Source organism: Janthinobacterium lividum (assembly GCF_034424625.1).
GTDB classification, from domain to species: Bacteria; Pseudomonadota; Gammaproteobacteria; order Burkholderiales; family Burkholderiaceae_D; genus Janthinobacterium; species Janthinobacterium lividum.
This window is the reverse complement of record NZ_CP139976.1, coordinates 2111733-2226056: the sequence shown is the minus strand read 5'-3', so window position 1 is coordinate 2226056 and position 114324 is coordinate 2111733. Positions and strand designations below refer to the sequence as shown.

108 protein-coding genes (1 of these 108 cut by a window edge) are annotated in these 114324 nt (G+C 63.4%); 49 read left to right on the top strand and 59 right to left on the bottom strand.

All coding sequences use genetic code 11. The features are described from left to right. Nucleotides 1-1305 carry the 5' portion of an NAD+ synthase gene (locus tag U0004_RS10150; RefSeq protein ID WP_070254945.1) on the bottom strand. It extends 312 nt beyond the left edge of the window, so 1305 of the gene's 1617 nt are visible here — the first part of the coding sequence; the start codon lies at nt 1303-1305; its stop codon lies off the left edge, out of view. Nucleotides 1306-1396: 91 nt separating this feature from the next. Here U0004_RS10150 and U0004_RS10145 point away from each other — a divergent pair, with 91 nt between their 5' ends. Further along, nucleotides 1397-2530: a GNAT family N-acetyltransferase gene (locus tag U0004_RS10145; protein ID WP_070254947.1), complete on the top strand. Its 1134-nt coding sequence runs from the start codon at nt 1397-1399 to the stop codon at nt 2528-2530. A gap of 51 nt (nt 2531-2581) precedes the next feature. Here U0004_RS10145 and ppa read toward each other — a convergent pair whose 3' ends face one another. After that, nucleotides 2582-3124, bottom strand: coding sequence for an inorganic diphosphatase (gene ppa, locus U0004_RS10140; RefSeq protein ID WP_034758697.1), 543 nt, complete (start codon nt 3122-3124; stop codon nt 2582-2584). A gap of 623 nt (nt 3125-3747) precedes the next feature. Here ppa and U0004_RS10135 point away from each other — a divergent pair. Then, nucleotides 3748-6174: a membrane-bound PQQ-dependent dehydrogenase, glucose/quinate/shikimate family gene (locus tag U0004_RS10135; RefSeq protein ID WP_070254949.1), complete on the top strand. Its 2427-nt coding sequence runs from the start codon at nt 3748-3750 to the stop codon at nt 6172-6174. Between the two features lie 105 nt (nt 6175-6279). Here the strand turns inward: U0004_RS10135 and U0004_RS10130 are convergent, their stop codons facing one another. The 4 genes from U0004_RS10130 to hemC are packed head-to-tail and all read right to left on the bottom strand — an operon-like array spanning nt 6280 to nt 10426. Next, nucleotides 6280-7476, bottom strand: a complete 1197-nt coding sequence (locus U0004_RS10130; protein WP_071653290.1) for a heme biosynthesis protein HemY — start codon at nt 7474-7476, stop codon at nt 6280-6282. Between the two features lie 4 nt (nt 7477-7480). Then, a complete protein-coding gene (locus U0004_RS10125) occupies nt 7481-8629 on the bottom strand; it encodes a uroporphyrinogen-III C-methyltransferase (RefSeq protein WP_034786161.1) in 1149 nt (382 codons plus the stop codon). Continuing rightward, nucleotides 8626-9408, bottom strand: a complete 783-nt coding sequence (locus tag U0004_RS10120) for a uroporphyrinogen-III synthase (protein WP_115057609.1) — start codon at nt 9406-9408, stop codon at nt 8626-8628. The genes U0004_RS10125 and U0004_RS10120 overlap by 4 nt, the downstream gene beginning before the upstream one ends. Then, on the bottom strand, nt 9401-10426 hold the full coding sequence (gene hemC / locus U0004_RS10115; protein WP_256608692.1) for a hydroxymethylbilane synthase: 1026 nt from the start codon (nt 10424-10426) through the stop codon (nt 9401-9403). Before hemC ends, U0004_RS10120 begins: the two co-directional genes overlap by 8 nt. Nucleotides 10427-10669: 243 nt before the next feature. Between hemC and ppc the strand changes: the two genes are divergently transcribed. The 3 genes from ppc (at nt 10670) to U0004_RS10100 (ending at nt 16682) form a co-directional block, all read left to right on the top strand. Beyond that, a complete protein-coding gene (ppc, locus tag U0004_RS10110) occupies nt 10670-13510 on the top strand; it encodes a phosphoenolpyruvate carboxylase (protein ID WP_070254952.1) in 2841 nt (946 codons plus the stop codon). 177 nt (nt 13511-13687) lie between these two features. Next, nucleotides 13688-15484, top strand: coding sequence for a PAS domain-containing sensor histidine kinase (locus U0004_RS10105; protein ID WP_070254954.1), 1797 nt, complete (start codon nt 13688-13690; stop codon nt 15482-15484). A 55-nt stretch (nt 15485-15539) separates the two neighbouring features. Beyond that, nucleotides 15540-16682, top strand: a complete 1143-nt coding sequence (locus U0004_RS10100) for a hypothetical protein (protein ID WP_070254956.1) — start codon at nt 15540-15542, stop codon at nt 16680-16682. Nucleotides 16683-16738: 56 nt separating this feature from the next. On the opposite strand, the gene rpoD is transcribed toward U0004_RS10100, so the two are convergent. Next, nucleotides 16739-19297, bottom strand: coding sequence for an RNA polymerase sigma factor RpoD (gene rpoD, locus U0004_RS10095; protein ID WP_070254958.1), 2559 nt, complete (start codon nt 19295-19297; stop codon nt 16739-16741). A 569-nt stretch (nt 19298-19866) separates the two neighbouring features. Here rpoD and U0004_RS10090 point away from each other — a divergent pair. From U0004_RS10090 to U0004_RS10080, 3 genes are read left to right on the top strand one after another with little or no spacing between them, the layout of a single operon-like run. Continuing rightward, nucleotides 19867-20376 carry a ProQ/FINO family protein gene (locus U0004_RS10090; RefSeq protein WP_034786166.1) on the top strand — a complete coding sequence of 170 codons (510 nt, stop codon included), beginning with the start codon at nt 19867-19869 and terminating at the stop codon, nt 20374-20376. Nucleotides 20377-20385: 9 nt separating this feature from the next. Continuing rightward, nucleotides 20386-21033, top strand: a complete 648-nt coding sequence (locus U0004_RS10085) for a 3'-5' exonuclease (protein ID WP_070254960.1) — start codon at nt 20386-20388, stop codon at nt 21031-21033. A gap of 20 nt (nt 21034-21053) precedes the next feature. After that, complete coding sequence (locus tag U0004_RS10080; protein ID WP_070254962.1) at nt 21054-21482, top strand: SMI1/KNR4 family protein; 429 nt, start codon at nt 21054-21056, stop codon at nt 21480-21482. A 21-nt stretch (nt 21483-21503) separates the two neighbouring features. Here U0004_RS10080 and U0004_RS10075 read toward each other — a convergent pair whose 3' ends face one another. Together U0004_RS10075 and U0004_RS10070 are read right to left on the bottom strand one after the other, a co-directional pair. Beyond that, a complete protein-coding gene (locus U0004_RS10075) occupies nt 21504-21851 on the bottom strand; it encodes a DUF4870 domain-containing protein (RefSeq protein WP_034786172.1) in 348 nt (115 codons plus the stop codon). Nucleotides 21852-21950: 99 nt separating this feature from the next. Beyond that, nucleotides 21951-23363 carry an aminotransferase-like domain-containing protein gene (locus tag U0004_RS10070; RefSeq protein WP_070254964.1) on the bottom strand — a complete coding sequence of 471 codons (1413 nt, stop codon included), beginning with the start codon at nt 23361-23363 and terminating at the stop codon, nt 21951-21953. Nucleotides 23364-23526: 163 nt separating this feature from the next. Here U0004_RS10070 and U0004_RS10065 point away from each other — a divergent pair, with 163 nt between their 5' ends. Beyond that, a complete protein-coding gene (locus U0004_RS10065; protein WP_070254967.1) occupies nt 23527-24261 on the top strand; it encodes a c-type cytochrome in 735 nt (244 codons plus the stop codon). Beyond that, nucleotides 24258-25532, top strand: coding sequence for a cytochrome c (locus tag U0004_RS10060; protein ID WP_070254969.1), 1275 nt, complete (start codon nt 24258-24260; stop codon nt 25530-25532). Before U0004_RS10065 ends, U0004_RS10060 begins: the two co-directional genes overlap by 4 nt. Before the next feature lie 53 nt (nt 25533-25585). Here the strand turns inward: U0004_RS10060 and U0004_RS10055 are convergent, their stop codons facing one another. After that, nucleotides 25586-26221, bottom strand: a complete 636-nt coding sequence (locus tag U0004_RS10055; RefSeq protein ID WP_070224987.1) for an SAM-dependent methyltransferase — start codon at nt 26219-26221, stop codon at nt 25586-25588. A gap of 188 nt (nt 26222-26409) precedes the next feature. Between U0004_RS10055 and U0004_RS10050 the strand changes: the two genes are divergently transcribed. Continuing rightward, a complete protein-coding gene (locus tag U0004_RS10050; protein WP_034786183.1) occupies nt 26410-27195 on the top strand; it encodes a head GIN domain-containing protein in 786 nt (261 codons plus the stop codon). A 60-nt stretch (nt 27196-27255) separates the two neighbouring features. On the opposite strand, the gene U0004_RS10045 is transcribed toward U0004_RS10050, so the two are convergent. Together U0004_RS10045 and purU are read right to left on the bottom strand one after the other, a co-directional pair. Continuing rightward, complete coding sequence (locus U0004_RS10045) at nt 27256-27798, bottom strand: YaeQ family protein (protein ID WP_034786185.1); 543 nt, start codon at nt 27796-27798, stop codon at nt 27256-27258. 50 nt (nt 27799-27848) lie between these two features. Continuing rightward, nucleotides 27849-28730 (bottom strand): formyltetrahydrofolate deformylase, encoded by an 882-nt coding sequence (gene purU, locus U0004_RS10040; RefSeq protein WP_070254971.1) that lies wholly within the window; start codon nt 28728-28730, stop codon nt 27849-27851. 345 nt (nt 28731-29075) lie between these two features. Between purU and U0004_RS10035 the strand changes: the two genes are divergently transcribed. From U0004_RS10035 to U0004_RS10025, 3 genes are all read left to right on the top strand, one after another. Next, the gene (locus U0004_RS10035) at nt 29076-29573 is read left to right on the top strand and encodes a phasin family protein (protein ID WP_070254973.1); all 498 of its coding nucleotides are present in this window, start codon (nt 29076-29078) and stop codon (nt 29571-29573) included. Between the two features lie 61 nt (nt 29574-29634). Further along, a complete protein-coding gene (locus tag U0004_RS10030; RefSeq protein WP_070254975.1) occupies nt 29635-30018 on the top strand; it encodes a KGG domain-containing protein in 384 nt (127 codons plus the stop codon). A gap of 163 nt (nt 30019-30181) precedes the next feature. Beyond that, nucleotides 30182-30694 carry a YgjP-like metallopeptidase domain-containing protein gene (locus U0004_RS10025; protein ID WP_070254977.1) on the top strand — a complete coding sequence of 171 codons (513 nt, stop codon included), beginning with the start codon at nt 30182-30184 and terminating at the stop codon, nt 30692-30694. Between the two features lie 96 nt (nt 30695-30790). Here the strand turns inward: U0004_RS10025 and U0004_RS10020 are convergent, their stop codons facing one another. From U0004_RS10020 to U0004_RS09965, 12 genes are all read right to left on the bottom strand, one after another. Beyond that, complete coding sequence (locus tag U0004_RS10020) at nt 30791-31396, bottom strand: PEP-CTERM sorting domain-containing protein (RefSeq protein ID WP_412101867.1); 606 nt, start codon at nt 31394-31396, stop codon at nt 30791-30793. A 304-nt stretch (nt 31397-31700) separates the two neighbouring features. Then, the gene (locus U0004_RS10015; RefSeq protein ID WP_034786386.1) at nt 31701-32246 is read right to left on the bottom strand and encodes an LOG family protein; all 546 of its coding nucleotides are present in this window, start codon (nt 32244-32246) and stop codon (nt 31701-31703) included. Between the two features lie 11 nt (nt 32247-32257). Further along, nucleotides 32258-33031: a tetratricopeptide repeat protein gene (locus tag U0004_RS10010; RefSeq protein ID WP_070254979.1), complete on the bottom strand. Its 774-nt coding sequence runs from the start codon at nt 33029-33031 to the stop codon at nt 32258-32260. A gap of 41 nt (nt 33032-33072) precedes the next feature. After that, entirely contained in the window at nt 33073-33744 is a 672-nt protein-coding gene (locus U0004_RS10005; RefSeq protein ID WP_034786204.1) for a TetR/AcrR family transcriptional regulator, read from the bottom strand. A gap of 138 nt (nt 33745-33882) precedes the next feature. After that, nucleotides 33883-34500 (bottom strand): phasin family protein, encoded by a 618-nt coding sequence (locus tag U0004_RS10000; protein WP_070254981.1) that lies wholly within the window; start codon nt 34498-34500, stop codon nt 33883-33885. A 135-nt stretch (nt 34501-34635) separates the two neighbouring features. Continuing rightward, complete coding sequence (locus U0004_RS09995) at nt 34636-38274, bottom strand: EAL domain-containing protein (protein WP_070254983.1); 3639 nt, start codon at nt 38272-38274, stop codon at nt 34636-34638. Between the two features lie 301 nt (nt 38275-38575). Then, entirely contained in the window at nt 38576-39532 is a 957-nt protein-coding gene (locus U0004_RS09990; RefSeq protein ID WP_070254985.1) for an alpha/beta hydrolase, read from the bottom strand. Then, a complete protein-coding gene (locus tag U0004_RS09985) occupies nt 39529-41163 on the bottom strand; it encodes a GMC family oxidoreductase (RefSeq protein ID WP_070254987.1) in 1635 nt (544 codons plus the stop codon). Before U0004_RS09985 ends, U0004_RS09990 begins: the two co-directional genes overlap by 4 nt. 7 nt (nt 41164-41170) lie before the next feature. Next, on the bottom strand, nt 41171-41692 hold the full coding sequence (locus U0004_RS09980; protein WP_070254989.1) for a hypothetical protein: 522 nt from the start codon (nt 41690-41692) through the stop codon (nt 41171-41173). A 97-nt stretch (nt 41693-41789) separates the two neighbouring features. Continuing rightward, entirely contained in the window at nt 41790-42974 is a 1185-nt protein-coding gene (locus U0004_RS09975; protein WP_231958628.1) for an MFS transporter, read from the bottom strand. 90 nt (nt 42975-43064) lie between these two features. Continuing rightward, complete coding sequence (locus U0004_RS09970; protein ID WP_070254991.1) at nt 43065-43967, bottom strand: LysR substrate-binding domain-containing protein; 903 nt, start codon at nt 43965-43967, stop codon at nt 43065-43067. After that, on the bottom strand, nt 43964-44728 hold the full coding sequence (locus U0004_RS09965; protein ID WP_070254993.1) for an RNA methyltransferase: 765 nt from the start codon (nt 44726-44728) through the stop codon (nt 43964-43966). The genes U0004_RS09970 and U0004_RS09965 overlap by 4 nt, the downstream gene beginning before the upstream one ends. A 195-nt stretch (nt 44729-44923) precedes the next feature. Between U0004_RS09965 and U0004_RS09960 the strand changes: the two genes are divergently transcribed. Beyond that, complete coding sequence (locus U0004_RS09960) at nt 44924-45706, top strand: inositol monophosphatase family protein (protein WP_034758799.1); 783 nt, start codon at nt 44924-44926, stop codon at nt 45704-45706. A 74-nt stretch (nt 45707-45780) separates the two neighbouring features. On the opposite strand, the gene U0004_RS09955 is transcribed toward U0004_RS09960, so the two are convergent. From U0004_RS09955 to U0004_RS09910, 10 genes are all read right to left on the bottom strand, one after another. After that, on the bottom strand, nt 45781-46713 hold the full coding sequence (locus U0004_RS09955) for a type II secretion system F family protein (protein WP_070255282.1): 933 nt from the start codon (nt 46711-46713) through the stop codon (nt 45781-45783). Between the two features lie 27 nt (nt 46714-46740). Then, nucleotides 46741-47709 (bottom strand): type II secretion system F family protein, encoded by a 969-nt coding sequence (locus U0004_RS09950; RefSeq protein WP_070254995.1) that lies wholly within the window; start codon nt 47707-47709, stop codon nt 46741-46743. Between the two features lie 6 nt (nt 47710-47715). Continuing rightward, on the bottom strand, nt 47716-49062 hold the full coding sequence (locus U0004_RS09945) for a CpaF family protein (RefSeq protein ID WP_070255285.1): 1347 nt from the start codon (nt 49060-49062) through the stop codon (nt 47716-47718). A 62-nt stretch (nt 49063-49124) separates the two neighbouring features. Beyond that, entirely contained in the window at nt 49125-50285 is a 1161-nt protein-coding gene (locus U0004_RS09940) for an AAA family ATPase (protein WP_070254997.1), read from the bottom strand. 37 nt (nt 50286-50322) lie between these two features. Then, entirely contained in the window at nt 50323-50601 is a 279-nt protein-coding gene (locus U0004_RS09935; RefSeq protein ID WP_070254999.1) for a hypothetical protein, read from the bottom strand. Nucleotides 50602-50610: 9 nt separating this feature from the next. Then, on the bottom strand, nt 50611-52122 hold the full coding sequence (locus U0004_RS09930) for a type II and III secretion system protein family protein (RefSeq protein WP_070255002.1): 1512 nt from the start codon (nt 52120-52122) through the stop codon (nt 50611-50613). 27 nt (nt 52123-52149) lie between these two features. Next, on the bottom strand, nt 52150-52977 hold the full coding sequence (gene cpaB / locus U0004_RS09925; protein WP_070255003.1) for a Flp pilus assembly protein CpaB: 828 nt from the start codon (nt 52975-52977) through the stop codon (nt 52150-52152). 42 nt (nt 52978-53019) lie between these two features. Next, nucleotides 53020-53580, bottom strand: a complete 561-nt coding sequence (locus U0004_RS09920; protein ID WP_081345554.1) for an A24 family peptidase — start codon at nt 53578-53580, stop codon at nt 53020-53022. A 116-nt stretch (nt 53581-53696) separates the two neighbouring features. Beyond that, nucleotides 53697-53870 carry a Flp family type IVb pilin gene (locus U0004_RS09915; RefSeq protein ID WP_071650303.1) on the bottom strand — a complete coding sequence of 58 codons (174 nt, stop codon included), beginning with the start codon at nt 53868-53870 and terminating at the stop codon, nt 53697-53699. A 204-nt stretch (nt 53871-54074) separates the two neighbouring features. Further along, complete coding sequence (locus U0004_RS09910; RefSeq protein WP_070255007.1) at nt 54075-54764, bottom strand: LuxR C-terminal-related transcriptional regulator; 690 nt, start codon at nt 54762-54764, stop codon at nt 54075-54077. A 561-nt stretch (nt 54765-55325) separates the two neighbouring features. On the opposite strand from U0004_RS09910, the gene U0004_RS09905 reads away from it, so the two are divergent. The 3 genes from U0004_RS09905 to U0004_RS09895 are packed head-to-tail and all read left to right on the top strand — an operon-like array spanning nt 55326 to nt 57783. Then, the gene (locus U0004_RS09905; protein ID WP_070255288.1) at nt 55326-55814 is read left to right on the top strand and encodes a TadE family protein; all 489 of its coding nucleotides are present in this window, start codon (nt 55326-55328) and stop codon (nt 55812-55814) included. Continuing rightward, on the top strand, nt 55814-56425 hold the full coding sequence (locus tag U0004_RS09900; protein WP_070255009.1) for a TadE/TadG family type IV pilus assembly protein: 612 nt from the start codon (nt 55814-55816) through the stop codon (nt 56423-56425). The genes U0004_RS09905 and U0004_RS09900 overlap by 1 nt, the downstream gene beginning before the upstream one ends. Then, nucleotides 56425-57783 (top strand): vWA domain-containing protein, encoded by a 1359-nt coding sequence (locus U0004_RS09895; RefSeq protein WP_070255013.1) that lies wholly within the window; start codon nt 56425-56427, stop codon nt 57781-57783. The genes U0004_RS09900 and U0004_RS09895 overlap by 1 nt, the downstream gene beginning before the upstream one ends. 14 nt (nt 57784-57797) lie before the next feature. On the opposite strand, the gene U0004_RS09890 is transcribed toward U0004_RS09895, so the two are convergent. Together U0004_RS09890 and U0004_RS09885 are read right to left on the bottom strand one after the other, a co-directional pair. Next, nucleotides 57798-59654: an amidohydrolase gene (locus U0004_RS09890; protein ID WP_070255014.1), complete on the bottom strand. Its 1857-nt coding sequence runs from the start codon at nt 59652-59654 to the stop codon at nt 57798-57800. Nucleotides 59655-59721: 67 nt separating this feature from the next. Continuing rightward, nucleotides 59722-60375 (bottom strand): hydrolase, encoded by a 654-nt coding sequence (locus U0004_RS09885; RefSeq protein ID WP_070255015.1) that lies wholly within the window; start codon nt 60373-60375, stop codon nt 59722-59724. Nucleotides 60376-60591: 216 nt separating this feature from the next. Between U0004_RS09885 and U0004_RS09880 the strand changes: the two genes are divergently transcribed. The 7 genes from U0004_RS09880 (at nt 60592) to U0004_RS09850 (ending at nt 65781) form a co-directional block, all read left to right on the top strand. Next, nucleotides 60592-60834 carry a hypothetical protein gene (locus tag U0004_RS09880; protein WP_070255017.1) on the top strand — a complete coding sequence of 81 codons (243 nt, stop codon included), beginning with the start codon at nt 60592-60594 and terminating at the stop codon, nt 60832-60834. 187 nt (nt 60835-61021) lie between these two features. Then, nucleotides 61022-62392 carry a DEAD/DEAH box helicase gene (locus tag U0004_RS09875; RefSeq protein WP_034786262.1) on the top strand — a complete coding sequence of 457 codons (1371 nt, stop codon included), beginning with the start codon at nt 61022-61024 and terminating at the stop codon, nt 62390-62392. 244 nt (nt 62393-62636) lie between these two features. Continuing rightward, on the top strand, nt 62637-63437 hold the full coding sequence (otnI, locus tag U0004_RS09870; protein ID WP_070255019.1) for a 2-oxo-tetronate isomerase: 801 nt from the start codon (nt 62637-62639) through the stop codon (nt 63435-63437). An 88-nt stretch (nt 63438-63525) separates the two neighbouring features. Beyond that, the gene (locus tag U0004_RS09865; protein WP_081345555.1) at nt 63526-64344 is read left to right on the top strand and encodes a hypothetical protein; all 819 of its coding nucleotides are present in this window, start codon (nt 63526-63528) and stop codon (nt 64342-64344) included. Next, on the top strand, nt 64329-64796 hold the full coding sequence (locus tag U0004_RS09860; RefSeq protein ID WP_081345556.1) for a hypothetical protein: 468 nt from the start codon (nt 64329-64331) through the stop codon (nt 64794-64796). Before U0004_RS09865 ends, U0004_RS09860 begins: the two co-directional genes overlap by 16 nt. An 83-nt stretch (nt 64797-64879) precedes the next feature. Beyond that, a complete protein-coding gene (locus tag U0004_RS09855; protein ID WP_070255021.1) occupies nt 64880-65299 on the top strand; it encodes a VOC family protein in 420 nt (139 codons plus the stop codon). A gap of 110 nt (nt 65300-65409) precedes the next feature. Beyond that, nucleotides 65410-65781, top strand: a complete 372-nt coding sequence (locus U0004_RS09850; RefSeq protein ID WP_070255296.1) for a TraR/DksA family transcriptional regulator — start codon at nt 65410-65412, stop codon at nt 65779-65781. Nucleotides 65782-65965: 184 nt separating this feature from the next. Here the strand turns inward: U0004_RS09850 and phbB are convergent, their stop codons facing one another. Next, on the bottom strand, nt 65966-66712 hold the full coding sequence (gene phbB / locus U0004_RS09845) for an acetoacetyl-CoA reductase (protein WP_071653659.1): 747 nt from the start codon (nt 66710-66712) through the stop codon (nt 65966-65968). A gap of 219 nt (nt 66713-66931) precedes the next feature. On the opposite strand from phbB, the gene U0004_RS09840 reads away from it, so the two are divergent. Next, nucleotides 66932-67264, top strand: coding sequence for a hypothetical protein (locus U0004_RS09840; protein WP_070255029.1), 333 nt, complete (start codon nt 66932-66934; stop codon nt 67262-67264). A gap of 86 nt (nt 67265-67350) precedes the next feature. Continuing rightward, nucleotides 67351-68217: a universal stress protein gene (locus U0004_RS09835; protein ID WP_070255033.1), complete on the top strand. Its 867-nt coding sequence runs from the start codon at nt 67351-67353 to the stop codon at nt 68215-68217. 20 nt (nt 68218-68237) lie between these two features. Here U0004_RS09835 and U0004_RS09830 read toward each other — a convergent pair whose 3' ends face one another. From U0004_RS09830 to U0004_RS09800, 7 genes are all read right to left on the bottom strand, one after another. Continuing rightward, entirely contained in the window at nt 68238-68597 is a 360-nt protein-coding gene (locus tag U0004_RS09830) for a hypothetical protein (protein ID WP_070255036.1), read from the bottom strand. Nucleotides 68598-68793: 196 nt separating this feature from the next. Beyond that, nucleotides 68794-69360 carry a glycine zipper domain-containing protein gene (locus U0004_RS09825; RefSeq protein ID WP_070255039.1) on the bottom strand — a complete coding sequence of 189 codons (567 nt, stop codon included), beginning with the start codon at nt 69358-69360 and terminating at the stop codon, nt 68794-68796. A gap of 126 nt (nt 69361-69486) precedes the next feature. Continuing rightward, nucleotides 69487-70230, bottom strand: coding sequence for an amino acid ABC transporter ATP-binding protein (locus U0004_RS09820; protein ID WP_070255041.1), 744 nt, complete (start codon nt 70228-70230; stop codon nt 69487-69489). Then, complete coding sequence (locus U0004_RS09815; protein ID WP_034786282.1) at nt 70227-70919, bottom strand: amino acid ABC transporter permease; 693 nt, start codon at nt 70917-70919, stop codon at nt 70227-70229. Before U0004_RS09815 ends, U0004_RS09820 begins: the two co-directional genes overlap by 4 nt. Then, entirely contained in the window at nt 70919-71596 is a 678-nt protein-coding gene (locus tag U0004_RS09810) for an amino acid ABC transporter permease (RefSeq protein ID WP_070255044.1), read from the bottom strand. Before U0004_RS09810 ends, U0004_RS09815 begins: the two co-directional genes overlap by 1 nt. 20 nt (nt 71597-71616) lie before the next feature. Next, nucleotides 71617-72447, bottom strand: coding sequence for a transporter substrate-binding domain-containing protein (locus U0004_RS09805; RefSeq protein WP_034786287.1), 831 nt, complete (start codon nt 72445-72447; stop codon nt 71617-71619). Between the two features lie 119 nt (nt 72448-72566). Next, complete coding sequence (locus U0004_RS09800; RefSeq protein ID WP_070255048.1) at nt 72567-74675, bottom strand: serine hydrolase domain-containing protein; 2109 nt, start codon at nt 74673-74675, stop codon at nt 72567-72569. A 175-nt stretch (nt 74676-74850) separates the two neighbouring features. On the opposite strand from U0004_RS09800, the gene U0004_RS09795 reads away from it, so the two are divergent. Together U0004_RS09795 and U0004_RS09790 are read left to right on the top strand one after the other, a co-directional pair. After that, nucleotides 74851-76509, top strand: a complete 1659-nt coding sequence (locus U0004_RS09795) for a histidine kinase (protein ID WP_070255051.1) — start codon at nt 74851-74853, stop codon at nt 76507-76509. Then, on the top strand, nt 76506-77207 hold the full coding sequence (locus U0004_RS09790) for a LytR/AlgR family response regulator transcription factor (protein ID WP_070255054.1): 702 nt from the start codon (nt 76506-76508) through the stop codon (nt 77205-77207). Before U0004_RS09795 ends, U0004_RS09790 begins: the two co-directional genes overlap by 4 nt. Nucleotides 77208-77229: 22 nt before the next feature. On the opposite strand, the gene U0004_RS09785 is transcribed toward U0004_RS09790, so the two are convergent. Together U0004_RS09785 and U0004_RS09780 are read right to left on the bottom strand one after the other, a co-directional pair. Then, entirely contained in the window at nt 77230-78102 is an 873-nt protein-coding gene (locus U0004_RS09785; protein ID WP_070255057.1) for a M90 family metallopeptidase, read from the bottom strand. A gap of 275 nt (nt 78103-78377) precedes the next feature. Further along, complete coding sequence (locus U0004_RS09780) at nt 78378-78878, bottom strand: winged helix-turn-helix domain-containing protein (RefSeq protein WP_010396453.1); 501 nt, start codon at nt 78876-78878, stop codon at nt 78378-78380. Between the two features lie 479 nt (nt 78879-79357). On the opposite strand from U0004_RS09780, the gene U0004_RS09775 reads away from it, so the two are divergent. The 10 genes from U0004_RS09775 (at nt 79358) to U0004_RS09730 (ending at nt 91285) form a co-directional block, all read left to right on the top strand. Further along, nucleotides 79358-79594: a hypothetical protein gene (locus U0004_RS09775; RefSeq protein ID WP_070255060.1), complete on the top strand. Its 237-nt coding sequence runs from the start codon at nt 79358-79360 to the stop codon at nt 79592-79594. Nucleotides 79595-80002: 408 nt separating this feature from the next. Next, complete coding sequence (locus U0004_RS09770; protein WP_070255063.1) at nt 80003-81004, top strand: ABC transporter substrate-binding protein; 1002 nt, start codon at nt 80003-80005, stop codon at nt 81002-81004. 42 nt (nt 81005-81046) lie between these two features. Next, complete coding sequence (locus U0004_RS09765; RefSeq protein ID WP_370385376.1) at nt 81047-81856, top strand: ABC transporter permease; 810 nt, start codon at nt 81047-81049, stop codon at nt 81854-81856. An 11-nt stretch (nt 81857-81867) separates the two neighbouring features. Beyond that, nucleotides 81868-82659 (top strand): ABC transporter ATP-binding protein, encoded by a 792-nt coding sequence (locus U0004_RS09760; RefSeq protein WP_034786306.1) that lies wholly within the window; start codon nt 81868-81870, stop codon nt 82657-82659. Between the two features lie 72 nt (nt 82660-82731). Further along, nucleotides 82732-84621, top strand: a complete 1890-nt coding sequence (locus tag U0004_RS09755; protein ID WP_070255066.1) for a sensor histidine kinase — start codon at nt 82732-82734, stop codon at nt 84619-84621. A 3-nt stretch (nt 84622-84624) separates the two neighbouring features. Further along, nucleotides 84625-85971 carry a sigma-54-dependent transcriptional regulator gene (locus U0004_RS09750; protein ID WP_070255069.1) on the top strand — a complete coding sequence of 449 codons (1347 nt, stop codon included), beginning with the start codon at nt 84625-84627 and terminating at the stop codon, nt 85969-85971. A 105-nt stretch (nt 85972-86076) separates the two neighbouring features. Then, nucleotides 86077-86385, top strand: coding sequence for a hypothetical protein (locus U0004_RS09745; protein WP_070255072.1), 309 nt, complete (start codon nt 86077-86079; stop codon nt 86383-86385). Nucleotides 86386-86544: 159 nt separating this feature from the next. Further along, nucleotides 86545-87141 (top strand): hypothetical protein, encoded by a 597-nt coding sequence (locus U0004_RS09740; RefSeq protein WP_139144120.1) that lies wholly within the window; start codon nt 86545-86547, stop codon nt 87139-87141. 92 nt (nt 87142-87233) lie between these two features. Then, on the top strand, nt 87234-89549 hold the full coding sequence (locus tag U0004_RS09735) for a T6SS effector phospholipase Tle3 domain-containing protein (protein ID WP_070255078.1): 2316 nt from the start codon (nt 87234-87236) through the stop codon (nt 89547-89549). 113 nt (nt 89550-89662) lie between these two features. Next, nucleotides 89663-91285: a type VI lipase adapter Tla3 domain-containing protein gene (locus U0004_RS09730; protein WP_070255082.1), complete on the top strand. Its 1623-nt coding sequence runs from the start codon at nt 89663-89665 to the stop codon at nt 91283-91285. Here the strand turns inward: U0004_RS09730 and pbpC are convergent, their stop codons facing one another. Continuing rightward, nucleotides 91286-93382: a penicillin-binding protein 1C gene (gene pbpC / locus U0004_RS09725; protein WP_070255085.1), complete on the bottom strand. Its 2097-nt coding sequence runs from the start codon at nt 93380-93382 to the stop codon at nt 91286-91288. A 17-nt stretch (nt 93383-93399) separates the two neighbouring features. Further along, nucleotides 93400-99153, bottom strand: coding sequence for an alpha-2-macroglobulin family protein (locus U0004_RS09720; protein ID WP_070255088.1), 5754 nt, complete (start codon nt 99151-99153; stop codon nt 93400-93402). A 471-nt stretch (nt 99154-99624) separates the two neighbouring features. On the opposite strand from U0004_RS09720, the gene U0004_RS09715 reads away from it, so the two are divergent. Beyond that, nucleotides 99625-100650: an OmpA family protein gene (locus U0004_RS09715; RefSeq protein WP_034786319.1), complete on the top strand. Its 1026-nt coding sequence runs from the start codon at nt 99625-99627 to the stop codon at nt 100648-100650. 70 nt (nt 100651-100720) lie between these two features. After that, nucleotides 100721-101668: a YihY/virulence factor BrkB family protein gene (locus U0004_RS09710; RefSeq protein ID WP_070255091.1), complete on the top strand. Its 948-nt coding sequence runs from the start codon at nt 100721-100723 to the stop codon at nt 101666-101668. A gap of 61 nt (nt 101669-101729) precedes the next feature. Here U0004_RS09710 and U0004_RS09705 read toward each other — a convergent pair whose 3' ends face one another. From U0004_RS09705 to U0004_RS09695, 3 genes are all read right to left on the bottom strand, one after another. Continuing rightward, complete coding sequence (locus tag U0004_RS09705; protein ID WP_370452796.1) at nt 101730-102926, bottom strand: AI-2E family transporter; 1197 nt, start codon at nt 102924-102926, stop codon at nt 101730-101732. Between the two features lie 72 nt (nt 102927-102998). Then, nucleotides 102999-103310, bottom strand: coding sequence for a BON domain-containing protein (locus tag U0004_RS09700; protein WP_034786324.1), 312 nt, complete (start codon nt 103308-103310; stop codon nt 102999-103001). Between the two features lie 82 nt (nt 103311-103392). Further along, nucleotides 103393-103947: a hypothetical protein gene (locus tag U0004_RS09695; RefSeq protein WP_034786326.1), complete on the bottom strand. Its 555-nt coding sequence runs from the start codon at nt 103945-103947 to the stop codon at nt 103393-103395. 266 nt (nt 103948-104213) lie between these two features. Here U0004_RS09695 and U0004_RS09690 point away from each other — a divergent pair, with 266 nt between their 5' ends. The 3 genes from U0004_RS09690 to U0004_RS09680 all read left to right on the top strand — a co-directional run bounded on the left by U0004_RS09690 (nt 104214) and on the right by U0004_RS09680 (nt 105227). Next, the gene (locus U0004_RS09690; protein ID WP_034786328.1) at nt 104214-104660 is read left to right on the top strand and encodes an outer membrane lipoprotein; all 447 of its coding nucleotides are present in this window, start codon (nt 104214-104216) and stop codon (nt 104658-104660) included. 67 nt (nt 104661-104727) lie between these two features. After that, entirely contained in the window at nt 104728-104880 is a 153-nt protein-coding gene (locus tag U0004_RS09685; RefSeq protein WP_010396415.1) for a DUF3309 family protein, read from the top strand. Nucleotides 104881-104924: 44 nt separating this feature from the next. Next, complete coding sequence (locus U0004_RS09680) at nt 104925-105227, top strand: hypothetical protein (protein WP_071653661.1); 303 nt, start codon at nt 104925-104927, stop codon at nt 105225-105227. 34 nt (nt 105228-105261) lie between these two features. Here the strand turns inward: U0004_RS09680 and U0004_RS09675 are convergent, their stop codons facing one another. The 7 genes from U0004_RS09675 to U0004_RS09645 form a co-directional block, all read right to left on the bottom strand. Continuing rightward, on the bottom strand, nt 105262-106416 hold the full coding sequence (locus U0004_RS09675; RefSeq protein WP_070255098.1) for a patatin-like phospholipase family protein: 1155 nt from the start codon (nt 106414-106416) through the stop codon (nt 105262-105264). A gap of 134 nt (nt 106417-106550) precedes the next feature. Further along, on the bottom strand, nt 106551-106889 hold the full coding sequence (locus U0004_RS09670) for a hypothetical protein (protein WP_034786335.1): 339 nt from the start codon (nt 106887-106889) through the stop codon (nt 106551-106553). Between the two features lie 21 nt (nt 106890-106910). Continuing rightward, on the bottom strand, nt 106911-107297 hold the full coding sequence (locus tag U0004_RS09665; RefSeq protein ID WP_034758936.1) for a phage holin family protein: 387 nt from the start codon (nt 107295-107297) through the stop codon (nt 106911-106913). 18 nt (nt 107298-107315) lie between these two features. Next, nucleotides 107316-107618 (bottom strand): ElaB/YgaM/YqjD family protein, encoded by a 303-nt coding sequence (locus U0004_RS09660; protein ID WP_034786336.1) that lies wholly within the window; start codon nt 107616-107618, stop codon nt 107316-107318. A gap of 58 nt (nt 107619-107676) precedes the next feature. Further along, nucleotides 107677-108237, bottom strand: coding sequence for a ferritin-like domain-containing protein (locus U0004_RS09655; RefSeq protein ID WP_369812244.1), 561 nt, complete (start codon nt 108235-108237; stop codon nt 107677-107679). Between the two features lie 63 nt (nt 108238-108300). After that, on the bottom strand, nt 108301-109200 hold the full coding sequence (locus U0004_RS09650) for an OmpA family protein (protein WP_070255102.1): 900 nt from the start codon (nt 109198-109200) through the stop codon (nt 108301-108303). Nucleotides 109201-109232: 32 nt separating this feature from the next. Continuing rightward, nucleotides 109233-109637 carry a DUF4398 domain-containing protein gene (locus U0004_RS09645; protein WP_051992010.1) on the bottom strand — a complete coding sequence of 135 codons (405 nt, stop codon included), beginning with the start codon at nt 109635-109637 and terminating at the stop codon, nt 109233-109235. A 258-nt stretch (nt 109638-109895) separates the two neighbouring features. Between U0004_RS09645 and U0004_RS09640 the strand changes: the two genes are divergently transcribed. From U0004_RS09640 to U0004_RS09630, 3 genes are all read left to right on the top strand, one after another. Further along, entirely contained in the window at nt 109896-111434 is a 1539-nt protein-coding gene (locus tag U0004_RS09640) for an AsmA family protein (protein WP_327076257.1), read from the top strand. 25 nt (nt 111435-111459) lie between these two features. Further along, the gene (locus U0004_RS09635; RefSeq protein WP_327076256.1) at nt 111460-111723 is read left to right on the top strand and encodes a hypothetical protein; all 264 of its coding nucleotides are present in this window, start codon (nt 111460-111462) and stop codon (nt 111721-111723) included. 228 nt (nt 111724-111951) lie between these two features. Further along, a complete protein-coding gene (locus U0004_RS09630) occupies nt 111952-112170 on the top strand; it encodes a glycine zipper 2TM domain-containing protein (RefSeq protein WP_034758955.1) in 219 nt (72 codons plus the stop codon). A gap of 88 nt (nt 112171-112258) precedes the next feature. On the opposite strand, the gene U0004_RS09625 is transcribed toward U0004_RS09630, so the two are convergent. Further along, nucleotides 112259-113035, bottom strand: a complete 777-nt coding sequence (locus U0004_RS09625) for a Crp/Fnr family transcriptional regulator (protein WP_092612473.1) — start codon at nt 113033-113035, stop codon at nt 112259-112261. A 190-nt stretch (nt 113036-113225) separates the two neighbouring features. On the opposite strand from U0004_RS09625, the gene U0004_RS09620 reads away from it, so the two are divergent. Together U0004_RS09620 and U0004_RS09615 are read left to right on the top strand one after the other, a co-directional pair. After that, complete coding sequence (locus U0004_RS09620) at nt 113226-113894, top strand: outer membrane lipoprotein (RefSeq protein WP_115057441.1); 669 nt, start codon at nt 113226-113228, stop codon at nt 113892-113894. Nucleotides 113895-114063: 169 nt separating this feature from the next. After that, on the top strand, nt 114064-114306 hold the full coding sequence (locus U0004_RS09615) for a hypothetical protein (RefSeq protein WP_070255109.1): 243 nt from the start codon (nt 114064-114066) through the stop codon (nt 114304-114306). Nucleotides 114307-114324 lie beyond the last annotated feature (18 nt).

The window sequence follows — 114324 nt, the reverse complement described above, 5'->3', positions numbered from 1 at the left end:
GCTGTTGCGCCACGCGCACAGGCGGTACACCAGGGTCTTGGCGATATCCTTGATGACGGCAAAGCCGCCCGCCATATCGCCATACAGGGTGCAATAACCGACGGCCATCTCGCTCTTGTTGCCGGTCGTTAGCACGATGCTGCCATGCTTGTTCGACAGGGCCATCAGCAAGGTGCCGCGGATGCGCGCCTGGATGTTTTCTTCCGTCGCGTCTTCCGCCAGTCCGGCGAACTCGTCAGCCAGGGTGGCGCGGAAAGCGTCGAAGGTTTGCTTGATCGGAATTTCATCGTAGCGCACATTGAGGCGTTTTACCATGTCGCGCGAATCGATCCACGAGATATCGGCCGTAAATTGCGACGGCATCATGACGGCGCGCACCTTGTCGGCACCCAGCGCATCGACAGCGATGGCCAGGGTCAGGGCGGAATCGACGCCGCCCGACATGCCGATCAGCACGCCGGGGAAGCCGTTCTTGCCGATATAGTCGCGCACGCCCAGCACCAGCGCCTGGTACACCTGCGCCTCGGTGGTCAATGGCGCGGCCAGCGCTTGCGGCACGGGCGTGGCGCCATCGAAGTCGACGACCTGCAAGTCTTCCTCGAAATGGCGCAGCTGGGCGCAGATAGTGCCGGCCGCATCCATGACAAACGAGTCGCCGTCGAAGATCAGCTCATCCTGGCCGCCGACCAGGTTGGCGTACACGAGGGCCATGCCTTGCGCGCTGACGTTCCTGCGCATGGTTTCATAGCGCAGATGCTGCTTGTTCATGTGGTAGGGCGAGCCGTTCGGCACCAGCAGCACTTGCGCGCCGGCCGCGCGGGCGCGCATCGGCGCATGCTCGAACCACGTGTCTTCGCAGATATTGATGCCGAAACGCACGCCCTTCACGCCAAACACGAAAGCCTGGTCGGACGACGTAAAGTAACGCTTTTCATCGAACACGGTCGTATTCGGCAAATCGTGCTTGCGGTAGGTGCCCAGCACTTCGCCGTTCAGCAAGACGGAGGCGGCATTGTGGCGCACACCCTTCTCGTCTTGCAGGGGCAATCCCACCACCACGTGCAAATCCTTGAACTGGGCCAGGTCGGTAGCCAGTCCCGCAAACGCTTCCTGCGTTTTTGCGTAGAATGCATTGCGCAGCAACAGGTCCTCGGGTGGATAGCCGACCAGCGACAGTTCCGGCGTGAGCACGATATCGGCGCCCGCCTCAAAGGCGCGGCGGGAAAGATCGAAGATCTTGGCACGGTTGCCGGCCAGATCGCCGACCGTACTATTCATTTGAGCAATTGCGACTTTGACTGTCATGATGATGATGGATATTTTCGTTCTATTAAACAAGACAGGGGCGCGCGGGCCGATGGCGGCGCCCCGAGAGTGATGAATGCACACTACAACAATGAATTATCGCACGGCTATCGTCACTACCCTGGCTGAAATTGGCGAAGCGGCCTGGTCTGAACTGCTGGCAAGCCAGGCGGACGCCACTCCCTTCCTTTCCTACGCCTTTTTGCACGCGCTGCACGAGTCCGGCTGCGCCAGCGCGGACACGGGCTGGCAGCCGAATTACCTGGTGCTGTGGCAAGGCGATGTGCTGGCCGCCGCCCTGCCCCTGTACCTGAAAATGCACTCGTATGGCGAGTACGTGTTCGACTGGGCCTGGGCCGAGGCCTATCAGCAACATGGTCTCGAATATTACCCGAAACTGTTGTCCGCGATACCGTTTACGCCCGTGAGCGGCACGCGCTTGCTGGCCCGCGATGGCGAGGCGCGCGCGGCCCTGCTGGCCTTCCTGCAGGCCCAGCAGCAAGCCAGCGAGGTGTCGTCCTGCCACATCCTGTTCCCGCCGGAAAGCGAGGCACGCCAGCTGGCGCAAGCTGGCTATCTGATGCGTAGTGGCGTGCAGTTTCACTGGCTCAATCCCGGCTACACGGATTTCGAGCAATTCCTCGCCACGCTGGAACACAAGAAGCGCAAGAATATCCGCGCCGAGCGGCGCAAGGTGCGGGAAGCGGGCGTCACCATGCGCCAGGTGCGGGGCGTGGATGCTGTTGAGGCCGACTGGAAGCTGTTCCACCGCTGCTACAGCAATACCTATGCGGAACACCGCTCGTCGCCTTATCTGAGCCTGGACTTCTTCCGGCGCATAGGCGCCAGCATGCCGCAGAACATTCTATTGGTCATCGCCGAGCGCGAAGGCCGGGCCATTGCCGCCTCGCTGGTGATCCACACGGCCGACACCCTGTACGGCCGCTACTGGGGCGCGCTCGAACACGTGCCCTGCCTGCATTTCGAGACGGCGTATTACCAGCCGCTGGAGTTTTGCATCGCCAACGGCATCGCCACCTTCGAAGGGGGCGCGCAGGGCGAGCACAAGATGGCGCGCGGCTTCCTGCCGCAAAAGACCTGGTCCGCCCACTGGCTGGCACACCCGGCCTTTGCGGACGCCGTGCAGCGCTTCCTCGAGCGCGAACGGGGCGGCATCGATGCCTACCTCGATGAATTGAACGAGCACAGCCCGTTTCGCGCATAAAAAAACGCTCCCGACCATCGCTGGCGGGGAGCGTTTTTTTACTGGGTGTTCTTATGCTTTGGCGGCATCAGCCTTGAACGCGGCGACGCCGTTCAGGATTTCTTCCTTGGCCACTTCAGGACCATACCAGCCGTCGATCTTGACCCATTTGCCTTTTTCCAGATCTTTGTAGTGTTCAAAGAAATGCTGGATCTGGCGCAAACGCAGTTCGTTCAAGTCTTCCGGCTTTTGCCAGTGGCTGTAGATCGACAGGACCTTGTCGACTGGCACGGCCAGCACTTTCGCGTCTTCGCCCGACTCGTCGGTCATTTTCAGCACGCCGATAGGACGGCAGCGCACGACCACGCCCGGGATCAGCGGGAACGGGGTGATGACCAGCACGTCGACCGGGTCGCCGTCCGGCGACAGGGTGTTCGGCACGTAGCCGTAGTTGCACGGGTAATGCATGGCGGTACCCATGAAGCGATCGACGAAAATCGCGCCGCTTTCCTTGTCGACTTCGTACTTGATCGGATCGGCGTTCATCGGGATTTCGATGACGACGTTGAAATCGTTCGGCAGGTCGCGGCCGGAAGAGACGTTATTCAAACTCATGGGGTTCCTCATTAGCGGATTGTGTTTTAACCGCGTAATTATAGCGAAGTACAGGCAGCTTGTGCGATGCAGCAGCGGCCCGCCGGCGATTTGCGCGTCCCGCCAGCAACAGTGGCATGCATGGCCCGCCGGCCCCCGCAGCCTGCCGGCGAAAGAATAAACGAGTTGCCGGACATAATAAGTAGAAACATTTAAGCATTACTACCGTCAATCCTGAGTTAATACCTTGAATATCTTCATATTTTCATTTCAATATCACCACACGATAGACATGGTTATTATAATTTTCATTGCATTTATTGCAGCCACTTATAACAACTGTTTCAGCCTTATTCTCCCTGCGATGCAGGCACATGATGACGCGATCGCCTCAACATGCTTCACCGATCACACTCCCAGCCCCGAAACTCCCCCTTCCAGCATAATATTTGCGCTTATTTGAAGCGTTTATTTGATTCAAATGGCGATCCCGCCAAAAAATGGCACTACCAGAAGAAAATCATCAATTCTGATAAACTATAACATTCTGGTGATTCCAAACTTTGTATATTCTGCAATCGACGCCTTCCCTGAATTCAATATGACGCATCACGCGCCACCGATAAATCCTTGCAAAAAGGAATATGATGATTCCCTCTTTCCGGCCCGGTCCTTTATTAAAGGTCACCGGCGTTATTTTCATTCTGTTCGGCCTCGCCCTGCTGGGCGGCGGCATCTGGCTGGCCACGCTTGGCGGCTCCTGGTACTACTTGCTGGCCGGTATAGGCATGCTGATCGCCGGCGCGCTGGTATTCCAGGGCAAGCGCAGCGCGCAACCGTTCATGGCGCTGCTGCTGCTCGCCACCCTGATCTGGTCCGTCATTGAAGTGAAATTCGACTGGTGGCAATTGCTGCCGCGCCTAGACATCTGGTTTGCCGCCGCCGTCTGGCTGCTGCTGCCCTTCGTCAGCCGCCGCCTGGCGCCACCGGCCGCGGCAAAACAGGGGCAGGCGGGCAAGACGGCCCTCTCCGCCGCCGTGGCCTTGACCGTCATCGCCGGCGTCATCGCCCTGTTCCAGGATTACCATGACCTGCATGGCGACGTGCCAGCCGAAAACATGGCCGCCACCGCCAGCGGCGATCTGTCGCCCGGCGTCGAGCACAACGACTGGTCCGCGTATGGCCGCTCCGGCTATGGCGACCGCTACGCACCCGCCGCGCAGATCACGCCGGCGAATATTTCCGGCTTGAAAGAGGCCTGGACCTACCACACGGGCGACTTCAAGGGACCGAACGACCCGGGCGAGATCGCCAACGAAGTCACGCCGCTGAAGGTCAATGACATGCTGTACCTGTGCACGCCGCACAATATCGTCATCGCCCTGAACCCGGACACGGGCAAGGAAATCTGGCGCCACGATCCGAAGATCAACCGCGATGCTGCCAGCTACCAGCACATGATCTGCCGTGGCGTGGCGTACTGGGACGTCAACGCGGGCCGCGCGAAGAACAATCCCGCCCCTGAAGCTGCCGACATGGAATGCCCGCGCCGCATCCTGGCGCCGACCATGGACGGCACCATGATCGCCGTCAATGCCGATACGGGCGAGTCGTGCAAGAGCTTTGGCAACAACGGCGTCGTCAACCTGTATAAAAACATGGCCATGATCAAGCGCGGTTTCCTGATGCCAACATCGCCGCCGGCCGTCTCGCAGAAAATGGCCGTGATCGCCGCCAGCGTGACGGACAACCATTCGACGGAAGAGCCATCGGGCGTGATCCGCGGCTACGATCCCGTCACCGGCAAGCTGATGTGGAACTGGGACCCGGCCACGCCGGAAGATACGGCCCCCTTCCCTGAAGGCAAGAACTACACCAACAACTCGCCCAATTCGTGGGGCGTGGCCAGCATCGATGAAAAGCTGGGCATGGTGTACATCCCGATGGGCAATGAAACCCCCGACACCTGGGGCGGCAACCGCAACAAGAATGGCGAGAAATTCAACAGCGCCATCGTCGCACTGGACCTGGCGACGGGTAAGGTACGCTGGGTCTACCAGACCGTCCACCACGATATCTGGGACATGGATATCGGCGGCCAGCCGTCGCTGGTCGACATCGACACGCCCAAAGGCAAGGTGCCTTCCGTCGTGGCCACGACAAAACGGGGCGACATCTATGTGATCGACCGCCGCGACGGCAGCCTGGTCGTGCCGGCGCCGGAAAAACCCGTGCCGACGAGCAATCCAGCCGCTGGCGACACCCTGTCGCCCACGCAGCCGTTCTCGGCCCTGACCTTCTTGCCTGAGCGCAATATCAGCGAAGCGGACATGTGGGGCACCACGCCGTTCGACCAGCTCGCTTGCCGCATCATCTTCAAGGAACGCCGCTATGAAGGCCCGTTCACGCCGCAAACGGCCGGCAAGGGCGCCGTCATCTCGCCGGGCCCGCTCGGCATCTTCGAATGGGGTGGCGCGGCCATCGACCCCGTGCGCCAGTTGTTGATCGTCAACCCTGACTACATGGGCTTCCTGGAAAAACTCGTGCCGCGCGCGGAAACGACGGCCAAGGGTGGCACGGGCGGCGAAATGGGCTTGCAGCCGCAGACGGGCGTCCCGTTCGCCGTGGAAATCAAGGCATTCCTGTCGCCGCTGGGCTTCCCATGCCAGGCACCGCCGTGGGGCTATGTGGCCGCCGTCGACCTGCGCACCATGAAAAAAGTGTGGATGCACAAGAACGGCACCACGCGCGACAGCGGCCCCGTGCCGATTCCGCTGCCACTGGGCGTGCCCAGCCTGGGAGGCATGGTCACCACCGGTGGCGGCGTGACCTTCCTCAGCAGCACGCTCGACTATTACATCCGCGGCTACGACGTCAGCAACGGTAAAGTAATCTGGAAAGCCCGCCTGCCGGCCGGCGGCCAGGCTACGCCGATGAGCTACGTGTCGAACAAGTCTGGACGCCAGTTCGTCGTCGTCATGGCCGGCGGCCACGGTTCGCTGGGCACGAAGATGAGCGACACCCTGGTCGCATATGCCTTGCCGGAAGGCACTGCGGCACCGAAGAAGTAAGTTAGCCAGGTAGCAGCGCACTCCGCCATGGGGTGCGCACAAAGAAAAAGCCGTTCAGTCTGCACTGAACGGCTTTTTTACGTCCGAGGAAATGATCTGCAAGGCTTACAGGATGGTCGCCAGCGCGCACTGCCGGTAATGCGCTGCAGCCTGTTCCGTCTGCTGCAAGGCGTCGTGCATCTGCGCCAGCTTCAGGTGGGCGTCGCGCACCATCTGCGGCTCGTTCGCATCCGACAAGGCCTGCTCCAGATGGCGCTGGGCCTTGCCCCACAGTTTTTGCTTGAGGCACAGGGTGCCCAGGGTCAGCGCCAGTTCCGCATCCAGCGGACGCTGTTTCATCCATTGCTCGCAATGCTCGATCTGCAGCAGCAGGGCCGGCGTGCCGCTCGGCGCCGCCGCTTCGCGGTAGGCGCGCACGACGCGCTCGTCCCAGTCGGCGGCCAGCGACTCTTCGCACACGAGGCGCGCTTCGTCGTGCAGGCCGCGCGCATTCAGGGCCGTGGCGGCGCGGCAGGCGATATACGGCTTGACCCGGTCCGCGCTCGGCACGGTGGACCACACGCGCATCAGCGATTCGGCGTCATGCGACGGGTCGGACAGCAAATGGTCGTAAGCCAGTTCGCGCAGGCGCGACGACAGGGCCGGATGCAGGGCGCGGTGCTTGTCGAGCGAACGCACGAGGCGCAGCACTTCCGGCCAGTTCTTCGCCTGCTGCTCGGCTTTCAGCGACCATTGCAGCGCGTGGATATGGCGCGTACCGCTGGCATTGAGTTCGCGCACGGCGGCCAGGGCCGCTTCCGGCTGGTGGTCGTCGACCAGCAATTCCGTCACCGTCATCAGCCGCGCTGTCTTCAGGCTGGCATCGCCTTCGACACGCGACAGCCAACTGTCGCGGCGTTCGGACTGGCGCATGCGGTGCGCGGCGCGCGCGCCGATCAGCGCGGCCAGGCCGGCGTTTTCTTCCAGCTCGGCGGCGCGCAAGGCAGCCTTCTCGGCATGGCCGAAACGGCCTTCGAACAGGGCTTTCAAGGCTTCGCGCAAGCCCTTGTTGCCGTCGCGCTCACGCTTGCGCTGGCGATAGGCCGCCACTTGCGCCGGCATGCGCACGGTGGCGCGCACGGCGCGCACCAGCAGGTACAGCAGCACGAACAGCACGACCTGCAGCAGCAGGAAAAAGTTCAGCGACAAGTCGATGCGGTACGGCGGATAGAACAGCACCACGTTGCCGGGATTGAAACGGGCCGTCACGGCGATACCGATCGCCGCGGCCATCAGGGCGAGTAACCAGAGAAATAGACGCATGGGCTCAGGACTTCGCTTTGTAGTTGCGCACAGCCGTCAGGCTGTCGGACAAGGTTGGCATCTCGATGGCCAGGTTGCTGCCCTGCACCTGGCGCAGCAGGGCTTGCGCCGTCTGCGTGCTCTTGGCGCGGGTATCGAAATACTTGGCCAGAGCATCCTGCGCCGCGATCAAGTCGTTGCGGAAGGCCGTTTCATTGCGCGACAACAAGGCCATGCGGGCATTGAGCAGGCGCAGCTTGACGTTTTCACGCAAGAAATACGATTGCGTCGGCGACAGCATCAGCGCTTCCGGCGTATCGACGCGGCGGATGCGGATCAATTGACGCACGTCGGCCCACATGTCGCCGCTCCAGGTATTCCAGCCGTCGCGCACTTTTTGCAGCAGCGGTTCCGGCGCAGGCGGTCCCATCAGCTTGCCGCTCGCATCGCGCACGGGCTTGGCCTTGCCCGGTTTTTCCGGCGCGGCCGGCAAGGCCGGCGTTTCGTCGGACAGCATCGGCAGGGAGTCGACCTGGGCGATCACGGCATCGAGGCGCAGGGCCACGCCCGTCGAATCGACGCTGGGCAGGGCCTTGAGCTTTTCCATGTCGCGCCCGATGGCGCGGCGGATGGTGATGAATTGCGGCTTGTCGGAACGCGACAGGCTACGGTCCGCGTTTTGCAGGGCGATCAGCGCGCCGGGCACGTTGCCGGCCAGCTGCAGCTGCTGGCTGGCCGTCGACAGCACTTGCTCGATTTCCGTCAGCGCCCACTCGTCGCGGTTCTTCGACAAGTCGTTGTACAGTTGCTCCAGCGCCAGCTGCTGGCTTTGCGTTTCGCTCTGGCGGTTTTCCAGCGCGCCCACCTTGATTTCCAGCTCTTTCGTGCCTTCTTGCACGTTGCGCGCCAGCACGCCCGTTTCGGCATTGCTGACATCGCCCTTTTGCAGGCGCTTGGCCACTTCTTCGCGCAGGTTGCGGATCTGCTTGCTGGTCGACCAGCTTTGCGCAGCCAGCAGCACGGCCAGTACGATGACGGCGATGCTCATGGGCTTTTGCAGCTGTTCGAGCAGGGTCGGCGCGCGGCCGGCAGGTTGGTCGGCCGCCTGCGGCGCCGTCTTCACGGCGCTGCCAGGCGTTGCATTCGGTTCGGAGAGTGTAGGCATTTCGTTCATGGTCGTGATTGTAACGCGGCGAGCACTCCTGCGTCGCCTGATCCTGTCAAGGTGACACGGGCAAAACCCAGGGCCGCCGCCGTTTGTGCAATGCGGGCGTGCGGCACGATCAGATGCTGCTGTTGCATTTTCACAACAACTGTCTTTTCAGCATCCATTTCGCCCAGCAGCGCCAGCAGACCGCGCAGCGCTTCCGAGCTGGTGATGATCCAGTCATTATTATGCTGCAACAGATTTTCCAGGGTCGCCCGCAAGGCCGGCGTCAGCTTCGGCACCTTGCGGCGGTAGGCCGTGACGAACTCGACTGCGGCGCCCGCGGCGCGCAAGCCGTCGGCCAGATAATCGCGTCCGCCATCGCCGCGCACGATCAGCACGCGCTTGCCGCGCAGGGCCGGCAAGTCCAGCGCCAGCAACAGATGTTCGGAATCGCTGCGCGCCGTATCGAGCGGACTCGTGATGCTGGCATTCGCATCCGTGACGCCATGCGCCCCCAATGCCATCCTGCTGCCCTCGCCCACCACGGCCAGCGGCAGGCCTGGCGGCCAGGCGGGCAAGTGCGCAAAGACGCAGTCGATGGCGTTGGGCGAGACGAACGCCACCAGGTCATATTCGGCCAGGCGCGCCAGCACGGCTTGCAGCTGCGCGCATTCCTCTGCGCCGTCAAGCGCGTGGATTTCCAGCAGCGGCAGCAGTTGCACGGGCAAGCCCAGCGCCGCGATTTTGGCGGCCAGCGGCCCCGCTTGCGCCGCGGGCCGCGTGATCACCACGGTGTCAGGCATGCGGCGCCAGGCCTTCATGGTTGTCGGGTGTGACGGCGCACGAGGCGAGGATGCCGGCGGCATCTTGCCCGCGCAGCAGTTCGGCCACCTGCTCGCCCAGCTGTTCCGGCGCACCGGCCGGGCCACTGACGTCGGCGCTGGCCATGCGCGCGCCATCCGGCGTGGCGACCATGGCGCGCAAGCGCATGTTGCCACCGTCGACTGTCGCGAACGCGGCCAGCGGAATCTGGCAGCTGCCGCCGAAGATCTTCGACACCTTGCGCTCGGCCGTGACGGCTTGCGCCGTATCGGTGTGGTTCAGCGGCGCCAGCAGGCGCACCAGGTCGGCGCCGTCGGCGCGCCCGCTGCGGATTTCGATCGCCATGGCGCCCTGGCCGGCGGCCGGCAGGCTGTCTTCCGGCGCCAGCACGGCGCGGATGCGCGACGCCAGGCCCAGGCGTTTCAAGCCGGCGGCGGCCAGGATGATGGCGGCGTAGTCGCCACGGTCCAGCTTACCCAAACGCGTATCGAGGTTGCCGCGCAGCGGTAAAATCGTCAGGTGCGGATAGCGCGCGGCGATCAGCGACTGGCGGCGCAGGCTGCTGGTGCCGACGACGGCGCCATGCGGCAAGTCGGCCAGGCTGGCGTAATCGTTCGAGACGAACGCATCGCGCGGGTCTTCGCGCTCGAGGATGGCAGCCAGGGCAAAGCCTTCCGGCAATTCCATCGGCACGTCTTTCAGCGAATGCACGGCCAGGTCGGCGCGGCCTTCTTCCATCGCCACTTCCAGCTCCTTGACGAACAGGCCCTTGCCGCCTACCTTGGACAGGGCGCGGTCCAGAATCTGGTCGCCGCGTGTGGTCATGCCGAGAATTTCAACGCTACACTGCGGATACAGGGCAGCCAAACGGGCGCGCACGTGTTCAGCTTGCCACATGGCAAGACGGCTCTCGCGCGTGGCGATCACCAGGCGGGCGGGAATCTTCGGCGTCAATTCGTTCACGGGCAATTCATTCGGGGTCAATTCGGATGCTTTCAAAACAAGTTCTTTCGCTGTGGCTGTCGTTGTCATTATCGTTGCCATTTGGCCCGTCCGATATCAATTTGTATCGAAAAGGCGCCTGGCGTCGCTATAATCGTTATCCCTTGGCCTAGAAGGCCAAGTCAGGCTAGCGTCCATGTTGAAGACCACAAATTTTATCATGCGCCCCCTCCCCTCTGCGGCCAAACGCCCGGTGCGATCCACATTCCCTTGCTTTTACACTTACTTTGGTTCTTTATTATGCTCAATGACGCAGTAGCACCAGAAATAGTTCCAGCGGCCGGCTCCGACAAGGACGCGCCACTGAAAGAAGACATCCGCCTGCTGGGCCGCCTGCTGGGCGACGTGCTGCGCGAACAGGAAGGCGACGCCGTCTTCAATGTGGTGGAAACCATACGCCAGACGTCCGTGCGCTTCCGCCGCGAAGCGGACGCGGGCGCCGCGCTGGAGCTCGACGCCATGCTCAAGGAACTGAGCCGCGAACAGACGATTTCCGTCGTGCGCGCCTTTTCCTACTTTTCGCATCTGGCCAACATTGCGGAAGACCAGCACCACATCCGCCGCCGCCGCGCCCATTTGCTGGCAGGCTCGCCGGCGCAAAAGGGCAGCGTCAGCTTCGCGCTGAAAAAACTGCGCGCCGCCGGCGTGCCGCGCAAGACCGTCGACACCTTCTTCCAGGACGCCCTGATCGCCCCCGTGCTGACGGCCCACCCGACGGAAGTGCAGCGCAAGAGCATCCTCGACGCCGAGCACGACATCGCCCGCCTGCTGGCCGAGCGCGACCTGCCGCAGACGCCGAAAGAGCGGCACGCCAACATGCAGCTGCTGCGCTCGCGCGTGGCCACCCTGTGGCAGACGCGCATGCTGCGCTATTCGAAGCTGACGGTGGCCGACGAAATCGAAAACGCCCTGTCCTACTACCGCATCACCTTCCTGCGCGAACTGCCGGGCCTGTATGACGATATCGAGGACGACATCGCCGCCGAGTACCCGAACGGCAATGGCACCATCGAACCGATCAATGCCGCCTACGTGCAGATGGGCAGCTGGATCGGCGGCGACCGCGACGGCAATCCGAACGTCAACGCGGGCACCATGCAGCACGCGCTGGCGCGCCACGCCACCACCATCCTCGACTTTTACCTCGACGAAGTGCACGCGCTGGGCGCGGAATTGTCCGTCTCGACCCTGATGGTGGGCGTGAGCGGCGAACTGCAGGCGCTGGCCGACCAGTCTCCGGACGCCTCGCCGCACCGCAGCGACGAACCGTACCGCCGCGCCCTGATCGGCATCTATGCGCGCCTGGCCGCCACGGCCCGCGCCCTGGGCGCCACCAACATCCTGCGCAAGGAAGTGGGCGCCGCAGCCGCCTACCCTGACGCGGCCGCCTTTGTGGCCGACTTGCGCACCATCGTCGCCTCGCTCGAGTCACACCACGGCGCCGCCCTCGTGCGCCCGCGCCTGGCCACCCTGGCGCGGGCGGCCGACATCTTCGGTTTCCACCTGGCCTCGCTCGACATGCGCCAGACCTCGGACGTGCACGAACGCGTACTGGCCGACCTGTTCGCGAAAAGCGGCGTGGCCGCCGACTACACGGCCCTGTCCGAAGAAGATAAGCAAGCGCTGCTGCTGAACGAACTGGCCCAGCCGCGTTTGCTGTACTCGCCCTACATCAGCTACGCCACGGAAACGGATTCCGAGCTGGCGATTCTGCGCGCGGCGCGCGACATCCGCCAGCGCTACGGCGCGCGGGCCATCCGCAACTACATCATCTCGCACACGGAAACCGTGTCCGACTTGCTGGAAGTATTGCTGCTGCAAAAGGAAACAGGCTTGCTGTGCACCGACTGGCAAACTGGCGACAGCAGCTGCGAGCTGATGGTCATCCCCCTGTTCGAAACGATACCCGACCTGCAGCGCGCGGCCGGCATCATGAGCCAGGTCATGGCCTTGCCCTTGGTCAAGCAATTGATCGCCAAGCAGGGCCAGTTGCAGGAAGTCATGCTCGGCTATTCCGATTCGAACAAGGATGGCGGTTTCCTCACCTCCAACTGGGAACTGTACAAGGCGGAACTGGCATTGGTGGCGGATTTCCGGAAGGCCGGCGTCAAGCTGCGCCTGTTCCATGGCCGCGGCGGCACGGTAGGCCGTGGCGGCGGACCCAGCTACGAAGCCATCCTGGCCCAGCCGCCGGGCACCGTCAACGGCCAGATCCGCCTGACGGAGCAAGGCGAGATCATCGCCTCGAAGTTTTCCAACGCGGAAATCGGCCGGCGCAACCTGGAATTGCTGGTCGCCGCCACCCTGGAAGCGAGCCTGGCGCCGCAGGAAGCCAATCCGGCCCGCAACAGCCAGCTGGCGCAGTTCGAAGCCGTGATGGCGCAACTGTCGGACCTCGCCTACCACGCCTACCGCCACCTCGTGTATGAAACGCCGGGGTTTACGGAGTATTTCTTCTCGGCTACGCCGATTGCGGAAATTGCCGAACTGAACCTCGGTTCGCGCCCTGCCTCGCGCAAGGCCAACCAGCGTATCGAAGACTTACGCGCCATTCCCTGGGGCTTTTCCTGGGGCCAGTGCCGCCTGCTGCTGCCGGGCTGGTTCGGCTTTGGCAGCGCCATCGAAGCCTGGATCAGGCAGGCCGACGGCGCCGCGCAGGATGAAAGGATCACCACCCTGCGCGCCATGCATGCCGAATGGCCATTCTTTGCCACCCTGCTGTCGAATATGGACATGGTGCTGGCCAAGACGGACCTGGCGATTGCCTCGCGCTATGCGGAACTGGTGGCGGACCAGGACTTGCGCGAACGCATCTACAAGCGCATCACGGACGAGCATGGCAACACCTTGCGCTGCCTGGAGCTGATCACCGGCAATACCGAGCGCCTGGCGGGCAATCCGCTGCTGGCACGCTCGATCCAGAACCGCTTCGCCTATCTCGATCCGCTGAACCACTTGCAGGTGGAATTGATCAAGCGCAACCGCGCCCTGTCGGCGGAAAGCCGGATCGATGAAAGGGTGCACCGCGGCATCCAGCTGTCGATCAATGGCGTGGCGGCCGGCCTGCGCAATACGGGCTGATAGAGTCACATTGCCATCGGCAGGCAGGGGCCGGCACCGCAAGGGCCGGCCCTTTTGCTTGCTCAATGGAAAAATATTCTCAATAAAACAACATTTGGTATTACACTAGCGTCAGATACTTTTCCCTCTTCGGCGCCAGGCGCACCGCAGCGGCCAACCATGACGCCAGGGACGCGGATGAGCAAATGGTCGATTGAAACGCTGAGTACGGCATGCGCCGCCCTCATCCTGATCATGCTGGGCTGGCTGGCTGGCGCAGCCTGGCAGGCACTCGACTTTTGGGAACATGTCTGGCTGGCGCTGCTGCTGGCCGCCGCTGCCGGCACGGCCATGTGGCTGATGCGCACGCTGCGCGCCCACCTGGCCAGCACGCGCCAGCAGCTCGATGCCAGCGCCATGCGCTACCGCGACCTGAGCGAAGCGGCGCAGGACGGCATGTGGCAAACGGACGCGCACGGCCGCATCCTGCACGTCAACCAGCGCCTGTGCGACATGCTGGGCCTCCCCGCCGAGCTGCTGCTGAACCATACCATGGAGGAATTCCACGACGAGGCTACCTTGCTGCGCCTGTGTCCGCTGCGCCAGACAGCCACGGATAGCTGCATGGGAGAACTGCATTACCGGCACAGCGACGGCTCGGAACGCTGGGCCATGATCAGCGGCCGCTGCCTGTACGACCCGCAAGGCAGCCTGACGGGCGCCCTCGTGCTGGCCAGCGACATCACGGAACACAAGCGGGCCGAACACGCGTTGAGCGTCGCCCATGCGGAACTGGAAAACCGCGTGGCCCTGCGCACGGCGCAGCTGCTCGATGTCAATCTCCAGCTCTCCGCGGAAATCGCCATGCGCGCGCAAACGGAAGCGGCGCTGGCGCGCAGCGAAGAGCGGCTGCAGGACATCATTTCCATGATGCCCCTGTCGCTGTTCCTGAAAGACGCCGATTCGCGCATGCTGCTGATGAACCAGGCCTGCGAGCAGCAATGGGGCGTGCTATTCCAGGATATCGCCGAGGGACGCGACGTGCAGCACTTTCCCTCGGACCAGACCCAGGGATTCCATGCGGCGGACCAGGAAGCGTTTGCCAGCCGCCAGGTGGTGATCCGCGAAGAATTGGTATGGAATGCGCGGCTGCAGGAAAACCGCCTGCTGCAGACGCATAAAAAACCCATCTTCGACGCGCAAGGCCGGCCGCAGATGATCATCGCCATGGGCATCGACATCACGGAAAGCAAGCGCAACGAGGAGAACCTGCAGCGCACCCTGGCCCAGCTGCGCGAACTGACCGACCACCAGCAGACCATCAAGGAAGAGGAAAGGCGCCGCATCGCGCTCGACATTCATGACGACCTGGGCCAGAACCTGATGGTGCTGCGCATCGATGTGTCGCTGCTGCATGCGCGCACGGCCAAGACCCACCCGCGCCTGCACCGCCACGCCCAGCGCGTGCTCGACACCATCGATGCCACCATCCGCTCGGTGCGCACCATCATCAATGACTTGCATCCCAGCACCCTGGAACTGGGACTGGGCCCGGCGGCCGAATGGCTGATACGCCAGATGGAAAGCCGCGGCGCCATCCGTTACCAGCTATCGCTCGACAGCGAGGTGCCCGACCTGGGCCTGGACCAGCGCCAGACGTCGGCCATCTTCCGCGTGCTGCAAGAATCGCTGTCGAACATCGTGCGCCACGCCCAAGCCAGCGAGGTGAAGGTGGCGTTGGCGCAGGATACGGATGCCATCGTGCTGCGCATCAGCGACAACGGCATCGGCATGCAGCCGGACGATCACGGCAAGAAGGCCGCCTTCGGCCTGAAAAGCATACGCGAACGCGTCCACGCGCTGGGCGGCGAACTGCGCATCGACAGCCAGGCGGGCCGGGGCACGGTGCTGGCCATCCACCTGCCGCAGGCGAGGAAAGGCGCGCCAGCCGGGCATGATGAAATACAGAAATTATCAAAAACAGTAGCAAATTAAGTATGCATTCTCGACATTAAAAAGTATAGTAAGTTTTTTCTTTGAGGAAACTATCATGCCGCCACGGTTCTCCCGCTTCCACGCCCCACTGCTGGGCCTGTGCCTGCTGGCCGCCATCCCCACCGCCAGCGCCACCCTCTATGCCGAACGCGGCTTTGGTGAAAGGGATGGCAACGGCAGCATCGCGTCCGACCTGAATCCGGCGGGCCTGGTGGCCGGCGTCATCATGGAGCAAGAAGGACGGCGCCGCGCCGTGACGTATCAGCATGGCCGCATCCGCGAGCTGGGCACCCTGGGCGGTGACGAAGGCTTCACCAAGGCCATCAATATCCATGGCGTGGTGGTCGGTTCGGCGCAGACGGCCAGCGGCGCCTGGCACGCCTTTCACTACGATGCAGCGGGCGGCATGCGCGACCTGGGCACCCTGGGCGGCACCAGCAGCTATGCCACGGCCATCGCGCGCGGCGGCCAGGTGGCCGGCTATGCCGATACCAGCGGCGGCGATTTCCACGCCTTTGTCACGAAAGCCGACCACAGCCTGCAAGACCTGGGCACACTGGGCGGCGCCAGCAGCTATGCCAGCGGCCTGAACAGCCATGGCGTGGTGGTCGGCACGGCCCAGCGCGGCGACGGCTTCCGCCGTGCCTTCGTCTACCGCCCCGGCGCGGGCATGCAGGAAATCGGCACCCTGCCCGGCGGACGCATCAGCTCGGCCACCGCCATCAATGACGCGGGCCTGGTCGTGGGCGCTTCGGAAACGGACAAGCGCCGCTGGCACGCCTTTGCCTGGGACGGCAAGCGCATGCTCGACCTGGGCGCCCTGATCGGCCAGGGCGACAGCTACGCCACGGCCGTCAACGCGGCCGGACACGTCGTCGGTAGCGTCAGCATCAACGGCTTCGAACCGATGACCTTTGTCTACAAGGAAGGCGTGATGACGGTGCGCCGGCGCGACGATGGCCTGTACCTGACCAACAAGATCACGGATGGCGGGCTGGTGGTGGGCGCCATTTATACGGGACATAAATTCCAGGCCTTCGCCGTGCCGTCGCAAGCGTCGCCACCGCCGCCACCGCGCCGCACCCCGCTGGACTGGCTGGTCATCACCTTCATCCTCGGCGCCAGCGGCGTGGCGCTGTACCAGCTGCGGCGCCGTCATCGCGCCGGCGTGACGGGCCAACGCATGCATTTCCTGTAAGCCAACGCTGCGGATGGACGAAAAAAAAGAGGCTTGCGCCTCTTTTTTGTGACTGCTTAGTTTTGCGTCAGGAAAGTTTTGAGTTTGTCCGAACGCGAAGGCTGGCGCAGCTTGCTCATGGCTTTCGCTTCGATCTGGCGGATGCGCTCGCGCGTCACGTCGAACTGCTTGCCCACTTCTTCCAGCGTGTGGTCGTTCGACATTTCCACGCCGTAACGCATACGCAGCACTTTCGCTTCGCGCGGCGTCAGGGAATCGAGTACTTCCTTGATCACGTTGCGCATCGACGCGTGCAGCGCGGCGTCCAGCGGCGCCAGGGTCGTGTTGTCTTCGATGAAGTCGCCCAGTTGCGAATCGCCATCTTCGCCCATCGGCGTTTCCATGGAAATCGGCTCTTTCGCGATCTTCATGATTTCGCGCACCTTGTTTTCCGGCATTTCCATCTTGACGGCCAGGGTCGCCAGGTCCGGCTCGCTGCCCGTTTCCTGCATGATCTGGCGCGAGATGCGGTTCATCTTGTTGATCGTTTCGATCATGTGCACCGGCACGCGGATGGTGCGGGCCATGTCGGCGATCGAACGCGTGATGGCCTGGCGGATCCACCAGGTGGCGTAGGTCGAGAACTTGTAGCCGCGGCGGTATTCGAACTTGTCGACGGCCTTCAGCAAGCCGATGTTGCCTTCCTGGATCAGGTCGAGGAATTGCAAGCCGCGGTTGATATATTTCTTGGCGATCGAGATCACGAGGCGCAAGTTGGCCACCGTCATTTCGCGTTTCGCGTGACGCGCGCGCTTTTCGCCGGCAGCCATCTGCTTGTTGATCTTGCGCAAGTCAGCCAGCGGCAAGGCCACGCGGGCTTGCAGGTCGATCATCTTCTTTTGCAGTTCTTTCACGGCAGGCACGTTGCGGCTGAGGATGGCGCTGTACGGATACTTGCAATCGACTTCGCGGTCGACCCATTCCAGATCGCATTCATTGCCCGGGAACACCTTGATGAAGTGGGCGCGCGGCATGCCGCATTTGTTCACGCACAGTTCCAGCACGGCGCGCTCGATATGGCGCACTTCTTCCATCTGGCCGCGCAGGGTGTCGCACAGCTTTTCGACGACCTTGGCCGTGAAGCGGATGCCCAGCAATTCCTGCGAAATGGCTTCCTGCGCCTTGATGTAGGCTTTCGAGTTGTAGCCCTCGGGCGCCTTGCGCATCTTGTCGTACTGCGTCGAAATGACGTTGAATTTCTCCAACGCATTCTTTTTCAGCTGGGCCAGCTGTTCGCTGGAGAAACCGGCCGCGCCGCCATTGGCGTCGCCGTCTTCTTCCTCGGCTTCTTCTTCCTCTTCCTCGTCGTCACCGCTGGCGGCGGCAGGCGCGGGGGCAGCGGCGGGCGCCGGGGCATTGCTTTCGTTCAAATCGACAAAGCCGTCGACCACTTCATCGACCTTGATTTCGTCGCGCGCGATTTTTTGCGACAGCGCAACGATTTCGCCGATGGTGGTGGGGCAGGCGGAAATCGCCTGGATCATGTCCTTCAGGCCGCCTTCGATGCGCTTGGCGATCTCGATCTCGCCTTCGCGCGTCAGCAGCGCCACGGCGCCCATTTCACGCATGTACATGCGCACGGGGTCGGTGGTGCGGCCGAAGTCGGAGTCGACGGTCGACAGGGCGGTCGCGGCAGCCGCTTCCACTTCATCGTCGCTGGTGACGGTGGCGACGTTGTCAGTCAACAACAGGCTTTCCGCATCAGGGGCGCGCTCGTAGACGGCGATGCCCATGTCGTTGAAGGTGGCGATGATGCCTTCGATCGCTTCCGGATCGATGATGTTTTCCGGCAATTGGTCATTGATCTCGGCATAGGTCAGGAAACCGCGTTCCTTGCCCATGTTGATCAAGCCCGTGATCTGCTTGCGGCGGCGTTCCAGGTCCGCTGCCGAGGCTTCCGGATCGCCCAGTGCGTCCGCCAGGCCGCCCTTGGCCTTGCGGTCGCGCGCTTTCGACACGGCCTTCAGTTCGGCGCGTTCGACGGCGTTCAGCGCTGCCACTTCATCGTTTTCCGGCGTGAATTCGCTCGGTTTGCGGCCACGGCGGCCCGGCACCTTGACGGTGGGCAGGAAGTAATTCGAGGTATCGATGGCGGCCAGTGCATCGGCGTCCGTGGTCTTGCTGACCACTTGCGCGCCGGTGATGATGGTCACGGGCGCCGCTTCAGGCTTGGCGCGCACGACTTTCGAACGGGCTGCCGTCACCACCTTGTTCGTGGCGGCGCTTTCGCTGACCTTGCGCGGCGCGGCCGGGGCCTTGGCGCCGGGAGCGATCTTCACGCTTGGGGTTTTCGCCGGTGCGGCTTCGGCGGCCTCGGCCACGTCGGCAACAGCTTCGGCGGCCGGTGCGCTGACGGCCGCTTCCGCAGCCGACTCGGCCGGTGGCACGGCAGCCAGGCGCGAGCGGCTTTTCTTCACCACGGTGACGACGGTCGGCGCCGTCGTGACGGTGGCTTCCGGATTCGCTTGCGCATTATCGATGAAGTAAGATAAAGTCGTTTTGGGTACGGCAAGTGGCGCCGCGGCTGGGCGTGGCGCCTTGGCGGACAACGTTAAAGTTTTTGGCGTATTCTTCATGAGATATCTCTTAATGCGAGACCAGATGGTGTCGGCGCGAAGTGAATGATTCCACCTAAGCCTGCGAAACCGGACTCGATGGAGCGTATTGTTGCGGCTGCCGTGTTAACGGCAGCGGCGCCTGTCTATCGGGACGTTCAAAGCCCGCGCATCCGTCATGGGGAGCGGCGGGGCCGAAGCCGGGTCAGATAAATAAGCGATGTACATTGCGGAATGAAAAAAAGCCCGTACCAGAACGGGCTTGAATCTATTGTTGTTCAGTGAAGACACAGCGGAGAGCAAGATTATGCACGAAGGCCAGTTATCTGGATAATTGATAAACAAAATATCTGATATCAAAAATATCAATAATCGTGGCCTTGCACCGCACTGCTCCTATCCCCTGCACACCTGAGCCGGACCGTCAAATACGGGGTCCAGTCATCAGCGCAAGCCGACATTATACACATTTCCCGCATTTCGCGCTTGGCACGGCCAGCCACGCGCAGGCAGATCGCAGCGCAAGTTGCCAAAAAAGACAATGCACTTGCCTGTGGCGCGTGCTATGCTCCCCTTTTATAGCCCAACCAATGATGTCGATGACCAGCTCCACGCCAGACCAGCAAGCCACCACTCCTGACACGCCAGTCGATGCAGCCCCAGCGGCGGCACCGGCCGCAGCGACCACGCCGGCACCTGCCGGCCTGACCGCGCGCGCGCTGCTGAAGCAGTTTCAGGAGCAATTCCCGCCATTCCGCGATTGCCTGCCCTTGTCGATCGGTATCGACAAGCAGATCCTGGCGCGCCTGCCGGACCTGGACCGCAAGCTGATGCGCACGGCGCTGGGCATCCACACGGGTTCGCTGCGCTACCTGCGCGTGATGGAAAAAGCCAAGGTACGCTACGACCTCGACGGCACCGCCGGCGCGGAAGTGACGCAAACCCACCGCGACCACGCCACGCAAGTATTGCAGCAACGCTTCAAGAAGGAAGCCGAGCGCAAGAAAGCCGAGCGCGACGCGGCCGCCGCGGAAGAAGCGAGCCGTTTGCGCCTGGAAAAACTGAATCAGCTGACCGCGAAATTCTCGCGCAAAGGCTGATCCGGTTTCATGGACACAGCTGCCGCACCGCCACTGCCCCCCTATCAAGGCATTGCCCTCGACCACGTCAAGCTGGTACGCACCAGCGATGATGCAAAAGCGGCCATGGCCGCCCTGTTGGCAGCGGACGCCATCGGCTTCGATACGGAATCGAAGCCGACTTTTGTGAAGGGCGAGTCCTCCACGGGCCCCCATCTGATCCAGCTGGCCACCGACGACATCGCCTACCTGTTCCAGGTGGGCAGCACGCCGGCGCCGGCCCTGGCCGAACTGAAAGCCATCCTCGAATCGACCACCACCCTGAAAGTGGGTTTTGGCCTGTCCGACGACGTCAAGCGCCTGCGCAACAAGCTGGGCATCGCCCCGGCCCAGGTGCTCGACCTGTCCGTCGCCCTGCGCGGCGGCCAGCGCAACGACCTGGGCGCGAAGACGGCCGTGGCCAAGTTCTTCGGCCTGCACCTGCAGAAATCGAAAAAGATCTCCACCACCAACTGGGCCACGTCGCGCCTGACGGAAAAGCAGATCCTGTACGCGGCCGACGATGCGCAAGTGGCCCTGCGCGTGTACCGCCGCTGGATCGCCGACGGCGGCAAAGTGGCGCCGCAAAAAGCCCCGCGCGCCAGCACGCCGCCGGCCCCGCCACCCATCGCCGCCTGAGCAGGCGCGCCTTCTGCAGCATGAACAAGAGCAAGTCCATCGGCACCACGCCTGACGCGATCGCCGCCGCCGAACAGGCGCTGGGGCGCGAACTGCCCGCGTCCTACGTGCAATGGTTATTGGTGAACAATGGCCGCGCGCTGGGCGCCTTGACTGTATTTCCCGTCTACGACGCGGCCAATGCGCGCAAGACGTGGGAATCGATCACGCGCCACTACCGCGAAGACTGGCAGGAATGGCTGGAGAGTATGGGCGACAGCGGCAACGACGCCAGCAGCCTGCTGCCCTTCGCCCAGTTCGGCACGGGCGATTACTATTGTTTTGACTATGCACAAACGGGGCCGACCGGTGAACCGGTGGTCGTGCTGTGGTCGCACGAAACAGGCGCCACCACAGCGGTGGCGCCCGGCTTTGCCGCATTCCTGATACTGCCCGGCCGCCCGGGCTGACACCCGGCGGCCGGCGCAGCCTTATTTGACGAGCCGCAAGGTCAGGGGATAACGGTAAGTGACGCCATTGCTGGCCTTGACGGCCGCGACGATCGAGCACACCAGGTTGGCCAGCGCCACGATCCAGAACAGGAACAGGCCGATCAGCACGAACGACAGGATGAAGCAGGCGAAATACCAGATGATCAGGGTGATCTGGAAATTCAGCGCTTCGCGGGCGTTCTCGGCCGAGAATTTATCCGCATCGTCCTTCTTGATCAAATAAATGATCAGCGGCGCCACCCAGCTGGTGAACAGGCCGCCAACATGGGACAGAATGGCGATCGTCGTATCTTGCGTACGACCCACTTCCGGCTGCGTGTTATCCATTATCATTCCCATCATTAGTTATAGATACACCAATATAACAGCAATATTTCTTTTTGAAATGAAACACTTGCTGCCGCAAGGGACTTTTTTTGCTCTCCGCTATGCCGCCGCCAGCGCCAGTCGCCCCAGGGTGGCGATGGCCTCTTCCAGTTGCGGACTCCACGGGTGGCCGTAATTGAGACGGATGCAGTGGCGAAACGCGCGCGTGGCGGAAAAAATCGGGCCGGGCGCGATGCTGATGCCGGCCGCCAGCGCGCTGCGGTGCAAGGCCAGCGCATCGATACCGGCAGGCATTTCCACCCAGACGAAATAGCCGCCCTGCGGCCGCGTGACCCGCGTGCCGGGCGGAAAATGCACGGCAATGGCTTGCAGCATGGTACCTTGCTGCGCCGCCAGGGTCAGCCGCAGCTGGCGCAAATGGCGGTCGTAGCCGCCTTGCGCCAGGTAATCGGCCAGCGCCATCTGCAGCGGTATCGGCGCCGACAGGCTGGTGGTCAGTTTCAAGCGCTCGACCTGGCGCGCGTAGCGGCCCGCCACGGCCCAGCCCAGGCGAAAGCCGGGCGCCAGGGTCTTGGAAAACGAGCTGCAATGCATCACCAGACCCGCGCTGTCATGGCTTTTCGTCAGGCCGGGGCGCTGCTTGCCAAAGTACAGCTCGCCATACACGTCATCCTCGATCAGCGGCACGCCATGGCGCGCCAGCAGTTCGACCAGCGCGCGCTTCTTTTCCGGCGGCATCAGGCTGCCCAGGGGATTCTGGAAATTCGTCATCAGCCAGCACGCCTTGGGCTGGTGGCGCTGCAGCAATTCCTCGAGAGCCGCCAGGTCGACGCCGTCGCGGGGGCTGGTGGCGATCTCGACTGCCTTGAGTTCCAGCCGCTCCAGCGCCTGCAAACACGCATAGAAGCTGGGCGACTCGATCAGCACCGTGTCGCCGGGCCGCGTGACGGCTTGCAGGCACAGGTTCAGCGCTTCCAGCGCGCCATTCGTGATGACGATGTCGTCGCTGGACACCAGCACCCCGTCGAGCTGGTAGCGCAGGGCGATCTGGCGGCGCAGCTCCGCATTGCCCTGCGACAAATCCGTGACGGTGCTCCAGGGATCGAGGCGGCGCATGCTGGCCGACACGGCCCGCGCCAGCCGCTCCATCGGAAACAGATGCGGGCTGGGAAAAGCCGAACCGAAGGGCACGATATCGCGCGCGCCCACGGCGCCCAGCACCTCGAACACGAGGTCGCTGACATCGACGGTGGTGCTGGCGTCGAGCGGATGGGAACTGTCCGGCTCGGGCGCCAGCGCGGCGCGCTGCGGCGCCACGTAGTAGCCGGAGCGGGGCCGCGAGACGATCATGCCGCGCGCTTCGAGCAAATAGTAGGCCTGGAACACCGTTGACGGGCTCACGCCCCTGCGCGCATGCTGCTGGCGCACGGAGGGCAGCTTATCGCCAGGCAGCAACAACTGCGCACTGATCATGGCGGCGACTTCTTCCGCCAATTCCTCATATCGTTTCAACCCTGCTCCTCAAACTGATCCGTAGTTTTATTGCACAACTGATCCTGTCACAGTGACAGCACCCGGTATATGCTAGGGTAACAACATCCGGGCAGCAACACCGGCACGCCATCCCGACCGACGAGACAGCTCATTTCCCATGCCATTTCCCATGCGACTTTCCATGCTACTGCATTTCCCCCTCGTGCCGGTGCTGACCCTGGCCCTGGCCGTCGCACTGCCCGGCATGACGCTGGCCGCGCCCGCCGCCATCTCCGCCAGCCACGACAGCCTGGAACAGCGCATCAAGGCGTGCACGGCCTGTCATGCGCAACAGGAGCGCCACGACGCCTTCTTTCCCCGCATCGCCGGCAAGCCGGCCGGCTACCTGTACAACCAGTTGCTGAACTTTCGCGAGGGACGGCGCCAGTATCCGCTGATGAACTATATGGTCGAACACTTGCCCGACGATTACCTGCGCGAAATTGCCGAGTATTTTGCGGCACAGCACCCGGCCCCGCCGCCGGCCCAGCCCAGCGGCGCCGGCACGACAGCCCTGGCGCGCGGTAGACAATTGGTGCTGCACGGTGATGCCGGCAAGAAGATTCCCGCCTGTATCGCCTGCCATGGCCAGCAGCTGGCTGGCGTGGCACCCGCCATCCCCGGCTTGCTGGGCTTGCCGCGCGACTATATCAACGCCCAGCTGGGCGCCTGGAAGAACGGCATCCGCCGCGCCCATGCGCCCGACTGCATGGCGCAGGTGGCGCAGCGCCTGTCGGACGCGGACGTGGGCGCCGTCTCGGCCTGGCTAGGCACGCAAGTGGCATCGGCCGACGCGCGCCCCGCCAGCAGCATCGCCCTGCCCTTGCCGCTGCATTGCGGCGGCGTGCCTGGCTCCGCCGCGCAGGTGGCGCCATGAAAAAATGGATGATCGCAGCCGCCATCGTCGCCATCGTCGCGGCCGGCGCCAAATTCGTACTGTACCCTGACGACGATCCGGGCCCGCCCGCCGTGGCCAGCCCCCTGAACCAGGAACAGCTGGTCGCGCGCGGCGCCTACCTGGCCAAGGCGGGCGACTGCATGGCTTGCCACACGACGCGCGGCGGTGTGCCGTATGCGGGTGGACGCGCCTTGCAGACGCCGTTCGGCAAGGTGCTTTCGCCCAACATCACGGCCGACAAGGAAACGGGCATCGGCAGCTGGACGGCCGACGATTTCTGGCGCGCCATCCACAACGGCAAGTCGAAGGATGGCCGGCTGCTGTATCCGGCCTTTCCCTACACCAGCTACACCAAGGTGCGGCGCGAGGACAGCGACGCCCTGTATGCGTATTTCCAGAGCGTGCCGCCGCACCGGCAGGAGAATACGCCGCACGCGCTGCGCTTCCCCTACAACCAGCAGATCGCGCTGGCCGCCTGGCGCGCCCTGTACTTCAAGCCGGGCGTGTACCAGCCGCTCACGACGCAAAGCATGGAATGGAACCGCGGCGCCTACCTGGTGCAGGGCCTGGGCCACTGCGGCGCCTGCCATAGCAGCCGCACGACGCTGGGCGGCAGCGATGACGGCCTGTCGGGCGGCCTGATCCCCGTGCTGGGCTGGTACGCGCCGTCGCTGACGTCGGATGCGGAAGCGGGCCTCGGCGACTGGGACACGGCGCATATCGTGGCATTGCTGCAAACGGGCGTGTCGCCGCGCGCCACCGTCTTCGGCCCCATGGCCGAAGTCGTGCGGCAAAGCTTGCAGCACATGAGCACGGCCGACGTGCAGGCCATGGCCGTCTACCTGAAAAGTCTGCCCGGCCCCGCGCAGCCCGCACAACGGGCGCCGCGCGACACGTCGGAGCAAGCCAGGCAGCAACTGGCCCTGGGCGCGAAACTGTATGAGGCGCAATGCGCGAGCTGCCACCAGGCCGACGGCAAGGGCGTGCCGCCCGGCTACCCGCCGCTGGCCGGCAACCGCGCGCTGACGACGGAGTCGGCCGTGAATGCCATCCGCCTCGTGCTCAACGGCGGCTTCGCGCCCGGAACAAAAGGCAACCCGCGCCCCTACGGCATGCCGCCGTTCGGCCCCGTCATGGACGATGCGGAAGTGGCCGCCGTGGTCACGTACCTGCGCGCGTCGTGGGGCAATGATGCGCCGGCCGTGTCGGCCCTGGAAGTCAACAAATACCGCAGCGTGCCCTTGGAGTAACAGGCATGAAAAAACCGGCCAGCGCCGGTTTTTTTTATGTCAGGCAGCAATTCTCAGCGGAACTTGCTCTTGTGCCCTGTCTTCAAATCCAGCGCATAGCGCACGCCGTTGTCCGTCAACATGACTTCATCGGGCGGCTCTTCCCCGGCCAGGGCGCCGTCGATCAGGGGCAAGCCTTCGCCCTTGCGCATCAGGTCGTCGCAACGCTCGTACACGTTCACGCAACCGGTGGACGCCATCAGCGATTGCACGATGGCCACTTTCCACGCATCGACCCCGCCGGCGTTGAATTCACAGATAAGGTAGCCTTGCACGCCGCCGAACAGCTGCACCACCAGGCCGGGCAAGCCCTCGTCTTCGCCCTTGATCAGGGTCAACAGCTGGTTTTCGCCCGCCTTCTTGATGGCTGGCAGTTTTTTCTCGATGGCGGCCTTGACGCGGCGCTTGATCAGCGCGTGGTCGACCGGTTCGTCTTCCTTGAAACTCCAGATGCGCGCGCGGATCTGCGACTTCGAATTGTAGGCGGCGCGGGCGATGAACTGCTTCGACGAGCTTTGCACGATGGCCGTCGAGCCCGGCTTCATTTTTTCCTGCGGCTTGCCCTCGACTTTTTCTATCGCGGACGCGTAGATCCACGATTGGCCCAGCAAGCTCTTTTCCTTGCCCTGTTTGATGGTGATGATCAGCATGTAATTCCAGTAGTGTGAGCGGCGCGAGCCGGTCGTCGTATGTCCAATACCGGCATGATACCTCATGCCATCCTGTCGCATCCTCCTGCATTCCATGCCGCTGCTGGCGCAGTCTGTCGCAGCGCGGTACGCAAGCCTGGCCGGCTGGCATACCATGCACACAGTCCAATTCCAAACAGGGAGCAAGAATGACACACGCAATTTTCCAAGCCCGCCATGCCCGCGCCGTGACCACCCTGCTGCTGGCCGCCTGCGCGCTGGCCATCCCGGCCGCGCCGGCGCTGGCGTCGCCGCTCGACTGGATTTCCGGCAACAGCATCCAGGGCAGCGGCAAGCTGCAAAAGCAGACGCGCGAAGTGGGCAGTTTCCATGCCGTGGCGCTGAACGTGCCGGGCACGGTCGAATTGCGTATCGGCAACACGGACAGCGTCACCGTCGAGGCCGACGACAATATCCTGCCGCTGATCGAGACGGCGGTGGAGAACGGCACCTTGCGCATCCGGCCCGCCAAGCGCAACGCCAACTTCCGCCAGAGCAGCCTGACCATCGTCATCCAGGCGCGCCAGGTGGAACGCATCAGCGTGGGCGGCTCGGGCAACATCACGGCCACGGGCTTGCGCGCCGAGAATCTGCGCTTCGACGTGGGCGGCTCCGGCTCCATCCACGCGCGCGACCTCGACAGCCGCCAGGTCTCCGTGGCCATCGGCGGCAGCGGCAACTTCAAGGCCAGCGGCAAGACGGAGCAGCTGACGGCCTCCATCGGCGGCTCGGGCAATATCCAGGCGGGCAAGCTGGCCGCACGCGAGGTGCAGGTGAGCATCGGCGGCTCGGGCGAGGCGCAGGTGTGGGCCAAGGATGACTTGACCATCAGCATCGGCGGCTCGGGCGAAGTCAGCTACTACGGCGATCCGCGCATCAGCCGCAGCATGCAGCGTTCCAGCAGCATCAAGCGGCTGGGCAGTGCGCCGAACTAAGCGCCCGCAATGACAAAAGCCCGGAGCGATCCGGGCTTTTTGCGTTGCAAACGGTAAAAATCAGCGGGCCGGCTTCACCGGTTCGCGGTCGATCAGGACCGTGTTGACGCTGTCCGTCAGCCAGATCTGGCCATCCTGGATCGTGCATTGCAGCTGCATGCTGCGCTGCGCCAGCTTGCTCATGTCTTGCGCCGCCTCGGATGGCAAGTTGATCACGGTCAAGTTCTTCGCCCGCTCCAGTTTATTCGCGATCTGCTTCCACCAGATGTGGCTGGTTGCGCCATAGCTGTAGACGATCACCTGTTCCGAACGGCCGCACGCCTTCAGGATGCGCTTTTCGTCTGGCTGGCCCACTTCGATCCACAGCTGGATGGCGCCCGTCAAGTCTTTCTGCCACAGGTCGGGCTCTTCCGTATCGAACAGGCCCTTGGTGAAGGTCAGCGCCTCGTCGGCGTGGATGGCGAACGCCAGCAGGCGCACCATCATGCGCTCGTCCGTTTCGGACGGGTGGCGCGCCAGGGTCAGCGCGTGATCCTGGTAGTAATTGCGGTCCATGTCGGCGATCTGCAGATCGGCTTTGAAAATTGTTGCTTTGAGGGCCATCGTGTTTCTGTCTCGGTAAAGTGGATGTCAATATTGTACGGGCGAAGGTATCAGCGGAAAACCACGGTCTTGTCGCCATTTTTCAGGATGCGGTGCTCGACGAACCATTTCACGGCGCGCGCCAGCACCACGCACTCGACGTCGCGGCCGATGGCCGTCAGGGTTTCGGCATCCATCGCATGGTCGACGCGCTCGACGTCCTGCTCGATGATCGGGCCTTCATCCAGGTCGCCAGTGACGAAGTGGGCCGTCGCGCCGATCAGCTTGACGCCGCGGTGATGCGCCTGCGCATACGGCTTGGCGCCCTTGAAGCTGGGCAGGAAGGAATGGTGGATATTGATGGCGCGGCCATCGAGCGCCTGGCACAGGCCCGGCGACAGGATCTGCATGTAGCGGGCCAGCACCACCAGGTCGATCTTGTGCGTGTCCATCAAGTCGATGATCTTCGCTTCCTGCGCCAGCTTGGTCGCTTCCGGCGCGCCGGCCGCCAGCGGCAGGTGATGGAAGGGAATATTGTAGCTGGCCGCCAGCTGATAGAACTCCATGTGGTTCGACACGATGGCGGGAATTTCCACGTTCAGCAAGCCGCTCTTGTAGCGGAACAGCAAATCGTTCAGGCAATGGCCGATCTTCGACACCATCAGCATCACGCGCGGCTTGACGCGCGCATCGTGCAGCTGGCCGTGGAAGGGGCCGTTCAATTGCATGGCTTGCGACAGGTCGGCGAAGTCGCTGCGCAACTGGGCGTCGCTGACGGCGCCGTCTTCCAGCGCGAAATGCACGCGCATGAAGAACAGCTGGGATTCCTGGTCGCCGAACTGGGCGGAATCGAGGATGTTGCAGCCGCGTTCGGCCAGGAAGCCAGACACGCGGTGCACGATGCCGCGCTGGTCCAGGCAGGACAGGGTCAGGATGTATTCGGGATGCGTCATGGTCGCGGAATAAGGCAAAAAAGGTGGGCTATGCTCGGCTCAGCCACGCGCGCCGGCCATCGGCTGCGCTGCCGCGAGCCGGCTATTGTCGCACGGCCGGGCCTGTAAACCTGCATTTTCCACACAAGCAGCATGGCTGCCGGCGGCGGCAAGCTGATTCACGTTCATTTGATCTGGCGCAAAACCATCGCGTTTTTCCCCCTGCCAGGCCCCATTCTCGTCCCAAACCGGCATCTGGCGTGGAACCTGGCACACCATCCGGCGTCTATCACTTTGCTTGTTGCACCATACGCCGCATCCGGTACACCGGGTGTTTCCTGGATCCGCTTTTCATTGAGGTAGAACATGTTCACAACCAGTATGCCCCCCAGTTTCAGCCCCGCCCTGAAGTCCCATCTGGAGGCCCAGTGCAATTTCGCCACGGAACTATCGCGCAAGATGTTCGATACGGCGCAGCAACTGAGCGAGCTGCATCTGCGGCTGGCGCAAGACTTGCTGCAGGAATGGAGCAACGCCAGCCAGCAACTGCTGTGTGCGCGCGACACGGGCGAGTTCATGTCGCTGGCTGCTGCCCAGCTGCAGCCGGGCAGCAACAAGCTGCGCCAGTACCAGCAGCAACTCGGCAACCTCGTCGCCAACGCCAATGTCGAGATGAACCGCACGGCAGAGAACCACCTGCCCGAAGCGAGCCGCACGGCCGTGGCCTTCGCTGACGAAGTGGTGCGCAAGACGGCCGAGGAAACGGAAAAAGCCACGCAGCGCCAGCGTGAAATGATCGAAAAAATGCACGCCACAGGCCACCGCGATGGCGCCGGCCACAGGCAATCCGATCAGGCGCATTGAAGACTTGAATTAAATACGTGAGTTGAACACTGGACCCCCACTCGATAGCAAGGAGAGCGACATGGCTAACAATCAAGGTAATGAACAGGGCAAAGGCGCTGGCAGCAGCCAGAAAGCCAGCGAATCGGGCAGCGCCAAAGGCACGAGCAAGCGCGGCTTTGCCGCCATGAATGAGGAGCAGCAACGCGAAATTGCCAGCAAGGGCGGTCAGGCAGCCCATCAAAAGGGCACGGCGCATGAATTCGACTCGGAAGAAGCACGCCGGGCCGGGCAGAAAGGCGGCGAAGCCGTCAGCCGCAACCGCGAACACATGGCGGAAATAGGCCGCAAGGGTGGCGAAAGCCGGCAATCGGCCCAGCGCGCCAATGAAAACCGCGGCGGCACGGCGGCGCGCAGCGGCAACACTGGCCGGCAGGGTGGCAAGGAAGAAGACGACAAGGGCTGATCCGGGCTGACGGGCTGACCGGGATTACCCGGACAGCGCGGCTTGACGAAGGCACGGGACGGCCCCGGCGGCCCCGCGCAAGGGCTGGCGCAGCGCGGGGCGCGGCGGTATGGTACATTCTCGCCTTACCGACACCTCCGCGCCCCGCCCCGCCCTTCCCCGCATGCAGCCATCCCTGAAATACCTGAGCGCCTATTCCGAACAAACGCAAGCGCAAGTGCAGCAACTGATCGTGCAAGACAAGCTGGGCGACGTCCTGTTGAAACGCTATCCGAACGCGCACGATGTGCGCAACGACAAGGCGTTATACCAGTATGTGCAGGACTTGAAGAATGAATTCCTGCGCAATGCAGAACCCATCAACAAGGTGGCGTTCGACAGCAAGATCCATGTGATCCAGCATGCGCTGGGTTTGCATACCTCGATCTCGCGCGTGCAGGGCGGCAAGCTCAAGGCCAAGCATGAAATCCGCGTGGCCACCATGTTCAAGGAAGTGCCGCTGGAATTCCTGCGCATGATCGCCGTGCACGAACTGGCGCATGTAAAAGAAAAGCAGCATGACAAGGCGTTCTACAAGCTGTGCACGTATATGGAACCGCAATACCACCAGTATGAATTCGACGTGCGCCTGTACCTGACCCAGCTCGACCTGTCAGGCCAGCGCCTGTGGTCATGAAGTCAGGATCATGAAGTCCACGTAACAATGCCGCCCGGCATCCACTGGGCGGCATTGTTTACGTATGCGCCGGCATGGCCGGCACCATGTTCAGGCTCAGGCGGCGTTCTTGCGGCGAAGCATGAAGCCCAGCAGGCCCAGTCCGCCCAGCAGCATGCCGTAGGTGGCCGGTTCCGGTACGGCGCTGACAGTGGCGGAGATATTGTCAACCTGGAAGGTGTGCAAGGCGCCTTCCTTCCACGATGCCGACAGCAGATTGCTGAAACCCGTAAACGTGTAATCGGCAAAGGTGTGGCCGCCGCCAAGGCTGAAGGTCTGGGTCACCGTGCCGCCGCCCACTTGGTGGCCGACAAAGGTCACATCGAAGGAACCAGGCAAGCTCACGAAATCGGCCAGGCTGATCGAGCTCAGCGAGAAAGCGGCGCCATCGGCGCGCGACAAGGTCGTTGTCGACAGGGCTGTCGCACCCAGGCCGGCCGAGCCGGCATAAGCGAAGCTATCCTGATGTGCCGAGCTCAACAGGCCCAGGAAGCTGCTGTCAAAGTTATAGCCGCCTTCGGAGTAGGAATTGAATACGGAACCAAAGTAGCCGGGATGTTCGAGCGAATCGAAGCCGATCGTCGTCGTCTGCGCCTGAGCACCGCCAGCGGCTGCAAGAATGGCGGCGACAGCGGTCGCGCGCAAGAGGGTCATAGGTTTCAAAATAGCATCCTTTCGAGATGATGAAGTAGCGTGGCTGTGGCAACTTGAAATGGCTCGGCACCGTTTTTTAGGAGTCTTGTCGCGCTCACGGGTGTCCGATAGTCCTAACTTTTGAACAGGACAAGTAGACCACAACCATAATTAAAAAGCATCTTCATTTTCAAAATAACATGCATAGAGAGAAATATTATGGACATATATTTATCAATTGAATCATTGAGCGCGATCAATTTTCCCGTGTGGAAATAAAAAAAGCCATGCACTGCGCAGCGCATGGCTCCCTGTCAATTTCTATGAAGAAAGATTAAGGCGCGCACTCCTTCAGGCGCTGCACCAGCGCGGCAGGATCGGCGTCGGCATTCAGGAACGCCGCGTGCTGCGGGCGGATAAAGCCCTGTTCCTTGCCGTTTTGCACGAAAGCGATCAAGCCATCATAGAAACGGTCGACATTGAGCAAGCCGATGGGCTTGGCGTGCAAGCCCAGCTGGGCCCACGTGAGCATCTCGAACAGCTCTTCCAGGGTGCCATAGCCGCCGGGCATGGCGATGAAGGCGTCAGACAGGCTGGCCATCATCGCCTTGCGCTCATGCATGTCCTTCACGATGAACTGGCGCGTCAAGCCCGTGTGGCCCACTTCGCGCTCGACCAGCTGGGTGGGAATCACGCCCGTCACTTCGCCGCCCAGGCGCAGCACTTCATCGGCGATCACGCCCATCAGGCCCACCTTGCCGCCGCCATATACAAGCGAGATATTTTCCGCCACCAGCACGCGCGCCAGTTCGCGCGCCGCCACGGCATAGTCCGGCGAGACGCCCGCATTGGCGCCACAGTACACACATAAAGCCTTGATCACAGTAATCCCTACCCTTTCAATTCATCGATCGCCGCCTCGACCTCGAGGCGCTCCTTGGCGTCCAGTGCCTCGCACTCGGCCGCCTTTTCATACAGTGCCAGCGCTTCCGCCAGCTTTTTCTTTCCGTCGAGCATGTTCAAGGCGCGCGCATATTCGCTGTGCGCCAGCGCCGAATACGGCGTCAGGGCCAGTGCCGTCTTGAAGTGCTGATAGCCGTCTTCCTTGTTGGCGCCGTAGGTCAGGCTGCCTATCATGGCACCGACTTTGTCGATAATTTCCGTATGATAAATCCCAAACGCGATATGCGCTTCCGCATGCATGGGCGACACCGTCATCGTGCGGTCCAGGCTGTTGCGCACGCGCGCGCCCATGCCTTGCGCCAGGGCCTTGACGACGGACGTGCCCAGCGCATAACGGCCCAGGCTGTAGGCATGCCAGTAGTAGCCGGCCGGATTGTCCGGCTGCTCGCTCTGCTGGCGCTCGCAGCGCTCCGCGACTTCTTCGTACATGTCGAGTTTCCGGCTGTCGTCCACTTCCAGGTGCGTGGCGTAGATGCAGGTCGCCTTGTGCGCCACCGCATAACCGGGCACGCCGACGGCCAGGCCCAGCTTCACGGCGCGCTCGAAGTCGCCCGCATGGAAGGCCAGCCAGGCTTGCACCAGCGCAGAGTGCGTGGGAAAGGGTTCCACGTCGCCCGCATGCAGGCGCGCCCAGGCCGCTTCCAGGGTTTGCGGCGTGTAGACATATGCCTCGTCCGGATAGGGAAATTGTTTCCAAGCCATATATCTCTCCTGTAAATAGCGACGTGGCGCCAGCAGCCGCGTCAGTCGTTCTTGAGTTTCGTCACGTACTCTTCCGACAGTTTGCGAAACAGCAAATGCGTTTCATTGCGCAGATACGGGCCGATCAGGGACAGCACCTGGTAGCAGCCGCGCGCCAGCGCATCGGACATCGATTGCTGCTCGCTGTACTTGCGCGGGTTGCGCACATACTCGTACGACAGCCAGTAGGTGGCGACAACCACCATATTCGTCGCCATCGCAGCAATTTCCATGTCCGACGCTTCCAGCGACTGTTCGCTGCGCAAGTCTTCGCACAGCTGCGTGGCCACCTTGATCTTGTGCGCCAGGATCAGCTTGAAGTGCAATTCCAGTTTGCGGTTGCGCGACAGCAAATCATTGAGGTCGCGATAGAAAAAGCGGTAGCGCCAGATCAGTTCGAACATCAGGTGCAAATACAGCCAGACATCCTCGATATTCGAGCGGCGACCGTCGGGCACGGTCAGGATGCGTTCGATTTCCGCCTCGAACTGGACGAAGATCGAATTGACGATGTCGTCCTTGTTACGGAAGTGGTAATACAGGTTGCCGGGCGAAATGTTCATCTCTTCGGCAATCACGGTCGTCGTGATATTCGGCTCACCAAACTCATTGAACAGGCGCAGCGACAACTCCAGGATGCGTTCGCGGGTACGGCGTGGTGCTTTTTGTAGCATGGCGGGCAATCTCTCTGTGTTCTGCCTCAAGCATACCACCTAAAATAGCCATAATGAAACACTCCGCCCCTGGCCGCCGGCGAAAAACGCAGGCAAAAAAAAGCCTGCGCGAGCAGGCTGGAGGAATGCGGCGCCAGCTCAGGCGGCCGGCGCTTTTTTCTTCGCCGCCGGTCTCGCCGCCGGTTTGCTGAGCGGCTTGCTCACCGGTTTGGCTGCGGCGCGCGGCGTAGCCCTGGCTGCCGGCTTGGCCGTGGCCTTGGCGACGGCCGCTTTCGGTGCGGTTTTTGGCGCGGTTTTCGGTACGGCTTTCGGCGCCGCCTTCACGGCGGGCTTGGCCGCAGCCTTCGGCCTGGGCGCCGGCGCGGCCTTGGCCGACAGCGCCGCCACTTGCCGGCTCAAGGCATCGATCTGCGCGTGCAGCGCGGCGAGGTCCTGTTGCGTGGGCACGCCAATGGTGGCCAGGGCGCGCGCGACGCGCTCTTCAAACACCTGTTCCAGCTTGTCCCAGGAGCCGCTGGCCTGCTTGCCCACGCCATCGGCCAGCTTGCTGACACTGTCGCTGACACCGGCCACCTTGTCTTCGGCGCGCTTCTGGAATTCCGTGCCTTCCTTTACCAGCTTGGAAAACACGCGCCCGCCCTCTTCCTGCGCCTTGGCAAAGGCACCGAGGCCCGCTTGCCAGATCTGCTGCGCGGAAGAACGCACGGCGCTTGCCAATTCCTTGTCTTCCGTCGGTTCCTTCAATTTCTTCACCATCGCCAGCTCCCGTCATGTGAAAGGCCATGCCACTTCATGGATGCATTTTATTCTAGTGAGCAAAACTAGAGACGGGGGTCTAATTCGATAGAAAGCGGCTGCTCAAGGTGCGCCAGCGCACGCGGCGGCCAGAACCTAGGCCGCCGCCTTCACCTGGCCATGCAGCAGCTTGTGCAGGCGGAAGCCTTCGCGGATATTCTCGCGCAGCACGGCGCCTTTCCACGGCTTGGTATAGAAGCGGTCGACGGCGCCGCGGTTGATGGCCGCCATGATGGGCGTCAGGTCGGCAAAGGCCGACAGCATGATGCGGAAGGTGTCGGGACACAGGTGCTTGACCCGCTCCATGAATTCGGTGCCGCTCATGAGCGGCATGCACTGGTCGCACAGGATCACCTGCACCTTGTGGCGCGCCAGGATGTCGAAGCCTTCGGCGGCCGTCTGCGCCGTGAGGATGCGGTAGCCGTCCTGCGCCAGGAAGTCGCTGAGCACATCGAGCATGAAGACATCGTCGTCGACGATCAGCAAGGTTTGCTGCTCTTCGCCACCGGCATCCTGCGGCGCCTGCAGCAGCGTGCCTTTCATCAGCATCTGTTCGAATTCCTCGTGCGGCACGGGACGGCTGAAGTAATAACCCTGCATCTCGTCGCAGCCGTGGCGCCGCAAATAGGCCAGCTGCGCATCGTTTTCCACGCCTTCGGCGATCACTTCCAGCTTCATGCTGTGCGCCATGCTGATAATGGCCAGCACGATGGCCGCGTCGTCCGGATTGCTGGTCACTTCGCGCACGAAGGCGATGTCGATCTTCAGCTTGTCGATGGGGAAGCGCTTCAGGTAGGCCAGGCTGGAATAGCCGGTGCCGAAATCGTCGATGGAAATCTGGATGCCCAGCGCCTTCAGGTTGCGCAGCACGGCGATGGTTTCCTCGGCGTTCGACATGAGCGAGCTTTCCGTCAGCTCCAGCTCCAGCAGCTCGGGCGCGATATCGTATTTGCGGATCGCCTTGAGCACCTCCTCTTCCAGGCCGCCGACGAAAAACTGGATGCCCGACACGTTGACCGACAGGTGCACGGGCCCGATGCTGCTGGCGCCCCACTCGCTGATCTTCCTGCAGGCTTCGTCGAGCACCCAGTTACCGACGCGCACGATCAGCCCCGTTTCTTCCAGCAGGGGGATGAACAGGGCTGGCGAGACCATGCCGTGGCCGGGGCGGCGCCAGCGTATCAGCGCCTCTGCGCCGCTGATGCGTCCCGAGATGATATTCACCTTGGGCTGGAAGAACAGCACGAATTCCTCGTTGTCGATGGCGCGCCGCAGGGCGTTTTCCATGTCCAGCCGCGCCATCGACTGCGCATTCATTTCCGCCGTGAAGAAGCGGAAGGCGTCGCGGCCCGCTTCCTTGGCACGGTACATGGCCGTGTCGGCATATTGAATCAACGTGTCCGCATCGATGCCATCGTCGGGGTACACGGAAATGCCGATGCTGACCGTCACCGTCACCTCGTGGCCCTGCAAGTCGAAGGGCTTGCGCATCGCCTCGCGGATCTTGTCGACCACGCCCACGGCATGCTGGGCGCCATCGGGCAGTACCAGGATGGTGGCAAATTCATCGCCGCCAAAGCGGCCGATGGTATCGCGCACGCGCAGGCAATCGACGAGGCGGCTGGAAAACTGGCGCAGCAGATCGTCGCCGATGGTGTGGCCCAGGGTATCGTTGATATTCTTGAAGCGGTCGATATCCATGAACAGCACGGCCACGGCCCACTGGTGTTCGGACGCCTGGGCCAGCGAATGGGTCAGCGAGGCGTAGAACTGGCTGCGGTTAGGCAAACCCGTCAAGGTATCGAAATGCGCCAGCTTCATCAGGCGCTGTTCGGCATCCTTGCGCTCGGTGATGTCGCGCGCCACGGCCACCAGGATCCAGCTCTGCCCCGAGCGCAGGGTGCGCCGCTGCACTTCCACCGACAGCGGCGAACCGTCCTTGCGCTGCAGCTGCAGTTCCGTCATCGGGCCGCCCTGGTCGCCGGCCAGCAGCTTGTTGTACAGCTCTTCCAGCTGGGATTCGCCCTCGTGCGCGCGGCCCGGCCCCACGCGCAGAAAATCCTCGCGCTCGAAACCGAGCATGCGGCAAGCCGTCTGGTTGACGTCGACGAAGCACATGCCGGCGCGGTCGACGAGGAAAATCGCGTCGGCCGTGGCATCCATCGCCAGGCGGAAGCGGCGCAAGTCTTCATCGAGGCGGATGCGCGCCGCCATGTCCAGGGTCAGCTGCTCATGGTGGCGCTTGATCTCGTCGTACAGCAGCAGGTTGTCGTAGGCGACGGCGATCTGCGCCGCCACCGTGGCGGCGACGCGCTCGTCGACTTCGGAAAATTCATTCGCGCCCAGCTTGTCGACCAGGTACAGCCAGCCGTGGCTGCGCTCGCGCGAGGCGATGGCCACGCCCAGAAAGGAATGCACGGGCGGGTGCGTGTCGGGCAGGCCCAGCGCGCCAGGGTCGCCCTTCAAGCCGTTGACCCGGTAGGGCTGGCGCTGTTCCAGCAAGCGGTTCAGGATGCCCGTGCGCGGTGTGCTGGCGATGCGATCGAGGTCTTTCTCGGCGCCGCACGAGGAAAAATAGCTGAGCTTTTCGGCGCCCTCTTCCAGCACGCCGATGCAGGCATACTTGGAGACGCAGATATTCTGCGCCACCTTGCAGCCCGCTTCGATCAGGGCGCGCGGATCGCGTTCGGCGCCCAGTTCGATACCGAGCTCGATCAGGGCCGTCAGGCGCAGGCTCACCGCCTGCAGGCTCGACAGCGAGCGCGACAGGCGCTCCGTCATGACGCCCAGGTCTTCGGGGATGGCGGCCTGGCCCTCGCGCTGGCTGGCCAGCTGCGAAATCTGCTGGCTGCTCGATTCGAGTTCGTCGATATAGCCGCTGACCTGATGCTCGATGCCAGCCAGCTTGCCCGTGGCGGGAGGCGCCGCAGCGCTGCCCGCGCCCGGCGTGGCCGCCACCTGGGCCGTCGGCGGCATCAGTCCCAGCGCCTCGTTGACGGTGCGCACGATGACTTCCGGGTCGGACGGCTTGGGCAGCACCCAGCGCACGCCGCAGGCCTGCGCCAGCAAGATCGCTTCCTGTTCGCGGTAGGTGGCCGTATAGAAAATGATGGGCACGTCGGTCAGCGCGGGATCGGCATGCACGCGCGTGACGAATTCATAGCCGTCCATGTTCGGCATGAGGATGTCGGAGATGATCAGGTCCGGCCGCTCGGTGCGCAGGATTTCCAGCGCATCGGCGCCATTCGCCGCTTCCAGCAGGCGGTGGCCGCCGTAACCGAGCAAAGCGGTCAGGAATTCGCGGTTCAGCACATGATCATCGACGATCAGGATGGTGGCTATGTCGTTTTTAACTGGCGTCGACGGCGCCCCGGGTAAAAAAGATTCCAGCTCCGCGACGAACAGGTCGGGCTCGATCGGCTTGCCGATGTAGCCATTGAAACCCGCTTCGAGCAGACGTTCGCGGTCGCCCACCATGGCCAGCGCCGTCACGGCCAGGGCCGGGATATTGCGCAGCTGCGGATCTTTCTTCAGCTCGGCCACCACGCCATAGCCATCGAGCTTGGGCAAATGCACGTCGCAAATGATCAAGTCCGGCAATTCGCTGCGCGCCATGCGCACGCCCTCTTCGCCGTCATAGGCGGCCAGCGGCGTGTACCCGAAGGCACGCAGCAAATACACCATCAATTCCATATTGGTGGCGTTATCTTCAATAATCAGGATACGTGCGGACAATTAGCGCCCCCAATAAAAACTACGTGGACTCATTTTCTGCCTGCGTTCAACTTTTCGCATGCGCGGGCTACATAACAATCCTACAATATCTTGCCATAGATCCTGAGAAAAATCTGGCCGCCGGACGTCTGCAGAACGGCGCAAGCGGCCTCAGGAACAATTTTTCCCGCTGCCCTTCTGACCTTAGCTTAATACAGTACGCCAGCGGAAAACAGCATTATCTGCCCATGGCGTTGTTAAACAGGGGCAACAGCAGAGTCAAAACAGACAGTCTTGCCATGCAGACAAAACACAACAGGATTCAGGAAAAATGCGGGCAAGACGGAGGCTGGGCGACTTCGTTCTTGATAGTGATTTCTTCCAGCAGCTGACGCAGCACGCGCGCATCGCTGGCCAGCGCCACATGGCCGATGCCGCCGAAGGCCAGATTGCGCGCGTCGGGCAGCTGCGCGGACGACTGCGGCGCGACGATATTGTCGTGGTGCGAGTAAATCGAGGTGATCAGGGCGCGCGTTTCCGGCGTCTCGCTGGCGGCCAGCTGCGCCAGCCAGGCGTCCGGCGCGCCATGGATACGGCTCATCTGCCGGGCATTCGCGCCTGCCGCCAGGTTGGCCAGCGCCGTGCCGTGGTGCGGCGTGCCGATGGTGATGATGCGGGCGACACGCCGCGCGCCATGCCGGCGCAGCCAGGCGCGCGCCACCAGGCCGCCCATGCTGTGGGCGACGAGAATCACGCGGTCGCTGCCAGTGCGGGCGCGCAGCTCGGTGATGGCTTGCTCCACTTGGGGCACAAATTGCTCGATATCGGCGCCGATGGGCTCCAGGTCGACGCCATCGTGCACGACGCCAGCCCGCGCCAGTTGCCGGCTCAGCTGCGTCCAGTAGCCGCGGTTGCACACATAGCCGTGGATCAGCAGCACCGGCAGGCCCTGGCCAGCGACTGTGTCGGCCGCATGCAGGCGCGGACGCAGCATGCCCCATGACGAGGCCCACAGGGTGGCGCGCAGTTCGCCCAGGAACAGCCGCGCGGCCCCCCGCACACCCAATTGATATTCCTGTGGCACGGGGCTACCCAGCCGCCGGCTCTGCCAAAAATTGCGCGCCACGACCAGCGCGCGCACGGCCAGCAGCATGGCCAGCGCCAGCAACACGGCCTGCACCGGCGAAGCCACGCCCCACGCCTGCATGGCCAGGTACGCCAACCCCAGCACGGCCAGCACTTGCAGCAGCATCAGCCACTTGAGTATGCGTGCGATCATGCTGGCGCTGGAACGGGCACGGGCGCCGGTTTTCCCGTCAGCTCCCGCGCCAGGCCGCTGGCCAGGCGCGCGGCCAGCGCATACAGCGTCAATTGCGGATTGGCGCCTATCGACGTGGGCAGCAGCGAGCCGTCGTGCACGGACAGGTTGCGCACGCCGTGGTAGCGGCCATCGGCACCCGCCACGCCCAGGCGCGCATCGTCCGACATGGCGCAGCCGCCCATCACGTGGGCCGACACCACCCGCGCCAGCAGCACCTTCATCGGCAAATCGCCGATCGCCTGCTTCGCCTGCGCCCAGCTGGTGTAATGGCTGGCCATTTCATGCACGGGATAGACACTTTTCGCGCCGGCGGCGAACTGGATTTCCGCCATCGACAGCAGCGCGCGCCGCACGCCATCCCACATAAAAGGCGTGAGCGGATAGTCGAGCACGGGCGCACCGAAGCTGTCGATCGATACCGTGCCGCCCGCCGAATCATGGTGAAAGCCGTCGCGCAGCAGGGCCAGCAAGCCATGCGCATGGGGGAATTCGCGCATGGTGCGCGCGTGTTCATCGCCGAAACCGCCCATGGTGGTGGCCATCAGCAGCGGATGCAGCGGCGGCGCTTCGAGCTTGTAGCCGATGGGACCATCGATGGGCGCCGTGTGCAGGAAATGGTCGGAATAAATCGTCTGCGGCGCGCCCGCATAAGCGTCGACGCGCTGCGGGAACAGGCCCGCCGAGATCACCGTCGGATGCAAGAAGGTGCGCCTTCCCAGCAAGCCGTGCGGGTCGGGCGCCTGCGAGCGCAGCAGCAGCGCCGGCGAGTTGATGGCGCCGCCGGCCAGCACGAAGTGCTTGGCGCGCAAGGTGAGGCGCACGCCCGTGGGCACTTGCCCCGCCGCGTCCAGCGCCGTCACCTGCAGGCTGTCGATGCGCTCGCCCTTGAAGCTGAAACGCTCGGCGCGCGCATGCACGAGCAGGCCCGCGCCCAGCGCCAGCGCCGACGGGATCGTCGTCACCAGCATCGACTGCTTGGCGTTGGTCGGGCAACCCATGCCGCAGTAGCCAAGGTTCCAGCAGCCGTTCACGTTGCGCCGGATGGCGGCCGTGGGAATGCCCAGCGCCGTGGCGCCACGGCGCAATAAGTCGTTGTTTTCATTGGGTGGCGCGGCCCAGTCGCTCACGTGCAGGCGTTTTTCCATCATGGCGAACCACGGCGCCATGGCATCGATGGAATAGCCGGACAAGCCAAAATGCTTGCGCCAGTATTCGAGGGTGCCGGGCGGTGTGCGGAAGCTCGAGGTCCAGTTGACGGTGGTCGAACCGCCCACGGTGCGCCCCTGCAGGATATTGATCGCCTTGTCGCGCGTCTTGCGCGCGGCCGATTCCTGGTACAGCGCGGGATAGGCGTCCGCTTCGCGCATCTTGAAGTCTTGCGAGGACTTCAAGCCGCCCTCCTCGACGATCAAGACTTTCAAGCCTGCCAGCGCGAGGATTTCCGCCGTCACGCCGCCGCCGGCGCCGCTGCCGATGATGACCACGTCGGCTTCCAGCGTACGGTCGGCGGCCACGGTGCTGGCGTCGGTGACGTTCCAGCCGCTGGCCACGCCGATGGCGATGGGGTCAAGAATGGGAGAGGTGCTCATGGATGCCTTATGCGCTCAGTTCGGGCAGCGGTCCCGGATAGCCGATGGCGGCCCAGTGGGCGGCATCGGCATACCAGGCGCCGAGGATCAGATCATGCAGGGCCAGATAGGCCGTCTGCAGGGTAGCCAGGCGGTGCGTGCGCCACGACTGCAGAAAGGCGGCCACCTGGGCGGGATCGGCTTCGCGCCAGCCGCCATGCACGCCGGCGACGAAGCGCCGCGCGGGTGCCAGCGCCAGCAGACCAAACAGATCCTGCACCTCCTGCTGCGCCGCCAGGGGCAAGCCACGGATGGCCGTGTCCACGCCGGCGATGGCGCCATCGAGCGCCGCGGCCCGCGCGGGGGCTTCCCGCGGCAGCGCGCTGCCCAGCATGGCCGGCACGATGGCCGCCAGCGCCGCGCGCGCCGCGCCATCGAGCACGAAGTGGCCTGGTGGCGCCGGCCCGCGCACCAGGCGATAGGCCGCCCCTCCGGCGGCCAGCGCGCAGGCGCCGAGCACGCCCAGTTTCAGAAACGATCTGCGTTGCATACCCCTATCCCCTTGTTTTATACCGCCTTTTGCAGGCCAGTGTACGCCAAAGGCAGTGGGCGTTTGAACGCAAAAACTAGAGCGGAGAGTCTAGTTTTTACGCCTGAAACCATAGCAGCAGCATGGCCAGCAGCGCCGCCAGCGCGCCGCCGATGGCAATGCTGGGCAAGCCAAAAGCGACGATCAGCGCACCTCCCAGCGCGCCGCCAAAGGCCGTGCCCGCATTGAAGGCGGCGATATTCAGGCCCGCCGCCACGGCGTCGCTGCCCGGGCAATGCCGTTGCGCCAGGCGTAGCAGCCGCATGGTGGACAGGGTGACGAGGGCAAAGAACAGCAAGCCCAAAGTGCCGCACAGGGCCAGCATGGCCACGGGCTGGGCGCGCAGCAGATAAAACCCCAGCAGATTGAGCGCCAGCGCGGCCAGGGCCAGCACGGTGGCACGCAGCGCGTGGGGGCGATCCGCGCACCAGCCGCCCAGCAGGTTGCCGCCGATGGCGCACACGCCAAAGCACAGCATGGCGGCGCCCAGCCAGCCCGCATCGAGCCTGCCCAGCTGCAGCAGGAAGGGCGAGACATACGTGAAAAAGCTGAAGGTAGCCACGCTGACCAGCGCCGCCACGCCGGCCGCCATCAGCAGCGGCGGTTGCAGGATGGCGCGCAGGCTGGCCAGCGCTGATGCGGCGGCGGCCTGCTGGCGCGCGGCCGGCATGGCCAAGCGCAGGCCGGCGCCGCCGCACAGGGCCAGCACGCCGATGGCCGCGAAAACCCAGCGCCATGACGAGACGGCGCCCAGCCACGTCCCCAGCGGCACGCCGCCGGCCAGCGCCAGGGTCAGGCCCAGCCAGACGATGGACAGCGCCCGTCCCGCGCGGGACGGGTCGACCAGGCTGGTGGCCGCATGCGACGCCACCGCCATGAACACGCCATGCGCGAGGCCGACGGCAAAGCGCACCCCCAGCAGCGCGCCCAGCGCTGGCGCGGCCGCCATGGCCACGCTGCCGGCCGCCAGCACGAGCATGGTGGCCACCAGCACCTGGCGCACGGGCCGGCGCGCCAGCATGGCCGTCAGGATGGGCGCGCCGATGGCCGCCCCCAGCGCATACGCGGCGATGGCGCCGCCGGCCGCCGCCACGCTGGCGTGCAAGTCGCGCGCCATGGGGGTCAACAGGCCGGCGGCGATGAATTCGCACAAGCCGAAGGCAAAGCTGCACAGGGAGAGCAGGTAAATGGAAAGTGGCAGCGTGGCGGACGGCAGCACTGTGCGCGAGGACATGGTGGACATGGCAGTTCCTGACAATCAAAACGCCATGCTGGCCCCTCGTTCACCATCTGTAAAATATCTTATTTATCTTAAAACGAGACTTTGAAAGTCTCAATAGACGGAAAAGTGCCGCAGTTGCGCCAGCAGCCGCTCGCGCACGGGAGACGTGCGCTGCGGATCCCATGCCATGTACAGGTCAAGCTGGCGCAACGGTTCGGGCGCATCGCTGTGCAGCGGCAGCATGACGACGCCCGCTGGCGCGCAGGCGGCCAGGCTGGCCGGCAGCAGGGCCACGCCGAAGCCGGCCGCCACCAGTCCCAGCACCGTTTGCAAACGGCGCGCCTGCTGCGCCACGTGCGGCACGAAGCCCGCGTGCAGGCACAGGCTGGCCAGCTGGTCGTGGAAACCCTGGCCCAGCTCGCGCGGCGAGGCGACGAAATCGTCACCGGCCAGGTCCGCCAGGTCCACGCGCGTCAGCCCCGCGCAGCGGTGGCCGGATGGCAGCGCGATCACGATGTCTTCGCCGGACAGGCGCTCGAAGCGCAAGCCCGGCGTGCTGCGTCCCGGCGCGCGCAGCAGGGCGATATCGACCTCGCCTCTTTCCAGCCACTCGACCTGCTGCTGCGTCGACGCTTCGCGCAAGGTGAACTGCACGGCGGGTGAAGCGGCGCGAAACGCGCGCAAGGCATTCAATACGTGGGCATACGGCGTGATGTGGATAAAGCTCAAGCGCAAGTGGCCCTCGATGCCCTGCGCCACCCGGCGCGTGGCCGCCACGCCCTCTTCCAGGCTGGCCAGCACCTGGCGCGCCGTGGCCAGGAAAGCCATGCCGGCAGGCGTCAGGCTGACCTTGCGGTTCGTGCGCTCGAATACGGGATAGCCGAGCGCTTCTTCCAGCCGCAATATCGCCTGCGACAACGGCGGCTGCGCCATGTGCAGCCGCTCGGCCGCGCGGCGGAAATTGAGTTCCTCGGCGACGGCGATGAACTGGCGCAGCAGCCGGGTCTCTATCATGGGCCTTTTTTCGCTACCGCCAGGATATGCCGCGCGATGCCGCGCAGGATATTGACTTCTTCCGTTTCCAGCCCCGTGCGCGAAAACAGGCGTTTCAGCCTTGGCATGAGTTTTTTCGGGTTGTCCGCGTCGAGGAAGTCGATGGCCACCAGCGCCTGTTCCAGATGTGCGTACATGCCGTCGACCTGCGCCAGGCTGGCCGCGTCGCCATGGAAACCGACGGGACTGGCGATCTGCCCATCGCCGAGGGCCGCCACGCGGCATTCATAGGCGACGACCTGCGCCGCCTGCGACAGGTTCAGCGAGGAATACTCGGGGTTGGCGGGGATGTTGATCAGCACATTGCACTGCTCGACGATCTCGTTGGGCAAGCCGAAGCGCTCGTTGCCGAAGATGACGGCCGCGTGCAAGTCTTCGCTGGCCGCCAGTTGGGCCGCGATGGCGCGCGGGGCCGTGACGGGCGGAGAAAATTCGCGCAGGCGGGCTGAGACGGCCGCCGCGTAATTGCAGCCTTCGAGCGCCTCGGCGATCGAGCCGACGATGCGCGCGCCCGACAGGATATCCTGCGCGCCGCTGGCGAAGGCCACCGCTTCCGCGTCCGTCAAGGCATCGGGAAAGCGGGGATTGACCAGTACCAGATCGGAAAAACCCATCGTTTTCATGGCCCGCGCGACGGCGCCAATGTTGCCAGAGCGACTAGTTTCGACAAGAATAAATCGCAGGCGTTTGAAAAGAGACGTGTTGATTTCGGGCAGATTCATTTAAAATAGCGCTATTGCGCGGTATCGATACAGGAAATTTCGGGAAACGGAGTCACAAAACGCTGACTCCAGGCCGGGATTTTAACCACTTCGGCACCGCTCCGCTCTTTAATTCATTCTTGCACTCTATCGTACCGGCGCCGAAAGGCGACGCTGGGCGGTCGCGTGCTTTTAACGGAAGCTCACATGCACCCAATGCTCAACACGGCGATCAAAGCCGCCCGCCGCGGCGCCGCCGTCATCAATCGCGCCTCTTTTGACCTCGACCGCGTCGTCGTCACGGAAAAACAACATAACGATTTCGTCACTGACGTCGACCAGGCGGCCGAACAAGCCATCATCGAGGTGCTGTCCAAAGCCTACCCGGACCACGCGTTCCTGGCTGAGGAATCGGGAGCTTCCGCCAACTCGCACGACGAGAATGAATATCAGTGGATCATCGATCCGCTGGACGGCACCACCAACTTCATCCACGGCTTCCCCCAATACTGCATCTCGATCGCCCTCGCGCATCGCGGCGTCGTCACGCAAGCCGTCATCTACGACCCGGTGCGCAACGACCTGTTCACGGCCACCAAGGGCGCCGGCGCCTACCTGAACGAAAAACGCATCCGCGTCACCAAACTGGACCGCATCTCGAACGCCCTGCTGGGCACCGGCTACGTGGCCGGCAGCGCCCGCGCGCTGGACGAATACCTGAAGATGTACGCGATCATGGGCGAACGCAGCCAGGGCGTGCGCCGCGCCGGCTCGGCCGCGCTGGACCTGGCCTACGTCGCCTGCGGCCGCCTGGACGGCTTCTACGAAAAAGGCTTGAAGCCTTGGGATATCGCCGCCGGCGCCCTGATGATCACGGAATCGGGCGGCATCGTCGGTGAATTTTCCGGCGAATCGGACTACCTGTACAAGGGCGACGTCATCGCCGCCAGCCCGAAGATCTTTGGCCAGATGATCACCCTGCTGACGCCATTCGCCTGATTGCCAGGCGCGGTGTGACGTAAAAAAGCTGCCGGAGGCGACTCCGGCAGCTTTTTTTTCGGCCCGGCCAGCCCTCAGCTGCCCCGCATGGCCGGCAGCAGCACGCGGTAAATCTGCAGGAACGCCGGCCCCATCAGCACCACCATCAGCGACGGGAAGATGAAAAAGATCAGCGGAAACAGCAGCTTGAGGGCGATCCTGGCCGCCGTTTCCTCGGCCCGCTGGCGCCGCTTGGTGCGCAGCTGGTCGGATTGCACGCGCAGCGACGCGGCGATGCTCGTGCCGAAGCGCTCGGCCTGGATCAGCAGGGTCACCAGCGCGTCCACATCGTCCACTCCCGTGCGCAAGGCCAGGTTGCGCAAGGCCTTGTCCTTGGCGCTGCCAGCGCGCAATTCCAGCGTCACCAGTTGCAGCTCTTCGGCCAGGACGGCGCTTTTCAGGCCGATTTCCTGCGCCACGCGCGCCAGCGCCGCATCCATCGCCAGCCCCGCTTCGACGCACACCGTCATCAGGTCCAGTGCATCGGGAAAGGTTTCGAACACTTCGCGCTGACGCTGTTTCAGGCAGTGCGACAGCCAGGCATTGGGCAGGTAATAACCGAGGGCGGCCGCCGCGACCAGCCACAACAGCATATTGTGTCCGCCCTGGCGCAGCAGAAAATACGCCAGCAGCGGCAAGCCCACGAACAAGCCTGTCTTGGCCGCATAAAACAGCGCGGGCGCGGCCTGGCTGCGCCAGCCGGCATGGACGAAGCGGCTGCGGATGGGCGAACTTTCCCAGCCTTCGTCCGGCAGCGACAACCTGGCCAGCGGACGCGTCAGGCTGACGGCGTGCACCAGCCATCGCCGCCTGGCATGGCGCCCGCCATCGCTGGCGGCGCCCCCATCGCCCAGCGCCTGCAGCCGCTCCTGCACGGCACTGCCAGTGAGCAGGCGCAACACCAGCAAGGCCAGCGCGAAGACAATCAGGAACAGCAGGCCCAGCAAAGCCAGCTGCGCCGCACTCATCGTGTTCATCGTGTCTTTTCTTTCATCTTATACCCGGATATTGATAATTTTTCTGATGCAGATCACGCCCAGCATCAGCAAGCCCAGCGATACGCCGACCATCTTGCGCCCGCCACCATCCGTGTACAGCACAGCAATAAACTGCGGATTCATCAAATGCATCATCAACGCCGCGCCGAACGGCAGCAAGCCCAGGACCCAGGCCGACATGCGCCCTTCGGCCGACAGCACGCGCACCTGGCCCAGCAATTTCAGGCGGTCGCGGATGATGGCGCTGATGCTGCTCAGCAATTCAGTCAGGTTGCCGCCCGTTTCGCGCTGGATCAGCACGGCGATGACGAAATAGCGCAAGTCCGTGCTGGGCACGCGCGTGGCCAGGTTGCCCAGCGCATCGGCCATGGCGACGCCGAAACTGACTTCGTCGAACACGGCGCGGAACTCGTCGGCCAGCGGTCCCGTCATTTCCTCGCCCACCATTTTCAGCGCGGTGGGAAAGGCATGGCCGGCGCGCATGGCGCGGCTCATCAGGTCGAGCGCGTCCGGCAATTGCTGCTCGATGCGCACCAGCCGCTTGCTCCTGGCGCGGCGCACCAGCAGATACGGCAGTGCGGCGCCGCCCGCGCCCAGGCCCAGGCGCACATACCATGGCAGGGGCAGCGCACCGGCCAGCAGCAGGCCGGCCGTCCCGCCAAGTGCGCAATAGCCGAGGAAGCCGGCCACGAACCAGCGCATGCCGGCCTGCAGCAGCAGCTGATCGAGGCGCCGCGCGCCGGGCAAGCCTTCCAGCACGCCGTGCAGCAAGGAATGGGCGCTCAGCGGGCGCTGCTTGGTGATCGACAGCGCCTGTTCGCCATCGCTGGCCGTGTACATGCCCTGCAGGCGCCGCGCCACCCGCGCCGCGCCCGCCCCCCGCGCCGCTTGCCACGCCAGCCAGGCGCCAGCCACCAGCAGCAGCACGGCCAGGAAGAGGAACAGATAGACCAGATAGGAAAGCATGATGGATCAGCGCCCCGCCGCAGTGGGTTCGAACAGGGCGGCCGACACGCCGATGCCAAAGCTGTTCAGGCGATCGAGGAAGCGCGGGCGGATGCCGCTGGCCGAGAAATGCCCGACCACCGCGCCGCCCTCGGCCACGCCCGTCTGCCGGAAACTGAAGATTTCCTGCATCGTGATGACCTCTCCTTCCATGCCCGTGATTTCCTGGATCGACGTGACCTTGCGCTTGCCGTCGATCAAGCGCGACACTTGCACCACCACCGACACGGCCGAGCTGATCTGCTGCCGGATGGCCTTGCTGGGCAGGTTGGCGGCCGCCATGCTGATCATGTTTTCCAGCCGCGTGATGGCGTCGCGCGGCGTATTGGCGTGGATGGTGGCCATCGAGCCTTCATGGCCCGTGTTCATCGCGCCCAGCATGTCGAGCGCCTCGGCGCCGCGCACCTCGCCCAGGATGATGCGGTCGGGGCGCATGCGCAGCGCATTGCGCACCAGCGCCCGCTGCGTCACTTCGCCCTTGCCTTCGATATTCGCGGGCCGCGTTTCCAGCCGTACCACGTGCGGCTGCTGCAATTGCAGCTCGGCCGCGTCTTCCACCGTGACGATGCGTTCCGTCTGGCCGATAAAGCCGGAAATCACGTTGAGCATGGTGGTCTTGCCGCTGCCCGTGCCGCCGGAAATGAGGATATTCATCTTTGCCTTGCCCAGGCCCTGCAGCACTTCGGCCATCTCGGCCGTCATGCTGTGGTAGGCGACCAGGTCGGCCAGGCGCAGCGGATCGACGGAGAAGCGCCGGATCGACATCACGGGGCCGTCGATGGCCAGCGGCGGAATGATGGCGTTGACGCGCGACCCGTCGGGCAGGCGCGCATCGACCATGGGGCTCGATTCGTCGATGCGCCGGCCCACCCGCGAGACGATCTTGTCGATGATCTTCATCAGGTGGGCGTCATCGTCGAAGCTGACGTCGGTCAGCTCCAGGCGGCCGCCGCGCTCCACATACACCTGCCTGTGGCCATTGACCAGGATGTCCGACACGCTGGCATCCGAGAGCAGCGTTTCGAGCGGCCCGAAGCCCAGCATCTCGTGCTGGATGTCGCGCGTCAGGCTCTTGCGCTCGGCGTCGTTGATGACCACCGCCTCTTCGTCCAGCAAGCGCTCGACCAGGCCGCGCAATTCTTCGCGGATGCGCTCCTGCGACAGGCGCTGCATGCTTTCCAGGTCGACCCGTTCGAGCAGCAGCCCATGGATGCGCAGCTTGAGGTCGCGGTAGCCGTGGTTGTCGATGGCGGCCATGCGTAGCGGCGCGAGCGCGGCGATCTTGGCGCTGCCGAGCCGTTCGCGGATGGACAAGGCGGCGATGGGGGAACTAGCCATGAAATGCTCCTGTTCTTGGATGGGGATCAGCGCGTGGATCAAGCGCGCCGCAGGACGCGGCCGAGCCAGCCCTGGCGCGCCGTGCTGGCCGCGCTGCCGGCCAGGCTGGCGGCGAACTCCTGCAGCGAGCGGGTGATCGGGCTGGCTTTGTCGAGCTGCAGGATAGGCACGCCCTGGTTGACCGAGGCGGCGGCCGAGGCGTAGTGATTCGGCACGGTGCGGTAGACCGCCGTGCCGTACGCCGCTTCCAGGTCGCGCAGGCGGATTTCGCCGCCCTTGTCGTGGCGGTTGACGATGATGTGCACCTTCTCCTTCGCGTATTCGAGCGAGCGGAACATGCCCAGCAGGCGCTTGCCATCGCGGATGTAGGGCAAGGTCGCCTGCAGGACGGGAAAGATCATGTCGGCGTGGTCCAGCGCGCGCACGCTGACGGCGTCGAGATTGCGGCCCACGTCGAGCACGATGAAATCGTACTGGCGCCTGGCTTGCCGGATGATGGCGTCGATGTGTTCGGGCGCCACTTCGCTGGCGTGGGCCGGATCCTCGGGCGCGGCCAGCACGCTGTAGTTGGGCGTGATATGCAGCATGCTCGATGCCAGGAACGAGGCGTCGAGCCGGTGGATGTCGCGCGTGACGTCGGACAGCGTGGCCAGCGGCTTGTTCTCGGACACGAAGAGCGAGGCGTCGCCAAAATGCAGGTTCATGTCGATCAGGGCAACGCGCTGCTGGCCGCCGGCGGCCAGCGCATAACCGAGGTTGCTGGCGATGAAGGTGGCGCCGCTGCCGCCTTTGCAGGAGATGAAGGCCAGCACCTTGCCGTTGCCATGCTCGCGCCGCTCCAGCTTTTCCTCGATGCGTTCGAGCGCCGCATACAGGCTGGCCGGCGCGGCGGGAAACGGCAGCACGTCGCGCACGCCTGCACGCATGGCCTGCAGCAGGAATTCAGGCGCCTGCTGGTGGCACAGCACGATGAAGGCCATGCGCGGATGCTGGTTGCTGAGGCGCTCGATGGCGGCCAGGTCGGCGCCGTCGTTCGACGGGCGGTCGAAGATCAGCACGTCGGGCAGCGATTGCGCCGCCTGCAGCGGTTCCAGCGTTTCGCCGCCCGCGTTGATCTCGTCGAGCCGGTTGCGGCTGCGCAGCAGCAGGCCCAGTTCGGACAGCGTTTTTTGATCAGTGGAATGGATGGCGATTTTCACGATATGCCTTGCTGGTTCTGTGGTGACGATGCCAGGCTCACTGGCGCGCCCCGACGCCGATGGTGAAGGCTGCCCCTTGCGGCGCGGGCGCGGCAAAGCTTTTCTGGTACGCCATGTAGGCGGCCTGGGCGGCCTTGCCATCCATGCCGGCCACGGGATCGCGGTTCGCGCCCGCCTGCGGCGACAGCACTTGCCGCGCGCGCAGTTGCTGAACGCTGGCGCCAAACTGGCGGTCCAGGTTCGGCGTGGCGGCGCAGCCGCTGGCGGCCAGGGCGGCCAGCAGCATGGAAAGGGAAAGCGAAGGGGAATGCTGCATGCTGTGCTCCTAGTGAATGTCCGGGCCGGCGGGCGCCGTCTGCCTGGCCGCTTCCTGCCGTGGCCGTGGCGCGGCAGCGCCTTCCATTTTTCCTTGCAAGAAGAACTCGCCACGGCTGGGCGCCACATAGGCATCGGTGGGCAAGGCGATATCGCCGTCAAGCGTGCCGTCGAGCGGCTTGACCAAATGCGGTGTAATGATGAACACCAGTTCCGTGCGGTCGGTCTGGAAATCGCTGCTGCGGAACAGCGCACCCAGCACGGGAATCTCGCCCAGAAAGGGCAATGCCTTGATATTGGTCGTCACATTGTTCTTGATCAAGCCGCCAACGGCAAAACTCTGGCCATCGAACAGCTGCACCGTGGTGGTGGTGCGCCGCGTGGTAAATGCCGGCAGCACGGCATTGGCGGCGGCGCCCCCGCCGGTGGTGATGCCGATGCCTTCGCGGTTCAGCTCCGACACTTCCGGCGCCACCTTCAAGTTGATGCGTCCACCCTCCAGCACGGTGGGCGTGAACTTGACGGCAATGCCGAATTCCTTTTCCTCCAGCGTGATCTTGTTGGTGGTGCTGTCTTGCGCGACCGGAATGAAAATCTTGCCGCCCGCCAGGAAACTAGCTTCCTGGCCACTGATGGCCATGATATTCGGTTCGGCCAGCACCTTGACCAGGCCGTCGCGCTTTTGCGCATCGAGCGTCAGCCCGTTGCCATTCTTGCCGTGCACGGCGCCCAGCTGGCTGGGGTTGCCGCTGAGCAGGTTCGACAGCAGGCCATACGTCCAGTTGCCGCGCGTGCCACTGATGCCCACGCTGGCGCCCAGCTGGTCGACCAGGGTCTTCGACACTTCGGCGATTTTCACTTCCAGCATGACCTGTTGCGGCGCCGCGATCGACAGCATATTGATGACCTTGACGCTGCCGGCCGCACTGGCCGCGCCGTCGGCCGGCGCAGCCGCTTCGCCGGCGCCGCGCTGCGCATAGGCCTGCGCCATCTCCAGGATCTGGCTGGCCTTGACGCTGTCGCTCACCTGCCCCGACAGCACGATGCTGCCGCCGGCCGCGCCGGCCTTGACGGCGCGCTCGCCGGGGAAGACATAGGCCAGCTGCGCCTGCAAGCCTTCGACATCGATCTCGACTTCGATATCGACGATCACCGGGCGCTGCTGCCGGTCCCACAGGATCAGGTTGGTGCTGCCCGGGGCCAGGCCCCAGACGAACAGCTGGCTGGACGAGCCCAGCATCCTGGCGCCGGCCACCCGGGGATCGTTGACGGCGATCTGCGACACCGGCAGGCTCAGCTTGCGCAAGGTGGACTTGCCCACGGCGATGCGCACGGGCGCGCCCAGGCGGGCGATATCGGCGCCCAGCGACATGGCCGGCGCCGCGACGGGCGACATGACGGCTTGCCTGGCCGGCGCCGCCGCGCTGGCGCTGACCGGCCAGGCCATGCCTGCCGCCGCGCTGCCCAAGGCCAGGGCCAGGCGCATGCCCGCACCCGCAGCGTGCTTACGAAATTTGTTCATCGATCATCCTTGCTTGCCTGCTGATTTTTAAAATTGCTGGATGCTCGTATCCATGCCCTTGATGACGGTGATGCTGTCGCGCGCGGGAGCGCGTGCGGGGGCTGCCTGGCGCCGCGGTGCGCGCACCGGCGCGGCCGCCGGCACCTTCAGCTCCAGCAGCGATTCCTTGGTGGCGCCGCCCGTGGTGACAGGCGCCGGATCGACCTGGTTGCGCAGCACCAGCGACAAGCTGCCCACGCTGCGCGCCAGGTCCAGCTTTTCCACCTGCTCCGGCGTCAGCTCCAGGGTCACGGCATTGACCACCTTGGGCTTGTTGTCGTCGCGGCCGGACTCTTGCGCTACGGCCAGCACCAGGATGCGTTCCAGCACGATCTTGGAAATGGCCAGCGGCCCGCCGCCCGCCGGCCGGGGGCGGTCATCCTGCGTATGCACGAGAATGTCGACGAAGTTGCCCGGCAGGGCGAAACCGGCCACGCCCACCACGTCGTTGACGCGCACGGTCATGGCGCGCTTGCCGGCAGCCACGATGGCCGACAGGCCGCCCGTGGCGCCGGGCGGCGCAAGCTTGCTTTCCAGCACAGGCTCGCCTCTGCTGACGGCCGTGCGCGTGATGCGCCCCTCCACCGCGCCGGCATCGCCAAACGCCCCCGGCGGCATGGCGCCCGCCGGCCAGTCCATGCCGCGCAGCATGGCTGGCGTCACCTTCGCGCCCACGCCGATATCGACCAGCGCAACCATCACCGTCTGGCTGGCCGGCGCGCCTTGTCCTGACATCCAGCGCGCCGCCGCCAGCACGGCGCCCCCCGCCATCAGCAGCGCCAGCAGCAGCACGATCGCAACGCGGCTATTTCTCATGATTTTTCCTCTTGGTAAAACTTGGGTTTCCGGACGGGCATGTCATGCATGGCCGCCGGCCGCCAGGGCCAGCCAGATGGCGGTGCCGGCGGCAATGGCGATCGCGTACGGCAGTTTGCCGCCCGGCACGGCGGGCGCATCGACCCGCGGTACTTCCCCTGCGGCGGCGCGCAGCCAGCCTTGCAGCAGCAATTGCCGGGCATTCGCCAGCGCCTGGCGCAGCGTGCCCTGGCACAGGGCGACGGCCAGCGCCAGCACGCCGCCAGCGAGCAGGCTGCACAGCACGGCAAACACGGCGGGACCGGGACCAAGAAAAGCCCCCACCATCGCCATCAGCTTGACGTCGCCCGCGCCCAGCGCCTTCATCGCATACATGGGCAGCAGCAAGCCCAGGCCGACGGCCATGCCGCCCAGCGCCAGCCACGGCCCGGCCGGCGTCACCCCGGGCAAGGCCAGGCTGTTGAGCAGCACGCCGAGCAAGGCGCCGGAAAACACCAGCCGGTTGGGAATGCGCCGGCGGCGCACGTCATGCCAGACCGCTGCGGCAAGCAGCCCCCACAAGACCATGGCGGGGCTGAACGTCCAGAAAGAATGAGGGTCCATCGTGTACCTGATGCAAGCCGATGGCATGACGGCATGCGCATCGTTGGGCGGGAAGTCGACAGGCCGGTGCGCGAGGGCAGCCGGCCTGCCGGGGTGCAGCGCGGTGGGCAGGCGCCTTAGATCGCCGCGCCCGTCAGCTTGGTGCCGATCGCCTTGAAGGCGCCATCGAGGCCGGTGGTGAAATAGCCGACGGCCGTGACCAGCGCCGCAGCCACCAGCGCAGCGATCAGCGCATATTCGATGGCAGTCACGCCATCTTCTTCGGCGATAAAGTTTTTAATGAAATTCATATTATTCCCTTTCAGGTCAAGTTTTAAACATGATAAAAACTGAAAATACAGTCTGAAAATAAAAACATTATCCTTGTTTTTATTTTCCATTTTCTGATGCGTGTATTTTATATAAACAAACATTAAATCGAATCAGAGAAAAGTCATTTTGTGCGCAGTACAAACCATCTTAATTTTTTGTCTATAATCAGGACATATGTACTGTCATTCCGCATGGACGGGTTCGGCCAGGCGGTTGCGGGTGGCGTACACATATAATTCCAGGCGGTTGGTGACATCGAGCTTGCTGTAGATCGATGTCAGATGATTACGCAAGGTTTGCTCCGAGATAAAAGCGCGCTGGGCTATCGCACGGTTCAGCGCGCCATTTCCTTCCACCATCATGGCCACGATCTTGCGCTCCTTCAGCGTCAGCCTGGCGATCCGCTGCTCTTCCGGGTCGGGCGCCGCTTCCGGCTTGTTCAGCACGCCCAGCATGCTGTCGAGCAGCGCCGGATCCAGGCACAATTCGCCTTGATGCAGGCGGGCGATGGCGTCGATCAGTTGCTTGATGGACGTTTCCTTGCCCAGCACCGCGCGCGCGCCGCTGCGCACGGCCCGCCCGCACTCTGCCTGGTCCTGCGTGCCGCTGAACAGCAGCACCCGCGAGACGCCATTGCCCAGCAGCTGCGGCAGATAATCGATGGCGCAGGCGCCGCCGCAGCCAAGATCGGCGTCGAGCACGATGACGTCGGGACACAGGGTGCGCGCCAGCAGCAGCGCGCTGTCGATCTCGGTGGAGCTCGCCACCACCTGCATCGCGGGCTGGGCGCCGGCGAGCAGCTGCTCCAGGCCCCACAGCCAGGTCTTGTGGTCCGACACCAGCATGACGCGTATGACATTGTTTGTTGACATGCTTTACCTCTTTACTTGTAGCCCACTCCCTTCAAGGGAAGGTGGTTGATCCGAATCGGGTTGCCTGCCTCATCCGCGCGCGCCTTCTGCTGCCGCGCACGGGGGAAAGAAGTCATGGGGGCACGAAGGAAGAGGCCTTGGGCCGGCACGCGCAAACGCGGTGCGTGCCCCACGGCAGCGGTCGCCGCATGCCGGGCGTGTGCCGATGGATGGGCAGCGTGGCCAGGGCGGACGCGCCGCTGGCGCGCCATCGCTGCTGCCACCGCTGCTGTTGCTTACATTGCAGCATTTTTGTTGCATCACCTTGCAAAACAAGTCCTTGCCTGCACGCAGGACAATCCTGACACCAGGCCTGTTTTCATACCCGAGCATATTACTCCCGGCCCTGTAGCGACGGGGCCGGCACGTTTGAAATAACGCAGTTAATTGCGATTATCTTGACCTGTAATAATTTAAATGGCGGACACGCCCTTGAAAATCGATATAGAATAATTGCCAGTCAAATGGCGCAATGCCATCCGCCCGACATTCGTCATCGCGGAACTTAACCGGATTATTCCCATGCGCTTAAAACAGGCCGATTCCCGCATATTCCACAAGCACAGCGGACAGGCTGGCGCCACCCTGGTCGAATTGGCCCTGATAACACCGGTCTTTCTCATGCTGATAATCGGCATCATTGAATTGAGCATGGCTTATTTTGCCAATATGACCATGCAGCATGCGGTCCGCGAAGGGGCGCGCTATGCTGTCACGGGGGCCAAGGACCTCGACCCCGACAGTGCCAACCAGCAGCGCTACCACGCCGTCATGCAAAAGATACGCGACAGTTCCATGGGCATGTATGACAAGGTCAGCCCCGTGATCTCCGTCAACGGCAGCGATGCGGTGGGCGCCGCCATGTTCGGCCAGGCCGGCGATATCGTCGTCATTTCCGTCGATTGCCGCTGGGCGTTTGCCACGCCTATGATCCGTGCCCTGTTCCGCGACGGCCAGGCGCATTTCGTGGTGGCGGCCACCATGCGCAATGAAAGCTTTGGCGGCCTGTGATGCGCGCGCCAACCCTCCGTTTTCCGCGCCGCGCCGCGCGTGGCATCGCCGCCATCGAATTTGCCATCGTGCTGCCCTTGCTGGCCTTGCTGCTGTTCATGCTGGCCGACCTGTCGCGCGCCATCCAGGCCAAGACCATCCTGCTCAATATCAGCCGCGAAGGCGCCAACCTGTCCGCGCGCGCCACGTCCGACCTGAGCGGCTCGAGCCAGGGCATCATGAACGCGCTGGCCGCCAGCACGCCGCCGCTGGACATGCACGGGCGCGGCATGATCTACATCACCAAGATCATGGGCTACACGGCGCAGAGCGGCTTGCGCAATATCGTACTGGAACAGTACCGCTGGGACGCCGGCGCAAAGGCCAGCGGCTACCTGCCCGCCAGCCAGGTGTGGCAATGCGGCAGCTGGCGCGATGGCACGTGCACCGGCATCGCCAAGGATGAATACGCCCCCGCGGTGTCATTGATGCAGAGCCAGCTGGCCGATGGCGAACTGATTTACGCCGTGGAAACTTTCTACAATTTCGACATGCTGTTCGGCACATTGAAATTTGGCAACAGCACGACGCCCGTGCTGGCGCCCAACCTGACTTCGATGACGGTATTCTGATGCGCATTCCACACCAGCGGCAAGGCGGGCAAGTACTGGTCATGGTGGCGCTGTCGGCCGTCGTCCTGATCGCCTCCGTGGGCCTGGCCATCGATTCGGCCCTCGGCTACTTCGTCAAGGCCAAGCTCAATGCGGCCGTCGACGCGGCCAGCCTGGCGGCGGCGCGCGGCGTCACTGCGGGCAACTCGGAAGAAGAACAGCGGACCAGGGCGCGCCAGTCGGCAAGGGATTTTTTTGACGTCAATTATCCGGACCACTTCCTGCTGTCGACGCCGACCCTCCATCCCGTCGATGTCACGTTCGACAAGGGCACCGTCACCATCGACGTCTCCGCCAGCGCCTCGCTGCCCGTCTCGCTGATGGGCGTACTCGGCTTCAAGACCCTGGAGGTGGCCGCCAGCGCGCAAACCATCCGCAAGGACCTGGACATGGTGCTGGTGATGGATACGTCGGGGTCGCTGAAAAACAATGCGGACGCCGTGCGGGCGGCGGGCAAGTCCTTCCTGAACAAGTTCAACGCCACGGTCGACCGGGTCGGCTTGCTGCACTTCGCCTCGGAAGCGCAAATCGACATCCCGATCAGGCAGATCGAGCGCGGCTTCGACCGCGGCGGCATGACCATGAAAGGTGGAAAGATCGATCAATTCGCCTTTGTCGGCGGCACCAACTCTTCCGCCGGCATGTTCCAGGCCCGCAAACAGCTGAACGACATCGAGCAGGTCAACCGCTCCAGCCTGCGCGTCATCGTGTTTTTCTCCGATGGCTCGCCGGCGGCGTTTTCCTCGTACTTCCCCAACAAGGACAACAAATGCAAGGACGCAGGCGGCCTCGCCACCTTTCCGAAACTGCAAAACCCGGCGCTGGCAGGCCTGTACCGGATGAAAGTGAGCGACACGCTCCAGTACGGCGATTGCGCCGCCAATCAGATCACCGCGCTTCCCGCATGGTATAACGCGACGAATGACCCCGCCCACGCCAACGACGCGGCGCTGCGCGAGTTTCCCATCGTCACCAACTCGCCACGCGTCGTGACCGCTTCCACCGCGACGGCGCAGGCACAATGGACGAATGTGCACCGCGCCTCGCGCAACCTGGTCGAAGCGATGGCGGCCAAGGCGCGCCAGGAAGGCATTTTCGTCTTTACCCTGGGCATGGGCGCATCGCTGAAAACCAAGGAAGGGCCGGACAACGAGCTGGGCGAAGACTTGCTGCGCTGCCTGGCCAATACCACCGATGCGAAAGCGGCTTGCCGCAAGCCGGCCGAACCCGTGGGCCTGTATTGCTATGCGGCCAGCGACAGCGACCTGAGTCCCTGTTTCACCCGGCTTGCCTCGGCCATCCTGCGCATTTCCAAATAACGCCTGGCCAGCCGCTAAAAGGCGAAACAGCTGCAGCCCAAGGTGCCCCAGAAACCGGAAAAATCGCTGACCGGCACGGCCGATGTGCGCGCCCGGTCGTGGGCATGCGCATGCACGCCGCAGGCGCCCGCGCACTGGTGCGGCAGCATGGCTTGCGCTTGCGCCGGCCTGGCCACGGGACGGTAGTGTCCCGGCACCGTGCGCACGGGCGACCATTCGGGCAACACGGGAATCAAGGGCGGCGCAAGATGGGTAAATTCCGCCTGGCCGTAGACGACCTTGCCGCCCACCATGGTCAGCACGGATTCGATGGACTTGATCGCTTCTTCCGGCACGGTGAAGTAATCGGCCGACAGCACGCTCAAATCGGCCAGCATGCCCTCGCGGATGCGCCCCTTCTTGCCTTGCTCGCTGGAGAACCAGGCGCTGCCCGCCGTCCACAGTTCCAGCGCCGTATCGCGCGACAATCTGCCCGCCGCATCCGTCAGGGCCAGGCCGCCCACGGTGCGCCCCGATACCAGCCAGTACAGCGCCGTCCACGGGTTGTAGCTGGCCACCCGCGTGGCATCCGTGCCGCCGCCCACGGGCACGCCCGCGTCCAGCATGCGCTGCACGGGCGGCGTGGCCTTGGCTGCATCGGCGCCATAGCGCTCGACAAAATATTCGCCCTGGAACGCCATGCGGTGCTGGATGGCCAGGCCGCCGCCCAGCGCCCTGACCCGGTCGATATTACGGGGGCTGATGGTTTCCGCGTGGTCGAACAGCCAGTGCAGGCCGCCGAACGGCGTGTCGCGGTTGACCTTTTCAAACACGTCGAGCATGCGGCTGATCGATTCGTCATAGGTGGCGTGCAGGCGGAACGGCCAGCGCTGCTCGACCAGGTGGCGCACGACCTTTTCCAGCTCGTCTTCCATGCCGGCCGCCAGCTCGGGACGCGGTTCGAGGAAATCCTCGAAGTCGGCGGCGGAAAACACCAGCATTTCGCCGGCGCCGTTATGCCGGTAAAAGTCCGTGCCGTCGCCCGGCCTGATCATGCCGGTCCACTTCTGGAAGTCCTGCAATTCCGCGCCCTTGTTTTGCGTAAACAGGTTGTAGGCGATGCGGATGGTCAGTTGCTCTTTTTGCGCCAGTTCGTCGACGACGGCGTAATCCTCGGGATAATTCTGGAAGCCGCCGCCCGCGTCGATGGCGCTTGTCAGGCCGAGGCGATTGAGTTCGCGCATGAACTGGCGCGTGGAATTCACCTGCAATTCGAGCGGCAGCTTCGGGCCTTGCGCCAGGGTCGCATACAGGATCATGGCGTTCGGCCGGGCGATCAGCAAGCCGGTGGGGTTGCCGGCCCCGTCGCGCACGATTTCGCCATCGGGCGGGTTCGGCGTGTTCTTGTCGTAGCCGACGGCGCGCAGGGCGGCGCGGTTCAGCAGGGCGCGGTCGTACAGGTGCAGGATGAAGACGGGCGTGTCCGGCGCGGCCGCGTTGATTTCATCAAGCGTGGGCATGCGCTTTTCCGCGAACTGGAATTCCGTCCAGCCGCCCACCACGCGCACCCATTGCGGGTTCGGCGTGCGCAGCGCCTGTTCTTTCAACATGCGCAAGGCGTCGGCCAGCGAGGGCACGCCTTCCCAGCGCAACTCCAGGTTGTAGTTCAAGCCGCCGCGGATCAGGTGCAGGTGCGAGTCGTTCAGGCCGGGAATCACCGTGCGGCCAGCCAGGTCGATCACCTGCGTGGCGGGGCCGCGATGGCGCATCACGTCTTCAACGTCGCCCACGGCGAGAAATTTGCCATCGGCGATGGCGACGGCGGACGCCAGCGGCTGCGTCCTGTCGACCGTATGGAAACGGCCATTGAGCAAGATCGTGTTTGCGTGCATGGGAACTCCCGAATCAGGTGAAAACACGGTCCCGCCGGCAGGCGGCGGAACCGGGCTCAGTGAATAATCAATGGCCTTCGCTGGCGTTGAACATGGATTTGGCGTAGATCAGGCCCAGGCCATAGCCACCGCCGTGCGCCACGGCTGTCGCCACCGTCTCGTTGTAGGTCTCGCCACGGGCCCAGTCGCGCTGCAGTTCCAGCAAGTATTGCACGGACGTCATCGGCTGCGCACCCGCCTGCAGCATGCGCTGCATGGCCATCGCATGCGCTTCGTCGGAGACGTCGCCGCTGGCGTCGGCGATCACGTAGACCTCGAAGCCCTGCTCCAGCGCCGACAGGGCTGGTCCCACGATGCAGACGGAGGTCCACAGGCCGGCCAGCACGATCTTGCCCTTGCCATAGCCATTCACCTTGTCGGCGATGCGCGCATCTTCCCAGGTATTCATGCTGGTGCGGTCGATCGGCGCCTGTTCCGGGAAGACGGACTGGATTTCGTCAAAAATAGGGCCGGAGAACGATTTGGCTGCCACCGTCGTCAGGATCGTCGGCACCTTGAATTCCGCCGCCGCCTTGGCCACCAGGGCTGCATTGTTACGCAGCAGGGCCAGGTCGATGGAACGGGTGGCGAACGCCATCTGTGACTGGTGGTCGATCATGATCAGGGTATGATCGTTAGGGGTCAGCAGTTTTTGTGCGGCTTGGGCGGTGGCGATAGGCATGATGTTTTCCTTAGTGAAAATAATTGAACATGAAAAAGATGTCGTTGCATGGTGTTTCTGCTCCTGCCCTTGCGTCACGCTGTGTGTGCCGGGCCAGTGCTATGCAGTATGGACGAGATACTTTGAAAATAAAAACGGAAAGAATGCGAAGCTATATTCGATTTTTTCGACAATGAAAAATAACCGCGGCGGCAGCCCGCGCATCCAGGAGAAAACATGGGATTTGAATTCAGGGTCACGGCCAGCCTGACGCCGGAACAGCGCCAGCACATCGCACCGCTGCTGGCGGCGCTGCCGCCGGCATCAGGCGCCATGCCGGACACGGACGCCAGGCTGACGGACGCCGGCCTGTATATATGCCAGCACCTGCGCCCGGACCCGTGGCACGGCCTGGACGCCGTGCGCGCCTGGCTCGATGCGCAGGGCGTGCGCTACACCGTCGACGAGATCGACGACTAGGCGCCCTTTTCTTTACTTGCGACATTGCAAAGCTGAAACAAAACAGGCGCGTTTTTGCCAGGCTGTTATACTTCGCGTGTGCGGCACATATGACCAGTCCCCTTGCCGCTGTCTTTCGACCCCTAATCTGATTGCCTGCGACTGGCGCCCCACGATGGCGACAGGCCGATCTCACAATAAAGTTACCATGTCCTTTTCCTCCCTCGGATTGTCCGACGCTATCGTACGTGCCGTTACCGAACACGGCTACACCGTGCCGACCCCGATCCAGTCGCAGGCGATTCCCGCCGTGCTGGCTGGCGGCGACTTGCTGGCCGGTGCACAAACCGGTACCGGCAAGACGGCCGGCTTTACCCTGCCCGTGCTGCACCGCCTGTCGACGGACGCCAATGGCGCGTCCATCACCAGCAACACCTCGACGCGCCCGATCCGCGCCCTGATCCTGGCCCCGACGCGCGAACTCGCCGCGCAGGTCGAGGAAAGCGTGCGCGCCTACAGCAAATACACCAAATTGAACTCGACCGTGATCTTCGGCGGCGTCGGCATCAACCCGCAAATCAAGCAGCTCAAGCATGGCGTCGACATCCTCGTCGCCACGCCGGGCCGTTTGCTGGACCATATGGGCCAGGGCACCGTCGACCTGTCGAAAGTGGAAATCCTGATCCTGGACGAAGCCGACCGCATGCTGGACATGGGCTTCATCCGCGACATCAAGAAAGTGCTGGCCGTGCTGCCGCCAAAACGCCAGAACCTGCTGTTCTCGGCCACGTTCTCGGAAGAGATCAAGGCCCTGGCCGACGGCTTGCTGAACAAGCCAGCCATGATCGAAGTGGCACGCCGCAATTCGACCGTCGAAGTGATCAAGCAAAAGATCCATCCGGTCGACCGCGACAAGAAGCACCCGATGCTGTCCTACCTGATCAAGTCGAACAACTGGACGCAAGTGCTGGTATTTACGCGCACCAAGCATGGCGCCAATAAACTGGTCGAGCAACTGGGCGCGGACGGCATCGGCGCCCTGGCCATCCACGGCAACAAGAGCCAGTCGGCACGCACGCGCGCGCTGTCCGAGTTCAAGGATGGCACCTTGCAAGTGCTGGTCGCCACCGACATCGCCGCACGCGGCATCGATATCGACCAGTTGCCGCACGTCGTCAACTACGACTTGCCGAACATTCCGGAAGACTATGTGCACCGTATCGGCCGCACGGGCCGTGCCGGCGCCAAGGGCGAAGCCGTGTCGCTGGTCTGCGTGGATGAGCACGAAATGTTGAAAGACATCGAAAAGCTGATCAAGCAAACCCTGCCGCGCGAAGTCATCCCGGGCTTCGAGCCCGACCTGAACGCCCGCGCCCAGCCTGTGCAATTGCGCAGCGGCACCGGCGGCCACCGCAACAACAGCCGCGCGCCAGCCGGCGCCGTCGTGCGCGTGAAAACCGGCGGCAGCGGCGCCAAGCCACGCAGCGCCGGCCCATCGGGCGGCGGTGGCGGCGGCAACCGTTCGGGCAATGCGCCACGTTCGGCGGCGAACCACCGTTCCGGCGGCCGCGGCCGCTAAAACGCGGCCTGAAAGCTACTGCGCGGGGCGCTATTGCGTTTGCGTTGCTCGCCGTACTCTTGTACGGCTGCGCGACTCGACGCAATATCACTCCCGCTCGCTACGCTTTCAGGCAGCGCTTGTCTTTATCAAAAAGACGATAAAAACCGTTCCAGGACTTGCTTCTGGAACGGTTTTTTCATGCACGCCACTGATTCCCGATTTGGGCTAGGATAGTATCCATCGTCCTCACCTGCGTGCTGCCATGCCGAACTTCGCTGCCAACCTCAGCATGATGTTTACCGAACTGCCCTTCCTCGACCGCTTTGCCGCCGCCAGGGAAGCGGGCTTCGATGCCGTCGAATTCCTGTTCCCCTATGCCGTCGAGGCGCGGCAGATCGCCATGCGGCTGGAACGCCACCAGCTGCAGCTGGCCGTCTTCAACTTCCCGCCCGGCGACTGGGAGCACGGCGAGCGGGGCATTGCCTGCGATCCGCGCCGGGGCGAGGAATTCCGCGGCAACGTGCAACTGGCGCTCAACTATGCGCTGGCGCTCGGGGCGAAGCAGTTGCACTGCATGGCCGGTATCGTGCCGCCCGGCATGAGTCTGGAGCGGGCGCGGCAAAGCCTGATCGGCAACCTGCAATTTGCGGCCGACGCCTGCCGTCCGCATGGCATCAACGTGTTGATCGAGCCCATCAACCGCTACGACATGCCCGGTTACTTTCTGAACCATAGCCAGCAGGCGGCCGACATCATCGCCGACTGCCAGCGCAGCAATATCTTCCTGCAATACGACGTTTATCACATGCAGCGCATGGAGGGCGAGCTGAGCAACACCATCCGCGCCATGCTGCCCCTGATCCGCCATATCCAGATCGCCGATACGCCGGGCCGCCACGAACCGGGCACGGGCGAGATCAACTACCGCCATCTGTTCAAGCTGCTCGACCAGGTCGGCTACGCAGGCTGGGTCGGCTGCGAATACCGCCCCGCCAGCGATACCGTTGCCGGACTGGGATGGCGCGAGCAATTAACGGGCACAGCGGGCACGATGGGCGCCTGATCGCAGCACGCTTGCGCCCGCACAAGGCGGCCGGCGCAGGCCGGCACGACAATACCTTTCCATACAGTATTTCCTGTCGAGAGGTGCCGTGTCCACCCTGCCCGCCCGCCATCGCCGCGCCCTATGCCTGAAGCTGTACCTGAGCCTCTTCCTGACTGCCGTGCTGTGCGGCTGCGCCACTGCGCGCCCCGAGCTGGCGCAAGTGCGCGCCCTGGCCGCCGGCACCGATGCCCTGACCGCCTTCAGCGAGCTGTCGCAGCGCCACGTGGACAGTTACCAGCGTGCCCGCCCCTATCTGTCGCCCGCCGAAGACGCACGCGAACGCCTGCTCGACGTGCAGCGCCGCGCCGCGCAAGCCGACGTGGCGCGCCTGGCACAGGCCGTGCGCCTGTACCTGCAGGCGCTGGGCCGGCTGGCCAATGCCGATGCGTATGACGTGCAGCCGGAACTGGCCAGCGCCGGCGCCGCCATCCGCGCCTGGCCCGGCAGCGGCATCGACGACCGCCATGTCAGCGCCTACACCTTGCTGCTGCAACAACTGTCGCGCCTGGGCGGCGCGGCCAGCCAGCGAGCGCACTTGGCGCAAGTGCTGCACGAGGGCGACGCGCCGCTGCAAGCCCTGCTGGCCGCGCTCGACAGCTTGCTGGCGCTGTACGACAAAAGCGGCGACAACGAGCGCGACATGGTGCTCGGCTTGCTCGACGTGGAAATCGCCTATGCGGACACGCCGCAGCAGCGCCTGCTGGCCGTGCTGGCGAAAAACATGCAGCAAAGCAAAACCGAGGAATACCGCCTGGTTGGCCTGCGCCATACCCTGGCGCGCCGGCAACTGGCGGCACTGGGTCGCGAACACGCGCAGCTCGCTGCCACCCTCACCACCACGGAGGTAAGATGGACGGATCGGTAGGCAGCAGCAGCGAACGCCGCGAAGCGGCTCTCAGCAGCGCCATGCGCGTCGAACAACTGGCTGACAGCCTGTCGCAGGCGGCCGTCACCTTGCACGGCGCCGTCATGCGCGCCATCCGCAAGCGCGCCAGCCAGGGCGCCAATGGCATCAGCCACAGCCAGGCGCAAGCCGTCTTCGCCCTGGAAGTGGCCTTGCGCCAGCAAGCCAACCAGCTGTATGCCGATGCCGCAGGACACACCGTGGCGGGCCTGAAAACGGCGCAGCGCCAACTCAGCGGCCTGCTCGACACGGTACGCCTGCGCATCGCCCGCAACGACGACGTGCGGTACTGGATCAGCCTGGCGACGAGCTTGTTGCACCTGGGCAGCGCCGTCCTCGCCGGCAATCCCGAGCGCATCCTCGCCACCCTGGGCAGGGTGCGTGAGCGGCTGCAAGAGATGGCGCCAGACTGATTGAAATCGGCCAGCGAGCGCCTATACTGGGACGGCCCCGCCTGGCAATCGTGCCTGCGGGACGATGACCAGAGGAGACCAACATGCGTATCGAACCGTATTTGCAATTCAATGGCAATTGCGCGCAAGCGCTGGAATACTACCGCCAGCACCTGCATGGCACGGACCTGTGCCTGATGCCATATCGGGGCAGCCCGGGCCAGGACCAGGTCAAGGAAGACTGGTACGACAAGATCATGCACGGCTCCATACAGCTGGGGGCCACCATGCTGATGGGCTCGGACGGCGGCTGCACCGAAGATGGCGCCAAGGGCATGAGTGGCTGCTCCGTCTGCCTGACCGTCGATACGCCGGAGGAAGCGGAACGGGTCTTCGCCGCACTGGCGCGTGACGGCAACATCCAGATGCCCATGGAGGAAACGTTCTGGGCCAAACGTTTCGGCATGCTGAAAGACCAGTTCGGCGTGGCCTGGATGGTCAACTGCCTCAAGGAACCAGCATAGAACGACCCGTGCCTGCCTGCGCCGCGTCAAACGCGGCGCGGGTAATAGCGCAAGCAGAGCTGCCAATCTTGGACTACCATGAGGGGAGTAACCTCTACCGGGTGATGGCCATGAATGGATTGCCGCAAGACCAGTTGCAGCGCCTGCAGGGCGTGCTGGAGCAACGCAAACTGGCGTTGCTGGAACAGATCGAGAGCGAAACGGCCGAGGCCGATGCGCGCGCCTCGCTGCTCAATGAAATCGAAGCCTCGCCGGCCGACAACGCCAGCGTGCGCACCTTGAACGCCCTCGTCAGCGAAGCGGCCGAACACAACCTGGCGCAGCTGGCCATCATCAAGCACGCGCTGGCCAAGTTTGCCGATGGCAGCTACGGCCTGTGCGACAACTGCGGCGAAGCCATCGGCCTGTCGCGCCTGATCGCGCGCCCCGAAGCGCGCCTGTGCATCGATTGCCAGACGCGGCTGGAAAAAGCCCAGCGCTGAGTAGCGTGGCAGTGCCATGACGGCTGCGCCACGACAAAGGGCAAGGCATCGCTGCCCTGCCCCCTGTTTTCCAGCGTGACGACCATGTTGCCAGCCGTCCCCCGCCAGCGTCTGTGCGCCGGCTGGATGGACGGGTCTCCTCTACTGCCATTGCCCTGCTTCAAGTCTCCAGCTGCACGCGGGATCAACTCATGTGCTGTCCGCCATTGATGGCGATATTCGCGCCCGTGACGAAGGCCGCCTCGTCGGACGCCAGATAAGCGACCAGGGCCGCCACCTCGTCCGGTTCGCCCAATCGGCCCAGGGGAATCTGCGGCAGGATCTTCGTTTCCAGGATCTCGGCCGGCACGGCCGTCACCATCTGCGTGCGCAGATAGCCGGGCGACACCGTGTTGACGGTGATGCCGTGGCGCGCCACTTCCAGCGCCAGCGCCTTGCTGAAGCCATGCACGCCCGCCTTGGCCGCCGCGTAGTTGCACTGGCCAAACGCGCCCTTCTGGCCATTGACGGACGAGATATTGATGATGCGGCCCCAACGGTTAGCCAGCATTGGCTCGAGCACCTGCTTGCTCATGTTGAACAGGCTGTCGAGATTGGTGCGCATGACCTCGGCCCAGTGCGGCAATTCCATCTTGCGCATGCTCTGGTCGCGCGTGATGCCGGCGTTATTGACCAGCACGTCAATGCGGCCGAACTGCGCCAGCACGCTTGCCACGGCGTCGCTGCAGGCATCGAAATCGCCCACGTCGATGGCCAGCGGATGAAAATAATACTGCTGTGACTGCTGCTTGTCGAGCCAGCTTTCCACGCGGGCATTGCCCGGCGTATGCGCCGCCACGACGGCAAAGCCCGCCGCATGCAGGCGGCGGCACAAGGCCGTGCCCAGGCCGCCCATGCCACCCGTGACCAGCGCTACTTTTTGCTCATTCATTGCTGTCTCTCCCGCTTGTTATGGTTGTTCTGCGTGGGATCAAGTGTAAGTGGCACTTTTGAAAGCGGCATTGCGCCATATCAAAGGCTGAGCCCGCATATAGCAGCGTCTGCCTGCGCTGCATCCATGCATGAAAAATTGTCAAAATTATACTCGGCCGTGAGGTGATGGCACCTCGACAGGCAAGCCGTGCAGACTTTGCTTGAAGGTAAGACTCACATGGAGAACGCGATGGAAATCCAGGACGACACAGAAGCATTGAGGGACTTGTTCAACGACATCAATCCCGGCATGAGCGACGTGGAATCGGTGCATCAGGCGGAGCTCGATCCACAGCATGCGCTGGCCCTGATGGCCAATCCGAAAGCGGCGCTGAAAGCCATGGGCATCCCCGTCAGCGACGCCTCGCAAGTGCAGGTGACGATGAAGAACCGCGCCAGCCGCGCCATGCCGGAGGTGGCGCAAAAGGCGGCGCAATTGCGGCGCATCATCGTCATCGTGATTCACTACCGTAACTGCGACGCCGACATCATCATCATCGCCATGAGCTGAGGCGGCAAGCGCCGGCCGCAGTCGTGCGCGGCCGGCCCCCCGGACTGTGCCAGAATGATCCCTACTGCACAGCGAGAGGACAGGCCATGACATACAAGACCGTATTGCTCCACATCGACGACAGCGCTGGGCGCAGCGCCCGCATCGAAGCGGCGGCCAGCATCGCCCAGGCTTGCGGCGGCCACCTGACGGGCGTGGCGCTGACAGGCGTGTCGCGCCTGCTGTACCAGAACCAGCCCGACCTCGATGCGGACCCGAACCTGAGTCTGCACCTCAATTTCCTGCGGGAACGGGCGACGCGCGCCCTCGACGGTTTCGAGGCGCAGGTGCGCGCGGCCGGCGTCGCCTCGTTCGAGCAGCGCGTGCTCGACGACGAGGCGGCGGGCGGCATCAGCCTGCTGGCCCGCTATGCGGACCTGGTCGTCATCAGCCAATACAATGCCAAGGATAAATCGCCGTCCGTGATGCGCGACTTTCCCGCCTATGTGCTGCTGCATTCGGGCCGTCCCGTGCTGATCGTGCCGTATGCGCCGCCGCTGCCCCTGCTGGCGCCGCCGGCAGCGGCGCGCAATGTGCTCATTTCCTGGAACGCCAGCAAGGAAGCGAGCCGCGCCGTGAGCGCCGCCCTGCCCCTGCTGCAACGCGCCGGACAAGTCCACGTGGCCATCTTCGATGCCCAGGTGCACGCGGCCGAACATGGCGAACAGCCGGGCGCGGAACTGACGCATTACCTGGCGCGACACGGCGTGGAAGCGCGGCTGCATTTGCTCGATGGCGGGGGCGTGCGGCGCGGCGATATCGGCGAAGCGCTGCTGTCGCAGGCAGCCGACCTGTCGGCCGACTTGCTGGTGATGGGAGCGTATGGCCATTCGCGCCTGCGCGAAACGATTCTCGGCGGCGTCACGCGCACGATCCTGCAAAGCATGACCATCCCCGTGCTGATGGCGCACTAGGGACGAGTGAAAGCGGCGGGCTAGCCGCCCTGCCATGGCAGGCTGCGGATCTTCGCCACCTGGCGCTGCGCCAGCCACTGCCACAGCTGCAGGGCATCGCCCTGCGGCAGGGCCGACATGTGGCGCGGACTGGCGAGGGCGATTTCGCAATCGCGGTCCGACCATTCCTCGAAAGTGACTTCGCCTCCGCTAGCGACTTCGACCTGATACATCAAGCCATCGTCGTAGCCAAAGCGCAACAGGACGGCGGCCGGGCTGCCGTCCGGCGCGACGCCGCCACTGCGGTAGACCTCGGCCAGCGCATCGGCCAACTGTGCCGGCGAGGGCGCACAGATGTCGCGCCCATCGGCCCGTGTCAGAATGAACCATGCCTGTGTCATGACGCGACCTCCTATCCATACTCGTTAGCATGCGAGGCAAGTACTACAGGCAGTCACCTTGGTCCAGTGTCACTTCGGGCGCGCGGAAACTATCCCTGTCGGCATTGTTTACCAATAATTACGAATACTAACAAGGATCATACCTAAATTTCATGCAGCGCGGCATTTATGCATATTGCACGGCTGGCGCGCCGATTCACGCCACCAGCACGGGAATGCTGAGCGGATCGAAATCATGCCAGTCGCCATTGGCGATCGTGCCTTCCGCTTCCTCGATATGCTCGGCGCCGAGCCGGTGCAGCGCCTCGAGCGCCCGTTCGCGCTCGTCGAGGCCGCCCAGCGCCACGGCGATCAGCATGCCCGGATGGCGTGGCTGGTGGCGGTTTTCGCCATTGCTTTCGCCATTCTTTTCGGCTTCGCCCGCGTCCTTCATCTTATTGAAACTGTAGAGCGAACCCACGTGGGCGCCCACCAGCGCCCCCACCACCGGGCCCAGCGGCCCCGTCGCCAGGGTGGTGACCGCGCCGATGCCAGCGCCCACGGCGGCCCCGACAGCCACGCCTTCCACCACGCCCTCCGGCGTTTCCTTCGCCCCCGGCGACATGTCGCGGTCGCCGCCAAGCGCATGCAGATCATGCTGCCCCGGCTGGTTGACAAAAAAGGCGCTGATGCGGCTGTCGGAAAAGCCCGCCTGGTTCAGCGCGGCGCGCGCGACGTCGATCTGCTCCTGCAACTGAAAATGACCTGCGATGATGCGTGACATGATACGGCCCTCCTCGTCGGCTGCTGGCGCACCATGCGCCGCCTCGATAGCGTGCGCCAGACAACGCCAGGATACCGTTCGCTTACGCACACAGCCGCTTACTCCCATGCCCAATCATATGCTCACTCAAGCAGACGCGCTGAAGGGGCTGCGGATATCAGACAGGAATTGCTGTGCGCGCGCATGTTGCGGCCGCGCAAAGAATTCGTCGGGCGTGGCCCGTTCCAGCACTTGCCCATGGTCCATGAACCAGACGCGGTCCGCCACTTCGCGCGCAAAACCCATCTCGTGCGTCACGCACACCATCGTCATGCCGCCCTGCGCCAGGTCGCGCATCACTTGCAGCACCTCGCCCACCATTTCCGGGTCCAGCGCGCTGGTCGGTTCGTCGAACAGCATCAGCGGCGGCTGCATGGCCAGCGCGCGGGCGATCGCCACCCGCTGCTGCTGCCCGCCCGACAGGGCCGCCGGCATGGCGCGCGCCTTGTGCGCCAGGCCCACGCGTTCCAGCAGGGCCAGCGCCCGCTCGTCCGCTTCGCGCCGGGTCAGGCCGCGCAAGCGCTGCGGCGCCAGCGCGCAATTGTCCAGCACGGAAAGATGGGGAAACAGGTTGAATTGCTGGAAAACGAATCCGATATGCGAACGGAAGGCATTCACGTCCAGCCCCGGCGCATAAATGTCCTGGCCCGCCACCGTGATGCGGCCCGAAGCGATCGGTTCCAGGCGGTTGATGGTGCGGATCAAGGTGGACTTGCCGGAGCCGGACGGCCCGCATACGACCAGCACCTCGCCCTTGGCGACGTGCTCATTGATGCCGCTCAAGGCATGATAGTCGCCATAGTATTTGTTGACATTGTCAAAGTTGATCATGCAGCCGCTTTCAAGAGACGCGCCTGGCGCCGTTCGAGCCAGAAGGCAGCGCGCGACAGGCTGAAACACAAGACAAAATAGGTCATGCCCAGCAAGAAATACACTTGCACGGGTTTCGTCAGCACCAGGCCGTTCACTTGCGAAGCGATGAACGACACTTCGGCCAAGCCGATGATGTATCCCAGCGAGGTTTCCTTGATGGTCGAGACGAACTGGTTGACCAATGACGGCAGCATGTGGCGCAGCGCCTGCGGCAGGACGACCTGGCGCATGCTGTCCAGGTATGTCAAGCCCAGGGAACGGGCCGCCTCCACTTGCCCCTTGGGCACGGCTTGCACGCCGGCGCGCACGATTTCCGCCAGATAAATGCCGTCAAAGATGACGAGGGCCGCCAGCATGGTGCCGAACTGCCCGCTTTCGTGACCCGTGATGCTGGGCAGGAAGAAATACGCCCAGAAGATCACCAGCAGCAAGGGAATGCCCCGCACCACGTGGATCAGCGCGGCGACGGGCCAGCGCAGCAGGCGCCAGGGACTCAGACGCGCCAGCCCCAGCAGCAAGCCGAACGGCAAGCTGAGCACCAGCGCCAGGCTGGCCAGCAGCACCGTCAGCGCGAGGCCGCCCAGCGGTCCCTCGGGATAGCGGCCGACGAGGAAATACAGCCAATAATCGTGGATCAGTTCCAGCATCAGGACACCTTCTTTTGCAGCAAGGCCGCCAAGCCCGCGATCACCAGCGAAACGACAAGATACGCCGCGCTGGCAAAGACGAACGCTTCCACACTGCGGAACGAGGCCGCTTCCACGCGCTGCGTCTGGTACATCAGCTCGGCCACGCCGATGACGGTGGCGATGCTGGTGTTTTGCCACAGGTTCAGGGTTTGCGACAATAGCGGCGGCGCGGCCAGCCGCAGCGCCTGCGGCACGATGCACAGGCGCATGGTGGCGAGAAAGCTGAAACCCAGCGCCCTGCCCGCCTCGAATTGCTGGGCGGGTATGGCGCGGATGCCGCTGCGGATGTCTTCCGCCATGTAGGCGGCCGTATATAAAGTCAGGGCCGTGATGGCGCTGACGGCTTCGATATTGCCGGCATACAAGCGCTCCTTCCAGGAGTCCGGCAACAATTCGGGCGCGCCGAAATACCAGAACAGGAAGTGGGCCAGCAAGGGCACATTGCGGATCAGCTCGACATACGCGGCGCCCAGCCCGTTGAGCAGGCGCGACGGCGCCAGGCGCAGCATGGCCACGCCGCACGCCAGCGGCAGGGAAAAGAGCAAGGTAATGCCCATCAGTTGCAATGACAACAGCAGGCCGGACAGCAACCAGTCGCGGTAGTCGCCGGCCAGCAAAAAGTTCAGATCAAACATGCGGAAGAGTCAGGCAAGGTTCAGGCGTCGATCTTGTCCGATTCAATTTTAAATGTGCGTTTCTGGAATTTCACATTGCTCGTCGGGCCATACCATTTGAAAAACAGTTTTTCTGCCTCGCCCGACTTTTCCAGGCCGCGCAGAACCTGGTCGACGGCTGTTTTCACGCCCGTCTCGCCCTTGCGGATGCCGAAGGCAAACACTTCCTGGCTGATGTTTTGCGGCAGCACAATGTAATCCTTTTGCGCGGCGCCCAGCTTGGCGTAGTTATTCAGCAAGGAGACTTCATCGTCGACATAGCCGACGCCCTTGCCCTGCTGCAAGCCCAAATAAGCCTGGCCCGCCGTCTCGAACGTCACCACATCCACACCAGGCACGGCCTTGCGGATATTCGGTTCCTGCGTGCCGCCCTTGACGGTCAGCACTTTCTTGCCGGCCAGACCAGCAACCGTCGTGATATTGCTGCTTTTTTTGACCAGCACGCGCTGGCCCGTGTAAAACGTCGACAGGGAAAAGTCGATCAGCGCCTCGCGTTCCTTGTTGTGCGTCAGCGATGCCGTCAGGATATCGATGCGGCCCTGCTGCAATTCAGGAATGCGGGCGGCCACGGCCAGCTGCTTGATCACCGGTTTGACGCCCAGGCCCTGGGCGATGGCGCGGCACAGGTCCACTTCATAGCCGACCAGCTGGCGCGATTTGGCGTCGATAAAACTGTTTGGCTCATCCGTACCCAGAGTGCCGCAGACCAGCTCGCCCTTCGCCTTGATACTGGCCAACTGGTCCGCTTGCGCCACCTGGGTGAAGGCGATGGAGGTGAAAAGAAGCGCGGCGAAGTGAAGACGGGTCTGCATGGAATTCCTCTGGTGAATAATGAATGCCGCCATTAGACCGCGGCACGCTTATTTCCAAAAAGGAATCTTTTCACCCATGTTTATGCAGAATTCATCTAAGGCATCAGCGAAGACATCAACTAAGGCGCCAGCGCCTTCGTCTCGCCGCCCAAGCGAATGATCGCCGCTTTTGCCCCCACGGCGCCCGGATAGCGGGGGTCGAGCTGCAGCGCCTGGCGATAGGCGGCCACCGCCTGTGGGCGCAAGCCCTGCTCCACATAAAACTCGGCCAGGCTGTCCTGCAGATTCGCGTCGCGCGGATGCAGGCTGACGGCCGCCTGCAGCACGGCCATGCCTTGCGCCACGGCGCCGCTACCTTTCAAACGGTAGGCTTCCAGGTTCAGCGCCGCAGGACTGGCCGCGCCCAGCGGGTCGCGGTCCAGCGCCAGGCGCAGGGCGGCGAGGGCAGGCTCCCACTTGCCGGCGCGCAGCAGGGTCAAGCCTTGCAGCGCATGCGCGCGGTCGCTGAGCGGATACAGCTCCACGGCCAGGCGGCTGGCCGCCAGCGACGTATCCGTCTCGCCGCGCGCGGACGACGCTTGCGCCAGTTCCTGCAGTTCGGGCACGAAATCGGGATAGGCGCGCTGGCCGCGGAAGGCCGCGCGCAGCTGGCTATCCAGGGCGGCGATGGATGCCGAGGCGGGTGCGGCCGGCCAGGCGATGGCGGCCGTGCGGTCCCAGCTGCTCGCCAGGGCCACGATGGCCTGTTCGAAGGCGGGGTCGAAGCGCGGCAAGGCACCGGCCTTTGTACCTTGCGACAACAGGATATAGTCGCGCGCAAATGCCAGCGCGCCGCCGCGCGAGTATTGATTCAGGTCGATACCCGCCTCGCGCAGCTGCCTGGCCATGCTGGCGCCAGCCGTGAGAAACACGCGGCCGCCTGCGGGATGGCGGGCCGCATCGATATAAGCGCGCGCCGCCTTGGCGTCAGGCGCCAGGGCCTGGCGGTTGATTTGCGTAAATGCCTCGCGCGTGGCGGCGGCATCGGCATATGCTTGATCCGTGCGCTCGGCATGCGCCCTGCCCTCCTCGAACATGCCTTGCGCTACCCGGTAAGCGCGCTGCGCGCTGGCATCGGCAATATACGTGTTCAACTGCCACGGTTCGCCCGTGACTACTTCGAACAGGCGCTGCACGAAGGCCTCGGGATTGACGCGCTCGAGATTGGCGGCGACGGCGATGGTGAGCTTGCGCGAAGGAAAGCTGTACAGGTAGGTGACGGTTTCCGGCTGCTGGCCGCTGTGGGCGATGGCGTAGCGCCCGCCCGTCGGCAGGATTTCCCAGCCCATGCCGTAATTCGTCAAGCGGCCCGCACGCGTGGCCATCGGCTGCACCATGGCGGCCACGCTGGCCGCCGACAGGATCTTGCCGTCGTGGACGCCCCGGCCGAAGGCCAGCATGTCGGGCACGCTGGCGCGCGTGCCGCCGGCGGAAAAGCGGCTGCTGATGTCGACGAATTCGGAATTCTTCAACTCCTTGCCGGCCAGCCGGTAGCCGCGCACGCGGTGCGCGATCACGGCGTCCGGGTCATCCAGCACGGTGGCGTCCATGCCCAGCGGCCCCCACACGTGGCGCCGCATGTAGCCGCCATAGCTTTCGCCCGAAGCGCCCTCGATGACGGCGCCCAGCAAGTTGTAGCCATAGCTGGTGTAGCGGAAGCGCGTGCCCGGTTCGGCGATCAGGTCGAACTGTTCGAAGACGGCGATGGACTGGCGCGTGTCCTTGTGTTCCTTGAAATGCTGTTCCACTTTGCTGTCGCGGTAGGCGTCGATGCCGCCCAGGTGGCCCAGCAGCTGGCGCACCGTCACGGGAAACGGCTTGACGGGGAAATACGGCACATAGGTTTGCACGGGTACATCCAGGTCGATCTTGCCCTGTTCCACCAGTTGCAAAATGGCCACCGCCGTCATGGGCTTGGTGACGGACGCCAGCCGGTAGCTGGAGCGGGCCGTGGCCGGCACGCGGTTTTCCAGGTCGGCATAACCGTAACCCTTCACCCATTCCACGTCGCCCTGGCTGAAACCGACGGTCACGCCCGGAATGCGTTCCGCGCCCATGCGCCGGGCCGCCCAGCCATCGAAATCCGCCAGGCGCGCGGCCAGCCCAGCGGAGGGAACGGAGGCGGCTTGCGCCATGCCGCAGAACAGCGCCAGCGCGCCGGCGAAACCGTAGTATTTGCTGCTTTGCATAGTCATGATTCCATGGTGAGGGCCGTGTGCACAGCACGGCGCTGATGCATGGTAAATGTCTTTCACACACCGTTGGCGGGCCGTGCACGAAATGCACGCAGCCCGCACGAACGGCACCGGCGTTGATGAAAATGTTGCAAAGGGGTAGCAACGGGGTAGCACATGAGCAGCTACAATGCCCGCCATGCCCTCCTTCTTCCGCTCCCTGCTGCGGTACTGCCTTGCTTGCTGCCTGGCCGTGCCCTCTTTCGCCTGCGCCATGCATCCGCTCTGGCTGGACGAAGGCTGGCGCACCTGCGGCAACATCCCGTCCGCACCCGCCTCGCTGCAGCAGTTGGTCCAACCGGGCCTGTTGCTGTGCGTGGAGCGCGAGGTCACCCTGGCCGCCACGCCGTCGTCGACGCAGTTGCTGGTGCTGTCGGCGCTGGCTTCCAGCGAACTGTGGCTCGATGGTGTCTTGATCGGCAGCAATGGCCAGCCGGCCCGCCAGGCCAGCGGGGAACGCGCGGGCGACATCGATTTCGCCATCCACCTGACGCCACAACAATTGGCCATGGGCAAGCACCACCTGCGCCTGCTACTGTCGACGCAGCACGTGCCAGCCCACCTGGCGTCGCCATTTTATGCGCTGTACCTGGTCGACCGGCAAGACTACCGCGCGGGCCTGGCCTGGTACCGGCTGCCGCCACTGCTCCTGGCCGGGGCGCTGGGCGCCGTCGCAGCGCTCTTCCTGGCCCTCACGGCGCTGTACCAGCGGCAGCGTCACTGGGCCATGTTTGCCGCGCTGTGCCTGGTGGCGGCGCTGCTGCTGGTGGTGGAACTCTGGCGCAGCTTGACCGGCTATGCCTATCCCTGGCACATGCCGCGCCTGTATGCCGTCAGCGCCCTGACGTGGCTGTTTTCCGCCTTGCTGCCCCTGTATTTTTATACGGCTTACCGCCTGCCGCGCTGGCCGCTGGCGGCGACGGTACTGCTGGCGGGCATCGCGCTGGCCGGCGCGCTGCACGTGCATTTCGACGCGCGCTGCTGGCTGATGTTTCTGACGGGCCTGGCAGCGAGCCTGGCGCTCAACTTGGGCGCCCTGTGGCGCCGCCTGCCGGGCAGCCGCGGCGGCACCTTGATCGCGCTGGCCTCGTGCGCGCTGTTCCTGCTGACGGGCAGCCAGTTTGCCGAAGGCGGCTTCGCCCTCGTCGTGTGCTTCCTGCTGCTGCCCCTGTGCGCGCAATTGCTGGCCCAGCTGCTGCGCGAGCGCAGCAAGGCGGCACGCGCCCAGCAGCTGGAAAACCAGCTCCTGCGTAAAAGCATGCAACCGCATTTCCTGATGAATTCCCTCAGCCTGATCAGCGAACTCAACGCACAATCGCCGCAGTCAGCCGAAACCTTCATTGAGGCGCTGGGCGCCGAGCTGCGCATGCTCAACGAATTCGCGCAGCAGCCCAGCATTGCCCTGACGCAGGAACTGGCCCTGTGCGAGAATTACCTGAGCATCATGGGCACGCGGCTGCAACAGCCGTGCAGCCTGCAACTCGATGGCGAGGCGGCAGGCATCACCGTGCCGCCCGCCATCGTGCTGACGGCACTGGAAAATGCGTTCAGCCACAACCGCTACCGCCACGGCGCCGTGTTTGTCCTGCGCATCGCACAACATGCGCAAACGCAGGTGCTTACCCTGATCCTGCCCGCAGGCGAGGCGCGCCCGCACGCGGGCGGCGGCGTGGGCGAACAATACATCCGCGCCAGCCTGCAAGCCGTGTTCGGCGATGCGGCCCACTATGCCAGCGAACAGCATCAGGCTGGCTGGCGCCTCACCTTTACCTTGCCGGCGGCGCCATGAATGTGTTGATACTGGAAGATGAACCGCTGATTGCGCAGGGCCTCGAACGCGAGGTGCGCGCGCATTTCGGCGCGCGCCTGACGGCGCTGGCGCTGCATGACAATGTGCCGCAAGCCTTGGCCGCCCTGGCGCAGGAGCAGGGGCAGGACCGGATCGACTTGCTGCTGCTGGACTTGAACCTGCATGGCGCGGACGGCTATGACCTGCTGCGCCTGGCCCAAAATGCTTCGTTCCAGACCATCATCGTCTCGGCCCACGCGGAACGCTCGATCACGGCGTTCGAATTTGGCGTGCTCGACTTCGTCGCCAAGCCTTTCAGCCGCGAACGCCTGCACAAGGCGCTGCAACGCTATACGGGAAGGCACACGGAGACGGCCTCGCTGGCCGTCAAGAAGCGCGGTTCCCTGGAATGGATCGCCATGGCCGACATCGACCACGTACAAGCCGACGGCCACTACAGCAATATCGTGCTGCGCAACGGCGAACAGTGTTTTCATGACTTGCCTATCGACAAGCTCATGGCCCTGCTGCCGCCCCACTTCCTGCGCGTGCACCGCTCCTACATCGTCAACAGCCTGGGTTTCAAGCGGCTGCAGATCGCGGCAGGCGGCAAATACGCGCTCGACACGCAGACCAGCACGGGCATCCCCGTGTCGCGCAGCAGCTATCCCGCGCTGAAACAGCGGCTGCTGGGCTGATATTGTTAAGTTAAAGCCAAACTTACCAGTGCGGCGCGTAGTTGGGGAACGGCGGGGCCATGTGCTCGGCTTCCACGGGCGGCGCCATCCAGTCGCGCGGGTCGACCTTGTAGTACTGCAAGAATTGCGCGTACAGCTCCTCGTGGTGCTCGGCCATCTGGTATGGCTTTTCAAAGAAGGTTTCCGTCGCCACGGCAAAGAATTCGGCGGGATTCGTGGCGCCGTAATGGTCCATCACGCTTTGCTGCTGGACCATGGCGTCATGGCGCAGGTTGTCGAAGTCGCGCGACAGCACGGTGGCCCAGCTGCGATAGCTCGACACGCTGGGCAGGTAAGGCGCGCCATTCGCGGCGCCCGATTCGCTGTCGAGCTGGTGGGCAAATTCATGCAGCACGACATTGTGGCCATCGGTCCAGTCGGCCGCCCCGCGCTGCACGTGGTCCCAGGCCAGCACCACGCGGCCATCGCCCCAGGATTCGCCCAGCAAGCCATTCGCCGATGGTGTCACCACGCCGCCCGGCCCCACTTCATCGCGCGTGACGATAAATTCCGTGGGATACACGAGGATGGTGTCGAGTTCCGGATACACCTGCGTCTGGCGGTTCAGCAGCAGCAAGCAAGCCTGGCCGGCAATCGTATAGCGCATCTCGTCCGTGATCTCCAGGCCGCCGCAACCGACGAATTTCTTTTGATACAGGAATTGCACGACGAGACGGCGCAATTGCTCCTGCAGCGGCGCCGGCATATGCCGGTAGACGGGAATATTATTTTCCAGCACAGCCAAGCCTTCTGCCGACAAGGGTTTCGCCAGGGCCCGCTTCAAGCGCCAGCGGGGAAACCACAGCGACAGCACGATGGCGGCCGTGACGAGGGCGATCCACAGCAGCGGATTCATGCGGCGGCCCGTTTCAGGCAAGGCAGGGGCGGACACGGTAACAAGGCGGCGTAGGCAGACAAGGACAAGCTCCTTCGAATGAACCCCGCATCGGGACGGGCGGGCAGTCCAGCCCACATGGGGTTGATTAACATCTTTTCAATCCGCCAAGATCGAAGGGCCGGCTCCAACGCCAAAAGCCGGGTTGCAACCCGGCTTTCGACATGCATATGAGAATCAAAACCACAAGCATTACGCCCGCCAGCCGCCAGGCGGCCGTTCAGGCGCAATATTGTTTACTCCGCAGCCTTTTGCTGTGGCGCACCAAACAGGGCGGCAACCAGGGGATCGCGCGTCACGGGACCGCGGTTGACGCGGATGGCGTAATGCGTGTCATCGGCCAGGATGTGGAAGTGACGGCCGCTGCCTGCCATGCTTTGCTCGCGCAGGCCTGGACGGTCCTTGCGCGGTGGCGCGCCTTCGCGTTTTGGCTGAACGATGGCGGCCAGGAAGGCGCGCACGCGCTCAGGATCCGGCGTCAGCTGGTACACTGCCTTGCCCAGGTAGGTGGCGGTGCCTTCGATATAGCGGGCCAGTTCGATCACGCCCGCTTCGCGCAGGTCGCGGATGTATTTGCGGGCGCCCGATGGCGAAAACTTGAGGAACCACGCGATTTCGTCGGCCAGCATCTCGTGCAGCGACAATTCGCCGATCAGCTTTTGCATGTTTTCAATGCGGCGCAGGGTGGCCGACGTCGAACGCACGCGCTCGATCGGTGCCATGGAAATGGGATTCATGCGTTCCGGGGGGATGGGTGCTGCGCGTTCTACCATTTGCGAGCCTTTTTCGGGGCTACGAAGTTCCTGGTGCGCTGCCTTTAATTCGCTCTTCACGTGAGACTGAGTCATTGCATGCATTTGAATACTCCTTTTAAACGATTGCCGGTAGCCCGGATTGTTAAGTTCTTGGCAATTTTTATACCAGAACACCACGAATCCTGAGCGTCTGGACACAGAATGCCTGTGCCGGCGGCTACGGTCTGTGCGTTAACGAACATTAGAAGCAAGAAAGTGAAAAATATTGCCCTACTGAATTCTTTCTCTCATGGCATCTCAAAAAAACATCTAAAAACTCGGCACTCCCGCTCTGTGCTCCCATTCATGGCACAAAGTGAAATAGCGAACAGAAGCGGAAACGCCATTGCAATAAATTCAAGCTTCGCACGCGGCGCCCGCCGCCCGCATCGCGCACCTTCGACTCTTGCAAAGGAAATATCATGAAAATACCTGCCCTGTTGGCCGCCGCCTTGCTTGTCAGCCTGTCCGCCTGTAAAAAACCGGCCGAGCCGCCCCTGCCCGAAACGGCACCCAATCCCGCTTCCACCCCGCAAGTGATGCCAGCGCCCGTCATGCCAGCCACGCCGGAGACGGGTCCAGGCAGCACGACGCCGCCTGCGCCGCTGACCGACCCGGCCACCGCGCCCGCGCTGCCGCCCGCCACGGCGCCGAAGTAAAGCCTGAAGACGAGGCCGCCGGACGGCGATCGATCAGGCGCCCGCGCGGCGCCGCCCCTACTCCACGGGGGAGTTACGCGTTGCCAGCCTGTCTGCAACGCGTTTTTTTACGATTGGAGTCGGCAACGCCATGAAGGTTCACCTGCAATGAACCCGCAAGCGGACATCGGACCCGTCCGCCAAAAATGCGGCAATCCGCACAGCCTTTCCCCTCCCCGTGCGGAAAGGCGGAATATCGCCATTTCCTATTTTCAATAGATCCAAATTAAACCTTTATAAACAATCACTTGCAATAAACGCCAAAATGCGCTCCACTGGCACGGAAGATGCTTTTATATTTTCATAACCGCCATCAGAGCGGCAGCCTGACCCACTATATAAAACCATCTACCTTTTGGAGACAACAGCATGGCACGCACCTTCCGCATCTCGTCCTTCCTGAATACCAAGGCACTGGCCGTGGCCGTCGCACTGGCCGCGCAATTCCCGCTGGCCGTCCACGCAGCCGACCTGGTCCGCCTGGGCAACCTGAAATTCGCCCATTACGGCGCCGTCGCCTATATGAAGGAAATCGCGCCGAAATACGACCTGAAAATTGAAGAGCGCATCTTCGCCAAGGGCCTCGACATCGTGCCAGCCATGATCGCCGGCGAAATCGACGTGTCCGCCAGCGCGCTGGAAGCGGCCATCACGGGCCGCGCCACCGGCTTGCCCGTGTACCTGGTGGGCGGCTTCGCCAAGGGCGGCGTGCAGATCGTCGGACGTCCCGACCTGAACATCAAGGACATTTCTGGCCTAAAAGGCAAGAAAGTCGGCGTCACGCGCGGCGGCCCGCAGGAAATCCTGCTGTTTGCCGAACTGACCAAGGCCAAGCTGACCTGGTCCGACAAGCCGGGCAAGGACGTGCAGATCCTGTACATGGGCTATCCGGACTTAAACCAGGCCCTCTTGACCAAGGATATCGACGTCATGAGCCAGTCCGAGCCGTACTCGACCCAAGCGATCCACAAGAAATACGGCGCGGCCATCCTCAAGCCTTACGACACGCCGCTGGGCGAACCCGTGCGCGCGCTGGTGATGACGGAAAAGATGTACAAGGAAAAGCCGGCCGTGGCCCAGCGCTTCATGGATTGCTTCGTCGCTGCCACGCGCGCCTTCCTGGCCGACCCGAAACTGGCGGAAAAATACGTGCGCGAATCGATGTTCAAGAACCAGATCACCACCGAGGATTACCGCGATGCCATCGACAATGCCATCTTCACGGAAGACATCACGCAAAGCCACGTGCAGCTGACCACCGACTACATGGTGAAATTCGGCGTAGGCCGCATGGCCAAAGCGCCTGTCGCCAAGGATTGGGTCAAGCTGGACCTGCTGGAAAAAGCCAAGAAGTCCCATGTACCACGCTAACCACGACCTCGCCAATCTGAAAGTATCACGATGAATATTCAAATGATGAAACGCTTCGCGCACGGCGCCGCCGTGCCCGTGGCCGTGCTGCTGTTGTGGCAAGCCATGTCGACGTTTGGCTGGATCAACCCGCAGATCCTGCCGTCACCCGTCGCCGTGGTGGTGAAATGGTATGAATACCTGATCCCCATGGAAGCCTACACGCCCGAAGCGGGCAATTACCTGGTGTGGATGTTCTCCGGCGAACTGCCGCACGACGCCTGGGCCAGCCTGTCGCGCGTGCTGGGCGGCTTTGCCATCGGCGCCGGCCTGGCCTTGCCGCTGGGCCTGCTGATGGGCACCAACAAGACCATCTATAAACTGTTCGACCCGCTGGTGCAGGTGCTGCGCCCGATTCCGCCGATCGCCTACATTCCGCTGGCGATCCTGTGGTTCGGCCTGGGCAACCCGCCCGCCTTCTTCCTGATCAGCATCGGTTCCTTCTTCCCCGTGCTGATGAATACCATCGCCGGCGTACGCCAGGTCGACGGCATCTACATCCGTGCCGCGCGCAACCTGGGCGCCAGCCAGATGACCATGTTCCGCCGCGTCATCCTGCCGGCGGCCACGCCGTATATCCTGGCCGGCGCGCGCATCGGCATGGGCACGGCCTTCATCGTCGTGATCGTGGCCGAGATGATCGCCGTGAATAGCGGCCTCGGCTTCCGCATCCTGGAAGCGCGCGAGTACTTCTGGTCCGACAAAATTATCGCCGGCATGTTTACCATCGGCCTGTTCGGCCTGGCCATCGATATCGCCATGAATGCCCTGAATAATCATTTGCTGCAGTGGCACCGCGGCCTGGAACACTGAGAGGAACGGCCATGACCACGATCAATATCAATGCAGTCAATAAAATCTTCACCACGGGCGGCGCGGACGTCATCGCCCTGAAGGATATCAACCTGGAAATCGCCAGCGGCGAGTTCATCTGCCTGCTGGGCCCCTCCGGCTGCGGCAAGTCGACACTGTTGAACGCCATCGCCGGCTTTTCGCAGCCGACCTCGGGCCAGATCCTGGCCGGCGGCAAGCTGATCACCGAACCCGGTCCCGACCGCGGCATGGTGTTCCAGGAATACGCGCTGTTCCCATGGATGACCATCGAGAGCAATATCGCTTTCGGCCTGGAAATCGCCGGCAAGACGCCGGCCGAGATCAAGGAACGGGTCGACATGCTGCTGAGCATGCTGGGCTTGACGGAATTCCGTGCCCGCTACCCGAAAGACTTGTCGGGCGGCATGCGCCAGCGCGTGGCCATCGCCCGCGTGCTGGCACTCGATTCGCCGATCATGCTGATGGATGAACCGTTCGGCGCGCTGGATGCCTTGACGCGGCGCAACCTGCAAGATGAATTGCTGAAAATCTGGAAAGTCTTCGGCACCACCATCGTGTTCGTCACGCACTCGATCGAGGAATCGATCTACCTGGCCGACCGCACCATCGTCATGACCTACCGTCCCGGCACCATCAAGCGCGACGTGGCCATCGACCTGCCCCGCCCGCGCGACCCGAGCGACCCCGAGTTCAACCGTCTGAAACGCATGCTGGGCGAGATGGTGATGGAAGAGCAACAGCGCCATCACAACGCGGAAACGATGGCAAGTACTGCAGACTGATAGTATGTCTGATTAGTTAGCACCGGGGCAGTGCCGTCTGGCCTGCCCCATCAACCCGACACACGGAGCACCATGGCATTCGGCAAATGGCCCCTGAGACCCGCGCTCGCCCCCCTGCTGGCCGTGGGCTCGCTGGTCGTGCTGACGTGGGTGTCGTATGCCTGGGTCAAGCAGCGCCAGCTCGATGAATTGCACCGCACCCTCGATTCGCGCGCGGAACTGTATGCGGCGTCCATCGGCGGCGCCCTCAACAAGTACGAATTCCTGCCCCTGGCCGTGGCCCAGAGCGATGCCGTGGCGCAATTGCTGGAACAGCCCAGCGCCGACAAGGTCACGCAGATCAACGCCTACCTGGTCGACATGAACCGCCGCGCGGGCGCCTTTGCCGTCTACGTGCTCGACGACAAGGGCACGACCCTGGCGTCGAGCAACTGGCAAGACCGCAGCTCCTACGTGGGCGTCAACTACGGTTTCCGGCCCTACTTCAAGGATGCGTTCGCGGGCGGCATCGGCCGCTTCTACGGCATCGGCGCCTCGACATTCGAAGCCGGTTATTTCATTTCGCAACCCGTGCAGCGCAACGGGCGCATCATCGGCATCGTCGCCGCCAAGGTCAACCTGGACTGGATTGAGCAATCGTGGCGCACGCCCGGCGCGGGCGAACAGATCTGGGTCAAGGATGCGAATGGCGTGCTGATCCTGGCGACCACACCCGCGTTCAAGTTCAAGACCCTGGCCCCGCTGTCGGCGGACGCCAAGAAAGACATCAGCGAACAGCGCCAGTTCCTGCAAGAAAACCTGCCCATCCTGCCGCACCGCGTGCGGCGCCAGTTTGCCGATGGCGCCAGCGTGATGACATTGGAGCGTCCGCAGACGGGCGACACGCCAGCCCTGTCCGGCAGCGCAGACTACCTGGCCGTGAACCGCGCCCTGGGTCCGCTGCAATGGCAGATCACCGTGCTGGCCGAGCTCGACCAGGTCAACGAGGCGGCGCGCAATGCAGCCATCGCCGCCGCGCTGGGCTGGGCCTTGCTGCTGCTGGCCCTGATGTATGCGCGCCAGCGCCGGCGCCGCATCGCCGACAAGCTCAATGCGCAGCAAACCCTGGCGCGCGCCTATGAACAGCTGGAAATCAAGGTCGAGCAGCGCACGGCCGACCTGGTCCATGCAAACGGCCGCCTGCAGGCCGAGGTGGCCGAGCGCGAGCGGGCCGAACAGACCTTGCGCTATGCCCAGGCGGAACTGGTGCAAAGCGGCAAGCTGGCGGCCATCGGCCAGATGGCGGCCGGCGTCACGCACGAGCTGAACCAGCCGCTGGCCGCCCTGCAGACGTTTTCCGACAATGCCAAGGTGTTCCTGGCGCGCGGGCGCATCGAGGATGCGCTCGATAACCTGTCGACCATTTCCGACCTCGTCAAGCGGCTCGGCTACGTGACGTCGCAACTGAAAGGCTTTGCCCGGCGCAGCGACGATGCGCGCAAACCCGTCAGCGTGCGCCAGGCATTTGCGCAAACCATGCTGCAAATCCGCACGCGCAAGCATTCGCAGCGCCTGACCCTGCATGAAAGCTGGCTGGAGGACGATATCATCGTGCTGTGCAACGCCATCGGCCTGGAACAGGTGTTTACCAACCTGATCACGAACGCCATGGATGCAGTGCCGGAAAGCGAGCCCGTGCACATCTGGTTCCAGGTGCGCCGCGAAGGCGACCTCGCCGTGCTGCATATCACCGATAATGGTCCCGGCATCCCGCTCGCTTCGCTCGACAAGATCTTCGACCCCTTCTATACCACCAAGGAACACGGGCTGGGCTTGGGATTATCGATCAGCGCAGGCATACTGCGCGCGGCCGGCAGCGCCCTGGCCGTGCGCAACCGCAGCGCGCAGGAAGGGGGCGGCGCACAATTTACCATCACCCTGAGCTGCGCCCCGGGGGAGAATAAGATAGAGACGAAGGAATAGGGAATGCACGAGAATAATTTTGAAGGCATGCAAGTGCTGCTGGTGGAAGACGACGCCGTCGTGCGCAAGGGCGCCCGGCAATCGCTGGAGCTGGCCGGCTTGCAAGTGACGGCCGTCGCCACGGCCGAGGAAGCGCTGCCCTACCTGGTGCCCGAATTTGCCGGCATTTTATTGAGCGATATCAAGCTGCCCGGCATGGATGGTTTGAAACTGCTTGATATCGCCGTGGCGCAGGATGCCAACCTGCCCGTCATCCTCGTCACGGGCCACGGCGACGTGTCGATGGCCGTGGGCGCCATGCGCCGTGGCGCCTACGATTTCATCGAAAAACCGTTTTCCGCCGACTTGCTGGTGGAAGTGTGCCGCCGCGCGCTCGACAAGCGCCACCTGGTGCTGGAAAACATGAACTTGCGCCGCCAGCTCGAGCAGCGCGTCGGCATCGAGGCGCGCATCGTGGGCCGCAGCGCGGCCATGGCCAAGGTGCGCCAGCTGGTACTGAACCTGGCGCCGAAATCGGCCGACATCATCATCCTCGGCGAAACGGGCACCGGCAAGGAACTGATCGCCCGCTGCCTGCACGACTTCAGCGAACGGCGCGACCATCCGTTCGTCGCCATCAACTGCGGCGCCCTGCCCGAATCGATCTTCGAATCGGAACTGTTCGGCCACGAGGAAGGCGCGTTTACTGGCGCGCAGCGCCAGCGCATCGGCAAGATCGAATATGCGAACGGCGGCACCCTGTTTCTCGATGAAATCGAAAGCATGCCGCTGGCCCTGCAAGTGAAACTGCTGCGCGTGCTGCAGGAGCGGCAAGTCGAGCGGCTCGGTTCCAATAAACTCATTTCCGTCAATTTCCGCGTGATCGCCGCCGCCAAGGAGGATTTGAATGTCCTGGCGGAACAAGGGAAATTCCGTCCCGACCTGTATTACCGCCTGAACGTGGCCAGCCTGACCCTGCCCGCCCTGCGCAACCGGCGCGAGGATATCCCGCTGCTGTTCGAGTTTTTCGTGCTGCAGGCAGCCCTGCGCTACGGCCAGCCGGCCGCCCTCGTCAGCGGCGAACTGATCTCCTCGCTGATGGCGCAGCGCTGGGCCGGCAATGTGCGCGAGCTGCACAATGTGGCGGATCGCTTCGTGCTGGGCTTGCTGGACGACACCCTGAGCCCGGCCGGCTGCCGCGAAGCCTCGCTGGCCGAGCAAGTCGACACGTTCGAGATTTCCATCATCGAAGAAGCCTTGCGCCGCCACAACGGCAACGTCATCGACGCGGCTGCCAGCCTGAATATTCCAAAGAAAACCCTGTACGACAAGCTCAAGCGCTTCGATATCTCGACGGAACAATTCCGATAATCAGTAGCAAGTAGCCGACACAGCCATGAGGCGGCGTCCTACCCGTGCCGCCGGTATCCCGTGTGAGAATGCAAGCTCTTCCTCATTTCTGCACAGGACACTGCCATGAAAACCGCCGCTCTCTTGCTGGCCGCCACCCTGATGACCGTCGGCGGCGCCTGGGTGCAAGCCCAGTCGACGACGAATCTGAACCAGACGGGCAACCACACCAACAATCCCAACGATCCGGGCCAGAAATCGGACCAGTCCGACAAGCTCGACAATAAAGGCAAGCTGGTTCATGACGCCAAGCCCGCCAAGACGCGCACGGACAAGCGCACGCGGCGCGGCAAGCCCGTAGCCACGCCGGACACCCCGGCCGCCAGCGGACCGGCCACCGCGCCGCCAGCGACGCCAGTCGCGCCGGCCCGCTAAGTCTGCCTCCAGCGCTGCGCCACATTGCCCCAAGGCACGTTATGATCGCGCCTTTGCAATATATTCAGGATGACAATGAAAGCAGCATGGTGTGGAATAGTGGCGGCCAGCGTACTCGCGGCCGCGGGTGTACAAGCGGCGCCCACGGTGGGCGAATGCATGGAATTGACGACAGGCATCAAGTTCAGCAAGAACAATGGCGATGCGCAAGTCAACGTCGAGGAAACCTTCGAAGGCAAGAAACAAAAGGGCACGCAGCTGATCCTCGACGGCGGCGTCTTGCTGGCCACGTCTTACCAGGACATCCGCGATGGCCAGGTCTTCCTGACGGGCGCCATCCACTACAACGAAGACGGCACCGTGCGCAGCAAGAACGTCTACACGCCGCAGTCCGCCATCCCCGCCAACATGCGCCCGGGCCAGGAAGTGCGCGTGCAGTTCACGGACACGCGAACGGACACCCACTATCCGCTGGCGGGCCTGTCCGACAAGATCACCACCTCCACGCGCACCGACAAACGCGATTTCTCCATCACCTTCCTCGGCTGGGAGCGCCTGGAACTGGCCGGCCGCCGCTTCCCCGATGCCTGCAAGTTCGAACTGCGCGACGTCGGTGGCAAGAGCAAAGGCAAGAGCGGCGAATACGTGTGGTACGCGCAAGGCTACGGCGTGATCATGACGGACAAGCTGGACAAGGATGGCGACGTGCAGCCCGCGTATCGCATCGCGCTGACGAAGATCATCAGTGCGCCGTAAGGCCCCCTTCTTTTCCGCAATGCTTGCGTAAACGCAATTAATCCGCCATCCCGCCCCTCTACACTGGCCTGTCTGGTCAGCATGGAGCGGCGATGGCCTATCCCAAACTTCCCTACACCAGCGGCAAGAACACCGCCCTTCTCCATTGCGGCCGCCTCAACGACGCCATCGTGCGCATCCGCCCTGAGCTGCCGGGCAACGTCATCGTCATCCATGGCGTCAACGACGTGGGTACGAGTTTCAGTGCCGTGGAACAAGGACTCTGCCAGGGACTCGATGCGCGCATGTATGGCGGCGGCCACGTGTTCACCCCAGCCACCTACCGCCTGCCGCAGGAGTCCGACAAGCGTGAAACCATAGCCGACCCGGACGACGTGTATTTCAAGCGCAAGCCGGATGACGCGACGTACAGTCCCGTCATCCCGTTTTACTGGGGCTTTCGCGAACAAGGTAACGCCAGCAAGGTGGGCAACGGCCAGAATACGGACCGCTATGGCAACCGCCTGGACAAGGACATGTCGAAGAACGGCGGCCCGTTCGGCAATGCCACCAATACCCTGCCCGACATGTGGAACAAGGGACTGTTCTCTCCATACGACGTGGGCGGCGACCCCGTGCGTCCTTTGAAGACGGCGCCGGGCCGCATGTACATGGTGCTGGCCGCCAAGCGCCTGGCCGCGCTCATCGCCATGATCCGCGACTACGACAGCAATGACGTGGTTTCCATCGTCGCGCACAGCCAGGGCTGTCTGATCTCGCTGCTGGCACAGGCCTTTCTGCTCGACGAGGGCAAGCGGCCCGCCGACACCTTGATCCTCACGCATCCGCCCTACAGCCTCGTGGAAGACACGACCATGTTCTTCGGCGCGGCGGAATCGAGCCGCATCTTCGGCGGTGGCCGGGATGCGGCGATGGAAAACCAATACGACGCCATCGACAACCGCCAGACCCTGCATGCGCGCCTGCAAACCCTGGTGCAGATCGTGCAAGGGGTGGTGGCAAAAAAGCATGCCACGCCCGCCTTTACACAAATCAAGGATCACACCGTCTGCCATGGGATGGCGGGCGCGGCATGGCGCGCGGAAGCGGACCGCGACAACCGGGGCAAGGTCTACCTGTACTTTTGTCCCGAAGACATGACGGTGGCGCTGGATAATATGCAGGGCATCGGCTGGCAGGGGATACCCGACCACATCGACGGGCATGGCCTGTCAAAGACCAAGGGCAAGACGGATAAAAGCATCTGGGGCGATGGCCCCAACTACTGGGAAAAGGAATTCCAGCGCCGCCAGCCGCTGGCGGAACTGGGTAAAGGCTTTTACCAGCGCGTCTTTACCAACAAGCAACGCCTGGATGCCGCTGGCAAGAACAGCGGACCGGTGCTGGTGGGCCTGCCGCCGCACGACTTCGCCCTGCGCGTGGAAGGCGAGGACGACCATGCCCATGTGGCGGGCGCCAACCGCGGCCATCGGGGCAACCATGCCGAGGCACAATGGCCGCCCGTCAAACCCGCAAAATGGAATATCTTTTCCACGGCAGCGGGAAGGCGCGAAGGCTTGCGCACGATCAATGGCGAAGCACTGCGCGTGCCCAGGGCGGCCGTGCTGGACGGCGGCGAGATCCGCCCTGGTAAGTTCCCGAGGGATTCCGACCAGGCTAAGCTGCCGCGCGACCAGCAAGGACCGTGCGAGGAGGTCGACCCCATCGATGCGGCCATCGCGGTAACCAGCAAGCAAGGTTTGCGCATGCGCAAGCAGGAAATCATCGCCGACCCGCGGCCGCTCAAGCATCGCATTCCCGAACCCGGCGCCGGCATGTTCGGCGCAGGCCAGCGCGAGCAAGTGGAAAAGGCCCTGAACCTGGGCAAGGAAGCGGGCGACCAATGCAGGATCGACCGCGTCTCGCGCCATCCGGACGGCGGCGACATGCTGCTTGTGAATCGCGAAGAAACCCCGAACGAGGCGCGCAAGCGCTGGCAGAACGAGGTCAGCCCCAAATCCTTCCACGGCGCCATCATCGGCAATGCGGAAAACCACCGCAACGTGACGGCATATGACGTGGCCATCGGCGGGGGCAAGGCGAGCAGCGATCCGAAGTTTTACCAGTATTTGTGTGCGGTGGCGGATTGGCGGCTAAAAACGAATGACAACATACCGCGTCCATCGATATTGAAGTGGGATACTTTTGCGAAAAAATTTGCAATCTATTTAACTGCTGAGCCGGCGTCGCGTAAGGCTATCATCAAGGGCAATGCGGACTATTACAGCTCGGGAGAACTCCCCGCGTGTGTCCCCGCATTGCATGCTGGCCTGCCGTCCACCGTCGTGTGCGAAATAGTCAACGGCAGGCGCACTGAATCGGTCATCTCTCCTGTCGCTCATAAAGCCAGCGACGACATCCCGAGATGAAAAGTCTAATTCCCCGCTTGAAGTATCCGCTGTATGCAGCCGCCAGCGTCATGGTACTGCTACTGCTTTACTCAATATTGATCAGCCCCCCAACTTTCTTGCCGGAGTCCACGATGCGCAGCAATATATGGAAGCACCTGCAATGGCTGTTGCTGATCCCGCCCATCGTCGCGGCCACATTGCTCGGTTCGCGCTGGCTGCACTCGTCGAAGCCCGTGACAGCCGCTAAGCCGCAAGTGCAGCAGGTGGTGCCCAGCGAGCAGGACAAGCGTGAATATGTGCTGGAAGTCATCGGTCTTGGCGTCACCCTGGATAAATACCGGCAAGGAAAATTGTGGGAAGCCCTGCAGAAGGGAAACGCCTATGCCAGCATCCGCGAACAGGATAGGAAGAAATATCCATGGAGTAGCCTGGACAAAGCTGGCACCAGTGGGGGACGTGCAGGTGACTCCCTGGAAAATGGCGCACTGAACACGCCGATGTATTTTGCCGTGCCCATATTTAACGCTGAAGGTCCCATTGCAGATCCGGCGCTGCAAGATACTCCACATTCCCCCATCATGGGCCTGGCGGGCAGCGCCTCCTCCTCCGGCATGCACTGGCATTTGTTTGTGGCAGGGGCGCGACGCTTCGACGAGCACCCCGAGCATATTCTGGAAGATGTTTTCGCATTTTTCGATGCGAATCCCGACGTGCCATACATCATCCTGAATTCGCATGATGGCATGGAGTCACGCGATATTAATCGCCTTCCCACCACACCTGAACTGCTCAAGGACGGCTATTACATCCCCGAAATGCCCGACGCCTCCGCCCTGTTCGTATTGGCACGGCGCGAGCGCATCGATACCGTGCGGAAATTCGCCTATGACGATGCCCCACCCGAGGACAGCGTCGATGACTTGAATACCTACGGTGTGGCGCGGCGCCTGTATCTGGCGTATGACGAATTGATGCGGGCCGTGCCGCACCCGCGCAAGAAGGAAGACCCCACTGCCTTCACCCAGCGCCAGCCCTCAATTGCCGAATGGCTGCCCATTGCCGCGCAATTTGCGCAGCGCTCCGATATCCGCGGCACGGGCAGCTTCAGCATGCTCGACAGGCTCCAGCACAAGACCTATCACCCACCGAAAGACTGGCAACCCACGCCCTGGTTTCCCTTGCCCTTCAACAAAGAGCAACTGGCGCAGCTGGACCGCCTGCCCACCTTCGGCTTCATCCACAGGCCCACGTTCGTCAGGATGCTCGACAAGGAGGGTAAACCGTTGACGCGCAAAGACCAGCGCGAACAGGCATTGCAGGCGGGCTGGCAGGAAGCCTTGCGCAGCTTGCCGGAAGCCGAGCGTCCCGCCGCACCGGCACGCCTGGTCGCCGCCACGGGCGGCAATCAGGCGCAGCTGGTGGCGCTGCACAAGACCTTGCTGAAACATGCGGAAGATGGCGGCACGGAGCTCGACAGCGGCAATACGGCGCAATGGATCGATACGGACCAGCGCCTGGGCAACACGGGCGCGGCCACCCTGTTCGTGCAGATGGCCATCGGCGTGATGGGCAGCTACCGCGATGGGGGGATAAGCGCCGTGGTGAACCTGCGCAATCCGGACGAAGCGACCATCGTGCTGGTCAGCCCGCCATCGGAAGAAAAACGCCGCACGCAAAAGCATCCGCACGGCGGCGATGTGCTGCGGCACTACGTCACGCCAGCCATCGACCCGGCGAATTATCCATCGAATTGATTACTTACCCTGTGCGGCAAGCTGCGCCAGCGCATTCCCCCGCACCTGGAACGCCACCTGCGCCACCGTCTTGCCGGCGCCGTCGACGAGCGCCAGCGCATGCTTGCCTGGCACGGGACGCCAGCTGATGCTCTCCGCTGCGCCGCCCATGTCCTTGCCATCGAGCACCCAGCGCAAGGCGTGGCTGCCCTGGGCCTGGAAGAACACGCGCTGCAGGGCAGGCGGGATGTCGGGGTCGATGGCGAGGATGCTGTCCTCGGCCGGATACACGATGGCGGCTGGCTTCACGGTGTCGCCCAGCACGGCGATGACGGGACTTTCCGTACCAAAGATAAACCATTCGCGGCGCGGCGCTTCCAGCGCGGGCTGGTACGCCACCATCTGCTGCAGCACGCCTGGCGGCGCTTTCGGGGCATGGCTGGGCACGTTCTTGTGCAAATAATCCATCACGTCGCGCCACACGGGCGCGGCGCCCGTCACGCCCGAGACGTCCCACATGGGCTTGCCATCGAAATTGCCCACCCACACGCCCACCGTGTAGCGCGCCGAGTAGCCCATGCACCAGTTGTCGCGCATGTCCTTGCTCGTGCCCGTCTTGACGGCGCTCCAGAAATTCGTCCCCAGCTCGTTGCGCAAGCCAAAGGTCATGCTGCGCGCGGCGCGGTCGGCCAGGATGTCGCCGACGATGAAGGCGGCGCCCGCCTCCATCACGCGGCGCCGATCCTTGCCCGCTTGGCCCGGCTGCAGGCTTGCCGTGCTGTACAGCCCGCCATTGGCCAGCGCGCGGTAGGCGTTGGCCAGTTCCAGCAGGGTCACTTCCGATGAACCGAGGGCCAGCGAAGGGCCGTAGTATTCGGCCGCTTCCGTCAGGCTGGACAGCCCCACGTCCTTGAGGCGATTGTAAAAGCCATCCTGTCCCGTCAGCAACACCGTGCGCACGGCGGGAATGTTGAGGGAACTGGCCAGGCTGGTGCGGGCGCTGACGTAACCCTTGAAATTGCGGTCGTAGTTTTGCGGCGCATACATGCCGGACTCTGTGGCAACGTCGAGCGGCGAGTCGTCCATGACGGACGCGGCCGTCATCAGCCGGCGCTCGATGGCCAGTTCATACAGGAATGGTTTCAAGGTGGAACCGGCCTGGCGCAGGGCCGCCACGCCATCGACATGGCTGCCGCCCGCATTGCCCACATAGGCGAGAATATCGCCGCTGCGGTTGTCGAGCACGATGATGGCGCCATCGTTGACATTGCGCTCGCGCAAGGACGCCAGTTGCTGGCGCAGGTTTTCCTGCGCGAAGCGCTGCAAGGGACCGTCCAGGGTGCTGGCGACTTGCGCGCCCGGCTGTTTCAACAGTTGCTGCGCCACTTGCGGCGCCGGCGCCAGCTCCGCATACAGGGCGTTGCGCTGCAAGGCCGTCTGCACGCGCTGGCCGATCAGCTGGCAACTGCTGTCCATGCGCCACTCTTTCGCCAGCGCGCAGGCACGGCGCGTGACGGTGGCCGGCGGCGCGTTCGGCGCCCGCACGAGGCTGGCCAAAATGATGCCGTCCGTCTGGTTCAGGCCCGACGGCGCCTTGCCGAACAGGCTGTACGAGGCGGACGCGATGCCTTGCAATTCGCCACGGAACGATACGAGGTTCAAATACGCTTCGAAAATCTGCGCCTTGCTCCAGCTATCCTCGATGGCTTGGGCGGCACGCATCTGGTCCCATTTCTGGCGCAGGCTGCGCCCGCCCGAAGACGCCTGCAAGTCCGCGTCCAGCTGGCCTGCCAGCTGCATGGTGATGGTCGAAGCGCCCCGGGGCTTTTTCGAAAACAGATTGTCCCAGGCGGCCGTGGCCAGCGCGGACACATCCACGCCGCCATGCCGCATGAAGCGCTGGTCTTCCGCCAGCAGCACGGCCTGCTGCACGGCGGGCGAGATATCTGCCAGCGGCACCCATGGCAAACGCCGCACTTTCATGTCCACGCGCAAGGATTGCAGAGGCACGCCGCTGCGGTCCAGCAGCTGCGCTTCCGAACTGCGGTACGCGGCCTGCACCTGGGCCGGCGTCAATATCGCTTCAGCGAAGACCGGGCCGGCCAGCAGGCCGCCCATCAGTAAAACAAACCCTTTCACTGCCCCACCTTCACATTCGCGTTCGGCGACTCACCAAACATCTCGGGCGAATACATGGCTTCGATGCGCGTGGCCGGCAGGCTGAAATCCCCTGCATTATTCAGGCGCACCGTGTATTCCACGCTCCAGTTACCCTTTGGCACGAAGGCGTAATACGCGCGGAAGGCGTCGAACGCCCGCTCTTCGAACGTGGGCCAGACCCAGCCCGTGGATTTTTCGCCCGCCGTGAGCAGCTGCGAATCGCGCCCCAGGCCATTGCCCAGCACCGTGGCGCTGGCGGGAATCGGGTCGTCGACCACTACCCAGCTCATGTCCGCCTGCGCCGACAAGTCCAGGCGCACGCGGTAGACATCGCCGCGCGACCAGGCGCCCGCCGTCTTCTGTTCCACCGGCGTCACGGTTTTCTTGATCGTGTAGCCGCTGGAGACGGGCGCCTTGAGCGGGATAGCCGCCAGACTTTGCACGGTGGCCCAAGGCTTGCCCGTGCCGCTGTGCGCCAGGCCCAGGGTGTCCGTGCCCTTCGGCCACGCTTGCAGCACGGGGCCGACCTTCGCTGCGCCATTCCACACGAGCGCTTGCGTATCGCTGCCCAGCTTGACGGCGCTGGCGCCCGTCACGGGCGTGGCTTCGAACTTGGCCGAGAACTTGGCGATCGCCAGGGTGCCCCAGGCGTTGGCCACCGTCGTATCCCAGCGGCCCTTCTTCTGCCGGCCCATGCTGCCGCGCACCAGGCGGCCGATGTCGTCCTTCCACGCCGGGTTGTCCATCACGGCCAGCAGCAGCCGGTTAGCGTTGACGTCGCCGGAGACCATCAGCCACCACCAGTTATCCTTGCGCTCGGTGGAAAAGCCCATGGTCGTGCCCTGGAAATTCAGGCGCGCGCGCAATATCTGCTGCGCCTCGGCCAGCAGGACATCGCGGCGCGCCAGGCTTGGCGTGCGTTGCAGCAACAAGCTCCAGTCGATGACGGCGGACGTCGGCCACAGGTTCGGGTTGATGCTGATGCTCTCCAGCGCATCGGGCGGCACCTTGTTCGAACGCGACAGCGCTTCCAGCGCGGCCAGCTTGCGCACGGCCAGGTCGGTCGTGTCCAGCGCGGAACGGCGCACGATGCGCCCCTGCACGAAGGCCGTCAAGGCTGATTCCATGCGGTTCTTCGTCTGTTCGGGAATTGCATAGCCCGCCTCCCGGGTTGCCGACAACACATACGCCGTCAGGCTGTCGCTGCCCTGCTCCATGATGGGGAAGTATTTCAGCAGGCCGTCGCTGTCCAGGTAGGCAGGCAGGCTGGCGGCCAGCTTGTTCCACGCATCCTGGTCTTGCAGGGCGATGGCCTTCGACGTGTTTTGCTCGAAGCACGTGTACGGATAGGCCGCCATGTACTCGCGCACGCCGGGCAGCTCGCCGCCCAGTTTGGCGACAAAGCTCGTCTGGATGCCGCCCCGGCCCGGCAAGGCGCCGGCCGGCATCTGCACGGACATATTGATGGGCTTGTCGATTTGCTGCAAGGTGGCTTGATACGTGCGCACGGGCGTGGCCTGGCCCACCTTTTGCGTGATTTTGAGTTTATCGGTATGGCTGCCCGCCTTGGCGACTATCTCCCACACAATGCTGGTCGCGCCGAGCGGCACCTGATAATCCCAGCCCGTTTCGCGCGCTTCGCCCGCCGCCAAGGTCAAGCTCTGGCGCGGCAAGGCTTTGCCGGCCGCACTGGCGTTGAGGTCCACGCTCAAGGATGCGGCCGAGGTGTTGCGCACGGTAAATCCGGCGCGCAACTGGTCGCCTTCTCGCACGAGGGTCGGCAAGCCCGACATCAAGATCAGGTCTTGCGAACTGCGGATATCCGTGCTGCCCGTGCCAAACAATTCCTTGCCGGCGCTGGCGATGGCGACGATGCGAAACGCCGTCAGCGAGTCGTTCAGCGGCACTTGCACCGTCGCTTCGCCTTTTGCGTCGAGCTTGACGGTGCCCTTCCAGAACAGCAGGGTGTCGAACAGTTCGCGGCTGGCGCCCTTGCCGCCGCCACCGCCGGCCGGGAAGGCCTTGCGGCCGAAGTGGCGCTTGCCGATCACCTGCATCTGCGCCGTCGCCGTTTCCACCTGCAGGCTGCGCTGCGCCATCATGGTGTCGAGCAATTTCCAGCTATCGTTGGGCATCAGCTCCAGCAAGCCCGTGTCGACGGCTGCCAGCGCCACTTCGGCGCCGGCCGGCAGCGGTTTGCCATCGGCGCGGCGCACGCGCACGGACACTTCCGCCTTGTCGCGTGTTTTATATACTTCCTTGTCGGACACCACCATGACGTTCAGTTCATGCGCCTGCCAACCCACGTTCAGCGGTGCAATGCCCATCTTGTAAGCCGGCTTGCCCAGGTCGACCAAGGCCGTCGGCTGCACGCCATCGACCCTGCCCCGCACGACAAACACGGAGACATACACATTCGGTGCATAGTTCGGTTTGACCGGGATAGTCACCACCGGTTCCCGCCCATTGAGCTGGCGTACATAGGTGTCGAGGATGCCTTCGCGCTCGACCGTGATCAGTGCCGTGCCCGAGCGGAACGGCATGCGCACCTGCAAGCTTGCTTCCTGGCCTGGTTCATAGCGTTTCTTTTCCGGCAGCACGTCGATGCGGTCATTGTCGCTGGCGTTGAACCACCAGTCGCCGCTGCCGGCCACCCAGGTTTCGCGGTTGGCCACCGCCGCGTTGCCGGACGTATCCTGCGTGCGCGCGCGCAAAATCAGATTGCCGCTGGCGGGCGCCTTCACGTCGCACATCAGCAGGCCCTTGGCGTCCGTCTTGCCCGAGCATGCAGGGCCCAGCTTGACCACTTCGCTGCTGTTTTCATATGCATAGAAACCGCCGATCAGCCGCCGGCGGTGCGAATAGCTGTTGCGCTGGAAGAAGTCGACGGCGACCGGGGCGTTCGCCACCGGCTTGCCATTGGTACCGAGCACGGCCACCGTGAACTTGAAGGCATCCTTGCTCAGTGCCCAGGCGTCGGGCTTGATGCCGATTACGACATGCGATGGCCACAGCGGCACTCTTGTCGCCACGGAAGCCGTCTCGCCATTCGCATCCTGGAAAGCCATTTCCGCCACCAGGTCGCGCGGCGTGGACAGCTGCGGCAGCTGGTCGATGACGATGCGCGCGCCGCCCGCCTTGTCCAGGGTCAAGCTTTGCGTGCGCGCGGCCGTGGCGCCGGGGCCGGCACGCCCGCCATTGCCCTCGTCCTGCCACTCGCCTTCATCGTCGTCGTAACCTGTGCCCTGCTTGACGAGGCCTTCCTTCACGTCGCCATTGCTGAAGCTGTATTCGGGATAGTCGGCAAAGGAAACGCTCTTGTCTTGCAGCACCGTGCGCAGCTTGACGGGCGCATTCGTGGCGGCGCCGCCGGCCAGATACGTGATTTGCGCATCGAGGGCCAGCTGCTTCGCCTGCACGGCGGGCGCCTTCGGCCCCTGCAGCACGGCCTTCATGGTCGGCACGCGGAACGCTTCCACGCGGAAACTGCCGGACGGGCGGCCCGCCATCGTCACGCTGTATTCGCCCTGCTTGGCATCGGCGGGAATGAGCCAGTCGCTTTCCGCCGTGCCGCTGGCCGACCAGCGCAGGGGCAACTGGTAGTTCTGGTCGCTGCCCTGGTGCGTGATGACGATGGACGTGGCACTGCCGGGGCCGTTGTTCTTGTCAACCAGGCTCATGCCTTCGCCCGTGTGCTTGCGGATGAAATGCTTCATGTGCACGGTTTCGCCGGCGCGCAGCAAGGTGCGATCGAATACCGTGGCCAGCAAGGTGTTGTCGGCGCGCGTGTCATCCGTGGGCAAATTGAAACGCCAGGCTTCGATGCCGCCCACCCAGTCCGACAGGGTGAACGTCATGTCGCCGCCGCTGCGCGCACTGATAAAGTAGCGGCCATTGTTCTTGCACGAGGAATTGGCCAGCTCGCCGGGGATGTGCGCCACGCCGTCCGCGCCCGTGGCGCCTTGCCACAGCAGCTTGCCGGCGCAGTCGCGCACGGCCACTTGCGCCTTCGCGACAGGCGCGCCCTTGTCCAGCGACGTCACCCACACGAGCGACGATTGCGCGCCATGCTTGAAGTGGGCCGCCAGATTCGTCACCAGCGCGGCCGTGCGGATATAGGCCGTCGTCGGTTTACCCAGCAAGGCCTTGCCGAGGATGGGGCTGGCCAGTTCGACCACATAAAAGCCCGGTTTCAGCAAAGGAATGCCGATCACTTCAAAGGTTTTCTTGCCGTCCGGACGAGGCAGGCTGATGGGGCGCGTGCCGGCAGCGTCGGCCAGCACGGATTTGCTCATGTTGCCCGCGTACTGGGCGTACGGCTGCCAGTATTCGCCCCCGTCGCCATTGCCGGCCAGGCGCCGCATCCACTCGATGATGAACTTGTCGTCATTGTCGGGCACGCGCAAGGTGGCGCCCGTGGCGGCAGCGGATGGCTGCGCGACTTCCTTGCCCGACAGCACAGGCTCGATGTTGCGCACGGTGACCGGCAGCAAGCCATCGCCCTTGGCTTCGATGATGCCGAACGGGGCCGGGAACTTCAGCAGCGGCGGCTGTTCGCCCGTGCGCACCGTCATGGGGAAGCGCGCGCGGTTGAGCAAGGCGCGGCCCGCGTCATCTGTCAGCTTCGGCGGCAGGGCCAGCACGAAACTGGCCTGCACGGGAAACGGGCCTTTGAAGGTGGCGCCATACAGGAATTCCGCCTTTTCTTCTTCTTTTGCAATCGTCGGCGCATACGTCTTGCCGCCGCCCTTCAGGGTCATGGCGCGCACCTGCGCCGCGCTCACGGGCGCGGAAAACTGCACGCGCATGGGCAGGAAGGGAATGCACTGTTCCTTCGGATTGCTGCGCTCGCAGCTGAACTTGGCCGTGAAATCGGGACGCGTCTTGAACTGCAGCGTTTGCGCCTTGTCCGTGGCGATGCCGCTGGCGCTGGCGATGCCCTCGCCCCACACGAGCGACACCTTGGCGTTGGCGGGAAAACTGCGCTTGCATTGCAATACGGTCACAGGCAGCGGCGGCGCACCCTTGCTGGCGACGGGCATGCCCACTTTCCACAGCGTGCCCCGCTTCTTGAAATACACGGTCAGGTAGCGGTCGAGAAAACTCTTGCGCAGGGTCAGTACCTGCTCCAGTTCCTTGCCCACAAGCTGCCGCACGGGAATCTTTTCATTGATGCCATCGGCGCGGCAATACGCGTTGGCGGCCACGCTGGCCTCGTTCGGCACCGCGTCGAGGCCCAGCACGAAGATCTGGTTTTCATCGATATACGGCTGGCCGTCATACGGCACGGCCTCGACGATGGCCGGGCCGCCCGTGGAAAAGCGGTAGGACGCCGTCCCCTGCAAGGGCTTGCCTGCCTGGTCCTTCAGTCCGGCTTTCAAGGTAAAGCTGCACGCCACGCCGGCCGGCAAGTCGCGCTCGAAATCGTAGTTCCAGTTGCGCTCGTCGGCCCAGCGCCCCGCGCCCGCCACGACGGCAGGTTCGGCCTTGCCGCAATCGATGGCGAACGGCGCGGGCAAGCCCATGTCGCCGAACGGCACCATCGGCGTGGAGAACTGGGCCCGTACCTGGCGCACGGCCTTGACCGTGCCGCTCGGTGAAAACAGGGACACGCCGCTATCGGCCCAGGCCGGCATAGCCATGCCCAGCGACAGCAGCACCGCCAGCAGACCCAGCGGGGCCAGTTTGCCGGACAGCGGGGAAGAAACAGCACGGGGGTGATCAGGCACGGGTAACTCCTTGATGAAAAGTGGCGGAGCTGGCTGCGGCGCACGATAGTTGCCCAAGAGAAGCCCGGAAAAACAACAGAACGCGGCAGGAATACAACATCAATGTAATATTAGTTATCAAGCTCATCATTGTTGCTAATATACAGTGGCATGCTGGTAACAAGTCGTACGATTGCCTCCAGTTACGGCGCCAGGATATGGCCGTGATTTCAAAATTTTCCGGAGGCGAATTAGTTTTTTTCAACACCGAAGTAGTTGTCGTGAATCTGCAACACCATTGATATACAACAATGCTTTGTGCGCTAACGCACCGACCACGTGAACCTGCAACCGTATTCTCTACTCCAACAGCAGTGCATTTATCGCAAGAAAGCGCACCTGGAATTGTTGTCTATCTCTAGCAATAGCATGTCTGGCAGTTGTCGCATTGATGCATTAGAGAAAATCTCTTATCAACGTTGGGAGTTACTTGTGAATAATCTAAAAAAAATCGCCGTTGCCGCCGCAGTACTGTGCTCCGCCCTCGGCGCACAGGCCCAGGAAATCAATCCTTCCTGGTACATTCAACCTAGCCTCAACGCACTCAAGCCAGATTCCGACTTCGCTACGGATAAAACCGGGTATGGCGCAGGCTTGCGTTTCGGTAAACCTGTTTCCCAGGACTGGGATATCCAGCTGGGCACCACGTATGCCCGCTCCAAGGATGGCCAACAGCGCTACCAGCAAAATACGCTGGGCGTAGACGGTCTGTACATGTTCTCGCGTAAAGCCTTCCGCCCCTTCCTGCTGGTCGGTGCCGGCATGCAGCGCGACAAGGACACCAGCTTCGCTTTCGGCGAACGCAAAAAGAGCTCGCCGTACGCCAGCGTCGGTCTGGGCTTCCAGTCCACGATCAACGATCAACTGTCGTTCCAGGCTGACGTGCGCAACGTGCACGGCTTCCTGCGCGGCAATACGTTCGACCCGAGCAGCAAGGCCAACAACTACTACGTCACCGTGGGCCTGAACTTCGCGTTCGACAAACCACCTGCACCGCCGCCACCACCGCCACCGCCGCCAGTGCGTGAAGAAGTCGTCGTGGTCGTGCCGCCACCACCGCCGCCACCGCCAGCACGCTTTGAAAAAGTGACGATGGCAGCAACGGAACTGTTCGCGTTCGACAGCGCCAAGCTGGGCCCGACACAGACCAAGCTTGACGAAATCGCCCGCGTGCTGAACGCAGCGCCGGACGTCAATAACGTCGTCATCAGTGGTTATGCCGACCGCATCGGTTCGGCCAAGTACAACCTGAAACTGTCGCAGCAGCGCGCTGATGCAGTCAAGGAATACCTGGTCGCCCACGGTGTTGCCGCCAACCGCCTGACGGCAGAAGGCAAGGGCTCCACCAATCCTGTCGTCACCTGCGATAACAAGAAGCGTGCCGACCTGATCAAGTGCCTGGAACCAAACCGCCGCGTTGAAGTGGAACAGATCACCATCGAACGCCGCGTGCAGTAAGCTAAACAGTGGTACGCCACTTGTGAATAAAAAAAGGGGCTCGCGCCCCTTTTTTGCATTGAAAGCCACCATGAATATTTCTACCCGCTATCCCAGACTGGCCGGCCTGGCGCCGTTCAGCAAGCAGATGCGCAGTGTCATCGTCTGTTCCGTCACCGAATGGCTGGAACACCGCGCCTCGAGCAAGGGCGCGGCCCTCGCCTACTACACCCTGTTTTCCATCGCCCCCATCCTCGTGCTGGTGATTGCCATCGCCGGCTTTTTCTATGGCCCGGCCGCCGCGCGCGGCGAACTGATGGGGCAACTGCAGGGATTGCTGGGCACGCAGGGCGCCGAAGCCATCCAGCTGGTGCTGGCCGGCGCAAAGAACCATGAGCAGGGACGCATCGCCACCCTCATCGCCAGCGCGCTGCTGCTGTTCGGCGCCACCAGTGTATTTGCCGAACTGAAAGCCAGCCTCGATGAAATCTGGCAAGTACCGCCGCTGAAGGAAGCGGGCGCCTGGGACATGCTGCGCACGCGCTTGCTGTCCTTCGGCCTGGTGCTGGTGCTGGCCTTCCTGCTGATGGTGTCGCTGGTGGTCAACGCGGCCATGGCCATCCTCGCCAACTTCTGGGAAGGCGTGTGGAAGGACACGGCCGTGCTGTTTACCATCCTGTCGAACCTGATCGGCTTTGCCGTCATCGCCAGCCTGTTTGCCGTCATCTATAAAATGCTGCCGCGCGTGCGCCTGTCCTGGCGCGACGTGCTGATCGGCGCCATCGGCACGGCCTTCATGTTTTCACTGGGGAAATACGCCATTGGCGTATATATCGGCAACAGCGGCGTGGCCAGCAGCTATGGCGCGGCCGGTTCGCTGGTGGCCCTGCTGCTGTGGGTATATTATTCAGCGCAAATCTTCTTCCTGGGCGCCGAATTCACGCGCCAGTTCGCCCTTCAGCTGGGCAGCATGAAGGATATGCCGAAGACGGACGATGGCGATGTGCAAGTCAAGATACTGAAACGCCACCAGTCCTAAGCGATAAGTCTGCATGCAACAACGGCGCCCGCGGGCGCCGTTTTCTTTACGTTGCCGCAAGCTATTCGCCCAGCAGCTCGGCCACCACTTCCATGCCCTGCACACGCTCGGCCACGACCTTCACGATGACGATGATGGGCACGCCCAGCAGCAAGCCCCAGACGCCCCACAGCCAGCCCCAGAACAGCAGGCTGATGAACACGGCCGTGGGATTCATCCGGGCGATGCGCCCCGTCATCCAGGTGGTGACAAAGGTGCCCACCAGGGTGGCGATGGCCATCGACGTGCCCGTCACCAGCAAGACCATTTCCAGCGATTCGAACTGCAGGAAGGCAACGAGGCCCGTGGCGATGGTGATGAGCAAGGGGCCGAAATACGGCATGATGTGCAGCAAGCCGGCCACGATGGCCCAAGCGCCCGCGTTTTCCAGGCCGATCACGCGCAGGGCGATCCACATCAGGACCGCCAGCAAGCCATTCGTGACGAGCAGCATGAACATATAGTTCTGGATCGACGTATTGATGTCTTCCAGGATGTGCACGGTGACCTTCTTGCGGCTCAGCGACGGCCCCGTCAGCTTGACGAGCTTGCGCTTGAAGGTATCGCCCGACAACAGCAGGAAAAACACGAGGAAGATGACCATGGTGGCCTGGCTGAGGAAGCCCACCAGGCCCAGCGAGCCGGCCCAGACCCAGTCCATGATCTTGAAGTTGGGCGCCTCGGCGGCGGCCGCGCGGCGGTTGTTGCGGCGCGCTTCGGCGCCAGCGGCCACTTGCTCGATTTCATTGGCCACGGCCTGCATCTTCTGGAAGGTGCTGTTCTTGCCGCCCGTACTGGCGGCGATCAGGCGCGACAGCTTATGCGTGGCGGCCGGCAATTCTTCAACGATGGATTCGAATTCGCCCTGCACGCGCTCGACCACGACGATGGAGCCGAACAGGATCAGGGCCGTGACGGCCGTGGCGCCGATGGCGCGCGGCAGGCGCAGCTTTTCCAGCCAGGCGACGACGGGATTGAGGGTGTAGGCGATGAAAATGCCGAAGATGACGGGAATGAGGAATTTCTGTGCCCACTGCAGCGCATAAATGAAGCTGACGGTGGCGATGATGCCCAGCGCCATGCCACGCGCATTGACATGCAGCGGCAAACGCAAGGATGAGTCTGGCTGCTCCGCGGGCGCGCCGGGAGGTGGCCCGGCAGGCTCGGCGGAGGCAGCCGCCACCGGCTCGGGCGGGGTATCTGTAGGCTGGATATGCATGCGATTCCCGCGACGGTCGGTGGAAGGCCGCAGGGCCAGCCGTGGGGCTGGCCGCTGCGGCAGGTCAGGCCATTACTTGACGCGGATGTCGTTTTTCACGGACTTCACGCCCTTGACGCCACGGGTGATTTCACCCGCTTTGGCGGCATCGGCTGGCTGGGCCACGAAGCCGCTCAGCTGAACCACGCCCTTGAAGGTTTCAACGTTGATTTCCGTCGATTTCAGGGTAGGCTCGTTGAAGATGCTGGCTTTCACTTTGGTGGTGATGGCCGCGTCGTCGATGTACTCGCCCGTGCCTTCCTTGGTTGGGGTCGAAGCGCAACCTGCAACAGCGAACAGGGAAGCGACGAAAAGGCCAGTAGCGATAGATTTGGTGAATTTCATGGTTTTTTCCTTAGGAGTGGTCAATCAATGTGCTCACAATGAGCTTCTTATACCAGTTTGGTGACTGCGCGCCGGAGGGAGCTCAGTAACCGAACTGGGTTTTTGCAGCCTTGATACAGTCATCCTTGGCTGCGCCGGCTAATGCATCGCATTTTTCTGTCGCGACCTTGTACTCGGCTTTTCTTTTTGCTTCACGCGCATCGCTGCGCGCTTCGATGACTTTCTTGTCTGCCTTGGCATCGGCCAGGGCCGCCACCTTGGTGGACTTGGCCAGCTTGACGCAGACATCCTTGTCGTTGCCCGTCAGCGCATTGCAGCGCGTCAGGTCGACGTCGTAATTGGCATCGGCAATCTTGATGCGCGCCTTGGTGTAGGCGCGCAGGGTATTCGTATATTGCGCCTGGGCCACAGCTTCATCGTAGGTGCGCACGGCCTTTGCTTCGGCGATGCAGACATCCTTCGGGTTGCCCGTGATTTTTTCGCATTCGGCATGGGCCAGCTTGTAATTCAGGCCCGCCTGTTCATTGGCCGCCTTGTAGGCTGCTTTTGCTTCCGGCGTGGCAGCCACGGCCTGGCCGCCCCAGGCGGCGCACGCCAGGCTGACAACGATGGCGGTGAAAAGCTTATTCTTGTTCATGTATTTCTCCCTGGTAGTGACAAGCATGTCTGCTTGGCATGACTACCGTTTTACGTGGATCGCCGCCTCTCTTCTGTACGCTGCCGTACACAAGTAATTTATTTTGAAAGCGGAAGGCAGACAGGGATAAATAACAACGTTTTGCTGGATCGTTCCGGTAAAAAATACCATTTTCGGCACCAAATAAGTACGTGCGGCAGCGTACAGACCGGAAACAGGGGCATGACTAAGATGGCACTACACCCTCACCTCGTCAGGAGAATAAAATGAAAACCAACGCCACCTTGGCTGCACTGATGCTCGCCGCCACCGCCGCACTGAGCGGTTGCGCCACCGGTCCTTCCCAGTCACAACAATATTACCCGGCCAACCAGCCTGAATCCGCCATGTACGGCACCGTCGACTCCATCCAGATCGTGCAGGGCGGCGGACAAACCAGCGGCGCGGGCGCCGTGGTCGGCGGCATCGCCGGCGCACTGCTGGGCAATACCATCGGCTCGGGCGGCGGACGCACGGCCGCCACCGTGGCGGGCGCCGTCGCCGGCGGCGTCGTGGGCAACCAGGTGGAAGGCCGCAGGCAGCAAGCGCAGGCCTACCAGATCAGCGTACGCCTCGACAACGGCGAATACCGCACCGTGGTGCAGGACAACGCGAATGATCTGCGCCCGGGCAACCGCGTGCGCGTCGTTGACGGCCGCGTCTACCGCTATTAATTTTCGGCGGAGCTTGCCAACAGGCAGCCGCCATCCCGCATGAGTCGTACGATAACAAGGAGTTGCCATGGGCACCATCATTCTGATCATCTTGATCCTGGCCCTGGTCGGCGTCCTGCCTACCTGGCCGCATAGCCGCAACTGGGGTTACGGCCCCAGCGGCATCGCCGGCCTGGTCGTAGTGATACTGATCCTGCTATTACTGACGGGCAGGTTGTAAAAAAAGGCGCTGCGGCGCCTTTTTCATTTCAAGGAGGAAATATCATGACTATCTACAACACACTCTTGGCCACCCTGTTCGCCTGCAGCCTGGCGCCACTGGCAATGGCGCAGACGGCCACGCCGCAGCCGGGCGACCCGCAACGCTGGTATCAGGAAGACAGCACGGCGCAAGCCCAGCTGCGCACCCTGCGCAAGGAAATCGCCGCCGCGCTGGCCGAGGCCAAAAAAGCCTGCCGTTCGGAACCATCCGCCGCGCGCCCCACCTGTCTGAAGGACGCGCAGGACACGTATCGGCAAGACATGGCCAACGCGGAAAAACTGCGTGTAGCGGCCCATCCGCAGTGATGCGCCGCAGTGATGCTATTGCCATGCCGCCTGATCAGGCGGCGTCGCGCTCGTAGGGCGGCAACTCGTGCACCACGAGTGGCGTATCTTCCGTGACAAAGGCCAGCCAGCCGGCCGCCTTGATCGCGCGCAAGCCATCCTGGTAGCCCTGCTCCCAGCGCCACTCGATGGAGCCCCGGGAAAAATTGATATCCTTGGCCGCCATGTGCCAGTCGCGCCCCGCATACGGCAGGCGTACGATGTGCATGGTGCTGTCGCAACCGAGCGCCACCAGCTCTTCCGTCTGCTGACGGTTGTGCTTTGTGTCGGGCAGGCCGGCGTACAGTTCGCGCAATTTGCGCTGCAAGGTATGTGTATTGACGTAATCGGCGATATGCCGCTTCGAGCGCGACGCGAAGGTCACGTCCTTTTGCCGCGTCTGCACTTCGTCCAGGGTGGTCGGTTCCGGTCCTTCCGAGCTCCACAGGTCGACCATGAAGACCAGGGTGTCGACGTGGGGCGTGTCGTCAAGCACGGTTTCCAGCGGCGTGTTCGAGTACAGGCCGCCGTCCCAATATAAATCGCCATCGACGCGCACGCCGGCAAAACCGGGCGGCAAGGCGCCGCTGGCGCGGATATGGTCCGCCGTCAGGGGCTGCTGCTGGCTGTCGAAACTGGTGAGGCTGCCGCATTTGACGCGCAAGGCGTTGACGGTCAGGCGCATGCCGCCGGGCTGGTTCAGGTAATCGAAATCGACCAGTTCCTCGAGGGTACTGGACAGCTCGCTGGTGTCATAGAAGCTGGCCTCTTCCGGCTTGACGGCAATTCCGGCGGGAAACAGGCTGAAGGCACGCGGCTTGAAGAAGCCGGGCACGCCGCGCAGCAGCGTATCGAGCGTGGCCAGCCAGATGTTCGAGCGGCGCTGCTGGTCCGATACCAGGTTCATGTCGATGCTGTCGCGGTGCGCCACGCGCTGCCAGAATTCCTTCAGACGCACGAGCCGGTCTTCGTGCTTGTTACCTGCCAGAATGGCGGCATTGATGGCGCCGATCGAGGTGCCCACCACCCAGTCGGGCGCCAGGCCATGTTCGTGCAGCGCGTGGTAGACGCCGGCCTGGTAGGCGCCCAGTGCGCCGCCGCCTTGCAGCACCAGCACGATGCGCAGGCGCGAAGGATTTAACTGATTGATCGGTGTCTTCGAATTCGTCATCAAGATAGCCCTCTGTCCGCCGCGCGGATGCGGCGTGAATCATTGTAAGGGATTGCGCCTGTCTGCGCCGAGCCTTGGGTACAGGCAAAAAAAACGCCGTCAATGACGGCGTTCCTGTGCAACACGGCTGGCGTTCAGCGCTTGCGGCGCAGCCAGCTGGCGGCGACGGCGGCCACGGCCACGAGGACCAGGGCCGGCTTGACCAGCTTCTTGCGTCCGATAAACGATAGCGCCGTCAGCACATAGGGCATGGCGCCTTGCAAACGCATACCGCCCGGCGCCAGCAGGGATTCGACGCGGTGGCCGGCAAAGCCGACCGCCGTTTCGACCACGCCCTGCAGCATCGATTCCGGGCGCAGCGCATAGCCCACGTTGGCGCGCGCATGCACGATGCCCACGCGGTACATTTCGCCCTGGGCGATCAGCAGGCGCTTGCGGGCGGCTTGCGCCGCCAGTTTGTCGTTGTCCGACATGAATTCTCCTCGTAATGCAGCTTACATCAGCATGTCGCGGTCAGCCTTCAATTCCGCCATGGTGGCCGGCATGGACAGCTTTCCTTGACGCAGCATGGCGCGCGCATACATGACCAGGGCGATGGCCAGCAGTACGAACACGACCGTCATGATCGCCAGGATCTTCCAGCCCAGGCTATCCCAGGCCAGAAAGACGATCAGCACGCTGCCGTAAGCGATGGCAAACAAGCCCGCCACGGTCGCCAGCGCGAAAATGACAATCAGCTGCAGCATGTGATTGCGCACTTCCGACAGTTCGATGGTGGCCAGTTCCAGCCGCGACAACATCAGTCCGACGGCGTTTTTGGCCAGGCCGGCGACCGAGCCGATCAATCCCGGCCCCTGGTGAGACGAAGCAGACTTGTCCATATCGCTCCTGACAGTGGATTACTTGCGGCCCAGGATGAAGCCGACCAGTACGCCGACGCCAGCGGCGACGGCCACCGTGCGCCATGGGTTTTCCTTGACATAGCCGTCAGCCTGGGAGGCGAGCTGCTTGGTGGCAACGATGGCCGACGCTTGCGCTTCATGCGCCTTGGCCAGGGCGGCATCCAGGGTTTTCATGCCCTTGACGCGCACTTCATCGGCTTTTTCGCCGGTCAGGGCGGCAGCGGCGCTGAACAGGGCTTGCGCATCCTTGACCAAGGTTTTGACATCGTTATTGACGGTGGTGATATTGTTTTCCAACATGGTTTAGCTCCTTAGCTGTGGATGAATGTAGTTACTATACCTACTTTACTCAAAAACACTATTCCATTAGATCGCGCATATCATCGGCGTGCTCTTCCTCGACAGCCATGATCTTGATCAACAAATGGCGTGTGGTCGGGTCTTTGTCGCCGATTTTCACGATCATCTGGCGATACGACTCGATCGCTACCCGTTCCGCGATCAGATTGGCACGCACCATGCTCTGCACGTCTTCGGAGTCATCATACTCGGCATGGCTACGCGCAAGCAATGTTGCAGGATTAAAATCTGGCTTGCCATTCAATTGCACGATGCGTTCAGCCAGCCAGTCGGCGTGCTCCTGTTCCTGCTGCGCATGTTCAAGGAACTCGGCCTTGATGGTGCCGTTATCGCGTCCGCTCACCGTGTAGTAATGGCGTTTATAGCGCGCAATACACACCAGTTCGGTGGCCAGCGCCCCATTCAACAGGGTAATCAACTCCTGGCGGTCGCCCTGGTAGCCGGCCGTCACGGCGCCGTCGTCCAGGTTTTTGGCGGCAGCGCGGATGGCTGCCGTATCGATGCCAGCTGGAATCTCAACAGATGTTTGGGTCATGATGTTTCCTTTCAAGTCTTGCATGGGTATCCACCGGCCAAGCTTTGGCCGGTGCTGCCTTTCTACTTCCGCGTCAGGCGGCGCGGCTTAGCGGCGGGCGGGAATCGCCGTATTGTCCTCGGACAAGACGATTTCCACCCGGCGATTCAGCTGGCGGTTCGACGCCGTGTCGTTGCCGGCGGCCGGATAGGCGGCGCCATAGCCTTTCGTGGCGATGCGGTCACGGCTGATGCCTTGCTCCAGCAGCGCATTGCGCACGGATTCCGCGCGGCGTTGCGACAATTCCAGGTTGTGCGAGGAGCCGCCCGTGCTATCCGTAAAGCCTTCGATCAGCACGGTGCGCTGCGGGTTGTTTTTCAGCACATCAGCCAGCTTGCGCGCCGTATTTGCGCCATCGGCCGTCAGGTTCGCCTTGTCCGTGCCAAACAGCACGTCACCCAGGGTGATCACCATGCCGCGTTCGGTTTTCTTGGCGGCCAGGTCGGCCAGCTGCGCTTCGAGTCCGGCGGCGCGCGCTTGCGCATCGCGGGCCGACGCTTCGGCCGCTTGCGCCTGGGCCTTGGCCGCTTCCGCATCCGCCTGCGCCGACTGGGCGCGGGCCGTGGCCTGGTCCGCCTGCTGCGTGCGCGCATCGAGGCGCAACTGGTCGCGCTGCTTGCCGGCGTTGGCGATATCGGCTTCAGCGGCCTTCTGCTTGGCGACTTCTTGCGCCGTGGCTATCTTTTGCTTGGCCAGGTAGGCCAGCTTGTCGACTTTTTCGCTATCTTCCTGGCGCGTGGCGGCCGCGTTTGCCGCTTCCAGCGCGGCGCTCGCTTCGCGGAATTCGCGTGGCGCATAGGTCGACACGATCGGGTTCGATTGCGCCGCCATGTAGTCGCCGCGGGTCTGGTCGAGCAGGCTGGTGGTGGTCGGTGCGGAGCTGCAGGCGGCAACTAGAGCGGCCATGGCCAGCAGGCCGGGAATGGTAGTGTAGGTAGCTTTTTTCATGATGGGGTCCTGTTATTGGTTATTGTTGTTGCTTATTGTTTTGGGGCTTGCTGATTGGCACGGTCGAGCTCTTCGCGCATGACGCGGATGTTCTCGTTGATTTCATCAGCGGCGCTGGTGGCCTTGGCCGAATTGGCCTTGCTTTGTGCCAGCTTGGCATCGGCTTGCGCCTGGTCCGCCAGATCGCGCGCCGTCTTGTAGTCGCGGTCTTTCAAGGCCTGGTTAGCCATGCGCATTTTTTCGCGGGCCGAACGCATTTCATCGGGCGCCAGGTCGGCGGCGCCAGCGCTGGCAGCGTTATCGACAGCGGCGCGCGACACGGCGACATCGGCCGTGGCAGGCGTTTTCAGGCTGGAGCAGCCCGTCATCAGGACGACAGCGGTGGCGCAGGCGGCCAAGGCGGCCAGTGGGGACATCTTGAAATCTCGGTTTGTCATTTTTCTTCTCCTGGAGAATGTTAAGCAATAGGGTTCATACGTCGGTGCATCTGGAATCAGGAACTGCGTTTGATGTATGACGTTATAGGCTCCGGCTCCCCGCATATCCGTTCGGTGCCGCACATAGGGTAAGAAATCGACAATACTTGCATGGGCAACGTGCGCCAGCGCACGTGCCCGCCAGCAAAACCTGAAACAGGCCCGGCTTTGAAGCGATTCCTGTAGCATCGCAACTACTTGTCCAGAAAGAATCAGCTTATGCCGCTCTCCCGCCGTCAGAAAATCGCCCTCGCCAGCACCGCCGTGCTCATCGCCCTGCCCGTCACGGCTTCCATCATCGTGCTGAACATGGACTGGAACCGCGCCAAGCCCTGGCTCAATGCGCGCGTCAGCGATGCGTTGGGAAGGCCGTTTGCCATCGAGGGCGACCTGGCGCTGACGTGGCAGCAGCCAACGGCTGGCGGGCAAAAAAGCTGGCGCGACTATCTGCCGTGGCCGCACCTGCAGGCAAAGGACGTGCGCCTGGGCAACCCGAGCGCCATGACGGACACGGACGGCCAGGCGCAGCTGGCCAGCGTCAGCCAGCTGGCGTTCTCGCTCAATCCGCTGGCCCTGCTCGACAAGAAAATCATCATCCCGCAATTGCGCTTCGACACGCCGCAGGTGCGCTTGCTGCGCAGCAAGGATGGCAAGAACAACTGGACCTTCGACAAGCAGGATCAGCCATCGCCTTGGCAGCTGGAATTGCAAAGCGTGGTCTTCAGCAAGGGCACCGTGTACCTGGACGATGGCGTCAGCAAAACGGCGATGCGCGCCGATGTCGACACCATCGCGGACGATGCGCGCTACGGCATCGCCTGGACGCTGTCCGGCAAATACCATGGCGAAAGCATCAAGGGTGGCGGCAAGGCCGGCGGCGTACTGTCGCTGCAGCAGCAAGGCACGCCCTTCCCCATCCAGGCCGACATGCGCGCGGGCGGCAGCAGCGTGGCCATCGAAGGCACCCTGACGCGCCCGGCCAACCTGGCCGCGCTCGACGTGCGCCTGAAGCTATCCGGACCCAGCATGGCCCGGCTGTATCCATTGACGGGCGTGCTGTTGCCGGAAACGCCGCACTTCAGCACGGAAGGCCATTTGACGGCGACCCTGGCGCCCCGCGGCGGCGAGTGGGTGTACGACAAGTTCAGCGGCAAGGTGGGCTCCAGCGACGTCCAAGGCAAGCTGGCCTTTTCCGCCAGCACGCCGCGCAAGCGCCTGACGGGGGAAGTCCACTCGAGCCTGCTGCAATTTTCCGATTTGGGTCCGCTGGTGGGCGCCGATTCCAGCGCCAGCAAGAAGGAACGGGGCGTGCCGTCGACGCAGCCGGCCGGCCGGGTCTTGCCGGTGGAAACCTTCAAGACGGAGCGCTGGACCAGCCTGGACGCCGACGTGCGCTACACGGCCGACAAGATCACGCGCGATGCCGAACTGCCGATCAGCAAGCTCGACACGCATGTGGTGCTGACGGACGGCGTGCTGTCCTTGACGCCGCTCAACTTCAATGTGGCGGGCGGCACCCTGACGTCGCAAATCAAGCTCGACGGCAGCGGCAAGGTCATCGCCAATGGCATCGCGGCAGAGCTCAAGGCCAGCGCCCGCCATCTGCACATCCAGCAGCTGTTTCCCCGCCTGCCGGCCCTGCAGGCGAGCGTGGGCGAAATCAATGGCGACGCCTCGCTGTCGGCGACGGGCAATTCCGTCGCCACCCTGCTGGGCAGCTCGAACGGCGAAGTGCGCGCGCTGATCAACCGGGGATGACGCCGTCCTGAATATCGACGGCACGGTGAACCTGGCCGATGAACGGCTGGACCTGACCCTGCGTCCGGACAGCAAGGGCTTGCGCATCTTTTCGCTGCGCTCGCCCCTGTATGTGCACGGCACCTTCAGCAAGCCCGACGTGAGCGTCGACAAGGGCGTGCTGGCCCTGCGCGCCGGTGGCGCCCTGGCGCTGGCCGTGGTGGCGCCCGTGGCGGCGCTGCTGCCGCTGGTCAATACCGGCCCCGTCGAGGATAGCGAATGCGCGGCACTGCTGGCCCAGCACGCGTGAAGCCGGTGGCGCCGAAACCGGGCAAGGCGCCGCGCAAAAGCCGGTAAGTCACACGTAGCCGTGCACGATTACAATTGTTACACCCCTATGTGCGTTGCCGAACAGACCCTGCCTTGCCACAATCCTATTCTGTAATCGTGCCTGAAACACCCAAGACGTGGCGATACGAAGTCTCACCGGCCCATACCATGCCGGCGCCACGAGGTCCGAATTCATAGGAGAACTATCATGCAAATCATTAAAAAAATCGCCGCTACCACTTCCGTTGCCGCCCTGCTGCTGAGCTTGACCGCTTGCGCCAACATGTCCGGCCAGGATAAAAACACCGCCATCGGCGCTGGTGTCGGCGCCGTTGCCGGCTCCGTACTGACGGGCGGCAGCGCCGTCGGCGCAGTCGGCGGCGCCGCAGTCGGCGGCGTGATCGGCAACCAGGTCAAGCCGAAGTAATTATTGATCGAGAAAGCGGGGTGGGTGCGCAGGCGCCCGCCCCGCTTTTTTGCGTCTGCGGCAGAAGGATGAACGCCAGCAGGAAGAATCAGACGAAGACGTTGGCCATGCCGATGGCGCCGCTATCCTTGACCAGCTCGTAGCAGCGGCAGGACACGGCTTCCAGCCCCGCCGAATCGAGGATCTCGATATTGCCGCGGCTGTAGGTGATGAGTTTTTGCTGTTGCAGCGCGCTGGCCGCCTTGGTCACGCCGACCCGCCGCACGCCCAAGGTATGGGCGAGGAATTCATGCGTGAGGTGAAATTTTTCCGACTGCAGGCGGTCGCGCGTGATCAGCAGCGAACGGGCCAGGCGCGCCTCTAGCACGTGGAAGCGGCTGCACACGGCAATCTGGATGGCTTGCGCCAGCAGGGTGTCCGTGTAGCGGTACAGCAAACGCTGCAGGGACTCGAGCTGGGCGAACTCGGCGCAGAACTCGGCCCGCCCGATGCGGCTGGCCGTACCGGAACGCTGCACCACGGCACGCACTTGCGCCAGGTCATGACCCAGCGCGACGGAAGCGCCCAGGACGCCTTCGCGGCCGACGGAGCCCACTTCCAGGGTCATCCGGCCTTCCGCCACGGCCAGCAGCGAGATCAGGCAATCGCCAGGGAAATAGATGTGGCCGATAGGCTGGCCCGGTTCGTACAGCACCTCGCCCACCTCGACCGTGACGGTATCGAACAGCGCCGTCAGGTGCCGCAAGTCGTGCTCGGGCAGGCTGGCCAGCAGGCGGTTGCCGGCGTCAAGCGCGCCCACGGGCGAACCCAGGCCGGATCGGCCTGCATCGCGGGACAGGGTCATGCTGGCAGTCGTTGGTGGCATTGCTTTTCCTTGGTGTCGTTACAACTTGACATAATTTTTACTTAGCCTACGGTGCAGTACCGGCCCTGTATGTACGGTGACGCACGGAAGCGGAGCAAGCGGCACAGCACACTGGCAATACACGCACAGAACAAGCATCAACAAACAGAACACGCAGCACCATTTATTTAAAATAACCAAGGAGCCTTCCATGACTACCACCACCAAATCCCTCCATCCGCTGGTGCTTGCCGCCGCCGTCGCCGTCCTGCTGTTTTGCGGCGTCGGCACGGCTGCCCTGATGGGCTGGCTGCCTTCGTCCCAGGGCGATAGCCAGCCACTGGCGGCCAGCACCTCGGCCGAACAAATGGCCAACCTGCAGGCAAACCAGCCGCCAGCAAACTTGCAACCGGCCGGCGCGCAGCCGCTGGCCGCCCTGCCGCCACAGCAGCAGCAGCAGCAGCAGCAGCAGCAGCAGCCAGTGCGCCAGCCGCAACCGCAGCAACCGCAGCAACAATACGCGGCAGCCCCGGCGCCGCAGGTGTGCGCCAATTGCGGCGTGATCGAAGCCATCCATGAAGTCAATACGCGCGCCGAAGGCAGCGGCGTGGGCGCGGCTGGCGGCGCCGTCGTCGGCGGCTTGCTGGGCAACCAGGTGGGCGGCGGCCACGGCAAGCAACTGGCCACCGTGCTGGGCGCCGTCGGCGGCGCCGTGGCCGGCAACCAGATCGAAGGCAGCGTGCGCGCCACGCGCAGCTACAACATCGTCGTGCGCCTCGATAACGGCAAGACGCGCACCGTGCACCAGAGCGCCGCGCCAAACTGGCGCCAGGGCGACCGCGTACGCGTCGTCAACGGCGGCTTGCGCGCCATCGGCTAAGGCATGGATTGCAGCGCTGCCGCCGCTGCAATAAGTTGTAAATTCAACACACGCCCGGCCTGTCCGGGCGTTTTCTTTTTAGCAATGTTCGTTGGCGTACAGATGAGCTTGCCGTCCCGCGAGATGATGCATTCAGGAAAGTTCAACGCAACGTCATCAAGGAGTAGCCATGCAAGACGACAAGGCAGGCAGCAACAGGATCTGGCTGGGCTTTATTGGCGGCGGCCTGCTGGCCACCGCGCTGGGCTTCTGCGCGCTGGACCTGGCGCCCGAAGCGGGCAGCCCCGTGTTCGGCGTCATGCTGCTGCTGACCGGCGGCATGGTCAGCTGCCTGGCGGGCGCCGTCGGCATGGCCGGCATGCTGGCATGGGTGCCGGGCATGGCCGATGAACACGCCGACCGCTCACGATAGTTGAGACTTGTGTACGAC

Coding starts and splice junctions, on each gene's coding strand:
- U0004_RS09965 (WP_070254993.1), bottom strand. CDS start 44,728: ATGAATCTGCCCGAAATCAACACGTCTCTTTTCAAACGCCTGCGATTT.
- U0004_RS09680 (WP_071653661.1), top strand. CDS start 104,925: ATGACTATCTACAACACACTCTTGGCCACCCTGTTCGCCTGCAGCCTG.
- U0004_RS09820 (WP_070255041.1), bottom strand. CDS start 70,230: ATGATCAACTTTGACAATGTCAACAAATACTATGGCGACTATCATGCC.
- U0004_RS09915 (WP_071650303.1), bottom strand. CDS start 53,870: ATGAATTTCATTAAAAACTTTATCGCCGAAGAAGATGGCGTGACTGCC.
- U0004_RS09975 (WP_231958628.1), bottom strand. CDS start 42,974: ATGTCCACCATGTCCTCGCGCACAGTGCTGCCGTCCGCCACGCTGCCA.
- cpaB (WP_070255003.1), bottom strand. CDS start 52,977: ATGAGAAATAGCCGCGTTGCGATCGTGCTGCTGCTGGCGCTGCTGATG.
- U0004_RS09660 (WP_034786336.1), bottom strand. CDS start 107,618: ATGTTGGAAAACAATATCACCACCGTCAATAACGATGTCAAAACCTTG.
- U0004_RS10005 (WP_034786204.1), bottom strand. CDS start 33,744: ATGCTACAAAAAGCACCACGCCGTACCCGCGAACGCATCCTGGAGTTG.
- U0004_RS10025 (WP_070254977.1), top strand. CDS start 30,182: ATGCAGCCATCCCTGAAATACCTGAGCGCCTATTCCGAACAAACGCAA.
- U0004_RS10000 (WP_070254981.1), bottom strand. CDS start 34,500: ATGGTGAAGAAATTGAAGGAACCGACGGAAGACAAGGAATTGGCAAGC.
- U0004_RS09795 (WP_070255051.1), top strand. CDS start 74,851: ATGCCCGCCATGCCCTCCTTCTTCCGCTCCCTGCTGCGGTACTGCCTT.
- U0004_RS10080 (WP_070254962.1), top strand. CDS start 21,054: ATGAACAAGAGCAAGTCCATCGGCACCACGCCTGACGCGATCGCCGCC.
- U0004_RS09665 (WP_034758936.1), bottom strand. CDS start 107,297: ATGGACAAGTCTGCTTCGTCTCACCAGGGGCCGGGATTGATCGGCTCG.
- U0004_RS09745 (WP_070255072.1), top strand. CDS start 86,077: ATGAAAACCGCCGCTCTCTTGCTGGCCGCCACCCTGATGACCGTCGGC.
- U0004_RS10090 (WP_034786166.1), top strand. CDS start 19,867: ATGATGTCGATGACCAGCTCCACGCCAGACCAGCAAGCCACCACTCCT.
- U0004_RS10085 (WP_070254960.1), top strand. CDS start 20,386: ATGGACACAGCTGCCGCACCGCCACTGCCCCCCTATCAAGGCATTGCC.
- U0004_RS09920 (WP_081345554.1), bottom strand. CDS start 53,580: ATGGACCCTCATTCTTTCTGGACGTTCAGCCCCGCCATGGTCTTGTGG.
- U0004_RS09765 (WP_370385376.1), top strand. CDS start 81,047: ATGATGAAACGCTTCGCGCACGGCGCCGCCGTGCCCGTGGCCGTGCTG.
- U0004_RS09805 (WP_034786287.1), bottom strand. CDS start 72,447: ATGCAGACCCGTCTTCACTTCGCCGCGCTTCTTTTCACCTCCATCGCC.
- U0004_RS09740 (WP_139144120.1), top strand. CDS start 86,545: ATGGAATTGACGACAGGCATCAAGTTCAGCAAGAACAATGGCGATGCG.
- phbB (WP_071653659.1), bottom strand. CDS start 66,712: ATGAATGAGCAAAAAGTAGCGCTGGTCACGGGTGGCATGGGCGGCCTG.
- purU (WP_070254971.1), bottom strand. CDS start 28,730: ATGACGCATCCCGAATACATCCTGACCCTGTCCTGCCTGGACCAGCGC.
- pbpC (WP_070255085.1), bottom strand. CDS start 93,382: ATGGGCGGCCTGCTGGCCGGCCCGGTCTTCGCTGAAGCGATATTGACG.
- U0004_RS10120 (WP_115057609.1), bottom strand. CDS start 9,408: ATGCCTGACACCGTGGTGATCACGCGGCCCGCGGCGCAAGCGGGGCCG.
- U0004_RS09935 (WP_070254999.1), bottom strand. CDS start 50,601: ATGCAGCATTCCCCTTCGCTTTCCCTTTCCATGCTGCTGGCCGCCCTG.
- U0004_RS09630 (WP_034758955.1), top strand. CDS start 111,952: ATGCAAATCATTAAAAAAATCGCCGCTACCACTTCCGTTGCCGCCCTG.
- U0004_RS09900 (WP_070255009.1), top strand. CDS start 55,814: ATGCGCGCGCCAACCCTCCGTTTTCCGCGCCGCGCCGCGCGTGGCATC.
- U0004_RS09775 (WP_070255060.1), top strand. CDS start 79,358: ATGAAAATACCTGCCCTGTTGGCCGCCGCCTTGCTTGTCAGCCTGTCC.
- U0004_RS09855 (WP_070255021.1), top strand. CDS start 64,880: ATGCGTATCGAACCGTATTTGCAATTCAATGGCAATTGCGCGCAAGCG.
- U0004_RS09640 (WP_327076257.1), top strand. CDS start 109,896: ATGCCGCTCTCCCGCCGTCAGAAAATCGCCCTCGCCAGCACCGCCGTG.
- U0004_RS09695 (WP_034786326.1), bottom strand. CDS start 103,947: ATGAACAAGAATAAGCTTTTCACCGCCATCGTTGTCAGCCTGGCGTGC.
- U0004_RS09675 (WP_070255098.1), bottom strand. CDS start 106,416: ATGACGAATTCGAAGACACCGATCAATCAGTTAAATCCTTCGCGCCTG.
- U0004_RS09955 (WP_070255282.1), bottom strand. CDS start 46,713: ATGAGTGCGGCGCAGCTGGCTTTGCTGGGCCTGCTGTTCCTGATTGTC.
- otnI (WP_070255019.1), top strand. CDS start 62,637: ATGCCGAACTTCGCTGCCAACCTCAGCATGATGTTTACCGAACTGCCC.
- U0004_RS10065 (WP_070254967.1), top strand. CDS start 23,527: ATGCTACTGCATTTCCCCCTCGTGCCGGTGCTGACCCTGGCCCTGGCC.
- U0004_RS09625 (WP_092612473.1), bottom strand. CDS start 113,035: ATGCCACCAACGACTGCCAGCATGACCCTGTCCCGCGATGCAGGCCGA.
- U0004_RS10030 (WP_070254975.1), top strand. CDS start 29,635: ATGGCTAACAATCAAGGTAATGAACAGGGCAAAGGCGCTGGCAGCAGC.
- U0004_RS09645 (WP_051992010.1), bottom strand. CDS start 109,637: ATGACAAACCGAGATTTCAAGATGTCCCCACTGGCCGCCTTGGCCGCC.
- U0004_RS09885 (WP_070255015.1), bottom strand. CDS start 60,375: ATGCCTATCGCCACCGCCCAAGCCGCACAAAAACTGCTGACCCCTAAC.
- U0004_RS09905 (WP_070255288.1), top strand. CDS start 55,326: ATGCGCTTAAAACAGGCCGATTCCCGCATATTCCACAAGCACAGCGGA.
- U0004_RS09710 (WP_070255091.1), top strand. CDS start 100,721: ATGAATATTTCTACCCGCTATCCCAGACTGGCCGGCCTGGCGCCGTTC.
- U0004_RS09780 (WP_010396453.1), bottom strand. CDS start 78,878: ATGAATCCCATTTCCATGGCACCGATCGAGCGCGTGCGTTCGACGTCG.
- U0004_RS09785 (WP_070255057.1), bottom strand. CDS start 78,102: ATGAATCCGCTGCTGTGGATCGCCCTCGTCACGGCCGCCATCGTGCTG.
- U0004_RS09930 (WP_070255002.1), bottom strand. CDS start 52,122: ATGAACAAATTTCGTAAGCACGCTGCGGGTGCGGGCATGCGCCTGGCC.
- U0004_RS09860 (WP_081345556.1), top strand. CDS start 64,329: ATGGACGGATCGGTAGGCAGCAGCAGCGAACGCCGCGAAGCGGCTCTC.
- U0004_RS09950 (WP_070254995.1), bottom strand. CDS start 47,709: ATGCTTTCCTATCTGGTCTATCTGTTCCTCTTCCTGGCCGTGCTGCTG.
- ppc (WP_070254952.1), top strand. CDS start 10,670: ATGCTCAATGACGCAGTAGCACCAGAAATAGTTCCAGCGGCCGGCTCC.
- U0004_RS09655 (WP_369812244.1), bottom strand. CDS start 108,237: ATGCAAGACTTGAAAGGAAACATCATGACCCAAACATCTGTTGAGATT.
- U0004_RS10105 (WP_070254954.1), top strand. CDS start 13,688: ATGAGCAAATGGTCGATTGAAACGCTGAGTACGGCATGCGCCGCCCTC.
- ppa (WP_034758697.1), bottom strand. CDS start 3,124: ATGAGTTTGAATAACGTCTCTTCCGGCCGCGACCTGCCGAACGATTTC.
- U0004_RS10135 (WP_070254949.1), top strand. CDS start 3,748: ATGATGATTCCCTCTTTCCGGCCCGGTCCTTTATTAAAGGTCACCGGC.
- U0004_RS09840 (WP_070255029.1), top strand. CDS start 66,932: ATGGAGAACGCGATGGAAATCCAGGACGACACAGAAGCATTGAGGGAC.
- U0004_RS09755 (WP_070255066.1), top strand. CDS start 82,732: ATGGCATTCGGCAAATGGCCCCTGAGACCCGCGCTCGCCCCCCTGCTG.
- U0004_RS09735 (WP_070255078.1), top strand. CDS start 87,234: ATGGCCTATCCCAAACTTCCCTACACCAGCGGCAAGAACACCGCCCTT.
- U0004_RS09895 (WP_070255013.1), top strand. CDS start 56,425: ATGCGCATTCCACACCAGCGGCAAGGCGGGCAAGTACTGGTCATGGTG.
- U0004_RS09980 (WP_070254989.1), bottom strand. CDS start 41,692: ATGCAACGCAGATCGTTTCTGAAACTGGGCGTGCTCGGCGCCTGCGCG.
- U0004_RS09685 (WP_010396415.1), top strand. CDS start 104,728: ATGGGCACCATCATTCTGATCATCTTGATCCTGGCCCTGGTCGGCGTC.
- U0004_RS09990 (WP_070254985.1), bottom strand. CDS start 39,532: ATGATCGCACGCATACTCAAGTGGCTGATGCTGCTGCAAGTGCTGGCC.
- U0004_RS09970 (WP_070254991.1), bottom strand. CDS start 43,967: ATGATAGAGACCCGGCTGCTGCGCCAGTTCATCGCCGTCGCCGAGGAA.
- U0004_RS10045 (WP_034786185.1), bottom strand. CDS start 27,798: ATGGCCCTCAAAGCAACAATTTTCAAAGCCGATCTGCAGATCGCCGAC.
- U0004_RS09810 (WP_070255044.1), bottom strand. CDS start 71,596: ATGTTTGATCTGAACTTTTTGCTGGCCGGCGACTACCGCGACTGGTTG.
- U0004_RS10060 (WP_070254969.1), top strand. CDS start 24,258: ATGAAAAAATGGATGATCGCAGCCGCCATCGTCGCCATCGTCGCGGCC.
- U0004_RS10125 (WP_034786161.1), bottom strand. CDS start 8,629: ATGAACGAAATGCCTACACTCTCCGAACCGAATGCAACGCCTGGCAGC.
- U0004_RS09690 (WP_034786328.1), top strand. CDS start 104,214: ATGAAAACCAACGCCACCTTGGCTGCACTGATGCTCGCCGCCACCGCC.
- U0004_RS09770 (WP_070255063.1), top strand. CDS start 80,003: ATGGCACGCACCTTCCGCATCTCGTCCTTCCTGAATACCAAGGCACTG.
- U0004_RS09705 (WP_370452796.1), bottom strand. CDS start 102,926: ATGCATATCCAGCCTACAGATACCCCGCCCGAGCCGGTGGCGGCTGCC.
- U0004_RS09875 (WP_034786262.1), top strand. CDS start 61,022: ATGTCCTTTTCCTCCCTCGGATTGTCCGACGCTATCGTACGTGCCGTT.
- U0004_RS09700 (WP_034786324.1), bottom strand. CDS start 103,310: ATGAAATTCACCAAATCTATCGCTACTGGCCTTTTCGTCGCTTCCCTG.
- U0004_RS10075 (WP_034786172.1), bottom strand. CDS start 21,851: ATGGATAACACGCAGCCGGAAGTGGGTCGTACGCAAGATACGACGATC.
- U0004_RS09800 (WP_070255048.1), bottom strand. CDS start 74,675: ATGCAAAGCAGCAAATACTACGGTTTCGCCGGCGCGCTGGCGCTGTTC.
- U0004_RS09730 (WP_070255082.1), top strand. CDS start 89,663: ATGCGCAGCAATATATGGAAGCACCTGCAATGGCTGTTGCTGATCCCG.
- U0004_RS09830 (WP_070255036.1), bottom strand. CDS start 68,597: ATGACACAGGCATGGTTCATTCTGACACGGGCCGATGGGCGCGACATC.
- U0004_RS09890 (WP_070255014.1), bottom strand. CDS start 59,654: ATGCACGCAAACACGATCTTGCTCAATGGCCGTTTCCATACGGTCGAC.
- U0004_RS09880 (WP_070255017.1), top strand. CDS start 60,592: ATGGGATTTGAATTCAGGGTCACGGCCAGCCTGACGCCGGAACAGCGC.
- U0004_RS09790 (WP_070255054.1), top strand. CDS start 76,506: ATGAATGTGTTGATACTGGAAGATGAACCGCTGATTGCGCAGGGCCTC.
- U0004_RS10100 (WP_070254956.1), top strand. CDS start 15,540: ATGCCGCCACGGTTCTCCCGCTTCCACGCCCCACTGCTGGGCCTGTGC.
- U0004_RS10010 (WP_070254979.1), bottom strand. CDS start 33,031: ATGGCTTGGAAACAATTTCCCTATCCGGACGAGGCATATGTCTACACG.
- U0004_RS09985 (WP_070254987.1), bottom strand. CDS start 41,163: ATGAGCACCTCTCCCATTCTTGACCCCATCGCCATCGGCGTGGCCAGC.
- U0004_RS10050 (WP_034786183.1), top strand. CDS start 26,410: ATGACACACGCAATTTTCCAAGCCCGCCATGCCCGCGCCGTGACCACC.
- U0004_RS10145 (WP_070254947.1), top strand. CDS start 1,397: ATGAATTATCGCACGGCTATCGTCACTACCCTGGCTGAAATTGGCGAA.
- U0004_RS09670 (WP_034786335.1), bottom strand. CDS start 106,889: ATGTCGGACAACGACAAACTGGCGGCGCAAGCCGCCCGCAAGCGCCTG.
- U0004_RS09825 (WP_070255039.1), bottom strand. CDS start 69,360: ATGTCACGCATCATCGCAGGTCATTTTCAGTTGCAGGAGCAGATCGAC.
- rpoD (WP_070254958.1), bottom strand. CDS start 19,297: ATGAAGAATACGCCAAAAACTTTAACGTTGTCCGCCAAGGCGCCACGC.
- U0004_RS09615 (WP_070255109.1), top strand. CDS start 114,064: ATGCAAGACGACAAGGCAGGCAGCAACAGGATCTGGCTGGGCTTTATT.
- U0004_RS09835 (WP_070255033.1), top strand. CDS start 67,351: ATGACATACAAGACCGTATTGCTCCACATCGACGACAGCGCTGGGCGC.
- U0004_RS09620 (WP_115057441.1), top strand. CDS start 113,226: ATGACTACCACCACCAAATCCCTCCATCCGCTGGTGCTTGCCGCCGCC.
- U0004_RS09650 (WP_070255102.1), bottom strand. CDS start 109,200: ATGAAAAAAGCTACCTACACTACCATTCCCGGCCTGCTGGCCATGGCC.
- U0004_RS10055 (WP_070224987.1), bottom strand. CDS start 26,221: ATGCTGATCATCACCATCAAACAGGGCAAGGAAAAGAGCTTGCTGGGC.
- U0004_RS09850 (WP_070255296.1), top strand. CDS start 65,410: ATGAATGGATTGCCGCAAGACCAGTTGCAGCGCCTGCAGGGCGTGCTG.
- U0004_RS09815 (WP_034786282.1), bottom strand. CDS start 70,919: ATGCTGGAACTGATCCACGATTATTGGCTGTATTTCCTCGTCGGCCGC.
- U0004_RS09760 (WP_034786306.1), top strand. CDS start 81,868: ATGACCACGATCAATATCAATGCAGTCAATAAAATCTTCACCACGGGC.
- U0004_RS09960 (WP_034758799.1), top strand. CDS start 44,924: ATGCTCAACACGGCGATCAAAGCCGCCCGCCGCGGCGCCGCCGTCATC.
- U0004_RS09750 (WP_070255069.1), top strand. CDS start 84,625: ATGCACGAGAATAATTTTGAAGGCATGCAAGTGCTGCTGGTGGAAGAC.
- U0004_RS10035 (WP_070254973.1), top strand. CDS start 29,076: ATGTTCACAACCAGTATGCCCCCCAGTTTCAGCCCCGCCCTGAAGTCC.
- U0004_RS09910 (WP_070255007.1), bottom strand. CDS start 54,764: ATGTCAACAAACAATGTCATACGCGTCATGCTGGTGTCGGACCACAAG.
- U0004_RS10130 (WP_071653290.1), bottom strand. CDS start 7,476: ATGCGTCTATTTCTCTGGTTACTCGCCCTGATGGCCGCGGCGATCGGT.